Here is a 115,343-nt window from a genome sequence, read left to right as displayed (position 1 = left end):
CCTGGGCACCGACGACCACGTCAAACTGTTCTTCCCGCGCACGCCTCAGGAACAAGAGGCCCTGGAAACCCTGACGCCTGCCAGCGACAAGGACGCACCACGTCCACCCATGCGCGACTACACACCGCGTCGCTACGACGAAGCCACCGGCGAGCTGGATATCGATTTCGTGCTGCATGGCGAAGGCCCGGCCGCTACCTGGGCAGCCCAGGCTGAACCGGGCCAGTGCTTGCACATTGCCGGTCCAAAAGGTTCGATGGTGGTACCGGACATGTTCGACAGTTACTTGCTGATTGGCGATGAAACCGCCATTCCGGCCATCGCCCGTCGTCTGGAATCCCTGCCTGCCAACCGTGCTGCGCTGGTGGTGGTCGAGGTGGCCAACGAGCAGGAACAGCAGGTATTTCAGAGCGCGGCACAGGTCGATGTGATTTGGATCGTACGAGGCGAGCAGAGCCTGATCGATGTCACCCGTCGTCTGGAAATGCCCGAGGGCAAGCTCTACGCCTGGGTGGCGACAGAGTCCGGCCTGTCTCGCAAACTGCGCCGGGTATTGCTGGAAGAATTCGGGCTCGACGAAGCGTTCGTCAAGGCCGCCGGCTACTGGAAGCTGGACGGCGAAGAGGCTTGAATCTCGAGGGTCTGGCGCGCTCGGCTGCGCCAGACCACGCCGCGGCGGCGTGCATCCTCACTTCTGGCGACGCGACGCCCAGCGATCCACCCCCACCAGCATCAGTGCGATCACCACGAACCCCAGCAACACACCCAGCGCGTTGATGAAGGCTTGGGTGAAGCCAATCGTGCCGATATCGATGAACGGGTACATGTAGTCGCCGACCACGTCGCCGCGCAGCAGGATGTAGGCGAAGTACACGATCGGGTACAGCGCCCACAAAAACACATGCTTAAAGCGCAACAGCCCCTTGGGCACACACCGCCACCAGTAAGCCAGAAACGTCAGCGGCATCACGTCATGCAGTAATTCGTCGGCGACAAATTGCCAGCCTTGCGGGTGCCATAGATGGCGCAACAGGACGTTGTAGGCAATACCGACCACGGCGATGCTCACCGCGATGCCGCTGCACACCACCGGATCGCGAAAGAACCGATGCCCTGCCGACTGCCGCCCACTGAGCGCGCAACTCAGCGCGACCGCCACCAGCGTATTGGTGAGCACGGTAAAGAAACTGAAGAACCGGACCAGTCCTCCCAACAGGCTGGCCTGATCCATCCAGCGGCCAATCAGAATCAGATACAGCTGAATCGCAAGCCCCGCCCAACCCAGACAGGCAGCCAGCAAGAGGATGTAACGCTGCCGTTGGGAACGAGGCAGGTGGTGACTGTGCATCGGTGTGCTTCCTTGGATATCAGCCTCCCTGCCATGCGTTGATTACCAGCCTTTGCTGCGGTGCAGCTTCTTGTACAGACCTTCCACTTTCTCCCGAGCCCACGGCGTCTTGCGCAGAAACGTCAGGCTGGACTTGATGCTCGGGTCGCTCTTGAAGCAGCGAATGTCGATGCGTTCGGCCAGGCCTGACCACTCGTAGTGCTCGACCAGAGCGGTGAGAATCTGCTCCAGCGTGACGCCGTGCAGCGGGTCGGTATTGGGTGTTGTCATGTCGAACCTTGAAACCCGTGAGTGGGTGTAATACAGGAAGGTGCGCACCTTAGCCGAGCCATCGGACATCGGAAAGGGTCAGGTGTGCATCAGTGCCTGCATCACAGGTTAAAAATAGACCTTTAAAGCACTGTTACCAAATCTGCAATGATCCATGTCAAGGAAAGCCCTTTTCGTAAACTAGTTAGCGTCCTATCATTATCGCCTTCATAGCTGAGCCGATTCTCTGCATCCGGAGTTTCACCGATGGCCGCCAAGACGGTCACGGGGAGCCTCGTCGTTCCTGAAAAAATCAAAAAGAATGCCCTTTTTCATGCCCAAATCATCAAAGCGTTACCGCTTCGCTACGGTTCACCGAGCTGTCAGTCTGTGCGGCCTGACACTGCTCGGCCTGGCGGGCACAGCCAATGCCGCGCCCGCTCTGTCACCCGATTCATCCTGGATGCTGGGTGACTGGAGCGGCAAGCGCACCGACCTTTCCACGCAAGGTATCGATTTCAAACTCGATTACACCAGCGAGACCGGTGCCAATCTGCACGGCGGCTACAACCACGAAAAAGCCACCCGCTACAGCGACCAGATCGCCGTCGGCGCCCATCTGAACCTGCAGAAAATCCTCGGGTGGCATGACGCCGAGTTTCAGCTGACCCTGAACAACCGTAACGGCGATAACATCAGCAACGACCGGATCGGCGATCCACGCACTGGAACCATATCTTCATCGCAGGAAGTCTGGGGACGCGGCAGTGTCACCCGGCTGACTCAGATGTGGTATCAGCAGAAGTTCTTTGACCAGGCCTTGAGCGTCAAGCTCGGCCGTTTCAACGAAGGTGAGGACTTCAACAGCATACCCTGCGACTTTCAGAACCTGTCGCTGTGCGGCTCGCAGGTCGGCAACTACGTCAACACTTGGTACAACTGGCCGATCAGCCAGTGGGCGATGCGCATCAAGTATCAGCTCACGCCTGACGTCTTCGTGCAGGTCGGCGCCTTCGAGCAAAACCCGTCCAACCTGGAAAACGACAACGCCTTCAAACTCAGCGGCAGTGGCACCGAAGGTGCGGTCTTGCCGGTGGAGCTGGTCTGGTCGCCCAGCGTCGACGGCCTGCCGGGTGAATACCGCGCCGGTTATTACTACAGCACCGCCGATAGCGAAGACGTCTACAAGAATACCGACGGCCAGCCCGCGGCCCTCACCGGGACGGCGTATCGTGGTGCTTCGAGCAAACATGGCGTGTGGCTGAATCTGCGCCAGCAGGTCACCCGGCACGATGGCGATGCCAGCCGCGGCCTGAGTCTGTTCGCCAATGGCACGCTGCACGACAAGAAAACCAACATGGTGGATCACTATGTTTCGGTCGGCATGGTCTACAAAGGCCCGTTCGATGCCCGCACTCAGGACGATATAGGTCTTGGTCTGTCGCGTATTCACGTCAATCCGGCGTACCGGAAAAACGCTGATGCACGAAATCAGGCAGCGGCGGTCTACGACTACAACGATCCATCCTTCATGCCTTTGCAAGATACGGAATACAACGCCGAGCTGTATTACGGCGTGCATGTGGCCGACTGGTTGACCGTGCGCCCCAACCTGCAATACGTGCGTCATCCGGGCGGGCTGGACGAGGTCGACGATGCGCTGGTGGCCGGATTGAAAGTGCAACTCTCGCTCTGACCAGCGGTTGAATTCAACCGCTGGTAAATCGTCTCAACAGTTAGTCTGGTTTCAAGAGTGGCTCAGGACGCTGCAGAGGTTGCAGCGCCGGGGTCAATCATTCAATTCTCGCGGAGATTCGCATTATGAGCACTGATGGTGCTTCGGGTAGAAATCGTCTGTTACCGACACTGCTCGGGCTGGTGATTCTGTTGATGGGGCTGGCCTTGCTGGTCGGCGGCATCAGGTTGCTGCAACTGGACGGCTCGCTGTATTACCTGCTGGCCGGTATCGGCTTTGCGGTGACCGGCGTGCTGTTGATGACCGGGCGCAGTGCTGCGCTGGGTCTCTATGCGTTGCTGCTGTTCGCCAGTACGGTCTGGTCTCTGTGGGAAGTCGGTCTGGACTGGTGGCAACTGGTGCCGCGCCTGGCGCTGTGGTTCGCGCTGGGGCTGGTACTGCTGCTGCCATGGTTCCGCCGTCCGCTGCTGCATAACGGCCCGGCCCGCATGGGCACCGGTGCGCTGAGCATCGCCGTGGTGCTTGCCGGTCTGACCGCGCTGGCCAGCCAGTTCACCAACCCTGGCCGCATCGAAGGTCAACTGGATCGCGAGACCGCAGGCACGACCAATACCGCGCCGGCCATGCCCGACGGTGACTGGCAGTCCTACGGCCGTACCGCGTTTGGTGATCGCTACTCTCCGTTGGCACAGATCACGCCAGAGAACGTCAGCAAGCTGGAGCCAGCATGGACGTATCGCACCGGCGACATTCCAGGCCCGAACGACCCGGGCGAAACGACCGCCGAGAACACCCCGCTCAAGGTCAACGGCATGCTGTATGTCTGCACGCCGCACAGCCAGGTGATCGCACTTGACCCGGACACGGGCAAGGAAATCTGGCGCTTCGATCCGAAGATCAGCACCCAGAACGCCGAGAATTTCAAAGGCTGGGCGCACATGACGTGCCGTGGTGTCTCGTACCACGATGACGCAGCCTATGCCGCCGCTGGTGCTCCGGCTCAGAGTCCGGCTGCCCCGGCTACGACGGACGCTTCGACTGCAAGCGCTTCCTGCCCGCGCAGAATCTTCCTGCCGACTGCCGACACCCGTCTGATCGCCCTGAACGCCGACACCGGCAAAATGTGCGAAGACTTCGGCAACAAGGGCTCGGTCGATCTGACGGCCAACATGGGCACGTTCGCACCGGGTGGCTACTACTCCACCTCGCCTCCGGCCGTGACCAAGGATCTGGTGATCATTGGTGGCCACGTCACCGATAACGTCTCGATGGACGAACCGTCCGGCGTGATCCGTGCGTACGACGTACACACCGGTCGTCTGGTCTGGAACTGGGACAGCGGCAACCCTGAAGCCACAGCGCCTATCGCTGAGGGTCAGGTCTACACCCGCAACTCGCCGAATATGTGGTCCATGTTCAGCGTCGATGAAAAGCTTGGCATGATCTACCTGCCGATGGGCAACCAGACGCCTGACCAGTGGGGCGGCGACCGTACGCCAGAATCCGAGAAATACAGCGCGGGCCTGGTTGCACTGGACATCGCCACCGGCAAGGTGCGTTGGGATTACCAGTTCACTCACCACGACCTGTGGGACATGGACGTGGGCGGTCAGCCGACCCTCATGGACATGAAAACCGCTGACGGCATGAAACCAGCCGTTCTGGCCTCGACCAAGCAGGGCAGCATCTATGTGCTGGACCGCAGCAATGGTCAGCCTATTGTGCCGATCAACGAAGTGCCGGTGCCACAAGGCGCGGTCGAAGGCGATCACACCTCGCCGACCCAGCCCAAGTCTGACCTGAACTTCATGCCGCCTCCGCTGAAAGAGCGCGACATGTGGGGTGTGACCCCGTTCGACCAGATGCTGTGCCGGATCGACTTCAAGTCGCTGCGTTACGATGGTCCGTTCACTCCGCCATCGCTGCAGGGTTCGATCGTTTATCCAGGCAACTTCGGCGTGTTCGACTGGGGCGGTATCTCCATTGATCCGGTCCGCCAGATCGCGTTCGTGAATCCGAGCTACATGGCGTTCCGCTCCAAGCTGGTGCCATCGGCTGAAGTCGAAGGCGGTCCGGGCCGCAAGAGCGAAACCGAAGGCGTACAACCGAACAAGGGCGCACCGTATGGCGTGATCCTTGAAGCACTGCTGTCGCCAATGGGCCTGCCTTGCCAGGCACCCGCATGGGGTTACGTGGCTGCGGTCGATCTGACCACCCACAAGACCATCTGGATGCACAAGAACGGCACCGTGCGTGACAGCTCGCCGATTCCGATCCCCCTGACCATGGGCGTTCCAAGCCTGGGCGGTACGTTCACCACCGCCAGCGGCCTGGCATTCCTGAGCGGTACGCTTGACCAGTACCTGCGCGCCTACGATGTTCGTAACGGCAAGCAGCTGTGGGAAGGCCGCCTGCCAGCAGGCGCTCAGACCACACCAATGACCTACACCGGCAAGGACGGTCAGCAATACGTGCTGGTCGTGGCCGGCGGTCACGGCTCGCTGGGCACCAAGCAAGGTGACTACGTGATGGCGTTCAAACTGCCGAAGTGATGTTGCGCTGAGGTAAAGGAAAGGCGGCCATCGAAAGATGGCCGCCTTTTTTTGTGCGCTCGGATGACTGAATGCATTCCCCATGGGAGGCGGTTTATGGCTGCACGAAAACATGTGTATAAAGATGAGCGCGGAACCAGGGACACGATCAATAGCTAACGCGCTTTCCCGCCCGGTTTGCCACCCGCCCGCAGGATGTCGCTCCAGCGTCGAACGAGGTAGTTGTGCTCATTCATGACCGAGTTCCACACAGCGATGTGACCCATGCGCTCCTCATATGAACCACCGTCGCGCACTTCTCCGGCATCGATCAGCGGCAAGCCGTCGCTGCCCAGCAATTGCTCGCGTGCAGGCAGACCGGCGTACCAGTAGTCCCACTCGGCAGCGCTCAGGTGATCGCGGCTGCGGGCCGGGTTGCCTATGTAGTAACCCTGACGCGCCATCACCGCGCCCGGCCAGCCGGACAGCCACCAGTTCAGATAGGCATAGGCCGCGTCGAGCACAGGCCCCTTGGCATGGCGTGAAAGAGACAACCCGCCAAACCAGCCGCGATAGCCTTCCTTCGGCACCGCAACGCGGTATTTCACACCCGCGCGATGCAGTCGCACCAGCGTCGGCGACCACAGGCTCTGAATATCGATGGTCGGGCTAAGCATCAATTCCGCCGCCTCCTCGTCGTCCGACCAGAACGCACCGAAATGCCCTTGTTGCTGTTTACGCACCAACACGTCGGCGAGCAGGTCGATTTCCTCGATGCACATGTTGCCGATGTCCTTGAACTGCGCCAGTCCCGCCCCCTGCACCGCCAGCGCCGCGTCCAGTGCGCCGATGGCAGCATCGCTCTGCAACGCGATGCGTCCACTCCAGACCGGGTCGAGCAGCCAGCCCCAGCTTTCATCGGACGGGCTCAGACTTTCGGGCAAACGCTCCGGGCGATAGGCAAAACTGTCGGCGTTGTGGGTCAGCGGCAGCATGCTGATGCGCTCGGTGACGGCACTGCCCAGGCTCCCGTCGTGCTGCACGAAAAGGCGCTCGCTGGGCACACTGCCGCTGCCGGGTTGATCGGTAGGCCTCAAGCGCCCGCGCTTGGGCAGGTCGTTGATCTCGTGCCACAGCGCGATCCGACGCGTATCGATAGGCTGAATCGCCCGTGCCGGCCAGACGAAATCGACGTTGTGAAACCACTGATCGTAGAGGTCGTAACTGTCCGGCTGCATGACCGCAATCCGCTGCGCGGTCTGCACATCGTGAATCTGATAGACCAGCTTGATGCCCAAGTCCTGTTCGGCGCGCTCGCGCAGAGACTCAAGCAACGTGACCGAGGTGCCCAGCACACGCAAGGTGATGGTCATGCAGCGGTCTCGCTTGGGGCCGAGGTCAGAGGCGGCGCGAAGCTGCTGGCGAAGACGTCGAACGAGTGGCGCAGCAATTCAGGGTCGAGGCCGCGCAGGATGAATACCAGACGCGAGGTGCGATCATCACCCGGCCAGGCTGCAAGATGGACGGGGGCATGCAGGCAATGCTGCACACCATGGATCACGACAGGGGCCTGATTGGCATTCACATTGAGCAGTCCTTTGACACGCAGGATTCGTTCGCCGTGGCATCTTAACAGCATCGACAACCACACCCCGAATCCGACCCAGTCCAGCGGCCGCTCGAAGGTCAGGCAACAGACCTGTGCATCGCCATGCCGGGGCAATGTGGATTGCGGGCGATGCAGTTGCCAGCGGGTCACTTCCTGCGCGGGCTCTGCACTGCGTACACCCTGCCCAAGCAACAACTGATCGCCACTGTAAACCTGTGCGGTGTCCAGCAACGGTGCGGAAAAATTGAGCGCCTGAAGATGCAGACGCAGTGCATCGAGAGCAGGCGCATCGACCAGATCGGTCTTGCTCAGCAGCAGCCTGTCAGCGGCGGCAACCTGCGCCAGCCATTCAGGGTGCAGGCGCTCCTGCAGCGCGGCATGGCAGGCATCGACCAGGGTAATTATCAGCCCCATATGAAAACGCCCGCGCAGTTGCGGGTCATGACTCAGCGTGGCAAGGATCGGTGCCGGGTCTGCAAGACCGGTGGTTTCCAGAATCACACGACGAAACGCCGGGATTTCACCGCGACTGCGTCGCTCCAGCAGACCGAGCAACGCGTCTTTCAACTCGCCACGAATCGAGCAACAGACACAGCCGCTGGGCAGCAGCACGGTATCGGGTGCCACTTCTTCGACCAGCAGGTGATCGATTCCCACATCACCGAACTCGTTGATCAGCAGCGCCGTGTCGCCCATGTCTTCATCCGCCAGCAGGCGCTTGAGCAAAGTGGTCTTGCCGCTGCCCAGAAAACCGGTAATCACGTTAAGCGCAATGCTCATGAGGACCTCTGCAAATGTTCAAGCAGACGTGAATCGAGCGGATCCAGCGGCCGGCCGATCAGCAGTTCGGCCTTCTGCCACAACTGATCCAGACCGCTCGCCAGCTCCTGTTTGCCGGTCGCGCCCTGCAGCAAATAGGAAACGCCCTGAAAGTCCTCGACCTTCAAGCGAAACGGCGCGACCACTTTGTTGATGGCTGCAATGCGCCGCAAGCGTTCACGCCGCCTTGGCAGCTCGCCACTCAGCGGATCGCTCCAGTGCACGTCTTCGCCCAACAGCCCGCACAGTCCACACATAGGTCATTCCTCGCTCAGGTGCATCACGGCATCACGTCGCCGGAGTTAGGCCCCAGTGTCTGACCCACGAACAGATTGCCGCCCGGCTCACTGGCGAGCAGTACCGCGACCGGCGCGACTTCTTGCGCAAGACCGAAACGGCCCAAGGGCAGCTCGGCCGCCTTGGCGGCTTTCCAGGCGCTGCTGATACCTGCAACCAAAGGCGTTTCGATGGGGCCGGGCGCGATGGCGTTGACCAGCACGTTGTCCTTGGCCACTTCCAGCGCCAGGGATTTGGTAAAGCCGATCACCCCGGCCTTGGCAGCGGAATAATGCGTCAGCTCGGCCCCGCCCTTGATGCCCAACTGCGAGGCGACGTTGATGATTCGTCCCCAGCGTTGCGCCAGCATGTACGGCAAGGCGCGCTGGCTGGCGACGAACACACTGGTGAGGTCGACGCGCAGCATGTCGTTCCACATCTCGATGCTCAGGTCGACGCAGCGCGCCTGGGTCAGCATGCCTGCGTTATTGACCAGAATGTCGATGCCGCCGAACTGCTCGACGCACGCATCGACACCGGCCTGCGCGCCGTCGACCGTACCGACGTCAGCCACGCAGGCGTACACCTGCGCGCCAAGCTGGCGGCACTCTTCGGCGATTGTAGTCAGGTTATTCGGATCACGATCGCCCAACACCAGCCGCGCGCCTTCGGCGGCATAGGCTCGCGCGATGGCAGCGCCGATACCGCTGCCTGCGCCGGTGATCACGGCGCGTCTGTCTTTGAGTTGTTGCATGGTGGATTCCTTGTTGCGTGTCATCGAGCGCGTGATCGTGCCCATCTCTGTCTACGTACACTGATCGTGCCCATGCTCGGCGTGGGCATGCAGCCGTGCGGACGCGGAGCCTCAAGAGCGGCGTGACCACGCAGAGCGGTAACAATCAAAAAATCAAACTCACTCCGGCCAGCGCACGGTCAGGCCGCCGTCGATCACGATGCTCTGCCCGGTCAGGTAGCTGGCTTCATCACTGCACAGAAACCGCACCAGCGAAGCGACCTCATCCGCCCGTCCGACACGCCCCAGCGGAATCGCCTTGGCAGCCTGCTTCAGCCCTTCCGGACCGAGTGAATTCTGGCTGTCCAGCGACTGCGGTGTTTCGATCAAGCCGGGAATCACCGCGTTGCAGCGGATGCCCTTGGGTGCCAGTTCAACTGCCAGCGAACGGCACAGCCCTGGCACACCCGCTTTGGCTGCGGCGTAATGCGAGTGGTCCTGCCAGCCGTACACGCCACCGGCAATCGACGAGATCGCCACCAGTGCGCCGCCCTCACCCATGTGCCTGACTGCCGCGCGGAAGGTGCGCATAACACCGGTCAGGTCCACGTCGAGCATTTCATTCCAGCGCTCGTCGGTCATTTCCAACAGCGGCGCACGACGCAACAAGCCTGCATTGGCGACTGCGTAATCAACCCGGCCAAAAGCCGCCAAAGCCTGACTGGCCAGATTGTCCACCGATTCGGTACTGACGACGTCCAGTGGCAGCATGAGGCATTCGCCGCCCGCCTCTTCCACCAACCGACGGGTTTCATCCGGGTCGTGCGGGTCGGCCGGGTAAAACCCGCCCGCCACCGCAACACCCTGCCGGGCAAACGCCACCGCCAGGGCCTGACCGATGCCGCTGGCGGCACCGGTTACCAGTGCAACTTTACGAGTCATGTGCATTTTCCTCATTTGACGGTTTCAGGGCGCACGTGACGGGCCGCGAACATCAACGCGCCGGACAGGAAGCAAGGCAGCGCGCCGAAGTACAGCGCCGAAGTCTGCCAGTCGCCGCCTGCGCTCAGCACCGACGTGGCACCGAAACCCGCGACCACAGCACCGATAGGCCCCATGGCATGAATGATTGCGCCGCCGGTGGCGCGGATGCTGGTGGGAAAACTTTCACTGATGAAAAACAGCGCTGCCGAGTACGGCCCGATCAGGAAGAACAGACCCAGGCTGTACAGCCCGACGACCATTGGCATGTTGCTCGGCCCATAGAGCATGCCCGCAAACGCCAGACCGCCGAGCATCCAGCCCAGACCGATCACGTTGCGACGGCCGATCTTGTCGCCCATCCAGCCGTGGCTCAGGTAGCCGCAGTAACCGACCAGGTTGGACAGCACCAGAATGATCAGCGAGTTTTCGAACGAGATGTGGTGCACGCTGACGATCACTGTTGTGCCCAACACGCTGAACACCTGAATCGCCGCCCAGTTGAGCAGAATCGCTGCGCCGATAACCAGCGTTGCGCGCAGCGAGGTGCCCCGAAACGCCGCCCCAAGGCCTGCCTTGCTGTGTTCGTCGTAATCGACGCCATAGGTATGCGCTACGGCCTGCGCCTGGCTGACCTCACCCTTTTTTCGCAGTTGCGTGATGCGCTGATGGATCTGGAACTGCGGGCTCTCCTTGAGCTTGCGCGCCATGATCGCAATGATGATGGCCGGAATGGCCGCAAACACGAAGCAACCCTGCCAGCCAATGATCGGCAACAGCACCGCCGTCAGGCCCGCCGCGATCAACGCGCCGACCGGCCAGCCGCCTTGCACGAGGCTGTAGATAAAGCCGCGGCGCTTGGCAAGACGCGGGTCATCGGACGCCGCATAGATTTCACTCAGGTAGGTCGCGTTGACCGTCTCTTCCGCGTAACCCAGGCCGCCCAGCGAACGGATCAGGATCAGCGGCGACTTGCCCCACGATCCACCAATGGCCGTAAGCGCCGAACAGATCGCCGATCCGCTTACGGTAAACATGATGCCCACACGCCGTCCCAGGCGATCCACCAACGGGCCGATGGCCAGCGCCACCACGGCCGTACCGACCGCGACCCAGGTCGCGATCTCGGCCTGCTCCACTTCACTCCAGGAAAAGTGCCGCCCGATCTCGGGCAGCAGGGTCCCGAACAGAATGAAGTCGTATACCGCAAACACCCACGCAAAAAAGGCTATCCATGTGGCGAAGCGAACTTGCTCCGGCGTCAACTGCTCTGGCTTCCAGCCGGTCAGGTCAAGCTTGTTGTATATGGACATGAGTGATGCCTCGGACAGGGCTGTGAATCAACGGTTACGTGGGTTGCGACGCACGAAGTCGTCGGCTATCTCGTCGAAGGTGACGAATTTGACGCCCGCATGGCTCTGGATATGCTCGATAAGGCGCTCAAGCATCAGCAGCACCTGTGGGCGTCCGGACACATCGGGGTGGATGGTCATGGTGAACACCGCGTGCTCGTGCTCGCGGTACACCCAGTCGAACTGATCGCGCCACATTTCTTCCAGGTGACGCGGGTTGACGAAGCCATGGCTGTTGGGGGCTTTCTTGATGAACATCATCGGCGGCAGGTCATCGAGGTACCAGTTGGCCGGAATCTCCACCAGGTCGGTTTCTTCACCACGTACCAGCGGTTTCATCCAGGTGTCGGGGTGCTGGCTGTAATCGATCTTGGTCCATTTGTCGCCCACGCGAACGTAGTACGGGTGGAAGTCGTTGTGCATCAGGCTGTGGTCGTACTTGATGCCCTTCTTGAGCAACAGCTCGTTGGTGACGTTGCTGAACTCCCACCATGGCGCGACATAGCCGGTCGGACGTTTGCCGGTAACCTGCATGATCAGGTCGATCGACTTGTCGAGGACGATTTCTTCCTGCTCCGGTGTCATCGCAATCGGGTTTTCATGGCTGTAGCCGTGTACACCGATTTCATGACCCGCATCGGCCACCGCCTTCATCTGCTCGGGGAAGGTTTCCATGGAGTGGCCTGGAATGAACCAGGTGGTACGCAGCCCGTAACGCTCGAACAACTTGAGCAGGCGTGGCGCACCGACTTCGCCCGCGAACAGACCGCGCGAGATATCGTCCGGCGAATCTTCACCGCCATAAGAGCCCAGCCAGCCCGCGACGGCATCCACGTCCACACCAAACGCACACAGAATTTCTTTAGCCATTGTTGTTTCTCCTGCTGGTTGATCGGACCGGTCCACCGAATGGAGCAAGGTCACCGGTCAGTCGTTGATAGGGTGTTCAAGCGATGTTCATAAGGGTTTCAGCAGCGCTTCTACCGCCAGCGCCGCGCGCAACAGCCGGGCGTCCTCTCCTGCTGGCGCGCTGAGCAGCAGCCCGGTGGGCAGACCGCACGCGTCGAAGCCGCTGGGCAGCGAAACGCCGGGCATGTTGAGCAGGCTGCCGGGCATGGTCAGGCGCAGCGTTGCGAGGTTGGTCTTTATGAAGAGCTCGTTGTCAGCCAGCAAAGGCGCCAACGGCGGCGCGACATGAGCCACGCTCGGGGTGATGAGCAGCGCGCCGTCCAGTTCGAGGGTCAGCCGCTCCTGCAAGCGCTCGCGGGCGGCGTACAAATTGATCAGCAGACTGGCAGGCATGTGCCGGGCAGCCTCAAGGCGCATGCGAACGCGCGGATCGAGGTCGACGGCCGCGTCGCTGTCGAGCAATGGCTGATGCAGGGCAAACGCTTCCGCCGCGCCCAGCCAGCCGCTGTACTGGATCAGGTGCAAGGTGGCTTGAAAGGCTTCGCAAGGGCGCATTTCCACCAGCGCACCGGCAACGCGTAGCGCCTCGACAGCGCGCAGCAGGTTGTCGCGCACTGCCGGTTCGACACGTGTGTCGTCCAGCACCGTCTGATCGACGATGAATTGCTGACCGGCCAGACTGCGCGGCACGTGCGAAGTCGGCTTGCTGCGTGCGCACAGCAGGTCGTCGATCACCAGCACATCTCGAACACTTCGGGTCAGCGGCCCGACACTGTCCAGCGTGATTGCCAGCGGGAACACGCCATCGCGGCTGTAACGGCGACTGGTACTGCGAAAACCCACCAGACCGTTGAACGCCGCGGGAATGCGAATCGAGCCTGCGGTGTCAGTGCCCATCGCAATCGGCACGATGCCCGCTGCGACAGCAACCCCTGAGCCTGATGACGAGCCACCGGGAATCCGTGGCGAATCATCGCCGAGCGGATTGACCGGCGTGCCGAAATGCGGATTGAGACCGAGCCCGGAATACGCAAACTCACTGAGGTTGGTCTTGCCCACACTGACCATGCCGGAGCGGGCCAGCAGCCCGACGCTTGGCGCGTCCAGGCAAGCGGCGCTGACCTGTCGGCGGGTAGCAGAACCGGCCGTGGTCACGGAACCCGCCACATCGAACAGGTCTTTCCACGCCAGCGGAACGCCATCGAACGGGCCGAGCGGCTGACCCTGCTTCCAGCGGGCGGCCGACGCTTCGGCCTCGCGACGGGCACGTTCTTCACTCATCGAAATGAAGGCGTGATCAACCTGACCGGCACGATGCAGGGTCTGCTCCAGGGCTTGCACGGGATTGTTTCGTCCCTTGGCGAAGTCTTCGGCCAGTGCGCAGGCATCGAGCGTGGTTCCGGGAGCGGTGGTGTCCATCATCGACATGGCAGACCTTAAAAATGTACTTATTAATAAAATGTACATTTAACAAAGGCAGAATCCATGCCAATCTGGGACTCATGGCCCGCTGAAAAGGCCGCCTCACGCGCTTGAATGCGCCAAGAACATTGGATTAGAAACCTTTCATTGTCGGCACACACGTTGAGTCGGTGGTATGCAGAGCATTTGGTCGGCTGTCACAATGAAATAATGTATCTTTTATAAAAGGTACATTTTAGTGCAGATAGGTAACGGTGGCCCCATGAGTGAGCATGCAGATGTACCTCAAGGTGACAGTGGCGCATCTGTGCGAGAATTGTTCGTCAGCCGTCAAAAGTGTAAGAAAACGATGTCAGATGAGGACCCGCGTACCGCCTCGCGTTACGCCACGATCCGTGAAGTGTTACGCAACGCCATCCTCACGGGTGCGGTCGCCAATGGACTGGTATTGCTCGAAGCGCCGTTGGCAGAACTGTTTGGCACCAGCCGCGTTCCAGTGCGCAAGGCGCTCAACCTGCTGCACGACGAAGGACTGATCACCCGGTTCGACGGGCGCGGTTATCTGGTCAACCCGGACGGCGGCTCGGTCGAACCCTTGCGCCTGAGCCTGAGCCACAAACAGTTCGGGCTGGACAGCAGCGAAGAGCTGGTAGACACCCGCCCGCTGGGTGAGCGCATCCATGACGAGATCGGCGCGGCGCTGTCGGCGTGTATCGCTTTTGGTCATTACCGTCTGGATGAACAGAGCGCAGCCGAGCATTTCGGGGTCAGCCGCGCCATTGTTCGTGAAGCGCTGATGCGTCTGCGTGATCGCGGACTGGTGGAAAAAGAACCCTATTCCCAATGGTTGGCCGGGCCGCTGACGGCGCGTGAAGTGACCGACGATTATGAGCTGCGCGCCTGTCTGGAACCCGAAGCCTTGCGCCAGACCGGGCCGCATCTGAGTCGCGAGCTTCTGGAAAGCATGCTGGCCAGAACCATCGCGGCGCAGAACGCTGAAAGCTGCAGTCTGGAACAGATCGAGCAGCTGGAAGAGGACCTGCATCAACAGTGTCTGGCGGGCCTGCAGAATCGCAAGATCGCCACCCTGATCAGCCAGGCGCAGAGCCCCATGATTATCAACCGGATCTTCTATCGGCTGCTGGATATCGGTGCCGATGAAGCCATGCTCGCCGAACACCGAATGATTCTCGAACTGCTGCTGCACGGTGCCTTCGACGCCGCCGCACTGAATCTCAAGGAACACCTGCATCGCGCCAGACAACGCATGCTTCAGCGTTTGAAAGTGTTGTCGGTGCTGCCCGAGCAGGAAGTACCGGGGTATCTGACGCGGTTGAGTTGATCAGCACTCATTTCGGAAGGTAACGTGAACCCTGCACCTGGCTCACTGAATCCTCGGTCTGTGCCATGTGTGACGCAGAGCGTCACGGCTGCATGCCCACGCGGAGCGATATGGGCACGAGGCAGGATCGTTCCACGCCTGCGTGGTATTGCCGCACAGGACGCCCCGCGTCCGCTCTCGACTATGAAGCTACTTGCGGATCACCTCTCCACGCAGCGCAGCAAGTCGGACGATGAAGCGATTTTGCACCGGCACCGGGACTTTTTCGGTGTCCATGGCGGCGATCAGGTTTTCGACCAGCGCGTTGAAATCGCTCGGGCTGAGGTTCTGACCCTTGTGGGATTCGGCCAGACTGTCGCCGGTGTAGGTGCAGGGACCGTCGGCTATCACACAGAACTTCTCGACCAGCCGGTCGCGCAGCAGCACGATATTGACCCTTTTGAAGCGCTCGACAATCCGGTCATCCCTGGCAGCGTTGAGCAGCATGCCTTCGACGATACGCTGGATGCCCGCGCGCTGCCCCAGATCCTGATAAAGGCTGTCATCCTTGACCTGCTGTTGAGCACACCCGACCATCAGGGCCAGCATCAGACACATCACCAAACGCATCATCAGAAACTCCCCTGAACGGACAGATAGGTGCCGTTCTGGTTGTCCAGCGTGGCGATTTCACCCAAGCGGGCGTAGGCCAGCACCACTGACAGGTGCTTATTGGGGAAATAACCGAGGAACACATCCGCCCAGTCGCTTTCGCCCGCAAACGACAGATTGTCGGGTTTCTCGCGGTACTCCACGCCCATGGCCCAGCGCGGGTTGAACAGCACCGCCACCGACCCCTCTTTGAGCAGGCTGCGCGTATCACGCCGGTCACCACCGAACCCCAACAGACCGGTTTCGTTGGCGCGGCTGTAACGCACGCCGCCGTTGACCACCACGTTGTAGCCGAACGCTGCGCCCATGAACAGGCGGCTGGCCGTTAGATAGCCTTCGACGTCAGCGTCACGCTGCGCGCCGACCAGACTCGGAATCAGGAAATCGTTCTGGTGCTTGTACTGCACGCCCAGCGACACCTGCGGGAGGCTGTCGTAAATCAGATCACCGAACAGCCGCAACTTGACGCCAAATACGTCCTGGCTGAGGTTGTCATCCGGCAGGCTCAGCTTGTGCTGCAACGGGCTGATATCAAAGCGCTGATGCGCGTAGGACAGTTCAACGCGGTTGCCGTAAGCGAAGGCAAGACCCGCCACATCCAGGTTGTAATCCGGAAGATTGATGTGCGTGGCAAATGCTGTCGCGCCCCACTCGCCCTGCTCGCTGTAGCCGGTGATCACCGCCCAGGGCGTGATACCGCCGCCCGCGCTGCCTTCGATGTTACTGGCACCGCCCGTGGCAATCAGACGACCGTTGTCGGCCAGGGCAGGAAGTGCCGCAGCGCCCAACAGACAACCCAACATCAGCGATATTTTGTAGGACATGGCTCAATTCACCATCAGACCGGGTAATTCATCGGTTTTGACGATCCATGTCTCGAACGCAGTGGCGGTCAGCGGCCTGCTGATCAGGTAACCCTGCGCGGTGTCGCAGTGCCAGCGACGAAGCAGGTCCAGGCTGTGCTGATATTCCACGCCCTCTGCCACCACTTTGAGCCCCAGGTTGTGGCTCATTTCAATGGTCGAACGCACGATCACCGCGTCTTCACTGGTCTCATCCAGATCGCGCACGAACGATTGGTCGATTTTCAGCTCTTGCACTGGCAGACGTTTGAGGTGCGCCAACGATGAATAGCCGGTGCCGAAATCATCGATCGACAGGCTGATGCCACAGTCACGCAGCTTGTGCAGCACCACCAGCGCTTTTTCCGGCTGGCTCATGATTGCGCTTTCAGTTATTTCGAACAGCAGTTGCTCGGCCGGCACGCCGTACTGTTTGAGCAGACCGACGACAAATCCGGCCAGATCCTCGCCCAACAGGTCATCGGCAGAAATGTTCACTGACACCTGCAACACCAGGCCCCGCTTGCGCCACTCGGCCAGTTGGCGCATGGCCTCTTCAATGACCCAGTTGGTCAGCAGATGGATACTGCCGGTCCGCTCGGCCAGCACGATGAATTCAGCCGGCGAGACGTTGCCGAACTGCGGATGACTCCAGCGCAACAAGGCTTCGGCCTGGCGCACCGTTCCCTGACGAATATCCAGCTTGGGTTGGTAATGCAGCATCAGTTCGCCGTTGTGCGGTGCCTTGCGCAGATCACGAATCAGGCTGATCTGACGCTGGTGCGCCAGATCGCGACCGTCCTGATAGATTTGCAGTCGTCCCGGCAGGAACGCGGCGTCCTTGCGAGCGATGGCCGCGCGATTGACCAGCTCCTGGGCCGAGTTGCCGTTTTCCGGGTAAACCGTGATGCCGATGCAGCACTCGAGCGCAATGTCGTGGTTGTCGATTCGCTGCGGCTCGCTGAGCAGCCGTTGCAGTGCATCGCCCATCGCTACCGCGCCGTCGCTGGTGGTCTGGTCGAGCAACAACAGAAACTCGTTGGCGGACAGCCGGGCAACGGTATCACCGGCGCGCAGTGTGCTTTGCAGACGCTGGCCCACTTGAAGCAACAACTGCTCGACGCCTTCGGCACCGGAGCTTTCGTTGATCGCACCGAGGTTTTCAATGCTCAGGTACAAGAGCGCCACCGCACGCTCGGCGGCAATGGCGCTGCCCAGCCGCTCCATCACCAGCGCCCGGTTGGGCAGGCCGGTCAGGTTGTCGTGCAGCGCGTTATGCGCCAGTTGCCCTTCACGCACCGCAATACCGTGCTGCATGGTGTTGATGGCGTCGGCCAGCATGCCGAGTTCATCCGTGCGGGCCATGTTGACCGGTGTCTTGTAATCGCCGTCACCGATCCGCTTGGCTGCGATCGCCAGCTCACGCACCGGGAGTGAAACACTACGCGCCAGTACCAGGGTGCCGATCAGCGAAGCCAGCAGCGCCGCCATGGAAATCCAGAAAATCTTCTCGTCCAGCGGCGCGAAGGCCTGCAGGGCTATGTCCAGCGGGCTTTGCAGCAGGGCCAGGACCTGTCCGTCGCCGCCATTGCCCGTGTTGGCAAGCATCAGGGTCTGGCTGAGAAAATTCAGATTGGACTGTTCGGTGATGCGCATCTGTCCGCCAGAGGAACTGCGCATCAGGTCAATCAGACCGGCATGCAAGGCTTCGGGCTGAGTACTGATCAGGCTGCCGGCCTTGCCGTTCTCAATGGTCAGAAACGACACCTCCAGACCGCTGAGCGAGCGCAGCTCTTCAGCGATGTCGCTGTCGATGGAAAATCCCATCACCACCCGACCAATTGGCAAAGGAGCAAGTACCGTGCTCTCGACCAGCAGATGCGGCGTACCACCTCCCGGCACGATCAGCACCGACTGGCCAGCGCGTTTGGCGGTACGCAGCGCCTGGTCATAAACGAACCGGGAGCCCTCGGGCACCTCGGGCACGGTACTGGCGATCACCACACCGTCCATACCCAGCAGAAACATGTCGCTCGCGTTGATGCGCTTGCCGTGGTTGAGCAGCACCGAACGGATGGTCGAAGAGTCGGAACTGGCAACGGCATCGCGAAAACCGAAGTCGGCAGACAGCAGCTGCACCGCATCGCGCAGGCGTTTGCCGCGCAAATCGATCAGCCGCTCGAACACCCGGCTACCCACTTCCAGTTGAGCCTGAGCCTGAGTGCGCACTGCGTCGCCGGTCGCCACCTTGACCGCGAAGTACACCGCAAAGACCACGATCAGCAGCAAGGCAATCAAGACCCCCGCGATGCGCGCCTGAAAGCTGACTTTAAGGTTCATTCATGGGCTGCCTTGTGAAAAGCATCGCCAAAGCCACTCGTCGCCGGTTTGGCTGGCTTGTCGTCGACAGAGACTGGCACGATTGACAGGGTAAAGCGCTGGGTAAGGCCTGCGGCAGGAATGTCGAACTCGCCACCTGACACTGGCTGCATGTCTTCAATCTGCGGGTGCCAGAGCGTTGCCTGGTAGTGTCCTGCAGGCATCTGATCCAGTTTGAGCTGGCCATTGCTGTCGGTCACCCCGAACCAAGGCTCATCCGTGACGTAGATGTAGCCGACCATCCAGTCGTGAATATTACAGCCGAGCACCACGACTCCCGGCTTGTCGAACAGCAGTGGTTCCGACGGTGTGCCTTCATAAAGACGCAGCTCGAAGCGCTTGGCCGGAGAAAAGGAGTACACCTGATGCCGGATGTTGTCGCTGTTGGGAAATTTCACCTGCGTGCTGGTGTGAACGGCCAGAACGTGAGGCGCAAATTCCTGGTCGCGCTGATCCATGGACGCTTTGAGCGCTGCAGGCGTGGCATCCGGCGGGCCTTTGAGCGTTACGACGGCATCGGCCAGCGGCTTGCCCTGCCTGTCGACCAGTTGCGCCGTGAACGTCGCGGCCGAGGCACTGACAGCAGACATCATCCACAGGCCGGCCAGCAATGCAGAAATAAATACGTTGGTCATAACCGAATCAACCCACAACGGCAGCGCCGCAAAAAATAAGCCAGCCCTGGCGACAACTGAAAGATCCCGGCGACGCTCGAAACCACAGGTTTTATCGCCACTGTTCAGACTATCGACCGAAGCCATTGAAACCTGAGGACACCCGCCCCATCTAAGAGCCATGTTCAACTTCTCAGGTGCCCCATGAGCGACCAGCAGACAGACTCGCCAGATTTGCCGAATGATTCAGCCGAGCACGACGTGTCGCTGAGCTCCGACAGCACCTCGCTTGCCCTGCCCGGCCAGAATCTGCCGGACAAGGTCTACATCATCCCGATCCATAACCGCCCGTTCTTCCCTGCCCAGGTCCTGCCGGTTATCGTCAACGAAGAGCCATGGGCCGAGACACTGGAGCTGGTCAGCAAGTCCGAACATCATTCCCTTGCGCTGTTTTTCATGGACACGCCGCAAGAGGATCCGCGCCACTTCGATACCCGTGCGCTGCCAGAGTATGGCACTTTGGTAAAGGTTCACCACGCCAGCCGTGAAAATGGACGATTGCAGTTCGTGGCGCAGGGCCTGAGCCGCGTGCGTATCCGCACCTGGCTCAAGCACCATCGCCCGCCGTATCTGGTGGAAGTCGAGTACCCGCAGCAGCCGAACGAGCCGACCGATGAGGTCAAGGCCTACGGCATGGCCCTGATCAATGCGATCAAGGAACTGCTGCCGCTCAACCCGCTGTACAGCGAAGAGCTGAAAAACTATCTGAACCGCTTCAGTCCGAACGACCCTTCGCCGCTTACGGACTTTGCTGCGGCGCTGACGTCGGCAACAGGCGTGGAACTGCAGCAGGTGCTCGATTGTGTGCCCATGCTCAAGCGCATGGAAAAAGTCCTGCCGATGCTGCGCAAGGAAGTTGAAGTTGCGCGGTTGCAGAAAGAGATCTCTGCCGAGGTCAATCGCAAGATCGGCGAACACCAGCGCCAGTTCTTTCTCAAGGAACAGCTCAAGGTCATCCAGCAGGAACTGGGCCTGAGCAAGGACGACCGCAGCGCTGATATCGAACAGTTCGAGCAGCGTCTGGAAGGCAAGACCCTGACGCCACAGGCGCGCAAGAAAATCGACGAGGAAATCGGCAAGCTCAAGGTGCTGGAAACCGGCTCGCCGGAATACGCCGTGACCCGCAACTACCTGGACTGGGCCAGTTCCCTGCCGTGGGGCGTGTATGGTGCGGACAAGCTGGACCTCAAGCATGCACGCAAGGTGCTTGATCAGCATCACGCCGGGCTGGATGACATCAAGGCGCGGATTCTCGAATTCCTCGCCGTCGGTGCTTATAAAGGCGAAATCAGCGGTTCGATCGTGCTGCTGGTCGGTCCGCCCGGCGTGGGCAAGACCAGTGTCGGACGCTCGATTGCCGAATCTCTGGGGCGACCGTTCTATCGTCTGAGCGTCGGTGGCATGCGCGATGAAGCGGAAATCAAGGGTCATCGTCGCACCTACATCGGTGCCCAGCCCGGCAAGCTGGTGCAGGCGCTCAAGGATGTCGAGGTGATGAACCCGGTCATCATGCTCGATGAAATCGACAAGATGGGGCAGAGCTATCAGGGCGATCCGGCATCTGCCCTGCTGGAAACCCTGGACCCGGAACAGAACGTCGAATTCCTTGACCATTACCTGGACCTGCGCCTGGACCTCTCCAAAGTGCTGTTCGTCTGTACCGCCAACACGCTGGACTCGATTCCCGGCCCGTTGCTGGACCGGATGGAAGTGATTCGCCTGTCCGGCTACATCACCGAAGAAAAGCTGGCCATCGCCAAGCGCCATCTGTGGCCCAAGCAGTTGGCCAAGGCAGGCGTCGCCAAGAACAAGCTGACCATCAGCGACAGTGCACTGCGCGCCGTGATCGAAGGGTATGCGCGTGAAGCGGGTGTGCGGCATCTGGAGAAGCAACTCGGCAAACTGGTGCGCAAGGCGGTCGTAAAACTGTTGGATACGCCGGACTCGGTCATCAAGATCGGGCCGAAGGATCTGGAGGCATCCTTGGGCATGCCGGTGTTCCGCAGCGAGCAAGTGTTGTCAGGCACTGGTGTCATCACAGGCCTGGCCTGGACCAGCATGGGTGGCGCGACCCTGCCGATCGAAGCCACCCGCATCCACACGCTGAACCGCGGCTTCAAGCTGACCGGTCAGTTGGGTGACGTGATGAAAGAGTCTGCAGAAATTGCCTACAGCTACGTCAGTTCCAATCTGTCGAAGTTTGGCGGCGACGCGAAGTTCTTCGATGAAGCATTCGTGCACTTGCACGTGCCGGAAGGCGCCACGCCCAAAGACGGGCCGAGCGCGGGTGTGACCATGGCCAGCGCCCTGCTGTCCCTGGCCCGCAACCAGCCGCCGAAAAAAGGCGTGGCCATGACAGGCGAACTGACCCTGACCGGGCACGTGCTGCCGATTGGCGGCGTGCGGGAGAAGGTCATCGCGGCGCGCCGTCAGAAGATCAACGAGCTGATCCTGCCGGAGCCCAACCGTGGCAACTTCGAGGAACTGCCTGACTACCTGAAGGAAGGCCTGACCGTGCACTTCGCCAAACGCTTTGCAGACGTGGCGAAAGTGTTGTTCTGAGACCTGCAGCCATATCGCTCCGCGTCACGCTTTCAAGCGGACGCGGAGCGATGGGCACGATCAGTGTCGAGGCAGACGTGTGTATGACAGCGCGTGGGAACAAGCGGATTGAGCATGATCGCGCGCATGACTCCTGAGTGCATCGACACCTCTGGCTCCCCTCCCAAACCCTGATCGGTTATTCTCCAGCATCGTCTTGCAAAACCGGACCTTGCCATGACCCCTGCCCGTCTCGCTGTGCCCTTGAGCCTCGCCCTGTTGAGCGCCTGCGCACAAACCCCGAAAAACATCGTTTCCATCGATAGCCAGAGTGACTGTCCATTGAGCCTGGAAGCCGGACAGACGCTGATTCTGACCCTGCCCAGCAATCCGACCACCGGCTTTCGCTGGCTGACCCAGAATCCGGCACAGGACATCCTGCGAAGCCTGGGGCCTGAGGTGTATGCCAATGGCGGCAGCAAGGAAATGATCGGCAGCGGCGGCGAATCTGTCTGGCGTTTCAAAGCCACGCAGGCTGGCAGCGGACATCTGCTGATGGTCTACCGGCAACCCTGGGCACCGGAAGTCGCGCCGGAGCAAACCTTCGACTGCTCGATCAAGGTGAACTGAGGCCTTTTCGACACTCCGCGCGGGGACTCATCCGGGAAGCTGCGCCAGACCATGCATCACGCCGACAACTTGGCTAGAATGCCCGCCTTTCAAAAGCATTCGCCGGAATTGCCGTGATCAAAGAACCCGACCGCCTATTCGCCCAGCCTCTGGCTCAGGTGCCTGACTTCGCCTTCAATGAAGACGTGGTGCGGGTGTTCCCGGACATGATCAAGCGCTCGGTGCCCGGTTACCCGACCATTGTCGAGAACCTCGGTGTGCTTGCGGCGCAGTTCGCGCAACCCGACACCGTTCTCTACGACCTGGGCAGTTCGCTGGGTGCCGTCACTCAGGCCCTGCGCCGCCACGTGCGCATCGACGGGTGCAGGGTCATCGCCATCGACAACTCGGCCGCCATGGTCGAACGCTGCCGCGAATACCTGAACGCCCAGAATTCGATGTTTCAGGAGCTGTTGCCGGTTGAGGTCATCGAGGGCGACATACTGGGCCTGACGTTCGAACCGGCCTCGGTGGTTGCTCTGAACTTCACCCTGCAATTCATTGCGCCCGAGCAGCGTCTGGAGCTGCTGGGTCGCATCCGCCAGGCACTGGTGCCGGGCGGCGCGTTGATCCTCTCGGAAAAACTGCGCTTCGATGACGAGCAGGAACACGCACTGCTGACCGACCTGCACATTGCCTTCAAGCGCGCCAACGGCTACAGCGATCTGGAGATTGCCCAGAAGCGCAGCGCGATCGAGAACGTCATGAAACCCGACAGCCTCGAAGAACATCGCCAACGTCTGCTCGCCGCCGGTTTTTCCAAGGTGGTGCCCTGGTTCCAATGCCTTAACTTTGCCTCGTTGATTGCCCTGCCATGATTGATCTCGCTCCACTTGTCCGCCGTCTGGCACGCACTCCGCTGGCAGAATGGTCCAACGGCCTGCAGGCCCAGCTCGACACCAAAATGACCAAAGGGCACGGCGACTTGCAGCGTTGGCAGAGTGCGCTGGACGCGCTGCCTGCGCTGATACCAAGCCGTGTGGAACTGGCCGACAGCTTCACGCTGGAAACCGAGTGCGATGGCGAAACCCGCACCGTGCTGCGCAAGGCCTTGATGGGACTTTCGCCGTGGCGCAAAGGACCGTTCAACGTGTTTGGCGTACACATCGATACCGAATGGCGCTCCGACTGGAAGTGGTCGCGCGTATCGCCGCATCTGGATCTGAAAGGCAAGCGCGTGCTGGATGTGGGCTGCGGCAACGGTTATTACCAGTGGCGCATGCTCGGTGCCGGGGCTGACTGTGTGATTGGCGTCGATCCGAACTGGCTGTTTTTCTGTCAGTTCCAGGCCATGCAACGCTACCTGCCCGACCTGCCTGCCTGGCACCTGCCCTTCGCTCTGGAGGACCTGCCTGCCAATCTGGAAGGGTTCGACACGGTGTTTTCCATGGGCGTGCTGTATCACCGTAAATCGCCCATTGATCACTTGCTGGCGTTGAAAGACTGCCTGGTGAAAGGTGGTGAACTGGTCATGGAGACGCTGGTGATACCGGGGGATGTGCATCAGGTGTTGGTACCCGAGGATCGTTACGCGCAGATGCGCAACGTCTGGTTCCTGCCGTCCGTGCCTGCGCTGGAACGGTGGATGCGCCGTGCCGGCTTTACCGATGTGCGCTGTGTGGACGTCAGCCATACAACGGTCGACGAACAACGCAGCACTGAGTGGATGCGTTTTCAGTCGCTGGGGGACTTCCTCGACCCGAGCGATCCAGCCAGAACCGTCGAAGGCCTGCCCGCGCCGATGCGGGCAGTGATCGTGGGGCGCAAGCCTTAGGCGTTCAGCGCCGGATCAAACATCCGTAACAAAGACCTTAGCGTGCTGCCGCGACGATCAGCGCCTTCATCTCGGCCACCGCTGCCTTGAAGCCTACAAACAGCGCGTGCGCTACCAGTGCATGACCGATGTTCAGTTCGTTGATGCCCTTGATCGCGGCAATCGCCTCGACGTTGTGATAGTGCAGACCGTGACCGGCGTTGACAATCAGCCCCTGAGCCAGACCCAAGGTCACGCCATCGGCAACCCGCTGCAGCTCTTCAGCCACTTCGGTCGGGGTTTGAGCGTCGGCGTAGCGGCCAGTGTGCAGCTCGATGGCAGGCGCACCGACACGCGCAGAAGCCGCAATCTGACGCTCATCGGCATCGATGAACAGCGACACTTCGCAGCCGATCTTCGACAGCCGCTCGACCGCTGCCTTGATCCGGGCTTCCTGACCCGCCACGTCCAGACCACCTTCAGTGGTCAACTCCTGACGCGTTTCCGGCACCAGACACACATGCGCCGGACGAATCCGCTCGGCAAACGCGAGCATCTCTTCGGTAACGCCCATTTCAAAGTTCATACGGGTCTGCAGCACATCCTTGAGCAGCAGCACATCGCGCTCCTGAATGTGGCGACGGTCTTCGCGCAGATGAACCGTGATGCCATCGGCACCCGCCTCTTCCGCGTCCAGCGCGGCCTTGACCGGATCCGGATAACGCGTGCCGCGTGCCTGGCGCAAAGTCGCCACGTGATCGATGTTCACGCCAAGAAGGATGCGGGTGCTTTGAGTCACGGGAGGTCTCCTGAAGGTTGATCGAAGCAGGCCGCAGAGCATAAAGCCTGTTTACGGCTTGCGAAACAGTTCACGACTGACTAATGGACGACCGCCCAGATGCACGGCCAGTGCCTGACGCATCAGGCGCTTGGCGGCAGACAGTGCACCTGGCGCGCTCCAGTCGGCTTCGGCCATGGCCAGCAGCTCGACGCCCTGAAACAGACCGGGCTGCAACAGCCAGACCCGCTCCAGCCCGGAGTCGACCTGCAGGCGGTACATGCCATCTGCGGCCAAAGGCTCACCGTTGATGTCGGTATCCAGCGCAAAGCCGTAGCCCAGGTCATCCAGCAGACGCCATTCGAATGAGCGCAGCAGGGGTTCGAGCGCACGTCCCTCTGCAAGGGCGACCAGCGTGGCGGCGTAGTGTTCGAATACGGCGGGATGCGGGTCTTCGGCCGGCAGCAGGCGAATCAGCAGCTCGTTGAGGTACATGCCACTGAACAGCGCCTCGCCGGTCATCCAGGTCGCGACACCCGCGCTTTCCATACGGCCGACGTTCTTCAGTTCGCCGCGACCGCGAAACTCGACTTCAAGAGGCACGAAGGGTCGTGCCAGCGAGCCAGCCTTGCCCTTGGCGCTGCGCAATACGGCACGCAAGCGGCCCTGAGGCGTGAGGAAATCGACCAACGCGCTGTTTTCACGGTACGCACGGCTGTGCAGCACAAAGGCAGGTTGGCCGGTCGGCGGGCTCATAGGGCGGGCTCGAAAAGGGAAATGTTCACCCGGCCGGTGGCCGGGTGAAAAGACAACCTAGAGGTCGCCGTAGCCCAGCGAGCGCAGGGCGCGCTCGTCGTCGGACCAGCCACCCTTGACCTTGACCCAGAGGTTGAGCATCACCTTGGAGTCGAACAGCAGCTCCATGTCGCGACGAGCATCGCTGCCGATGCGCTTGATACGCTCGCCCTTGTCGCCAATGATGATCTTTTTCTGGCCGTCGCGTTCGACCAGGATCAGTGCATGGATGTGCAGGGTGCGACCCTGCTGCTTGAACTCTTCGATTTCAACGGTGATCTGGTACGGAAGCTCTGCACCCAGCTGGCGCATGATCTTTTCGCGAACCAGTTCAGCGGCCAGGAAGCGACTGCTGCGGTCAGTGATCTGGTCTTCCGGGAAGAAGTGATCGTTTTCCGGCAGGTGGGAGGCGATCAGACTTTCCAGCGCTTCGAGGTTGTGACCGTGCTGGGCAGAGATCGGCACGATGGACGCATTCGGCAACTGGCCTTGCAGCCACTCCAGATGCGGCATCAGATCGCTCTTGTCTTCAATGCGGTCAGTCTTGTTGATGGCCAGAATGACCGGCCCCTGAACGTATTGAACACGCTCCAGTACCATCTGGTCTTCGTCGGTCCAGCGCGTGCGGTCCACAACGAAAATCACCACATCGACGTCTTTCAACGCGGCCGATGCAGTCTTGTTCATGTAACGGTTCAGTGCCTTCTCGCCGTTCTTGTGCATGCCCGGCGTATCGACGTAGATCGCCTGCACGGCGCCCTCGGTCTTGATGCCCAGCATGTTGTGACGGGTGGTTTGCGGCTTGCGCGAGGTGATCGCCAGTTTCTGACCGAGGATGTGATTGAGCAGCGTGGACTTGCCTACGTTAGGGCGGCCGACGATGGCAACGTAGCCACAGCGTGTTGCAGTTGTATCAGTCATGACCGTTCTCCACGCCCAGGGCAATGAGTGCTGCGGCCGCGGCTACCTGTTCGGCAATCCGGCGGCTGACACCCTGACCTCGACTCTTTTCATTCAATAAGGTGATTTCACATTCGACGAAGAACGTCCGGCAATGCGGCTCACCCTGGATGTCCACCACTTCGTAACGCGGCAGATCACAGGCCCGGGACTGCAGAAACTCCTGCAGACGGGTTTTCGGGTCCTTGTTGGTGTCTACCAGCGTCAGGCTGTCAAACTCGGTCGTCAACCACGCCAGCACGCGCTCGCGCGCAGCTTCCATCCCTGCGTCGAGGTAGATCGCACCGATCAACGCCTCAAGGGCATCGGCCAGGATCGATTCACGGCGAAATCCGCCACTCTTCAACTCGCCGGAACCCAGCCTCAGGTACTCGCCCAGATCAAAGCCCCGCGCCAGCAATGCCAGCGTCTCGCCTTTCACCAACCGCGCACGCAAGCGCGACAGCTGGCCTTCACGGGCCTGAGGGAAGCGCTCGAACAGCGCCTCACCGGCCACGAAGTTGAGAATGGCATCACCGAGGAATTCCAGGCGCTCGTTGTTGCGACCGGCAAAACTGCGGTGAGTCAGGGCAAGGACCATCAGTTCCTGATCCTTGAAGGTGTAGCCGAGCTGACGCTCAAGGCGGCTCAAGGATACGCTCACGGTCTGCCCACGCTCAGTTGCTTGTCGAACCTGATGACCACGTCGATGTTCTGGATCAATGGCTCGCGCTGTTCATAGTTCAAATGGGCGTTGAACGCGTTGTTCTCCACCGTTACTTTTAAAGCCTTGTTCAAATCTATATCCCGGATGCTGTTGAGCTGCATGCTCTTTTCGACATAACTGTAAAATTCGTTGACCGTGGTGATATCCAGGCCCTTGTTGGTTTCGACCGCTTTGATGATTTTCGTCATCGCCATGTAGTCGAGGTAATGGGGAACGATCTTCAGCGCCGTGCTCACCGCAAATGCGACCAGCGCCAGCGTCAGCAGCCATCCAACCCAAGACAAACCTTTTTGAGAAGCAGGGAACGTCATGTTCACTGTTGACCCTCCTGGGTGCTCTGCCAGCGGCAGGCCAGAACGTTCCCAAATGACATACGGCGCTGATCAGGCAGCGCCGTACGGATTATTTGATCAGACCTACCCGTGAAAAATTGGGGAAGTGGCTCAGTTTAGGCTCAGGCCAGCTCATCCAGACAGCGAACGCCTTGCCGACGATGTTCTTGTCCGGAACCATACCCAGCTCATCCTTGGGAATATTGGGGTCATCCCAGTAACGGCTGTCGTTGGAATTGTCGCGGTTGTCGCCCATCATGAAGTAATGCGCGGCAGGCACAGTCCATTCGGTGTCAGGTGGTGCACGGTAGCGGCTCATTTCCTGGCGGATCTGGTGCTCGACACTGCCCAGTTGCTCTTCATACAGTTCGGCGCTGCCCAATGTGCCGGGCTCGGTGCCGATCAGCTTCTTGGCGACCAGTTCGCCGTTCACGAACAGGCGCTTGTCACTGGTGTAACGAATGCGGTCGCCCGGCAAGCCGATCACACGCTTGATGTAATTGACACTCGGGTCGCTCGGGTAACGAAACACCATGACGTCACCGCGCTGCGGATCACCGATCTGAATCACCTTCTGGTCCAATACAGGCAAACGAATGCCGTAGGAGAACTTGTTGACCAGAATGAAATCACCCACGTCCAGTGTCGGTTTCATGGAACCCGAAGGAATCTGGAAGGGTTCGACCAGAAACGAGCGCAGCACCAGGACGATGAACAATACCGGAAAGAACGATTTGCCGTATTCAACCAGCAGGGGTTCCTTGTCCAGTCGCTCGACGACAGCAATGTCAGGCTCTGCGACGCTGCCCTGGTAGTTGGCGATGGCCGCCCGGCGACGAGGCGCCAGGAAAACCAGGTCAATCAGTGCAAGCACGCCACAGACGAAGACAGCGATGACCAACAACAGCGGGAAATTTAGTGACATAGGACCTGACTATTCCAACCTGAGCACTGCAAGGAAAGCTTCCTGTGGAATCTCCACGTTGCCGACCTGCTTCATGCGTTTCTTACCGGCCTTCTGCTTCTCGAGCAATTTGCGTTTACGGCTCACGTCGCCGCCATAACACTTGGCCAGTACGTTCTTTCTGAGTGCCTTGACGGTTGTCCGGGCCACGATCTGACCGCCAATGGCGGCCTGAATTGCCACGTCGAACATCTGCCGCGGGATCAGTTCTTTCATTTTCTCGGTCAACGCGCGCCCTTTGTAGTGCGCATTGTCACGGTGGACGATCAGCGCCAGAGCGTCGACCTTCTCGCTGTTGATCAGTACATCGAGCTTGACCAGATTGGCCGACTGATAACGGTCGAAATGATAATCCAGCGAAGCATAACCGCGGCTGACAGACTTCAGACGATCGAAGAAGTCCAGAACCACTTCGTTCATCGGCAGATCGTAGCTGACTTGAACCTGCGTCCCGAGGAACAGCATGTCGTGCTGCACGCCACGTTTTTCGATACACAGCGTGATGACGTTGCCCAGGTGCTCCTGAGGCACAAGAATATTTGCCCGAACGATAGGTTCGCGCATGTCTTCGATGGCCGACAGGTCAGGCAGTTTGGACGGGTTGTCGACGTAAATCGTTTCACCGGTCTTCAGCAGCAGCTCGAAGATCACGGTGGGCGCCGTGGTGATCAGGTCCAGGTTGTATTCGCGTTCCAGGCGCTCCTGAATGATCTCCATGTGGAGCATGCCCAGGAAGCCGCAGCGGAAGCCGAAACCCAGCGCGTCGGAGCTTTCCGGCAGGTATTGCAGCGAAGAGTCGTTGAGCGTCAGTTTCTGCAACGCTTCGCGGAAGTCTTCGAAATCATCGGAGCTGACCGGGAACAGACCGGCATACACCTGGGGCTGAATGCGTTTGAAGCCCGGCAATACGTCTACATCGGGCGTAGTGCTCAACGTCAGGGTGTCGCCGACCGGCGCACCATGAATGTCTTTGATGCCGGCGATGATGAAGCCCACTTCGCCCGCTTTCAGATCGACCGTTGCAGTGTGCTTGGGATTGAAAACGCCGACGCTGTCGACCAGGTGCATCTTGCCGGTGGATTTGACGAGAATCTTGTCGCCTTTTTTCACACGGCCATGGCGCACGCGCACCAGAGACACAACGCCCAGGTAGTTGTCGAACCAGGAGTCGATGATCAGTGCTTGCAGCGGGTCTTCGATATTGCCGGTCGGTGCCGGAATGGTCGTGACCAGACGCTCGAGCACCTCGTCGACACCCATGCCGCTCTTGGCACTGCAGGCGACAGCGTCGGTGGCATCGATACCGATGATCTTCTCGATCTCTTCCTTGACGCGATCCGGATCGGCCTGCGGCAAGTCCATCTTGTTCAGTACCGGCATGACCTCAAGGCCCTGCTCGATAGCGGTGTAGCAGTTGGCAACCGACTGTGCCTCCACACCCTGACCCGCATCGACGACCAGCAACGCGCCTTCACAGGCCGCCAGCGAGCGGCTGACCTCATAGGTGAAGTCCACGTGGCCCGGGGTGTCGATGAAGTTGAGCTGGTAGGTAATACCGTCTTTGGCCTTGTAGTACAGGGTTACGCTGTGGGCCTTGATGGTGATCCCGCGCTCGCGCTCAAGATCCATGGAGTCAAGCACCTGCGCTTCCATTTCGCGCTCGGACAGGCCGCCGCACATTTGAATGAAGCGGTCGGCCAGCGTCGACTTGCCATGGTCAATGTGGGCGATGATGGAGAAATTGCGGATATGACTCAAATCACTCACGGATCAACACTCAAAAAGGTTGCAGGCAGATTGCCCGCCGAAAAATAGCCGGGAATTGTACCTGAAGGATGCCCGAGGCGTCACGCTTGCAGGTAGACCGATCAGCTTCAGGTTGAATCACAGGCATGAAAAAGGGCGACCGTGGCCGCCCTTCCCCATCAGACCTGGCTGTTATTCAGCCAGCTTGAACGTAATGAACGTCGCACGGCCCTGACGCAGGACGCGCATGGACACGGAACGATCCTTGGGCAGGCTTTTCGCCACATCGGTGAACTGCTTGGCCGACGTGATCGCCTGATTGTTCAGGTGAGTGATCACATCGCCGGCCTGCAGACCGATCAGCGAAGCCGGACCACCGGTGACTTCCTTGATCGCCACACCGCCTTTCAGGTCCAGGGTTTTCTTCTGCTCGGCGGTCAGCTCGATCACCGAGACACCCAGACGGTTGCTGCTGCGTTCGGCACCGGCACCCGGTACGCCGCCCATTTCCTGACCTTCATCCGGCAGTGCGCCGACGGTGACCGTGACGTTCTGACGCTTGCCGTCGCGAATCACTTCAAGTTCGGCCTTGCTGCCGTCCTTGAGGTTGCCAATCAGGTGAGGCAGGTCGGCGGACATGATGATGGGCTGACCATTGGCGCTCAGAATCACGTCACCCACCTGCAGACCACCCTTGGCAGCCGGACCGTCTTCAAGCACCTGCGCAACCAGCGCACCGGCAGGCTTGTCCAGACCAAAGGACTCAGCCAGGTCCTTGTTCACTTCCTGAATCACTACGCCCAGCCAGCCGCGACTGACCTTGCCGCTGGCCTTGAGCTGATTGGCGACGTCCATGGCGACATCGATGGGAATCGCGAAGGACAGGCCCATGAAGCCACCCGAGCGGGTGAAAATCTGCGAGTTGATACCCACGACTTCACCGGCCATATTGAACAACGGACCACCGGAGTTGCCGGGATTGATCGCCACGTCGGTCTGAATGAACGGCACGTAGGTATCATTCGGCAGGCTGCGCCCCTTGGCGCTGACGATACCTTTGGTCACCGAATGGTCGAAGCCGAAGGGCGAGCCGATCGCCAGTACCCACTCACCGACCTTCAGCTTGTTGGAGTTACCCAGCTTGGCGGTTGGCAGATCCTTGCCTTCGATTTTCAAAACAGCCACGTCAGTACGTGGATCGGTGCCGACCAGTTTGGCCTTCAATTCGCTGCGGTCGGAGAGACGCACGAGAATTTCGTCAGCACCATCAATCACATGATTATTGGTCAGAACATAGCCATCAGACGAGATGATGAAGCCCGAACCCAGCGACTGGGCCTCGCGCTGACGATCACCTTTGCCCGGCGGACGCGTTCCCGGCGGCATGCTGCGCTCGAGAAACTCACGCAGCATCGGCGGCAGGCCCTCAAGGTCCGGCACCTGCTGATTGGCAATGGCCCGGTCAGGCAGCTTCTGCCGGGTACTGATATTCACCACCGCCGGCGATGCCTGCTCCACCAGCCCGGTGAAGTCCGGCAGATTCTCGGCCTGTACGGCAGCGACCTGTCCGAGCATCAGCACGGCGGCAATGAGGGATAGATAAGATTTCATGCGTGGTATCGACATACGGCTCCCATTCACAACGAGCAAAGTTAAGCAGTACAAGGTCAGCTGACTCAGAGACTCGGCACCGGGCGGTGCTCTTCTCTGACGCTTTTTACGGCCCACAAACGACAAAGGCCAGAGCTGCAAGGCTGTGACCTATAGAAAAAAACGAGATATTTTGCAACCTGAAAACCTGACCAAACATTTCAGCATCTCAGCACAAGGCCAGGTTGATTGCAGTCTGGCAGTTCGTCGAACCCAAGATGAAATTTTTTACATCTTGGGCGCTTTTCACAATTTCGAACTACTTTTTCGCCTGGGTTTCGGTACCACGAATGGACAACGCGATGCGCTCTGCAGTGCCCAACGGTATTTCGCCGACAACGGTCACCATGGTATCGCCCTGGGGCGTGGTCAGACGCCGAGAGACCGCGACGGTAGGGCCCAACTGAGTGCGGATATCGGACGAAGCATTACCGCTTACTGGTTCTATGAACACCGAAAAGCGCGCCAGACCGTCACCATACATCAGGCTGGTCACCGGAGAATGCGAGTCTTGCTCCTTGCGAACACCACTGCTGCTGAGCTCAAAGCCGGGCGGTAGCCAGTCGGAACGCCAGGCGACCGGGGTGACCTGCGCCTTGGCCTTGGCCTTCGCAGCCACTACAGGCTTGCAGTCGGCACTGACCTGAAGCAATTGATCGGTCGGAATGGTGGCGGTATCAAGGTCGGTGAACTGGAAACGCTCCAGCAATTGCCCTTTGTCACTCAATAAGAGGGATTTCAGCGCAAGGCCGGTCTCGTTGTCGATATGCAATTCCATACCGTAACGATGCTGATCCTTGGGCGTGACGGCCACAATCGTAGTTGCTCGCCCAGCCACGCGCGACTTGCCCACGACCTTCATGTCGTACCAGTCTGAGAGTTTTTTGACGTCGAAATTTCGCGAGGCGCTGCTGCCACTGGTGACGCCTGCTTCGAGAGTGCCACTGACGCACTGAGTAAGCCCGTCGATGCGTGACACCTCAAGAGCAGAACCATCAAGCTGCAACATGCGCTCAGTGACCTTGCCTTCCGCTACGCGGTGCCAGATCCGATGGGTAGAGAAACTACCGTTGCGCTCGTAAACAAAAGTACCTTGATAGCTTTGCTGTTGATCAACCTGCCCAAGACGCTTGAGCATGTCTTGGGCATCATCGGCATGCACTGGGAGGGCAAGCCATCCACCAAGCAACAACGGCAGTAGAGGGACGACTCGCATGTTCCTCCTTAACGGTTTTCCAGGCTGGCGGCACGAGCATATGGCAGCGCGCTTTCAGTACCCTTCAAAGCTGCTTCCTGTGCATGCTGACGCAGGTAACCTGGCAGACGCTTGTCACCTTCACCGGCCTGACCTTGCAATACACCATTGGCCATAGGACCCGGTGCCTGCTCAGCGCTCTCGGTGTAGCCAGCCAACACAGCCGGACCCTTGACCTGTGGAACAGTGAGGTTGGCAGGCTGTTGGGTCTGCTGCGCAAGCTGCGTACCAGTGATTTCATCCTGGTTGTACAGACGCACACCAGCCAGAACAGCAACGGTCACTGAAGCGGCAACGGCCAGACGACCCAGCGAGCGCCACGGACCGCGGGCTGCTTTAAGGGGACTGACTTCATCGGCAATTGCAGCGGACACGGCCGCCGAAATGTCCAGATGAGGCATCAGCAGTTCCTTGTGCATCGCTGCACGGGCAATCTGATAACGCGACCATGTGGCACGTGTATCTGCATCGTCAATGGCATTCAATACCCGACGCAATTCCAATTCGTCCGCTTCATTATCCATCACTGCGGACAGCGATTCCTGCAGGGCTTCACGACTCATGGCGGGTTCCTCTCTTGGGCTATCGCCGCTGTCTCAGGATTCCTGCAACAACGGCTGCAGGGCTTTATCGATGGCTTCCCGAGCGCGAAAAATGCGAGAGCGCACGGTACCAACAGGACATTGCATGACGCTCGCAATGTCTTCGTAACTCAGACCATCGAATTCACGTAAAGTTAGTGCCGTACGCAAATCCTCCGGGAGAAGCTGGATGGTCCGATGGACTGTGCCCTCGATCTCATCCCTCAACAATGCACGCTCCGGCGACTCGATGTCCTTGAGGCCATGATCGCCATCGTAGAACTCCGCGTCCTCAGACCTTACATCGCTATCAGGCGGTCGCCGACCTCGCGACACCAGATAGTTTTTCGCCGTGTTGATGGCGATGCGATACAGCCACGTGTAAAACGCACTGTCACCGCGGAAATTTCCGAGTGCGCGATAGGCCTTGATAAAAGCCTCCTGCGCAACATCCTGAGCCTCATGGGTGTCGTGCACGAACCGCACGATCAACCCTAGAATCTTGTGCTGATACTTCAGCACCAACAGATCAAATGCCCGCGTGTCCCCGCGCTGTACGCGCTCGACAAGCTGCTGATCCTCTTCCTGGGTTAGCATGAACACTCCTCATTGAGCTTAAAGGAGCGTTGCAACTGATATTGTTCAGGCTCGCAAACATAGACTCGGGCTTTTCGCAAAAGTTCTCCCCCTTCAAGCAAGTTTCCTACAGACAGTCATAAAGCCTGCAAGAAAAACGCAGCTCGACCGGATCGGCTGCGTGAATAGTCTTGTCGTCAGATGCACAGTCGATGATCACTTATCTAAACCTGAGCATGCCGACGCTGTTCCTTTATAGGCAACCTGCTATTGAGCCTGGATCCCGGTGAAAAGTTCCATCAGCACAAACACGGGCGTGAACGCAAACTGCATCCTCCCTGCGAATCGATGAATGTATTTCAAGGATTGAAGCAGAGCAAAACGGTATGCATCAAAGCGGAGACTGGAGCACAATCGTCACCCGCCGTGGTTTCACATTGCCATGAGGCGCGGCTATTGTGCCGATCCCCCTATACTTATACTAGTGGCCGCCGAGAGCAGAATTCACAGATGAGCCAACATTTTCAGCACGACGTACTGATCATCGGCAGCGGAGCGGCAGGCTTGAGCCTTGCGCTGACCCTTCCATCCCATCTGCGTATCGCGGTTCTGAGCAAGGGCGACCTGTCCAACGGCTCCACTTTCTGGGCTCAAGGCGGTGTCGCTGCTGTGCTCGATGACACTGATACGGTGCAATCGCACGTCGAAGACACACTCAACGCCGGTGGCGGCCTTTGCGACGAAGAGGCCGTACGCTTCACGGTCGAACACAGCCGCGAAGCCATCCAGTGGCTGATCGATCAGGGCGTGCCGTTCACCCGTGGCGACCATGCTGACACCGAGGAAAGCGGCTTCCAGTTCCACCTGACCCGTGAGGGTGGTCACAGCCATCGTCGGATCATTCATGCTGCAGATGCCACTGGCGCTGCGATTTTCAGAACACTGTTCGAGCAGGCCAGCAAACGCCCCAACATCGAACTGCTCGAACAACGCGCCGCCATCGATCTGATCACAGAACGCCGACTGGGTCTGGAAGGCCAGCGTTGCCTGGGCGCCTATGTGCTGAACCGTAAAAGCGGTGAGGTCGATACCTATGGAGCACGCTTCACGATCCTCGCGTCCGGCGGCGCGGCGAAGGTCTATCTCTACACCAGCAACCCTGACGGCGCCTGCGGTGATGGCATCGCAATGGCCTGGCGTGCTGGCTGTCGAGTGGCGAATCTGGAATTCAACCAATTCCACCCGACCTGCCTGTATCACCCGCAGGCCAAAAGCTTTCTGATCACTGAAGCGCTGCGCGGCGAAGGCGCTTACCTGAAACTGCCGAACGGCGAACGCTTCATGCCTCGCTTCGACGAACGGGCAGAGCTGGCACCCCGCGACATCGTGGCACGCGCCATCGATCACGAGATGAAGCGCCTGGGCATCGACTGCGTCTATCTGGATATCAGCCATAAACCCGAGGCGTTCATCAAAACGCACTTTCCGACGGTTTATGAGCGCTGCCTCGAGTTTTCAATCGACATTACCCGCCAGCCGATTCCGGTCGTCCCTGCCGCGCACTACACCTGCGGCGGCGTGATGGTCGACAGCCAGGGACATACCGACGTGCCGGGTCTGTACGCAATCGGCGAAACCAGTTTCACTGGTCTGCACGGCGCCAACCGAATGGCCAGCAATTCACTGCTGGAATGTTTTGTCTATGCGCGCTCGGCGGCGCAGGACATCGAGAAACAGTTGGGCGACATCCAGATGCCAGTCGACCTTCCGGCCTGGGACGCCAGCCAGGTCACTGACTCGGACGAAGACGTGATCATTGCCCACAACTGGGATGAGCTGCGCAGATTCATGTGGGACTACGTCGGCATTGTGCGCACCAATAAGCGCCTGCAACGCGCCCAACACCGTGTGCGACTGTTACTGGATGAGATCGACGAGTTTTACAGTAACTACAAAGTCAGCCGTGACCTGATCGAATTGCGCAATCTGGCGCAGGTAGCCGAACTGATGATCCGCTCGGCCATGGAACGCAAGGAAAGCCGCGGACTGCACTACACGCTGGATTATCCAGACCTGCTGCCCGAAGCGCTGGACACTATTCTGACACCACCCACCTACGTCGGCTGAACTTCAGACGTACCCGCAGGCGTCGGTGAATATCCGGCGCTTGCGCATCAAAGGGGATACAGCAACTGTGGACCTGCCGGCCGGGCCGCCCGCCCCTGACCAGACGAAAGCGCAGAATCACGACCAGCGGGAGCGCCAGACTGTCCTTGCATAACTGCACGGGCTGCCAGCCGCCTCGCTCGCTCCAGACACGCCAGCCCTGCGAATCACGCTGTAATCCGGCGAACGAGCCGGGGCGCTTCAGCAGTATCGACCCCGGCAGCACCCAGGCCGCGTGAGCGACGCACAACGCAGCGCCCATCGCTGCGATCAGAACCGGAACATCGAGCCACCACAGCGCAGACAGCGAAAGCACCTGAACCAGAGCGTACGCCGTCAGCAGCAGACGCGACGCCTGCCAGCGACACTCGAAGCGATCATTTGGGCTGAACACGGTCCAGAATCATGCGAACCATGCGCTGCAACTCAGGATCTTCGGACTCGGCACGCTGCATGAACCAGCCGAACATGTCCTGATCCTCACAGGTCAGCAGGCGGCGATACAGATCGCGGTCCACGTCATTCAAATGCGGATAGACCTCACGGACAAACGGCACCAGCAGCACGTCCAGTTCGAGCATGCCGCGGCGGCTGTGCCAGTAAAGGCGGTTGAGTTCAACGTCTTCGACCATGGAGCGCTCCTCAAAGTAGGCGGCGAGTATACAGCCGTGAGCCGGCAGCGCGAATCGCGCAATGGTCGCAGCAGTTTTCATGTACCCGTATTCAGATTCACGACTGGGCACTATGATGTGCCCCAGACTTTTCCCATTTGCGATGACCATGGCCCACTCAGCTTTCTTCTGCACGCTATCCCATGAGGGCGTTCTTGCCGTTCGCGGCGTGGATGCCAGCAAGTTTCTGCAGGGACAATTGACCTGCAACTTCAATTACCTGAGCGAAGACCGCTCGAGCCTCGGTGCGCGCTGCACCCAGAAAGGCCGGATGCAGTCCAGTTTCCGCGTCGTGTTCGAAGGTGACGGCTGCCTGCTGGCGATGGCCCGGGAACTGATCGAACCGCAACTGCTGGACCTGCGTAAATATGCAGTGTTCTCCAAGTCAAAGCTGACTGATGAAAGCGCCACCTGGGTTCGCTTCGGCCTGCAGGACGGCGACGGTGCACTGGTCAGTCTGGGGCTCGATCTGGCGCAGGAAACCGATTCGGTATCGCGTGCCGACGACCTCATCGCAATTCGTGTCTCGCCTGCGCGAGCCGAGCTCTGGGTGCGTGCCGAACAGGCCGAGAGCGTTCAGTCGCGACTTGCTTCGCAGCTTGACGAGGGCTCACTCAACGACTGGCTGCTCGGCCAGATCCAGGCCGGTGTCGGTCAGGTATTCATCGAGACCCGCGAAGAGTTCATCCCGCAGATGATCAATCTGCAGGCGGTGGGCGGTGTCAGCTTCAAGAAAGGCTGCTACACCGGGCAGGAAATCGTGGCGCGCATGCAGTACCTGGGCAAGCTCAAGCGCAGGCTTTATCGGCTGTCGATGCAGGGCGACGAGATTCCGGCTCCCGGTGTCGCGCTGTTTTCCCCAGTGCACGCCAGTTCGTCGGGCAACGTTGTACTCGCGGCGCGGTCAGAGCAGGGGATCGAGTTGCTGGCAGTGCTTCAGGCCGATGCCGCAGAAAGTGGCGACGTGCACCTCGGCGCTGCAGACGGTCCTTCCCTGCAATTGCGCGAGCTGCCCTACACGCTGGACAGCAAGCTGGAAACGCAACGATAACGCGAGCGAACGCTCCCGTTTTTCCATGGTCAGTACAGCACCCGGCATTCCGGCGCCCACAGAGCGCCCGGAACACTCTGGACACCCCTAAAGGCTGCGAGACGCAACATGAGCAAGATGGCTGACGAGGTGCAGAGAAACTTGATCAAGGCCATCGACAGAGATGCCTTGTTTCTCCCTACCCTGCCGGAAGTAGCACTGAAGATTCGCCTTGCCGCCGAAGACACCGAAATCAGTATCGCAGCGCTGAGCAAGGTCATCGGCAGCGACACTGCCCTGTCCGCTCGCCTGATCAAGGTGGCGAACAGCCCGTTGCTGCGACCCAATTTCGAGGTCAGCGACGTGAACACGGCGATCCGTCGTCTGGGCGTCAATTACACCTGTAACCTGGCCATCGGCCTGGTGGTGGAGCAAATGTTCCACGCCAAGTCGGAGGTCATCGAGCAGAAGATGCGCGAAATCTGGAAGCAGAGCCTGCAGGTGGCCGGGATCAGCTATTACCTGTGTCAGCAGTACACCAGCCTGAAGCCGGATCAGGCCACGCTGGCCGGGCTGATCCATCTGATCGGGATCCTGCCGATCCTGACGTATGCCGAAGACCACTTCGATCTGCTCGCCGATCCGGTCAGCCTCAATCATGTGATCGACAACATTCACCCCGTCATCGGCGAACGCCTGCTGCGCTCCTGGGATTTTCCGGAGCCGCTGGCCTCGGTGCCGGGCAAATTCCAGGACTTTTCCCGCGTCTCGAAAAGCCCGGACTACATCGACCTGGTACAGGTCGCGACGGTGCACATTCACAAGAACACCGACCATCCCTTCAGCCTGATCGAAATCGCAGACCTGCCCGCCTACAGCCAACTGCGCCTGAGCAGGGCCGCTGGCATGCTCGGTGCGGAAATGGACGACGCCAAGGACATGCTCTACTGAACCTGAGTCGCACTGAAGCTGACCCTGACTTTCAGACCGCGCTCGGCCCCGTCGTGTAAGGAAATACGGGCGAGATGAGCGCGACATATCTCCCCGACGATGGCCAGCCCCAGACCGGCACCGCTGCCCTGCTGGCTGCGACGATAGAAACGTTCAAACACCCGCTCGCGCTCCGCCTGCGGAATTCCGGGCCCGTCATCTTCGACTTCAAGAATGCCCGGCGCGTAGACCCTCAGAACAACGTTGCCGCCCGACGGTGTGTGGGCCAATGCATTGTCGATCAGGTTGCTCACCAATTCGTTGAGCAGGGTCGGCTCGCCGCGCAGCCAGACCGGCTCTTCGGCTTCCAGCGCCAGTGCTACACCGTGCGAGTGCGCCAGTGGCGCCATCGCCATGCCCAGCTCACGTGCCAGTTGACTGAGGTCCAGTTGCTGCGCGCCGCCTTCGGCAATCGCTCGGGCGCCGTTTTCGATGCGCGCCAGTGACAGCAACTGGTTGGCCAGATGAGTCAGGCGATCGGTTCCCAGCGCGGCGGACTCCAGTGTCGTGCGCCATTGCTGCGGGTCGCGGTCACGCAAGCCCAGTTCCACACGCGCCTTGAGCGCAGCCAATGGCGTGCGCAATTCGTGGGCGGCATCGGCAATGAATTGCGCCTGGCGCTCGAACTGCAGGCGCAAACGCTCGGTGAAGTGGTTCAACGCACCGACCAGCGGTCGAAGTTCATGCTGCACCTCGACCATCGGCAGTGAACGCAAGTCGTCAGGCTGGCGTTCCTCGACTGCCGTGCGCAAACGCTCCAGCGGGCGTAGCGCAGCACTGACCGTAAACCAGACCAGCAACAACGCACCGCCGCCCAGCATGCCCAGCCGCAGCAAGGTATCGGCCATCAGACTGCGGGCCATGCCCTTGCGTGCTTCCTGGGTTTCAGCCACGCGGATTTCCGCCGTGCCGTTCATGCCCGGATCGGTTACCGGTTTGAGCAGACTGACGACGCGTACGTCCTGGCCCTGATACCTCCCGTTATAGAACTTGGCCAGTGCCGGGTAATCGTCGGTTCGCAACGTCCCCGGCGGCGGCGACGGCAGGTTTTCGTAGCCGGAAATCAGTTTCTGGTTGATGTCGTTGACCTGGTAATAGATCCGACCTTCGCTGTCGTAGGCGAACGTATCCAGCGCCACATAGGGAATGTCTGCACTCAGCGTTCCGTCGCGCTGAGTCAGACCGGCAGCGATGGTGCGCGCCGACGCCAGCAGTGTGCGGTCATAGGCCGTGTCAGCCACTTCGCGCCCGTTCCAGTAGGCACTCATGCCGCTGGCCAGCATCAGCACGACCAGCAGCAATGCCAGATTCCACAGCAGTCGCCAACGCAGACTGTCGTTAATCATCGCGGCTTTCCAGCAGGTAACCCAGGCCACGGAACGTCACAATGGCCACCGAGTGCCCGTCGAGCTTCTTGCGCAGACGGTGCACGTAGATTTCGATGGCGTCGGGGCTGGCTTCCTCGTCGAGCCCGAATACCTGAGCCGCAAGCTGCTCCTTGCTCATCACCCGACCTGGCCTTGCGATCAGCGCCTCAAGCACCGCCTGCTCGCGAGAGGTCAGGGTCAGCAGTTCGTCGCCCAGGGTGAAACGACGCGTGTCCAGATCGTAGGCCAGCACGCCGCAACGCTGCTGACGTTCGCCGCCCAGCACGCTGCGTCTCAGCAGCGCCTTGACCCTGGCTTCCAGCTCGGACAGTTCGAAAGGCTTGGCCAGGTAATCGTCCGCCCCCAGATTGAGACCATGCACCCGATCCTTGACGTCACTGCGTGCCGTCAGCATCAGTACCGGCAGATTCTTGCTGCGCGCCCGCAAACGGGCCAGCACTTCGAAACCATCCATACGCGGCAGACCCACGTCGAGAATCGCGACAGCGTATTCCTCGCTGGTCAGAGCCAGGTCGGCAGCCACGCCATCGTGCAGGACATCGACGGTCAAACCCGCGCTCTTGAGCGCCTGCGCGACACTCTCAGCCAGTTGCAGATGATCTTCAACGAGAAGAACACGCATCGCCGTCTCCTGTTATGGGTGTTGTTATCGGGAATGGTCGTTGCGGAGTTTACAGGCGCTTTGCACCCTGTGAAGTACAGAAACAACTCGAAGGCGTTCGGCGGCACATTGAAAGGTAACTGAAAGGTTTGTCATTTAGCATCGCGGCACGACCCGCCAAAGGGTACGTGAACAGGGCGCCCGGATGCGTCTGAAAATAAAAACAATAAAACGGTAAATGGAGTCACATCATGTCAATGCCTTCCCGGCTCGACAGTTCGTGCATTGCATTCAATTTCCGGCCGGTCCCGGTCGATCCGCTTCATGCTCGCCCCGCCATGGCACGACGCCGCCCCCGGCGCTCCTTCCGATATTTTCAGCACTTCGATGCAGTCATCTGCAGGCCTGCACCTGCCCGTCGAACCATGACGTTACGGGAAGTACCTGACAATCGAACACGCTGAACAGCTTTCCACATCCAAAAATAAAAACATCTCAGGAGACTGAACATGAAATTTTCCTTGCGTCAGCTAGCCATGACCGCCGGTTGCATGTTGGTTGCCACCCAACTGCTTGCCGAGCCCAAGCGCCCGGAATGCATCGCACCGGCCTCGCCGGGCGGTGGCTTCGACCTGACCTGCAAGCTGATCCAGAGCGCGCTCATCAATGAAAAAATCCTCAGCACTCCGATGCGGGTGACCTACATGCCCGGCGGCGTCGGAGCAGTGGCCTACAACGCGGTGGTCGCACAACGTCCGGCCGATGCCGGTACGCTGGTCGCCTGGTCCAGCGGGTCGCTGCTCAACCTGGCGCAGGGCAAGTTCGGGCGCTTCGACGAAAACGCCGTGCGCTGGCTGGCGGCCGTCGGCACCAGCTACGGCGCCATCGCGGTGAAAAGCGATTCGCCTTACAAAAACCTCGATGATCTGGTGAAGGCACTCAAGGCCGATCCGAGCAAAGTCGTCATTGGTTCCGGCGGCACCGTGGGCAGCCAGGACTGGATGCAGACCGCACTGATCGCCAAGGCGGCCGGTATCAATCCGCGCGAACTGCGCTACGTGGCGCTCGAAGGTGGCGGCGAAATCGCTACGGCCCTGCTCGGCGGTCACATTCAGGTTGGCAGTACCGATATCTCCGACTCCATGCCGCACATTCTCAGCGGCAACATGCGTCTGCTGGCGGTCTTTGCCGAGAAGCGTATCGACGAGCCGGAAATGAAAGACATTCCGACGGCCAAGGAACAGGGTTACGACATTGTCTGGCCGGTGGTGCGTGGCTTCTACCTCGGGCCAAAGGTGAGCGACGAAGACTACAACTGGTGGAAAGCCTCGTTCGACGAGGTATTGGCCTCGGAAGACTTTGCCAAACTGCGTGATCAGCGCGAGCTGTTCCCGTTTGCCATGACCGGCCAGGAGCTGGACACCTACGTCAAGAAACAGGTGGCCGACTACAAACTGATGGCCAAGGAATTCGGCCTGATTCAGTAATTGAACCCAATTGACTGACTTTCGGTTGCGCCTGCCTGACGGGCGCGACTCAGGAGCTTTTCATGGTCATACAACGCATTTTCGCGGGTGTCCTGCTGATGGTCTGCATCGGCCTGGCCCTGATGGCCTGGCCGTATCAGGCGCCCTTCTCTTACGAGCCTGTAGGTCCCAGAGCCTTTCCGCTGCTGATGCTCGGCCTGATGGGCCTTGCCCTGCTGTACATGCTGATTCGTCCGACGCCCATCGTGCACAGCGAAGACGAACCGCCGCTGGACCGCGAAACACTGGTCAAGATCGGTATCTGCATCGCCCTGCTGCTGGTCTTCGCCGGCCTGTTCGAACCGCTGGGCTTCATTCTCAGCAGCATCCTGGTCGGCATACCGATGGCGCGCCTGTATGGCGGTCGCTGGGTGCCCAGTGTGGTGGTGGTGATTCTGATGAGCGTCGGCCTTTACCTGCTGTTCGATAAAGCCATGGACGTTCCACTGCCTTTGGGCCTGCTCAGCGTTCTGGAGAATTAAACATGGATACCATCAGTTATCTGGGCCAGGGCTTCGGCGTTGCCCTGACGCCTTACAACCTCGTTACCGCGCTGTCGGGCACATTGATCGGCACCGTCGTCGGCCTGTTGCCGGGGCTGGGCCCGATCAATGGCGTGGCACTGTTGATTCCCATCGCGTTCGCGCTGGGCCTGCCGCCCGAGTCCGCGTTGATCCTGCTGGCTGCGGTTTATCTGGGCTGCGAATACGGCGGCCGCATCAGTTCGATTCTGCTGAATATTCCGGGCGAAGCGTCCACCGTAATGACCACTCTGGACGGCTACCCGATGGCCCGCAACGGGCTGGCGGGCGTCGCGCTGTCGCTCTCGGCATGGAGTTCGTTCATCGGCGCTTTTATCGCCACCTGCGGCATGGTGCTGTTCGCGCCATTGCTGGCCCGATGGGCGATTGCCTTCGGCCCTGCGGAGTACTTCGTGTTGATGGTATTCGCCATCGTGTGCCTGGGCGGAATGGCTGGCGACAAGCCGCTCAAGACGTTCATCGCAGCGCTGATCGGGCTGTTCCTGTCCGCCATCGGGATTGATGCCAACAGCGGCGTGTACCGTTTCACCGGCGACAATATTCACCTGGCCGACGGTATCCAGTTCGTCGTGCTGGTGCTGGGCCTGTTTTCCATCAGCGAGATCCTGTTGCTGCTGGAAAAAACCCACCGAGGTCAGGAAGCGGTCAAGGCCACCGGGCGCATGATGTTCAACCTCAAGGAAGCGGCGGCGGTGTTCACGGTGAACATTCGTTGCGGCTTCATGGGCTTCATTCTGGGCGTATTGCCAGGTGCGGGCGCCACACTTGCCAGCGCCGTGGCCTATATGACCGAGAAGCGCATTGCAGGGCCGACCGGTAAATTCGGTCAAGGTGACATGCGCGGTCTGGCAGCCCCGGAAACCGCCATTGGCGCAACCGCCTGCGGCGCGCTGGTGCCGATGCTGACCCTGGGTGTTCCGGGCTCCGGCACCACTGCGGTGATGATCGGCGCCCTGTCGCTGTACAACATCACCCCTGGGCCAATGCTGTTTCAACAGCAGCCAGACCTGGTCTGGGGCCTGATCGCGTCGCTGTTCATCGCCAACATCATGCTGGTGATCCTGAACATCCCGATGATTCGCATCTTCACCCGCATCCTGTCCGTGCCGAACTGGGCGCTGGTGCCGGTCATCGCGATCATCACCGGGATCGGCGTCTATGCCGTACACGCCACCACGTTCGACCTGTTTCTGATGGTCGGCATCGGTATCTTCGGCTACATCCTGCGCAAGCTGGATTTCCCGCTGTCGCCAATCCTGCTCGGGTTCATTCTTGGCGGCCTGATGGAGCAGAATCTGCGTCGTGCACTGTCGATCTCCAACGGCGAACTGGGGATTCTCTGGGCCAGCCCGATAACACTCGGCGTCTGGGTGCTGGCTGTGTTCATGCTGCTGTTCCCGCTGATCCGTATCTGGCGTAAACGCGCCAGACAGCGCTCCGCCCTGACCAATGTCTGATTCGTCACTGCGTAACTGGTGGCCGACCCCGCTGGTCGGCCTGCTGGGCGGTTACCTCGCCAGCCAGGTCGGCTGGCCGCTGCCCTGGATGGTCGGCTCGTTGCTGGCAATCATCCTGGTGCGCTGCCTGACGCGCTGGCAGATCACCCAGATTCCAGGCGGCCGCAAGTGCGGCCAACTGGTTATCGGCATCGGTATCGGCCTGCACTTCACCCCCGTGGTGATCGAGCAGGTGCTGGCGCACTTCGGGCTGATTTTCTTCGGTGCGCTGATCACCAGTCTGTCGTGCCTGGTGGGCGTGTGGCTGATGCTGCGCACCGGCGAGGACCGGCCTACGGCCTTCTTCTCCAGCATGCCGGGCGGTTCCGGCGAAATGGTCAATCTCGGCGCACGCAATGGCGCGACCCTGAGCAGCGTCGCCGCCGCACAGAGCCTGCGCGTACTGGCGGTGGTGCTGTGCGTTCCGGCAATCTTCAAGTACTTGCTGGGCAATGGTGCACCCGTGCTGCACGCCACCAGTGTCGACTGGCGCTGGCTGGCGTTTCTGCTGCCGTGCGGCGCGCTGCTGGCCTGGCTCTGGCAACGCCTCAAACAGCCGAATCCGTGGCTGTTCGGGCCGCTGTTGCTGAGCGCCGTGGTCAGTGTGGCCTGGGATCTGAAAATCGGTTTGCCCCACGGAGCCAGCCAACTGGGCCAGTTGCTGATTGGCAGCGGGCTGGGTTGTCACTTCAATCGGGAATTCTTTCGTCGTGCACCGTCGTTTCTGGGACGCACGCTGTTGGGAACGGCACTGACCATGGTGATCGCCGCCCTCGCCGCCTTCGGCCTCAGTGCATTGACTCATTTGGATCTGCGTTCGCTGACGCTGGGCATGATGCCGGGCGGCATTGCCGAAATGAGCCTGACGGCCGAGGTGCTGCAATTGTCGGTGCCGCTGGTCACGGCGATGCAGGTGATGCGTCTGCTGTTCGTGCTGTTTCTGGCCGAGCCGCTGTTCCGGCGCTGGAACAGACGACTCGCAGACTGACGCCTCAGATGTTCGGCAAGCGCCAGTCAATCGGCATGATGCCGTTCTGCTCCAGATACTTGTTGGCCCGTCCAAAATGTCCGTTTCCAAGAAAGCCTTTATAGGCCGACAGTGGCGAGGGGTGGACCGAGGTCAGGACCAGATGCCTGGTCGCGTCGACCAGCTTCTGCTTACTCTGCGCATGAGCGCCCCACAGCAGAAACACCAGATGCGGCTGATGCTGGCTGACCACCTGAATGATCCTGTCAGTGAAATGCTGCCAGCCCTTGCCTGCGTGAGACGCCGCATTGGCCCGCTCCACGGTAAGGGTGGTATTAAGCAGCAGTACACCCTGATCCGCCCAGCTCTGCAGGCAGCCATGGTTGGGAATATCAATGTTCAGGTCGCGCTTCAGCTCTTTGTAAATATTGACCAGCGAAGGCGGCGTCGGCACGCCAGGCTGCACCGAAAAGCACAAACCGTGGGCCTGATTGGGACCGTGGTACGGATCCTGGCCAAGGATCACGACTTTCACGTTATCCAGCGGCGTGGAATTCAGCGCGTTGAAAATCAGCGGGCCCGGCGGATAGATTTCCTTGCCAGCGGCGTGCTCCTGACGCAGAAACTCGCGCAACTGTTGCATGTAGGGCTTTTCGAACTCTTCGCGCAGCGCCTCTTTCCAACTGGGTTCAAGCTTGATGCGGTCGTCGCTAGTCATGGTCACATCCGGTAAAAACATTGCGCGGACACTAGGAAAGCTGACTGCCAATGTCAAATGTCCCCCATCGATTCCGTCGATTTCCTACACTGCAGATTTCCCCCTGCAACTTAATGACGCCGCACAAAGACCAACAATGAGGTCGGCGTCTTTCCAGAGAGGGTCACGATGAACCTGCAATTCGAAGAGCTTCACGCCCAGGGTGGCGCACGTATCGGAGTCGCTACGCTGGACGCCGAGAAATCGCTGAACGCATTGTCGCTGCCAATGATTCTGGCGCTTCAGGACCAACTCGACGCTTGGGCGGGCAATCCACAGATAGTCTGCGTGCTGCTGCGCGGCAATGGCGCGAAAGCCTTCTGCGCCGGGGGCGATGTGCGCACGCTGGTAGAGACTTGCCTCAAGGATCCCGGCACGGTGCCATCGCTGGCGGCGCACTTTTTCGGCGCTGAATACCGTCTGGACTACAGCCTGCACACTTACCCGAAGCCACTGATCTGCTGGGCGCACGGTTACGTGCTGGGCGGTGGCATGGGGTTATTGCAAGGCGCCAATATCCGGATCGTTACCCGGAGCAGTCGGCTGGCTATGCCAGAGATCAGCATCGGGCTTTATCCGGATGTTGGCGCGAGCTGGTTTCTGTCACGCCTGCCTGGAAAACTGGGGCTGTTTCTGGGCCTCACCGGTTCGCACATCAATGGACGTGACGCGCTGGATCTTGATCTGGCGGACCGTTGCCTGCTCGACGAGCAGCAGCCGGACCTGATCGAAGGCTTGCTGCAACTCAACTGGCAGGAACAGACCGATGTGCAACTGAACAGCCTGCTCAAGGCGTTGCAACATGAAGCCGACAGCCAACTGCCAGAAGCGCAGTGGTTGCCGCGCCGGGCGCAGATCGATGCGTTGCTGGACGTGGGTAATCTAGTCTGTGCCTGGCAGGCCATCAGTCACTTGCAACAGCAGGACGATGCATTGCTGGCCAAGGGCGCGAAGAACCTCATTGAGGGCTGTCCGGTTACTGCGCATCTGGTGTGGGAGCAGATCAGCCGCGCACGTCACCTGTCACTGGCGCAGGTGTTTCAGATGGAATACGCCATGAGCCTGAACTGCTGTCGTCATCCGGAGTTCAGTGAGGGCGTGCGGGCCAGACTGATCGACAAGGACCACACACCGCACTGGCACTGGCCGGATGTCAGCAAAGTACCGCCTGCGGTGATCGCGGCGCACTTCGAGAAAGTCTGGGAAGGACGGCATCCGCTGGCGGACTTGTCGGAGTATTGAGCCTGCGTGAACCCGTGCAGTCCTTGCCGGTCATGCCCTACGCTCTGCACCCATCGTTCTACACACGTCCGCCTCAACACTGATCATGCCCATCGCTCCGCGTGGGCATGCAAAAGCTTCACGCCCCATTCGAGAGCGGACGCGGAGCATCCCGGTCTGCGTTACCACGCACAAGCGTGGTAACGATCATCGCCGACGCGTGAGCATCAGCGATGCCCGCCGCGCCCTTCTCCACGGCCACGCCCGTCACCTCTTCCTCCATGATCACGACCGCCGCCATGTTCCCAACCGCGGTTGCTGCGGTAGTCACCGCGATAGCCACCGTTGTCACGGAAGCGGTCGTTGCGCCAGCCATAGCCGGGTGGGCGACCCGGCTGGTAGTAGCGCGGTCCCGGTGGCGGTCCGTAATAACGGGGCTGGGTGTAATACCGGGGTTGTGGTTGGTAATAGCGCGGTTGAGGCGCCACGTAGATGCGCCGCTCCTGGTAATAAGTGGAGCGGTAGCCATTGTCAAAACCGTACCCGCCAGCAACCACCGTCGTCGGTTGCGTGTACACATCGGATTCGTAGTAACCAGGGCCTCCATAACAACCGGCAAGGAAGAGGGTCAGCAAAACGATAAGCGAGGGTCTTCGATACATGGCGGCCTCCTGGACCGCGATAGGGCACAAACCAGCGACGCTGGTCGGCGTCCGCCAAAGCGGTTGGCGGACGAAGGTTAAGACACTGAAAAGACGATCCAGTGCGCAACCGGGCATCCCGCCCGTCCGCTTGAACGCTTCCAAAAACGCCTGTAAAGCCCTGAAATCAAGGCTTTCAGACCTGTAACGATTTCTTGCAAAGATGCTACAAAACGTTTCAGCAAGCGCCTCATCAAGGTGCAGCCATGCACCAGCACAAGGCAGATTCCTACACCCCACTGCGCCTGAAACTATGGCAACCCTTGCCATACGGGCCTTCCGGCGAGTTGGCACAACTCTCGCTTAGTCCATCCCGTGCAGGAGTCAACACACGGTTCGCGGCACCACAATTTGCAATAGCTGACTAGGGTTCCGGCTTGCCATAGGCAAGTGGCTGGTCCGAGAGTTGGCGACCTCCAGTAGAGGTTACACGGCGGGACAAAAGCCCGGGAGACAGGACACCAGTGGTGTCACGTTGCTCCTGGCCGCCCTTTTCACTACTGGAGATTTCTCGATGCTCAAGTCAACGTCACGTCTCTCAGGCCTGCTCTGCGCCGGTCTTCTCGCTGCATTGAGCTTCTCGGCGAACGCCGCTCCCAAGGATCACTTCAACGTCTGCTGGACCATCTACGCAGGCTGGATGCCGTGGGAATACGCGGGCACGCAGGGCATCGTCGACAAATGGGCCAAGAAGTACGGCATCAAGATCGATGTCACCCAGCTCAATGACTACGTCGAGTCGATCAACCAATACACCGCCGGCCAGTTCGATGGCTGCACCATGACCAACATGGACGCCCTGACCATTCCGGCCGCCGGTGGTGTGGAAAGCACCGCACTGATTGTCAGCGACTTCTCCAACGGCAATGACGGCGTGGTGCTCAAGGGCGAAGGCAAGAAGATCGCCGACCTCAAGGGCATGGACGTCAATCTGGTCGAACTGTCGGTTTCCCACTACTTGCTGGCCCGTGCGCTGGACAGCGTCAAACTCAGTGAGAAAGACCTGAAAGTGGTCAATACCTCGGACGCCGACATTGCCGCGGCTTTCAATACCGATGATGTTCAAGCCGTCACCACCTGGAACCCGATGCTTTCGGAAATCAAGGCCAAACCGGGCGTCACCGAAGTGTTCAATTCCAGCCAGATTCCAGGCGAGATCATGGACATGATGGTGGTCAACACCCAGACCCTGAAAGACAACCCGGCGCTGGGCAAGGCACTGACCGGCGCGTGGTTCGAAGTGGTCGCGCTGATGAACGCCAGGAATGCCCAGAGCAAGGCTGCGCTTGAACACATGGCCAAGGCCTCGGGCACCGACCTGGCCGGATTCCAGTCGCAACTGGACACCACCAAACTGTTCGCCACGCCCAAGGAAGCGCTTGAGTTTGCCACCAGCAAGCAACTGCCTGAGACCATGGGCAAGGTCGCCAGCTTTTCGTTCGCGCACGGTCTGCTGGGTGAAGGTGCCAAGGATGACAAGGCCGTCGGCATGACCTTCGCCAACGGCGTGACCACCGGCGACAAGGGTAATCTCAAGCTGCATTTCGACCCCAGCTACGTGCAGATGGCCGCCGACGGCAAGCTGTAATTCACGTTCCGCACAAAGGTCTTTGCCATGCGCTTGATAAACCGTCATCCGGATCGCGCAGGTCGCCTGATTCTGGTGATCCTGCCGTTCGCCCTGCTGCTGTTTGCCTATTTTCTGGGTTCGGCCGACAGGCTTGCGGAAAACCCCAACGACAAACTGCTGCCCAGCGCGGTGCAGATGGCCGATGCGGTCAATCGCATGGCGTTCAAGGCCGATGTCCGCACCGGTGAATACCTGTTGTGGCAAGACACCGCGTCCAGCCTGCAACGGCTGGCCATCGGTCTGGGAATCAGTGCCTTGCTCGGGCTGTGCCTGGGCATTGCGGCGGGCATTCTGCCGATGTTCGGCGCGCCGCTGTCGCCCTTGCTGACGGTGCTGTCGATGGTGCCGCCGCTGGCGATCCTGCCGATTCTCTTCATCGTGTTCGGCCTGGGCGAGCTGTCGAAAGTGATGCTGATCGTCATCGGCATCACGCCCATTCTGGCGCGGGATCTGGAACAGCGGGCGCGTGAAATTCCGGTGGAGTTGCTGATCAAGGCACAGACCCTGGGAGCCTCGACCTGGACACTGATCCTGCGGGTGATCCTGCCGCAACTGCTGCCGCGCCTGCTGATCGCTCTGCGGTTGGTGCTCGGTTCGGCCTGGCTGTTTTTGATCGCCGCCGAAGCCATCGCCTCCACCGATGGTCTGGGCTACCGGATTTTCCTTGTCCGCCGCTATCTGGCGATGGACGTGATTCTGCCTTACGTGGTGTGGATCACCCTGCTCGCCTGGCTAATGGACTGGGGCCTGAAAGCCCTGACCCGTCGTGCGTTTCCCTGGTACGAAGGAGCGCGGGCATGAGTTTTATCTGCGTACGCAACGTCTGGCAGCAATACGACGAACAAGTGGTGCTGGAACGCTTGAATCTGGACGTCGCCGAGGGCGAGTTCTGCACCCTGGTCGGCGCGTCGGGTTGCGGCAAATCGACCTTCCTTCGTCTGCTGCTGGGCCAGGAAACCTCAAGCCGTGGCTCCATCACCCTCGATGGTCAGCCTCTGTCCAGCGAGCCCGACGCCAGTCGCGGGGTGGTTTTCCAGCGCTACTCGGTGTTTTCGCACCTGAGCGTGCTGGACAACGTCGCACTGGGCCTTGAGCTGCCCCGTGCGCGCTGGATCGGCCGACTGTTCGGTCAGGCCAAGCGCGAAGCGCGGGAGCAGGCCGCGTTATTGCTGAACAAAGTCGGGCTGGGCCATGCGCTGGACAAGTACCCCTCGCAATTGTCCGGCGGCATGCAGCAACGCCTGGCCATCGCTCAAGCGTTGATCATGAAACCTCGCGTGCTGCTGCTCGACGAGCCGTTCGGCGCGCTCGACCCTGGCATTCGCAAGGACATGCATCACCTGCTGCTGGAACTGTGGCGCGAAACGCAATTGACGGTGTTCATGGTCACCCACGACCTGTCCGAAGGCTTCAATCTGGGTACGCGCCTGCTGGTGTTCGACAAGGTCCGCCACGACCCGCACTCGCCAGGAGCCTATGGCGCACGCATCACTTACGACATTCCCCTCAACAGCGAGCGTCGCGCCGAGCGCGCCGCACTCGAACTGCTGAAACCGGCTTTGGAGGAGCCCACGCCATGACTGACTCGACCACGCTCTACCCCGCATTTGCCGAAGAACTGCTGCCCGGTGGCGGCCACCGTTCGTTCATTCTCAAGCGCGGCGAACTGTTGCGTCTGACCGACCTGAACGGCAATGCCAACGTCAGCCTGACGCTGCTCAACGCCCATGAAAAAACCGAACGCCTGAACCTGCCTGACAGCCTCAAATGCCAGCACACCGCACGGCTGAGTGCCGGTCACTGCCTGTATTCGGACATGGGCCGCGTGCTGGCGGCCATCGTCACCGACACCTGCGGCTGGAGCGACAGCATCGGCGGTGTGCTCAATGCGCAGGAGGTCGCCGAAAAGTACGGCCAGGGCCGCTATCAGGAACTGCGCAACAGCTTCTTCCGCAATGGCGTCGACAACCTGCTGGTGGAACTGGGCAAATGGGGGCTGGGTCTGTCGGACCTGCTGATGACCCTCAACCTGTTCAGCCGGGTCAACGTGGACGAAACCGGCGGTCTGCACTTTGTGCCGGACAACTCGAAAGCAGGCGATTACATCGAGCTGTATGCACCGATGGACACGCTGGTGGTGCTGACCGCGCTGCAACACCCGATGGACCCCAATCCGGCCTATGCACCGCAGCCGCTCAAGCTGAGCTGGATGAAAGCCGACGCAAGCATTGCCGAGCACTGCCGCACATCACGCCCGGAAAACGAGCGCGGCTTCATCAACACCGACCGCCTGTTCGCCTGAGGAGACTCCGCCATGAATCAGCATGCCCACGACCATCATCACTGCGACGCAACCATCCCGGCTGGCGAACCGTTTCTGGCCGAAGTGAAAGCCGGACAAACCGTGCGCATCCTCGACCTGGAAGGCAATCAGGCCGTCGATACGCTGTTCTTCAGCCTTGCCAACCCGCGTGAACGCTACGACGTGCAACGCACCCTGCGCCGCCAGAACAGCGTGTATCTGACCACCGGCAGCGTGCTGTTTTCCAACCTCGGCCAGCCGATGCTGACCATCGTCGATGACACCTGCGGTCGGCACGACACGCTGGGCGGAGCCTGTGCGCAGGAAAGCAACACGGTGCGCTATGCCCTGGAGAAACGTCACATGCACAGCTGCCGCGACAACTACCTGCGCGCCTGCCTGCATGACGGTCGCCTGACCAAGAACGACATTGGCCCGAACATCAATTTCTTCATGAACGTGCCCGTGACAGCGGATGGCGGCCTGACCTTTGAAGACGGCATTTCCGCTCCCGGCAAATACGTCGAACTGCGCGCCGAAATGGACGTGATCGTGTTGATCTCCAACTGCCCTCAACTGAACAACCCCTGCAACGGCTACAACCCGACACCTGCGCAGTTGATCGTTCGCGATTAGTTGATCCTCAAGCCCCGAATCCGGGCAGCAACGGACGACCGTTGCGTTGAAACGTTTATTAGCGGGACGGCCCGCTTCCCATCACGAAACCGATTCAGTCCGGTTTCCGGGGTCATGCCATGTTCGACAAACTGCTGATCGCCAACCGTGGCGCCATTGCCTGCCGCATTCTGCGAACCCTGCGCACCTTGCACGTCACGGGCGTGGCGGTGTATTCCGAAGCCGACGTTGCCAGCCTGCACCTGATGCAGGCCGACGAGGCTCACAGCCTGGGTGAAGGCGGCGCTGCTGGCACCTACCTGGCGGCGGACAAGATCCTCGCCATCGCCAAAGCCAGCGGCGCGGGGGCGATTCATCCGGGTTACGGATTTCTCTCCGAAAACGCCGCTTTCGCCCAGGCCTGTGAAGACGCGGGCATTGCCTTCGTGGGTCCGACACCCGAGCAACTGCGCGTGTTCGGTCTCAAGCACACCGCTCGCGCGCTGGCCAGACAACATGGCGTGCCGATGCTGGAAGGCACCGAGCTGCTGGACAGCATCGACGCGGCACTCACGGCAGCCGAAGTCATCGGCTATCCGGTCATGCTCAAGAGCACGGCGGGCGGCGGCGGTATCGGCATGCGCGTGTGCCGCAGCGCCGATGAGCTGGCAGACTCGTTCGAGGCGGTAAAGCGGCTGGGCCAGAACAACTTCAGCGACGCCGGTGTGTTCATAGAAAAATACATCCAGCGCGCCCGCCATCTGGAAGTCCAGGTGTTCGGGGACGGCAAGGGAGAAGTCCTGGCACTCGGTGTGCGGGATTGCTCGGTGCAGAGGCGCAACCAGAAAGTGCTGGAAGAAACCCCGGCGCCCAACCTGCCGGAAGGCATGGCGGATGAACTCTGTGCTGCGGCGATCAAGCTGGCCAAGGCCATCAATTATCGCAGCGCCGGGACCGTGGAATTCGTTTTCGACAACTGCGACCAGCGTTTCTATTTTCTGGAAGTGAACACCCGTCTGCAGGTCGAGCACGGCGTGACCGAACAGGTGTGGGGTGTGGATCTGGTCGGCTGGATGGTGCAACTGGCGGCCGGTGATCTGCCGCCGCTGGCCGAGCTGCAAGCGACCCTGAAACCGAGCGGGCACGCGATTCAGGCGCGTCTGTACGCTGAAGATCCGGGTCGCGACTTCCAGCCCTGCCCGGGCCTGTTGACCGCCGTAAATTTTCCGCCTGCAGATGGTCGGGCGCTGCGCATCGACACCTGGGTGGAAGCTGGCTGCGAGATCCCGCCGTTCTTCGACCCGATGATTGCCAAGCTCATCAGTTGGGCACCGAGCCGCGATGAAGCCAGCGCTGCACTGTCCGAGGCGCTGGCCGAAAGTCATCTGTATGGCGTGGAAACCAACCGCGACTATTTGCGGCAGATCATTGCCGATGCACCGTTCGCCAGCGGTCAGCCCTGGACCCGTTGTCTGGAAGATCTGGTGTATCACGCCGACACCGTCGAAGTGCTCAACGGCGGCACACAGACCAGCGTTCAGGATTATCCGGGGCGTCTGGGTTACTGGGCCGTCGGTGTTCCGCCGTCCGGGCCGATGGACAGCCGCGCCTTGCGTCAGGGCAACCTGTTGCTGGGCAATGCCGAGGGTTGCGCAGCACTGGAAATCACCATGAGCGGGCCGCTGTTGCGCTTCAATACGGACGCAGTGGTGGCGGTAACTGGCGCACCGATTCCGCTGACGCTGGACGGTGAATCGTGCCCCATGAACACAACGCTGCTGGTGAAGGCCGGCTCGACACTGGCATTGGGCACCATCGCCGGTGCCGGTGCACGCAGCTACCTATGTGTGCGAGGCGGGCTGGATGTGCCGGATTATCTGGGCAGCAAAAGCACCTTCACGCTCGGCCAGTTTGGTGGTCATGGCGGTCGTGCGTTGCGGGCCGGTGATGTGCTGCATCTTGCGCAACTGACTGATCGCAGCGCTGGCCAGTCCATCGCCGATGATGCGCTCGAGGTGCTCGGTGAGGTTCGTGACATGCGTGTGATCTACGGGCCACACGCTGCGCCCGAGTACTTCACCGAAGCGTACATGGAGAGGTTTTTTGCGACTGACTGGGAAGTGCATTTCAACTCCAGCCGCACCGGCGTGCGCCTGATCGGACCCAAGCCCGAGTGGGTCCGCGCCGACGGCGGCGAGGCCGGGCTGCACCCGTCCAACATTCATGACAACCCTTATGCAATCGGCGCCGTGGATTTCACCGGTGACATGCCGGTCATCCTCGGGCCGGACGGGCCGAGCCTGGGTGGCTTCGTGTGCCCGGTCACCATCATCGAGGCGGACCTGTGGCAACTGGGTCAGCTCAAGGCGGGTGACAAGGTCCGGTTTCATCCGGTGAGTATCGAGGCTTGTCATACCATGGCATCAGCGGCGCTCGATCAGGCCTTTTCGCGGACAAGCGGAGCGCCGTCCGGTGCGCTCCCACCGGAAAACGCGCTCCCAGGTGAGAGCGGACTTGTCCGCGAAAGCGCTTCAGGCCACACCTCAGTCATAGCCCGACTGCAAAGCCCGATCATCATGGACATCGGCCAGGACGACAAACGCCTCGTTGCGCGGTTGTCCGGCGATACACATCTGCTGCTGGAAATCGGCGCACCGGAGCTGGATCTGGTGCTGCGTCTTCGCGGCCATGCCCTGATGCTGGCGCTGGAAGCCAAGGCCCTGCCGGGCGTGATCGACCTGACGCCGGGTATCCGTTCGCTGCAAGTGCACTACCACCCTGCCCAACTGCCACTCAGGCAGTTGCTCGAAATCGTGGCCGGCGAGTGGGACGCCGTGTGCGCCGCGAAGGACCTGCAAGTCGCCTCGCGAATCGTGCACCTGCCGCTGTCCTGGGACGATCCGGCCTGCCAGTTGGCGATCGAGAAATACATGACCACCGTGCGCAAGGACGCGCCGTGGTGCCCGAGCAATCTGGAATTCATCCGGCGTATCAACGACCTGCCCAACCTGGACGAAGTGCAGCGCACTGTGTTCGACGCCAGCTATCTGGTGATGGGCCTTGGCGATGTCTACCTCGGTGCGCCGGTTGCAACGCCCCTGGACCCACGCCATCGACTGGTCACCACCAAGTACAACCCGGCCCGCACCTGGACGGCGGAAAACTCGGTTGGCATCGGTGGCGCCTACATGTGCGTGTACGGCATGGAAGGCCCTGGTGGCTATCAGTTCGTCGGGCGCACGTTGCAGATGTGGAATCGCTACCGCGATGTTGCCGCATTCGAGGGAAAACCGTGGCTGCTGCGGTTCTTCGACCAGATTCGTTTCTATCCGGTCAGCGCCGAGGAACTGCTGCGCATCCGCCGGGATTTCCCGTTGGGCCGTTTCGATCTGAACATCGAACACAGCACCCTGAACCTGACCGATTACCAGACCTTTCTGCTTCAAGAATCCGAAGGCATCGCCGCATTCCGGACCCGGCAACAGGCGGCATTCAACGCCGAACGCGAGCGCTGGATTGCCAACGGACAAGCCAACTTCGAGAGCGAGGAAAGCATTGCCCCGACGACTGACGAGACGGTTCTCGAGCCTGGCCAGCAAGGTATCGACAGCCACATCGCTGGCAATCTCTGGCAGGTACAGGTCAAGCCCGGCGAACGGGTCAAGGCTGGCGATGTGCTGGTAGTGCTGGAGTCCATGAAGATGGAAATCCCGGTACTCGCGCCGGTGGGCGGCATCGTGCGCGACGTGCGGGTGCAACCCGGCTCGGCGGTGCGCGCAGGCCAGCGCGTCGTTGTGCTCGACGCAGACTGAACCGAATCACGCCATTTGAGGGAACATCACCATGACCAATAACCCATTGTTGACTGATCTGCGTCTGGATTCCGTTCGCGCCGCCTACCAGTCCGGCGCCGTGTCGCCACGTCAGTTGATCCTGGCACTTCAGGAAAAAGCTGCCGAGCTGAACCCCGGGTATCACCTGTTCATCCATCTGTTGAGCCCGGATGAACTGGAACCCTATCTGGCCGCACTGGAAAGCCGTGAACTCAAGGACCTGCCACTGTATGGCGTGCCATTCGCGATCAAGGACAACATTGATCTTGCGGGCATTCCCACCACCGCTGCCTGCCCCGACTACGCCTACACGCCTGAACGCTCGGCGACCATCGTCGAGCAATTGATTGCACTGGGTGCCGTGCCCATGGGCAAGACCAACCTCGACCAGTTTGCCACCGGCCTCAATGGCAGCCGCTCACCTTACGGCCCTTGCCCCAACAGCGTGTTGAAGGAGTATCCCTCCGGCGGCTCCAGCTCAGGTTCATCACTGGCCGTCGCGCTGGGAGTCAGCAGCTTTTCCCTGGGCACGGATACCGCTGGCTCAGGTCGTGTGCCAGCAGCGCTGAACAATCTGGTCGGCACCAAAGCCAGCAAAGGCCTGATATCGACCGCTGGCGTCGTACCTGCCTGTCGCACTCAGGATTGCGTATCACTGTTCACCGCCACGGCCAGAGAAGCCAGCGAGCTGCTGGGGCTGGTCGCAAAACTCGACCCGCGCGATGAATACAGCCGTCGCAACCCGGCGTGGAACGACGCCACTGCGTTCGGAGCGCCGCGCCCGTTTCGCTTCGGCGTTCCGCGTGCGCAAGATCTGGAATTCTTCGGCTGTATCCAGGGGCCACTGTTGTTCAGTGACGCCATCGATCACCTGACCGCGCTGGGCGGCGAAGCGGTCACCCTTGACCTGTCACCGTTTCTCGAAGCCGCCAGCCTGCTGTACGACGGCCCGTGGGTCGCCGAGCGCTACAGCGTCGCCGGGCAACTGATGGAGGAAAACCCCGCCGCCGTGCTGCCGGTGATCCGTGCAGTATTGGCCAAGGCGCCAGCCGTCACGGGCGTCGAGACCTTTCGCGCGCAGTACCGTCTGCAGGCACTGAAGGCCATTTGCGACAAGGCGCTGGAGGGCGTGGACTGCGTGGTGACGCCGAGCATCGGTCGGCCGATGACCTCGGCCGAGCTGCTCGCCGAACCGGTGCTGCGCAATTCCGAACTGGGCTACTACACCAACTTCGTCAATCTGCTGGATTACGCCGCTGTCGCCGTGCCCAGCACCTTCATGGATAACGGTATGCCGTGGGGCGTGACGCTGTTCGGGCGCGCCTTCACCGACCAGTATCTGCTCAGCCTGGCCGATGCCTTCCAGCGCCACACGGCCCTGCCATTGATCTCGGGTAACACGCCGTGCGCACCGACCACCGTCGCGCGCAATGACAGGGTTCGACTGGTGGTCTGCGGTGCGCATCTGGACGGCCTGGCGCTCAACGGACAATTGAAGCAACGCGGCGCCCGATTGCTGGAAGCCACGCAAAGCTCACCCGACTATCAGCTCTACGCACTGGCAGGCGGCCCGCCTTTTCGTCCGGGCATGGTGCGCGTGGCCGAAGGCGGCGTCGCGATCGAGGTGGAAGTCTGGGAATTGCCGAGTGCCGAACTGGGTTCGTTCCTGACCGGCATTCCAGCACCGCTGGGTCTGGGCAAGGTACAGCTCGCCGATGGTCGCTGGGAGACCGGTTTTATCTGCGAGCCATATGGCCTCGAAGGTGCGCGCAACATCAGCGAACTGGGTGGTTGGCGCGCGTATCTCCGTCAGTCATGACTGGCAGGGCGGCATGCAGCTTTTACGGCCCTGCGCGCGACACGCGATAAATGAAGTCGATAGATAGTTGTGTCAGGGCTCACGCCCTGTTGCGACATAGTGGCCGGTCATTCACCCTGATCGAACACCATGAACGACACTCGCAGTCCGCTACGCCAGGACACCCTGTTTTATCCGTCTGCCGCCTTGCTGGAGCTGACCGGCAAGCTGGCGATGTCCACGCCGACCTTTTCCCTGCCCCCTTTCGATGACTGGCTGGGCCAGCCCTCGCACACCCTGCCTATCGATGAACCGTCTGCAGTGACAGAACCCGACCCCGCCATTGAGCGCAGGCTTGGAGCAGTGCGCGAAAGCCCGGGGTTTCGACTGATCGCCAATTCAGCACTGCTGCTCAAAGCCTGCCAACTGGACATGGACATGCCTCCTCAACGGCACGCCTATGTGCGCAAACACCTGGCACTTCTGTTGAAACAGAAGACCGGTCAGACGCTGGATCCGGATCAGTTGCATATCACGTTCCAGACCCAGACCCATCCTGCGGTGGACGACGATGGCCATGAGCACTACACCCGGCGCCTGTCGTTGACACAACTGGCGGTTATCAGCTTTGACGCGAGGCACTTCATGGCGCTGTACCACAGCACCATAGAGGACGAACCATTGTCCGGGAGCGACTTTTCGCTGAAGGCTTCGGAGGCGTTCAACATGATCCTTGAAAGCACTCTGGCGCATGACTACAGCCAGGTTATGAAAGCATTCTGGGGGCAGCATCGGCAGACCTTCCGGGCGCTCGCCAGACTGGGTTTGCTCGATACCGTCGCCCGGCAATACGCACGCGGCCAGATCAGCCGCTCCGGGTACTTCCTGACCCTGGACGCCTTGGGCCTGAAAGACTTTCCGACACAGTCCACTGCCCTCGATCAGACCGAGCGTGGCACAAGCACAGACGTTCATATGCTGTGCTTCGACGGAGAGCTTGTGCCAGGGATCTTTCAGGTCAGGTCGAAAAATACGTCGCACTGCTTCATTCATGTCCTTGGCAAGGGTGGAACGGTCATTGAATATATCGGCAAAGACCCACAGCAGATGCGCAACAGGCTGCTGGCGGCGCTGAACGATTCAGGGCTTCAGGAACAGGCTTTGCACCTGCTCGACCAGACACAAAAGGCAGCAGCGGTCGATCTGTTCCAAGTCGAAGGCGATGTGTTCACCGAGCTGACGCGGGCACAGGAGGTGCTCGCTCATGCTCTGATCGAAAGTGAGAGCCAGGGCCGCTTCGACCTGCTCAAACCCATTGCGCGCGGCCTGACACTGGCCAGCGGCATGGACCTCTGGCAATCGCAGCCGTCCCTGCTGGCGGAGTTGCCAGCGCCTTCGAGACTGGCCTCGGAACTCATGAGGCGTTATCTGAAGGAACAAGGCCATGAACATGATCCAGACCACGTTTTCATCGCCTACCGACGCGGCAATTCGACAACACCGCTAGGGAGTGCAAGCACGCCTGCCATCCAGATCCGCACACCCGACGAACAACCTGTAAGCCTGAGCGATGCACTGGTCAGTCAGTATCGAGTCCAGACACCGGTTGGCTATGTCGACCAGGGTGCCCGAACGGTGGTCTTTTTGGATCAAACCGGTCAGGGCCAGTGGCGCGAGGAACACCAACTGACGCTGGATCCGTATGCACTGGAGGCACATTTAAAAACCCTCGACTTCCTTCAATTAATGACCCAGCGCATCAACCTCTTCTGGGAAGAAAATGAAGTCGCTATTGAGCAGGCTTTCATCTCGACTTTCATTGCCCAGGCGCTGTTGGCGCTAAAGCAGGGTCGCCTGACACGCAGGGGTTTCGATCTGGTCGTGTCATCGCTCTCGGTAAATGAGCACCTGTACTGGCATGACCTGAGTTTCTATGTGCAGGGGTCCGTCGTCGATGGCCTGCACATTCAGCACACTGCATTGTGGCTGCTGGAGCAGCCGGGAAAACCCAACGTGCTTTATCAGACAGGGCATCCAAAAGCCTTCGTCGAGCTGGCCGATGATGACGCCCTCAACCTTCATCTGCTGAAGGCCACTGCAGAGAGGCACTGGCGCGAGGCAGTCATGCGCCATGTCCCTCAGCGTCATCACTCACGCCTGGACTATCTGTTCATGCTATGGGGACGGGTGAAGGCCCCTAGCCCTCCAGTCTCTAATCTGCGCCCCTGGACGTCCCGCATCTACAACCCGGACACCTCGAAGGCCATGCAACAAGAGCTTTGCAAACAAAAGATCGAAGGCTCGCCCTTCGCATTTCTTAGCCAGAGACTGAAACAGAATGCCCTGATGGATGCCGAGGATCGAATCGTCACCTCTGCGCAGCTTTCGCTGCAGGACTGGACAGACTGGCTTTATCATCTGCAAATGCTGCTGGCACCAATGTCAGTACTGCTGACGCCAGCCCTGATTGCCTCTCTGGCGACCGAAATCGGTATCACCTCGCTTAACATCGCGTCGGCCAACCTGCCGGGCAGCCGTTACCCGGAAAAGAATCAGGCCCTGATGGCAACCTTGTCCCTTGGATTACTGCAATTGGGACCTCGCACACCCGGACTGGCGCGTTCACTGAGCCGGCTCTTGAAACCTGCGCGTCAGGTAGCCCGCCCCCCGCTGTGGCTACCGGCTACGCTTAGTGGACCGACCCGCCAGCCTGCTCGCTCCAGCATCCAGCGCACGACACGACTGGAAACGTTCTTCCACACCGATGCCCTGCTCAAGCGCTGGACAGTGCTGAATACGCCACATTTTGGGAGCGTTCCGGTGCATGCCTGGAAGCTGGGCCGCAAGTTCCTGCTGTGGACATCCGACTGTGGGCAGGCCCGTACATTGGTGCTGAGTACCCATGGCCACTACCTGCCGTGGAGTTCCACAGTGAAAATTCCCAACGGCACCGAACTCAGGAGCTATGCGCCCCACGGGTATGAACTCGTCGATCCGTTGCTGCATCGTGTCGTCAGCAAGCGTGTCCTGCCATTCGCGATCTCCAGCGAGGCCGGAAACACGCCCGGCGCGATCTCGTCACCGCAGGCCACTCTGATCATGACCGACAAGCTCATGGCAGGCACTGCGCTACCTGGCAGGTTCAAGAACTACACGCTGTCCAAATTCCAGACCATTCATCACGAGCCGTACACCGATATCGCGCACATCGTCCGCAACTCGAACGCCTCCCCCCTGCCAGGCCAACTGCCTCAAACACCGATGGACGTGCTGACGGTGCGCAACCGGTTCGGTCTGCCCTCGCCCACACTGTCAGATCTGTTCGACACGCTGTCGGCCCAAGGCATCCACTACGACCGGATACTGCTGGTGCATTGTCGCTGCGCGGCCCTGTCGTCGTTGCTGAAGCGAGCCCCGGTTTATAAGGCGCCGACAGTCAGGCCGACGATTGTTAAGATGCCATGACTTTTTGCCCAGTCCCGAGATCACCATGACAACCGCCGACGCTGTTACCAACCTGTGCCCGGTGTGCGGCTTCAGCAACAGTTGCACCCTGGCCGACCCGCGCACAGCCAGCCAGCCGTGCTGGTGCTTCTCGGTAACCATTGATCCGGCACGACTGCAAGCGCTGCCCGAAGAGGTCCGCAACAAGGCTTGCCTGTGTCCGCGTTGCGCCGGCGTCGAACAGATGGCGCTGGGCCAACCGGTACGCTAGATCGCGTACCATGTGCGTCCTCACCGCCTCTCTGTCGCCATCGCCATGCGTCTTGACCGTTTCCTCAGCAACCTTCCCCGCTTCAACCGCAGGGACGTCCGTCTGGCGTTGGTCTGCGGCCGCGTGAAGGTAGACGGCCAGATAACGCGCAACCCGCACCACGACGTGCGGGAATTCAGTTGCGTGGCCTTCGACGACGAGATCCTGCAGGCAGGCAAGGCGCCGCGATATTTCATGTTGCACAAACCACAGGGCTGCGTCAGCGCCACAGTCGATCCGCAACATCCGACCGTACTCGACCTGCTGGATGAACCTGACAAACATGACCTGCATATTGCAGGACGTCTGGATTTCAATACCACGGGGTTGATGTTGATCACCAATGACGGTCACTGGTCACGACGACTGACGCAGCCGCAAACAAAGTTGCCCAAAGTGTATTACGTCGAGACGGAAAAACTGATCGACGAACGGTACATAACGAAGTTTGCCGAAGGCTTTTATTTCCCGTTCGAAAATATCACCACACAGCCAGCCCAGTTATCCATCCTTGGACCCCGTTGCGCGCGGCTGAGTATTGTTGAAGGTCGTTATCATCAGGTGAAGCGGATGTTCGGTCACTTCGACAACAAGGTGTTGATTCTGCACCGCGAACGAATGGGGGACCTGGCCTTGGCCCCCGAGCTAGAGCCCGGCCGCTACCGTGCCCTGCACGCCGCAGAAATCGCGCTATTCTGAAAAAGTCACAACCGTTCGGCGGAATGCGCAAGAAGCCTATGAGTGGCACTTGCGGGTTCCGGTATCCACTGCTTGAATCCAAATCGTCAGTCCGCATGTGACTGATGAGTCAGAACATCATTCCAAGAAACCTTTTGCCGTACCGAGTCATTGGACTCACGACAAATTGCCCGCCAATAACAATACCTGTCGGACAGATCGTTCGGATCGACATGGGCCTTTAATCGGCTTTTGCCTGCCTGTCACGAAACTCGTGCAACGTTGTTGTACGCATACCTGTTACGCCAGGAGTTATACCTATGTCGCCAGAAAAAGCCGTGCTTGATATACAAGGACAGTTTCGGGTTTACACGGAGTTCTATCGCGCAGATGCCGCGGAAAAAACCATCATCATGGTCAACGGCTCACTGGCCACCACCGCGTCATTTGCACAGACCGTTCGCAACCTCTACCCGGCCATGAATGTGGTGCTCTACGATCAGCCGTACGCCGGAAAATCCAAACCGCATAACCTGCATGAAAAGCCCATGACCCGGGAAATGGAAGGCCAGGTCCTGCTGGAACTGATCGACCACTTCAACGCCGAACACGTCATGTCGTTTTCATGGGGCGGCGCAGCGGCGCTGGTCGCGCTGTCGCATCGTCCCAAGCGCATCGAAAGTGCGGTCATCAGCTCATTTTCGCCCGTCCTCAACGAGCACATGCGTGACTACCTGAATCGCGGCATCATCCACCTGGGCGCTCACAATCGTTACGAAGTCGGCCACCTGATCAACAACACCATCGGCAAACACCTGCCGTCGTTGTTCAAGCGCTTCAACTACCGTCACGTCAGCAGCCTGGACCTGCACGAATATGACCAGATGTATTACCACATCAGCCAGGTACTGGAGATCGATCCGGGCAATTACCTGACCGCCGCGAAAAACATCAATGTACCCGTGTTGTTCATGAACGGTGCCTGGGACGAATACACCGCCGCGAACGATGCCGTGCATTTCGCGAAATACGTAAAGAACTGCAGCTTCAGCGTCATCGAAGCAGCCGGGCACTTTCTGGACATGGAACACAAAGCCGCCTGCCACGACTCGAAGCTGGCGCTGCTAAGTTTCCTGCAACCGGAACCTGCCGTGGCAGAGTCGTCCCGTCACGCGTATCAGCTGGTCCAGAGCCACAATGCCCTCGCCTTCTGAGAGCAGCGCTCGAAAGAGCCAGGGAATCCTCCGCCAGCGCACGGACAGCGGCACTCGGCGGACGGCTTCCAGCGTGAAGATCCGTATAAATGCAGGTTTTGAGGAATTAACGCTTCAAAAGCAGGACTGCATCTGGTACAAAGTCAGCCGCTTCGAGCGGGTATAGTTTAGTGGCAAAACGAAAGCTTCCCAAGCTTTAGTTGAGGGTTCGATTCCCTCTACCCGCTCCATATCACCTTTCCTCTGAAACTCACCGAACGTCAGGAAACGCTGGCTGATTCGGCTCTGCTTTGCCCCTTCATCACTCCGAAAAAAAATCACTGCATATCGGTACGTAACGCAGCGATCATCCATTGTGCATTATTATTGAAAAAACTCTGGCGGTCCTGACCATCAGTATTTTTTTGGGCTTTTGAACTGTATAACCCGTCACCGCCGCAACAACGGCCATTATTTCTGCAACGTGAACTCGGCCTTGTCGAAAGACAGCCAGCACGATTCATTATCAGTCCACTTCGATTCGGTAGTCCCCAGAACGCCTTTCATCAACACTCTGTCACCCTTTTTGAAACTGCTGATCTTTTTCTTGTTCACCAATAGATCATCGCGGGTCAAACCCTGGCCCTGGCATTTGGGATTGGTCGGATCCGTAAAGATAACGGCAATCTGGTTCTGGCCAATGGCGCTGCCAGTCTTGGTGATGCGCTGCACAACGCCTGGAATAATCAGTGTCTGGGCGTCCCACTTTTCCTTCGCTGTGACTTCGTTTGTTTCCCAATCGCCCCAGATCTCCGTCAACGTTGCCTGTTTGGCCTCGGTCAACCCTCTGAAATCGCCACTCAGCAAATCACCGGTCTGGTCGAACACTCCGTTGGTCACGGACATGGCCTGATCAAGACCCGCGCATCCCGATAAGGCCAGAATCAACGGAAACAACGCTACACTTTTCATCCACACACTCCGCTGGCGAACTAACCTCTGTGGGGTCGGTTATCCGTCATTCAATAATAAGGGGCTCAATAACTTCGGCAAAAAGCCTAACCAGCACTTTTTGAAACTTCAATAGTACAGATGCACTATGCGCACCATGGCGCGTAGCCACTAGTTCATGTGTGCTATATCCATTAAAACTTCGCCTCCTGATACTTCCGCCGTTGGCAATCTGCCTAACGGAACCGCTAATGCCTTCAAGGCTGGCAGCCACGGTCGTGGCTTTTATGGAGTATCTGGAGTCGTTATGAACCCCTTATTCAGAATATCCCCCCTTGCTTTTGCGATTACCCTTGCACTGCTCCCAGAGACTCAGGCAGCGGACTTTGTTCTTAACGATGCCCAGGAAACATTCAGCAGCGACCGCGTGATCGATGGCGAAATCAGAGTCCGGTCAACGGATGGCAATACGGCCAGCCTCACGATCAACAATGGCGCGACAGTGACCAGTGAAGGCGGCGACATGATTGGTCAGGGCAGCACGACGGGCGTCAACATGGCCAAGGCCAGCGTTATCGTCGAAGGGGCGGGGTCGCGCTGGATCGTACCCCGTACCTCATTCGTGCTCGGTAACACGATCCGTGTCGGTGGTGCCGGTCAGGGCGACCTGACCGTCCGCAACGGGGGCCAGGTGTCGGTGCGGGATCTGGACCTGGGTGATGTTTTCGGGGCCAATTCCAACAGATTCTCGCAAGCGGATCTGCTGGTAAGCGGACAGAACTCGCTGGTCGATGCAGCCAACATTACTGCCAATGGCGTCTTTGTCTATAAATCGAGCATCACGGCCAATGATGGCGGCAAAATCAACAGCGAGGCAGTGGACGTTAACTCCACCGTCAGATTGTCTGGCGCAGGCACGCGCTGGGACAATAGCGGGGCCTTCAGCAACAGAGGCGATCTGACGCTGGAGAACGGTGCAGTGCTGGCGACCAACTCGATGGCGCTGGGGTCTGCGATCAGCAGCACCAGCAACCAAGTGAGCATTTCCGGCCAGGGCACGCGCCTCACAGCGCAAGATATGACGCTCGGCACCACCACCACGCGTACTTATCTGACGCTGTCCGACGGTGCCGAACTGAGTGCCACCAATGGCATTCTCATCAGCACCATAGGCAGTAGCAACTTGGCGACACGTGGCACGCTTGCCATCGGCGGATCGGTCGCAGTGGACCCCAACCGTACCGATATCGATTCCATGACGGCTGGAGCGGCGCAGACCGCAGGTCGGGTCGATCCGGCAACCGCCATTCGTTTTGGTACCGGCAACGGATACCTGGCGTTCAACCATACGGACGCCGGCCTCCAGTTCGCCAACACCTTGAGCGGAACAGGCCGGGTGTATGCGTTCAACGGAGACACCACCTTGAGCGGCGATACTTCCGGATTGGCCGGTAGCGTCGTCGTTCGCGGCGGACGTCTCGTCTTGTCGGGGAACGTGGACCAGGTCAACCAGCGCGGCAATACGGCCACTACCCAGAGCCTTTCACGGTTTAACGTCGGCAACGGTACGCTTGTGGTCAACGGCACCGCGGGGCGCAATGAGTTTGGGGTCTACACCAACAGCGCCGAGGTGCTGGACGGCGGCGTTCTGGCCGGTGTCGGCCAGGTCGGCAGCACTCAGGTCGCGTCAGGCGGCACGCTGTCTCCCGGTGAGAACGCTATCGGTGCGTTGGCCATACAAGGCGATCTGGACATGGCGGCGGGCTCGCGTTATGCCGCAGACATTGCTGGCAGCGGCGCGTCAGACCGGGTCAACGTGAGTGGCACCGCCACCCTGCGCGGTACTCAGGTCAACGTCACCGCGCTGGATCCGGCGCAGAGCTATCAGAGCGGCAGAACATACACCCTGCTTTCAGCCCAGGGTGGGCTGGTCGACGGCGCGACGCCAGGAACAGCCTACGCACAGGCGGCGACCAATTCGGCGTTTCTGAATGTCGGCTTGCAACGCACTGCCAACGATCTGAACCTGACCATCGAGCAGAAAAATACAACGCCTACCCCGACTCCAGAGCCGACGCCAACGCCAACGCCGGAACCAACACCTACGCCGACGCCGACTCCAACACCTACGCCTGAACCAACACCAACACCAACACCAACACCGACTCCAGAGCCAACGCCAACGCCAACGCCGACACCAGAGCCAGAGCCTACGCCCGCTCCTGCGCCGGGCATCTTCCAGACGGTCATGGTGACCGCGAATCAGTTCAACACCGCTGGCGCGCTCAGCGCATTGCAACAGAGCGGCGAGTCCCTGCGTCTGTACAACAACCTGCTGATTCTGGATGCAGACAGCGCGCGCGATGCGGCCGATCAGTTGTCCGGCGACTCTCTCAGCAGCACCTCGACCGCCCTGATCGCCAACAGCCAGGTGGTGTCCGGCGTACTGGGAACACGCCTGCGCGGCCTCTTGGACTCCGGTACCGTGCGCATGCCAGCCATGGCACTCAATCTGATGCCGACCACGCCAGCCGCCGAAAACGGCGCCTGGGTGCAGCCCTTCGGCAACTGGACTCAACTGGACGGCCGTGACGGTGGCAGCGGCTTGAAACAAAGCACCGGCGGTGTGCTGTTCGGAGCCGACGGCAGCTTCAATCCGGATTGGCGTGGCGGTATCTATGCAGGCTACAGCCGCTCAAAGTTCGATGCAGACGATCGCGACGCCGAAGGCCACAGTGACAACTATCACCTCGGCCTCTACACCGGTGCCCAGATCGATGCACTGCGCCTGAGTGCAGACGTCGGCTATACCTGGCATAAGCTGGAAAGCGAACGGAACGTGGCGTTCGCCGGGTTCAGTGACCGTCTGACCGGCAAACGCAACGCCCAGTCGCTGCAGGCCAGTGGCGAAGCGGCTTACCGCATACCGGTTGGCAGCGTGTCTCTGGAACCTTTCGCCGGCCTTTCCTACGTGCGCTACAACGCGGACGACCTGCGTGAAAAAGGCGGAGCGGCCGCTCTGGATGTGTCCAGCGACAAGCAGAACACTGTCTTCTCGACCGTGGGCCTGCGTGCGTCGACACATGCAAACGTAGCGAACCTCAACACCGAGCTTTACGGCTCTCTGGGCTGGAGACGCGCTTACGGTGACCTGGATCCGCGCAACGTCCAGTCTTTTGCCGGCGGTCCGAACTTCGAAGTGCAAGGTGTTTCTCAAACCCGCGACACGGCCCTGACCGAAGTCGGCGCGAAGGTGCGACTGAACAAGCAGACCGATCTTGGACTGTCCTATCAGGGCCAGTTCGGTACCGACACACGCTTCCATTCGGTGAACGCAGGCGTGACGGTCCGCTTCTGACCGCTGCACTCGGGCTGGATGACCATTCGAGCAGTGTCTGCTCGAGCGGCTTCCGGCCCGAACTTTTTGACTGACCTGCGGCTCGTTTGGTTGGAAGTGACGGCTCCAGCCTGTACTGCAGAGTGAAGTTACAGCGTTTCTCACAGGCAAAGAAAGGGCACCTTAGGTGCCCTTTCTTTGCTTATGGCGTAATCAAGCTATTCCGTTATTCGCGTAAGACCGCCTCTCAACGATACCGCTCAAGCCAGTGCGCATAAGGTGCCGGCAAGGTCCACGACGCGTTCTGCGCACCGAGTTCCTTCGCAGCAAAATAGGCCCAATGCGGATCCGCAAGGTGCGCGCGGCCGATGGAAACCAGATCGAGCTGACCCGATTTGACCGCCTCTTCCGCCAGTTGCGGCGTGCCGAAGCCCCATGCCGATGTCACCGGAATGCCCGCTTCGCGGCGCACACGTTCGGCAACCGGCCCCATGAAAGCTGGCCCCCACGGGATGTTGGTGTCGGGAATGGTGAAGCCGACGCTGACGCTCAGCAGGTCAAGCCCGCCAGCCTTGAAACGACGCGCCAGCTCGATGGACTCGCTGAGGGTCTGCTCGTCGCGACCATCGTATTCAATGACGCCGAAACGGGCGGTCAGTGGCAGATGCTCTGGCCAGACCTCACGTACGGCCGCCAGGGTTTCCAGCAGGAAACGGCTACGGTTGTCGAAGCTGCCGCCATAGGCATCGGTGCGCTGGTTGGAGTGCTCGGAGAAAAAGCTTTGCCCCAGATAGCCGTGGGCAAAATGCAGCTCAATCCATTCAAAGCCGGCTTCAAGAGCGCGGCGTGCAGCGTTGACGAAGTCCTGTTGAACGCGCGCGATGTCGTCCAAGGTCATTTCACGCGGCACCTTGGGCAGGTTGGCACCGAAAGCGATGGCGGACGGCGCGATGGTTTCCCAGCCACGAGCGTCGGAATCGGCAATGTGGTCGTCGCCTTCCCACGGACGATTGGCGCTCGCCTTGCGGCCTGCGTGGGCAATCTGAATGCCTGGAACGGATCCGGCCGCCTTGATGGCCTTAACGACGGGAACGAACGCCTGCGCTTGCTGGTCATTCCAGATACCGGCGCAGCCTGGAGTGATTCGGCCTTCGGGCGCCACGGCAGTCGCTTCAACCACCACCAACCCTGCCCCGCCCCGCGCCATGCTGGCCAGGTGAACGTGGTGCCAGTCGTTGATCACGCCGTCGTCGGCTCTGTATTGGCACATGGGCGGAATGGCGATGCGGTTGCGCAGGGTCACGTCTTTGAGGGTGTAGGGTTGGAACAGCGCTGACATGAATATCTCCCGATACGTCTAAATACGATTGTTCGATAGTATTCGAAATATAGCGCCAATTGAAACCCCTCGTTATCATGCGGCCCATGCGAACCCCAAAACACCCCGAACCCGATGCCTTCACCCTCGACCGCGTGCTGTATGCGCTGAGCGACCCTGTACGCATGGAAATCGTCCGCCATCTTGCAGGCGTGCCCGAGGCGACATGCGGCGAGTTGTGCGGCGAAAGGCCCAAGTCCAGTGCCTCCCACCACTTCCGCGTGCTGCGTGATTCCGGGTTGGTGCATACGCGCAACGTGGGGACCACGCACATGAACTCACTGCGCAGTGAGGAGCTTGAAACCCGCTTTCCGGGGCTGTTGGCAGCGATTCTTCGGCAGCTGGGATAATCGGCGGATGCGCACGCAACGGCCCCGTTTTCGGAGCCGTGCATCATGTTTCAGTGTGCGATATCGGATTTGACCGGCGCAGCGGCTGCAACGGCCTGAGGATGTTTCATTGCCTTGATCTCACGCTCGGCAACCGCCTGATCGAACGCGCCGTCCCATTTGGCAATGGCGATGGTGCCGATACCATTACCGATCAGGTTGGTGACCGCCCGCGCCTCGTTCAGAAAACGGTCAACGCCCAGCAGCAGTACCAGACCGACCAGCGGAATGTCCGGAATCACCGACAGCGTCGCGGCCAGCGTCACAAAGCCTGCCCCGGCCACCCCCGCCGATCCTTTCGAAGTCAGTAGCAGTACGCCAAGCACGACCAGTTGGTCCGCCAGGGTCAGCGGCGTGTTGGTGGCCTGAGCCACGAAGATCGCGGCCATGGTGAGATAGATGCAGGTGCCATCCGAATTGAACGTGTAACCGGTCGGCAACACCATTCCGACGACCGCGCGCTTGCAGCCGAGCTTTTCGAGTTTGATCATCATCCGTGGCAGTACGGCTTCGGTGGAGCACGTCCCCAGCGTCACCAGAATCTCGTCCTTGAAATAACGCAGGAACGTGAGCAACGGTACGCCCGACCAGCGGGCAATCGAGCCCAGCACAACAATGATGAAAAACAGCGTGGTCACGTACAGCGCCAGCATCAGATGACCGAGCGACACCAGCGTGCCGAAAATGATCGGCGCGAGCAGCATCTTGATGAGCTTGATGAACCCGTCGGCCAGTGGCTGGAGCCTGGCGCCGATGTCGGGCATCAGGTAGCCGATAAGACCGCCGATGACGATGCCTATCAAAACCTGGACGTACAAAAGCTTGTACCAGCGTGTGGCTGTGTTCATGGCTGTACCTCAGTGTTGTTTTTGTATGAGGACAAGCGCGGCCCTGTCGTGAAGGGCCGCGTCATGACGAAAACCCGTCAGCCTTCGCCGAGTTCCCGCATTACTTTGTAGAGCTCGGACTTAGCCTCGAAGCCGACGCCTGGAATATCCGGCAGGCCTACGTAACCGTTCTCGACGCGAATCCCGTCGGCAAAGCCGCCGAACGGCTGGAACACATCCGGATAAGACTCGTTGCCGCCCAGGTGCAGGCCCGCTGCGATGTTCAGGGACATCTGGTGACCGCCGTGCGGAACGACACGGCGCGATGACCAGCCCAGTTCCTTCATGACGTCCAGGGTGCGCATGTACTCCACCAGGCCGTACGACAGCGCGCAGTCGAACTGCACGTAGTCGCGGTCAGGGCGCATGCCGCCATGACGCAGCAGGTTGCGGGCGTCCTGATGAGAGAACAGGTTTTCACCGGTCGCCATCGGCAGTTCATAGTGGTTGGCAAGCTCGGCCTGTAGAGCGTAATCCAGCGGGTCACCCACTTCTTCGTACCAGAACAGGTTGTACTTCTTGATGGCTTCGGCGTACGCAATGGCGGTTTTGATGTCGAAGCGACCGTTGGCATCGACCGCCAGCCGACGACCGTCACCAACCACTTCCAGCACGGCCTCGATGCGACGAATGTCCTCATCAAGCGGCACGGCACCGATCTTCATTTTTACGACGTCGTAGCCGCGGTCCAGGTAGCTCTGCATCTCGGCCTTGAGTTTGGTCTGGTCCTTGCCCGGATAGTAATAGCCACCTGCCGCGTAGACCCAGACCTTGTCGTCAGCCACGCCATCGCGATAGCGGTCAGCCAGCAGGCGATACAGCGGCTTGCCTTCGATCTTGGCAACGGCGTCCCAGACTGCCATGTCGATGGTGCCCACGGCCACGGAGCGCTCGCCATGCCCGCCTGGTTTTTCATTCGTCATCAGGGTTTTCCAGATGGCAAAAGGGTCGAGATTGTCGCGCTCTTTATCGACCAGCGTCTCGGGATCCGCCTCGCTGATACGGGCCAGGAAACGGTCGCGCATCAACGCACCCTGCCCATAGCGACCATTGGAGTTGAAGCCATAACCGATCACCGGTTTGCCATCACGAATCACGTCAGTGATGACCGCGACAACCGAGCATGTCATCTTGGAAAAATCGATGTAGGCATTGGCAATGGGTGATGCGATGGAAACCGTTTTTTCACGAATTTCGACGATGCGCATGGGGAAGCGTCCTCTCTGATTGTTATTCCCGGAACCCCGGGTTGGTACGCCCGGACTGTAGGGCTGGACGCGAAATCGGGGCCAATGCTATTAATGCAGCACCCTATGTGTACAAGGCATCACCCATGGAACTCGTGTGGCTGGAGGACTTCAACGCCCTCGCCGAGAGCGGAAATTTCTCACGTGCCGCCGATGCGCGGCATGTCACTCAGCCCGCGTTCAGCCGACGGATCAGGGCGCTGGAAAGCTGGGTTGGCGTCGAGTTGTTCGAACGCACGGCTCAGGGCGCGTCGCTGACCGAAGCGGGTCAGAGCATGCTGGACAACGCCCGCGAGCTGACGCGAAGGCTCTACCAGATGCGCGCGGAGGTGAAGGAAGTCGCAGGCAAAGCCACCCGGACACTGCACTTTGCCGCCACGCACTCGCTGTCGTTCACCTTTTTCCCGGCCTGGATCAGACAAGTGGAAGACGGGGCGCCGATTGAAGGCATCAGGCTTCACTCCGACAACATGGCAGCGTGTGAACAATTGCTGCTCAACGGCGAGGTGCAATTCCTGATCTGCCATCAGTACCCCAACGTATTGCCCCGGTTCGACAGCAAGCAGTTCGAAAGCAAGGTGATCGGTTCCGATGCCCTGCTCGCCTTGCAATCCCCCGAGCTGAAGCCGGGCGACCCTGTGCCTTTTCTGTCCTACACGGCAGAGTCGGGCCTGGGGCGAATCATCGCCTCATACTTGCAGAACAACACCGATCACTCTGACCTGGAAACCGTTTTCAGCTCGCATTTGGCGGCCGTGCTGCTGTCGATGGCGCTACAGGCCAAGGGTATTGCCTGGCTGCCTCGAAGTCTCGCGACACCGGAGTTGGCGTCGGGGCGTCTGACACGAAGTTCGATAGCTCTGCCTGACATCCAGACCGAAATACGGATCTTCAGGGCATCGATGCCCCTGGGGGATTTTGCAGAGAAGTTCTGGGCGGGGCTTCAGGATTGATCGGGCGAGCCACGTCGAAAAACCCACACGTCACTGAAGAAATACGAAACCTGTGAGAGGCCCCACTCACGACCAATCAAGCACCGGCCAGCCGTGCTCCTGCGCATACGCCCGCAGCGTCGGGTCCGGGTTCACGGTCGTGGGATTGTCGACCAGCTTCAGCAGTGGAAGGTCGTTTCTGGAATCCGAGTAAAAGAATGCGCCTTCAAGCATTTCGTCCTGTGCTCTGAGCCACTCGCTCAGGCGCAACACTTTGCCTTCGCGGTAGGTCAGGATTCCCTCGGTGAGACCGGTGAACTGACCGTCCTGCACTTCCAGATCGATGGCCAATACCTCATCGATACCCAGATGCGCTGCAACAGGCGAGACAATATGCAAGCCTGTCGCCGAAATGACCAGCAACCGGTCACCCGCCGCCTTATGCCCGGCGATGGCCTGACGGGCCTCGTGATACACGAGCGGCTCGATGACGGCCTCGATGAAGTGCGCGACGGCCTCGGCCACCTCCTCTACAGTACGCCCGACCATCGGTGTGAGGCTGAACGCCATGTATTCCTCCATGGCCAGTTTGCCTTGGCTATAGGCGTTCATAAGTTCCTGGTCGAGGCTGAGAAACGCTTCGTCCTGCACCCAACCCAGCCGCACCATCTCCCGGCTCCAGAGGCTGGCACTGTCGCCATGAATCAAGGTGTCATCCAGATCAAAAATCGCTAAAGCCATCGGAGTCTTCTCAACAGTTGAACTGCGCTGAACGAGCGCGCCCGAAACGGGCGCGCGCCTGTATCAATTCATGGCGGGGAAGGCGTTGATCGCCCTGGGAGCTGGCGCTGCAATCGCGAACAGATCATCGATCCGCTTCACTTCCGCGGCGCTGGGCTTGATGGCGAATGCACACGCGACGAAGATCAAGGCGTTGAAGATCAGCCCGATGATCCCGCTGGTCAGGGAACCCAATTGTGGGATGTCGTCCGGGTAAATCGTCGTCAGCACGATGGCCACAAAGATGCCCACGAGCATGCCGGCAATCGCGCCCTGTTTATTGCCTCGGCGGGAGAAAATGCCGAAGAACAACGGCACGGCCAACTGGATGATGCCCTGATAGGAAATCTGCGCCAGCAACTGAAGTCGGGCATAGTCGAAGGTCAGGTAGGCCAATACCGATGCAGCACTGATGAACACCACCATGCCCACCTTGGCGAGGATGGTCTTCTGCCGGTCGGTTCGTGGTTTGTTCCAGGTTGCCAGGTCATTGGCGAACTGCGTGCCGCAGACTTGTACGCAGCCATCCACGTGGCCGATGCTGGCGGCCAGCACGATCACGATGGCGACCGCCAACAGCCACGGCCCGCCAATGTCGAACAGCGACAGGAACCAGCCATGCTGTGGATGCGCGGCGACGTTCGGGTCCTGACTGACCGCGGCGGCGAACAGCATCAGTATCCCGTAGAAGCCTGCGACCAGCAGAATGGTGACCAGCGTGCCCTTTTTCACAGACCGCACGCCGCTGGCGGTGTAGATACGCTGGAAGCTCATCGGCCAGCACATCGAACCGATCACGCCAGTGAAGATCAGGCTGAACATGTAAAGCGGGCCATAGGTGCTGCCTGCGCCGCCCGGAATCACCAGCATGCCGGCGGGCAATTGCGCGAGGTTGGAAAATGACGCCTGATCACCAAACAGCAGCAAGACGCAAAGCGCCGCGCAGAGTACGTAAGCGATCAACCCCTGATACATGTCGGTCATGATCAGCCCGCGCATGCCCATACTCACGGTCCAGTACTGCCGAATCAGGATCACCACGACGCCGACCGTCAGGCAGGTCGTCACGCCCCAGCGCCCGAAGCTGGCGAACTGAAACAGTGTGGCCAGCGCCTGAATGCCCATCACCACCCACGGAAACACCGAGATGATGCCGATGATCGAGGCGATGCGTTTCACCGCCGGGCTGTCGAAGCGCATGCCCAACAGATCGGGCTGTGTGGTGAGGTTGAAGCGTTTGCCCCAGGTCCAGGCACGGTTGGCCATCAGGTACATAGCGGTGACCCCGAGGGTCGCATACACCATGCCGTAAAAGCCCAGCGCACCGCCGACCGAAAGGGCGAAGAACGCCGTGAACGTTGCGCCAGGCCACCACGAATTGGTGTAGCACATCGCGATATACCACGGCCCGTAGGAACGGCCTCCCACCGCATAGTCGGAAAACGAGTCACTCTTGCGATTGGTGGCGTACAGCACGCCGATCATCCCGGCCAGAAACAGGCTGATGAGCCCGAAGGTTATGTACAGATCCGAATTGACGAGTGTGCTGATCATTGTGCGTCCCCGTCTTCAGGAATCTCGCCACTGGCGGACTCAACCATATAAAGCACCCAAAGGCCGAGCCCCATCAGCGCCGCGTTCAGAATCCAGTAAAAGATCGGCAACGGAATACCCAGCACGATGACCGTACTGCCACTGACCTGAAGATAAAACGGCGGGAACAGCGCCATCATCAACAAGGCAAAAAAGTACACGCCGAACACGAGCGTTTTCACACGCCCAGGCTGCGCAATCGAAACAGTCGTCATGGAAGACTCCTTGAATTTTGGATCTTGCGATTAATCGATCAAGTAAAACTCAAGCAGTAGAAGAGTTGCCGCCGATAGCCCGATCTTGTGGTTGTCGGGTCTTGTAATACGCAGGTTCAGACCTGTCTGAGCCAGGTTTCCCAGCGCGGATCGTTGATTGCGTTGCGCGCCCTCATTTGTTTCCAGGCACCGTATTTGTAGAAGTCGAAGTCCAGTTGCGACACGGCATGCTGCACCATTGCCCAGGTCGACCACTTGATATCCGCCAGCGCTTTATTGATCTTGATCCGGGCCAGCGTCCGAGTGTCGACGCGGCCGAAATAGTCTTCGACCAATTCAAGTTCCACCTCGTCGGTAAAGAACATTTCGCCAAACCAGAGCGCCAACTCGTAGTGCCGATCGTTATTGGACGCGTACTCGAAATCGACCAGCCTGACGTGCTGCCGGTCGTTGAGCATGAAGTTACCGGCCAGCGTGTCATTCATGCACGGTGCCAGATCGATACCTGAGGCCTGCAATGCAGATTTCGCCCTCTCGTATTGCAGGGATAACCAGGCACCGTCCTGGGGTTTCAAGGCGTTGAGTTCAGCCACCTGAGTCTGGTGTTCGGCAATCATGTCGAACACCGTCTTGGTCTGACACAGCAGCGCCTGATCATTGAACGCCTTGAGCCCGAGCAGTGCGTTATGGCGCACATCGCGCTGCAGAAAATCGAGGTTCGACGACGCCCGCCAGCCTTCCATGAACTCGAACACTTCGACGCCGAACTCTTCCAGAAACGCAAACACCGGCGCGCCGTATCCTGTCGCCGCTGCGGCGACACTGGCGTCGTGAGCCGTGCGGCGATCAATGAACATCTCGGTCCCGGCACCCGGAATCTTGAAGAAATACGCGGTATCGGCGCCCTCGACTTCGACACGCCAGTTGGTGTTGGAAATGCCGCCGCTGACCGGCCTGTACGTGATCCGCTTGCCGCGCCACTGGCTGATGCTGGACACCGCCGCTTCAAGTTGCTGTTCATGAATACTCATGGCCTCTCCCAAAACGTTCATGCGCGCGACTCCTCAACCTGACGCAGCCAACTCTCCAGACGTGGATCCCGGGTGCTCTGCAAACAGCGCAAAAAGGTCCATTGCCCGAGTTTGGAAAACTCGAGCGACCGGGAAGACTCCGTGCCCGCCCAAAATCCCCATAGCGTCCAGTACCAGTCGTTGATCAGCGCATACAGACGACAGACGGCGTAATCCACTTCAAGGCATTCTCCTGCCCACGCTTCGATGCCTTCGCGCCACTGCGCCTCGAACGAAAACAGCTCGTTCAAGGTAATGGCGACGTCGTACCAGGCATCCATGCAACCGCCGTAATCAAAGTCGACCAGCTTCAGACTCCCGTCCCGCGCCACCATGACGTTGCTGGTAACGCCATCACCGTGAATCGGCACCGTATGAAACGGCCGGTTTTGCAGTGCATCCCAGGCCATGTTGACGCATCGGTCGATCCACGCGTGCTCTGGCGGCAACACAACCCGATCCCGCGTGCACAACACGCGCAGGCGTTGCAGATCATCCATCGGCGAGCGAATGAAATCCGGCACTGCGCCTGAATGAACCGTGCGTTTCAGATCCCATAACCGCTCAAGCCGCCCCGGCGCGATGAGTTCGTCCAGCCGGGCACAGCGCCAGTCTGTCGGACTCAGCGATTCGAAAATCAGCACGCCGCTGGCGCTGTCTGCACTGATCAGGCGAGGTGCTGCTCCGCTCAGACCGGCACACTCGCTGGCCTGCACACTGCGCTCGACATCAATCAAGGGCGTCATGTCCGCCTGCAACACCTTTGCGTACCAGGCGGTCTGGCCGTCAGTGACGTGATAACCCAGCCACTCGGTGGCCAGTCTGGACGGCGAGGCAATGCCCGAAGGCCCGTCCTGTACATTCAGGTTGTCGCCCAACCCTGCTTCCGACAATGCACTGTGAAGACGATCCAGCGGTGCGCTCTCTTTGAACATGGTCTGCCCTCAGCGAAAGGAATCCGGTGCCGTGCAGGCGCGATGAAGCAAGGCAGTCAGCATTTTCAAACCGTTGTGCATGTCCTCGTCGCTGGTGTACTCGGCCTCGTTATGCGAAAGGCCGTTACGGCTGGGGATGAACAACAGGCAGACCGGGTATTTGCTATTCATACTGATCGCATCGTGACCGGCCACGGTTGCGCTGTCCGTGATGGGCAGACCCAATTCGTTCGCCACTGCATGTGCCAGTTCGGCGAAGCCGTCGGGAAGCACACCGGGAGCGCGCAGTACGCTGCTTTCGATTTCGAAACGCGTCTGGGTCCGGTCGGCGATCTCATGCAATGTGGCGTCCAGGCGCTCGGCAGCGGCACGTAGCAGTTCAGTGTCTCGCGAGCGGTGTTCCGCCAGCAGCGACACGCGGGACGGCACCACGTTGGGCGAGTTCGGCCAGATTTCCACGCGACCCACCGAACTGTGCATCTGCAACCCATGCAAGTCGGCTTCCGCACGAACCGCGACGATGGCATGCGCGGCGGCAAGCATTGCGTCGCGGCGCGCGGCCATGGGCGTTGGCCCGGTATGGTTCTGCTCGCCGTCGAAACGAATGCGTTGTTTCAACGCGGCCCAGGTTTCCCTGACAACGCCGATCGACAGCTTGCGGCTCTCCAGCGCGGTGCTCTGCTCGACATGAATTTCCACATAGCCCGCAATGTCGAGGTTGACCGGGCCGTTGCCCAGATAACCGATATCCTGCAAGGCCTGCCTGAGGCTGATGCCGTCGCCATCGCAACTGTTCCAGGCGTGCTCAAGACTCAGCGAGCCAGTGAACACGCCGCTGCCGATCAGGCTCGGCTGGAAGCGTGCGCCCTCTTCGTTGGTCCAGTTCACGACAGCAAGATTGCAGGCCGGCTTTTCTCCGCGCTCCCGCATCTGTCGCCCGAGGCTGGCAACCGCCACAGCACCGGCGAGTACGCCGTATACGCCATCGAATCGACCGGCACTTGGCTGGCTGTCCAGGTGCGAACCGCACACCACATACGGCGCATGTGGGTCGAAGGTCATCAGGCCAAAAATATTGCCCACGGAGTCGATGCGAACCTCAAAGTCATGCGTTCTGAGCCAGTCGCAGAACAGGTCGCGGACCTGACCGTCCTCGACTGATGCAGCGAGCCGATGCAAACCACCCGCCGGTGTCGCGCCAATGGCCGAGCTCTCTGCGAACAGCGCCTCGAACCGGGCATGGTCGGCTGCATCTGGCATCAGCAAGTCATGCGTACAGGATGTCGACATCATCTCTCTCCAGGCGAGCCGTAAACTCAGCCGATAGCGGACGGTTCGTGACCAGGGTTGTGATTGCACTGAATGGCAGGGTGTTAACAAAAATCCGGTGACCGAACTTGCCGTCGTCGGCGAGGATCACACGCTGCCGGGAATGCTTGACCAGCGTGCGCCGCAACATGGCTTCCGGCTCGTGGTAATCCATCAGGCCTTGTTCGAGGTCGATGGCGCCGATGCCCATGAACGCGATGTCGTAATTGAACTGGCTGGCGAACGCCAGCGTGTGCGGGCCGATCAATGCATTGTCGTTGCGGCGCACGTCTCCGGGAGCGACCAGTACCTGGTTGTCGCTTTGATGGGTCACTACCTGCGCGATGTCCAGCGAGTTGGTGATGATCCTCAAGCGGCTGAATCGGGACAGCGTTTGCGCCAGTGCGAGCGTCGAGGTGCCGGTGTCCAGAAACAGCACCATGCCATCAGTAATCAAGCCTGCCGCCTTGCCGGCGATACTCGCCTTGGCTTGCGGCTTCATGCGACTGCGAACCTGCAACGGCGGCTCGTCATTCAACTGCGGCAGAATCGCTCCGCCGTGAATGCGCCGCAGCTTGCCCATCTCTTCCAGATACTTGAAGTCGCGGCGAATGGTCTCTTCCGACACATAAAGCGACTGTGCGAGCTCGGACGCCTTGACTCGCTGTTGCTGGGCCAACAGGCGCATGATTTCGTCCAGACGAGGCTGATTGAGCATGGGGCTGACATTCCGTTGTGAAGAAAGGCGCTCAGTGTACCCATCTGTCTTAGGCTGCTGATGGCTGCTCATGTCGGGCGTGCTCATTGCGCAAGCATCGGTGGCAAATGTTGATCCCAGGGCGAAATCGCCTCGAAGGCCGCGCAGAATTGCAGAACATCACCCTCTGCGAAGCGCGGACCGACCACTTGCAGACCGATGGGCAGCCCGCCCGGGGCAAAGCCGCAGGGAATGGTTGCCGCCGGGTTTCCCGTCAAGTTGAAGGGATAGGTAAAGGGCGTCCAGCGTGCCCATGGCACGGCGCCTTCCTGATCAGCGAAGTCGGCCGGTGCGACTTCATCGGCATCAAAGGGCAGCACGGGAAGTGTCGGCATGATCAGCAGATCGTAACCGTCAAACAGCGCATGTACCCGATTGGCGAAAGCGGCACGCTGTTCGACGGCATGCAGATAACCGGCGAGATCGTAGCGGGCCGACTGTGTGATCAGCTGGGCGAAACCGGGATCCAGCGCTTCCAGTCGGTCCGCCAGCGCACGCCCGTAGACGATGCCGCGTCCGCCCACCCATAGCGTTTCAAAGGTGGCCAACGGGTCCGGCCAATCAAGCGCAAGGGTGCTCACGTCTACTGACAGGTTTGCGGCGATCCTTTCGACAGCAGCGTCGACTGCGGCCGCGATAACCGGATCGACAGACGTGTTGAACAGCGTCGGGACGTAAGCGATGCGCAGCGGACCAAGCGGCTCGTCGCAGCGGGCCAGATAAGATTCTGTGGGTGCCGGGAGCGCCTGGTGGTCCAGCGGATGCGGCCCTGAAAGAATGTCGAACAACAGCGCAGAATCGCGTACGGTTCGGGTCATCGGGCCTGCATGGCTGAGCATTTCGGTCGCGGACCATGGCCATGTGGGTATTCGTCCCAGTGACCCCTTGAGGGCGAATATTCCGCAGAACGAACCAGGAATTCTCACCGACCCGCCGCCGTCCGACCCAAGAGACGCTGGAACCATTCGCGCCGCAACCGAAATCGCAGAGCCCGAGCTGGAGCCGCCACTGGTCAGCGTCGGATTCCAAGGTGTGCGACCGTTGCCGAAAAGCCGCGATGTACTCGCCCCCGTCCAGCCGAACTCGGTGGTCGCTGTCTTGCCGAGGATAATGGCGCCTGCATTTTTCAGGCGCTGAATGATGGGCGCGTCCTTGAGCGGGACAGCATCCAGACTGGTCAACGACCCTTTGGTGGTCCGCAGACCTGCCGTGGAGAACAGATCCTTGATGCCGAACGGAATGCCGTGCAGCGGCCCGCGAATGCGGCCGCCGCCTGCCTCGTCATCCTGACGACGCGCCTGTTCAAGCGCAGCGTCTGCATAAACATCACCGAATGCATTCAATGTGTGATTGTGGGTTTTGACCGCTTCAAGGCTCGCTTCGACCAATGCCACAGACGTGATCGTTCCTGCGTCCAACTGCTCGCGGGCCTGAATCACGGTGGGCATGGAGAAGCGATTTGACTCAATCAATGTGGATGCTCCGGCAAGTCATGGGCATATCGCCCAGGCCAGCGCATTACTGATCAGGTGGTAAAAACCGTCAAGTGGAAAATGTTGTTTTTGTTGTATTTATGGACTTTAAATTTGTAACAGCACCGCTGGAGTGCGAAAAAACACATCATTTCCGGGCTGCGCCCAACGCTGGGGCAGAAAAAGGGCTTGCCCGTTTTCGGGTTTCAAGCCCAAAAATCTCAATGCTTCATCAATGAATCGATCCCTCCCGGCTTGTCATGAACCCCGAACCTGTCCACCAATGTGGCGGTGGCGCTGTTCATGCCAATCACATCCACTGCGATCCCGGCGCTTCTCAGCTTCAACACCACCTTGTCCAGCGCGGCCACGGCGGTGATGTCCCAGAAGTGCGCGTCCCTCAGGTCGATGGTCAGGGTGCCGAGCGATTCCTTGAGATCGAACGAGCGAGCAAATCGGTCTGCGGAACCGAAAAACACCTGGCCGGTGACGTAGTAGGTGCGGTGGCTGTACTCGGGATCCCGCTTCGAGCTGACATCGAGGTAATAAGCCATTTTGTTGGCAAAAAACATTGCCGCCAACAGCGTTCCGGCTACGACCCCATAGGCAAGGTTGTGCGTGGCGACGACCACAATGACGGTGACAATCATGACCAGATTGGTGGAGAGCGGATATTGACGCAGGTTGCGAATCGAGCCCCAACTGAAGGTGCTGATGGACACCATGATCATCACCGCCACCAGCGCTGCCATGGGAATACGAGCCAGCCAGTCACCCAGGAAGATCATCATCGCCAGCAGCGAAACACCGGCACTCAGCGTGGACAGGCGGGTTCTGCCGCCGGACTTCACGTTGATCATCGACTGACCGATCATGGCGCAACCGGCCATGCCACCGATCAGTCCGCTGGCGATGTTGGCGACGCCCTGCCCTTTGCACTCGTGGTTCTTGTCGCTGGACGTGTCGGTCAGGTCGTCGACGATGGTGGCCGTCATCATCGACTCCAGCAACCCCACAACCGCCAGCGCCGCCGAGTACGGCAGCACAATCAGCAACGTATCGAGCGTCAGTGGCACGTCCGGCCAGAGGAAGACCGGCAGGCTGTCGGGCAACGACCCCATGTCGCCGACCGTGTGAATCTTCAGCCCCATGAACACCGATATCGCGGTGAGCACCAGAATGCACACCAGCGGCGAAGGCAACAGCGTGCCGATAACCGGAATCCGTGGCAGCAGATAGATGATCGCCAGACCGCCGACCGTCATGGCGTACACCACCCAGGTGACGTTGGTAAGCTCCGGCAGTTGAGCCAGAAAGATCAGGATGGCCAGCGCATTGACGAAGCCGGTCACGACCGAACGCGACACGAAACGCATCAGTTCGCCCAGCCGCAGATAACCCGCCACGATCTGCAAAACCCCGCAGACCAGCGTCGCCGCCAACAGGTATTGCAGCCCATGATCTCTGACCAGATTCACCATGAGTAGCGCCATCGCACCGGTGGCGGCGGAGATCATCGCAGGGCGGCCGCCTACAAACGCGATGACCGTACAGATACAGAAAGAGGCGTAAAGCCCGACACGGGGATCGACCCCGGCAATGATGGAAAAAGCGATGGCTTCGGGAATGAGGGCCATCGCGACAACGAGGCCCGCCAGTACGTCGGCCCGGACATTCGATAGCCAGGCAGCCTTGATATTTTCAAGCATTGATTCACCCATGCAGGCACGGCATGACGCGCAGCGGCGGCCGCTGGGCGATGCAGGTGCGTCTGTCTTCAGTGGTGTTGAGGATGTGCTGCGGCCAAATCAGGCACAGCAGAAATGGACCGCAGCCAAAGGGCGGTCAGGGTGTTGCGAGGGGGGCGTAGCGCTAAGGCGGCGTAGGCAGCCAGTTGGAACGGGACAAGGTATTTTCCTTCGTCAGATCACAGATTGACCGACGGGATGATAACCCTCACGGGAAGCAGGGACAACCCATCGACTGAACCCAGTGGCCTCCAAGGGCCGGGAGACATTTTCCGGTAGGCAGACTTCATTACGTGTGTTTCCATCGCACGCAAAAATCAGACACCCAAGGAAGACCCATGCGTATCGCTGCCCTGTTGTTGATCATGGCCTGTGCTGCAGGCTGCGCGTCGAAACCTGATTATTACATCGCCCCCGCTCCAGTTTCGATTCCGAAGACAGCTACCTATTGGGTCGAATCCTTCGACTTGAAGCTTGAAGGCGAAAGCGACCTGTTCATGTCTCGGAAAGAGTTGGAAGACGGCATCAAACTCAAGCTGATCGAGCGGCTGAAACAGGCCAATCGCTATGCGGCCACTAAAGAGAGCGCCGATTATCTGCTGGATGTCGACAGCGTGTACACGCGTCGGCTGAGTAACTCGAAGGGCGGGCTGATATCGCACATTGTGGACGACAACATAATCCTCGCCAGTGTCGATTTCAGTTATGAGGTTTCAGTGAGCCGGTCAGCCGGGGAAGTGTTGCATTTTGGTCAGGTGAAAACCGAACTGCAGCCCGGCGGAGCCATTGGCCAATGGCAAAATCTCAGGACGGCGGCCAGCGTTTTCACTAACAAGAGCAACGCTGGCGTGGAAAACTTTTACGTCGATCTGTTACCACGCTTTATTGTGGATGACGTCAAAAACATCCCGTCACGCTGACATCCTGCCCGCCCCTTCAAGTGTGGATAACCCGATCATCCACACTTGCAGCTTCCAAAAGCGTTCTTCCCGGCGGTGATCTTTCTTTCCGAAAGCGGGTGGCTCAGGAACCACCATTCTCGGACTCACCATGGTCGGCGTTGTTACCAGTGCCTGGCAGACGCCTGTCGATAACCCAGACCAGCGACCGGATTCTCATTCATGGATATCAGCATGCGCGCTTCGCCAACCAGTTCCGACAGGGCGCGACTCGATACCATCAGATCGAATTTGATTCCCGTCACACAAATGGCGTGGTCCGGGTTCTCGGGATTGGTCAGGGTCAATGTCAGAGAATCACCCTCGGCAGCCTCCCAGGTGCAACGATGAGGTAACAGCGCCTGTTCGACCATGTGCTTGATTTCAAGCGTTGAAAGTCTGTATGCGTTCATGAGTGCCTGCTTCATATAATTTGTAATGGACGGTATTCAGAGAGCGAGTGTCCGCAGGCGTTCCACATAAATATTTATCAAAACACCCGCTACGTAATGCCTTCTCTATTCCTGTACAAATTATTGAAAGCTGTAACGTTTCCGCTCAACTTTTAGCCAAGCAAACATCGATTTTTTAGAGTATCTGCTCAATAAATAAGTTTTCTTTTGTTACAACTCCAACGTCATTTCGACGCTGTCGATACCCACGCCGTGTCCGTCACGTATAAGGCGAGTCACCGAAAACCCCAGGCCGCTGTAAAAGCCCTGAACCAGTTGACTGGTGTTGATGTAAGCGTGAGTTACGCTCGGGAGCGCCCTCATGAGCTCCAGCCGCGCCAGAGTCAGGAATCGACCCAGACCGTTCCCATGCTGATTCCCGGCCACCATGCCCCAGGTGAGTTCGGCCATCGACGGATCGGCGAGCACCAGATACCCGCCGCACGCAAGAACTTCGCCATCGCGCTCCAGAACAAAATAGGAACCCACCGGGTCGAGCAGAAAACGGGCAAATTTGTCGCGCTCGGACGGGTCGAAAAAGCGTGGCGTATTGGAGTCGAAAATTTCCAGACAGATATCCCTGTTTGCAGGGAGGTAAGGGCGAAGCATGTCCATGTGCAGACCTTATCGTTCGATGCTGTAAGACCAATCAGGGGACAGCGTATGAAACAGGATTCGTGCGCAGACCGCAGATGTTGCTGAAGACGGCGCAGCCTCGAGAGAACGGCGTGTGTCCGCCGCTCAGCGCCAAATCTATCGAGCCGTCAGCCGGGCAAACCATCCGCCCGAAGCAGGGTTTCCAGGCACTGCTCGGTAATGCCGTAGAACGTTTTGAGTTCCTGGATACGCGCCAGCAGGTGAGCCGGATCGACGGGCTCGGCGCGCTTGACCGCCAGGATCATTTTGTTCTTGTTGGTGTGCTCCAGCGAAATGAACTCGAACACCTTGGTCTCGTAGCCGCAGGCTTCCAGCAACAGAGCGCGCAGGCTGTCGGTGACCATCTCGGCCTGCTGACCCATGTGCAGGCCGTACTGCAACATTGGCTTGAGCAGGCTCGGGCTCTGGATCTGCAACCGAATCTGTTTGTGGCAGCAAGGCGAGCACATGATGATCGACGCGCCCGAGCGAATCCCCATATGAATGGCGTAATCGGTAGCGATGTCGCACGCGTGCAGCGCGATCATCACGTCCAGTTCGCTTGGCGCAACGGTGCGCACATCGCCGTGCTTGAAGACCAGCCCCGGATGTTCAAGATGTGCTGCTGCGTTATTGCACAGGGTCACCATGTCCTCGCGCAACTCGACACCCGTCACCTCGCCCTGTGCCTGCAGCGTATTGCGCAAATAGTCATGGATGGCGAACGTCAGGTAGCCTTTGCCCGAACCGAAATCCGCGACCTTGACCGGTTGATCCAGCTTGAGTGGCGAAGACGCCAGGGCGTGCGAAAACACCTCGATGAACTTGTTGATCTGCTTCCATTTGCGCGACATGGCCGGGATCAGCTCATGCTGGCGGTTGGTCACGCCAAGATCGGTCAGGAACGGGCGCGTCAGTTCCAGATAGCGCTTCTTCTCGCGGTCGTGCCCGGCAGCAGGCGCCTCCCGCTCTTGCTGCGCCTTGCTCTTGAACAGCGTGCTTTTGCCTTTCTTGCTGAATTCCAGCTGCACCTCATCGGTCAGCGACAGCAGGTGCGCGTTCTTGAACGCCTCGGGAATCAGGCCCGCAATGACGTCCACGGCTTCGGCCAGCGGGAAGTTCTTGGTGATGTCGCGGGTCTTGTAGCGGTATACGAAAGACAGGCACGGCTGCTCACGGACCGTCAGCGGCTTGATGATTACCCGCTGCAACTCGGCCTCACTGCCCACGTATTTGGCCAGCACCAGCTTGATCAGCGAATTCTGGGACAGGCTGGTGTCGAGCAGACCGAGAAATTGCGCACGATGATCCTGCGCGGCAGAGGATGAAGCGGTGGGTGTCACGGACATCGAAGGGTGCCTCAAGCGTCCCCGCAGGGACTCGTAAAAAACAGGCGTGCATTTTAAGCGTGCCGACGCCTGTCAGGCATGACTATTTTCCATTCTGACGATGGACGTTCGAGGGACGACGGTTGTGCAAAGCCCATGAAAACGAATTTATCGCCTGTCACTATACAAATATATTAAATAGTCGAAAAACACCGTTACAGTGAAACGGACTCACTCACGACGTGCCGCAACACTGTCGAGTGAGCGTTTAATGAACTTGCACAAGGAACGTGCACCATGAATGACCCGAATCGTAAATCTGAAACACCCGAACAACTCAAGGTCACGGTAACGCCCACCGACTTTCTGAAAACCCTGGTGGACGATGAAAAAAACAATGGCCGGGCGACGGCCCTTATTCTGACCAAAGAAGACATTCTCAGCATCAAACGTTACGAAAGACACAGTTTGAATCTGCCCAACACGCTTGAGCGGGTAGAACAACAGATAGGGTTCACGCGCAGCGGCATTTCCGGCCTTGAACCTCAAGACCTGCTGCAGACCTACCAGGCAATCAACCAGCATGCCCAAAGCTGGTCAGCCATTGAAATTGATATAAAAGCCAGCGGTTTCGATCTTGATCTTTTTGCCGGAGAATTTTCCAGTCAGGGCCGGCAGATTATGAACTACATAGAAAAGATGGAGTTTGTCAAACAACTCCAGCTGACCATTGCCGACCTGACCATCGAGACCGTGAAAAGCCTCACACCTGCTGAACTGACCAAAACAGATAAGGCAGTCTGTTTGTCATTGGCTGACACGCTGAAAAAAATAGCGACTCAGATGGAGGCGCACAAAGAAAGGTCAAAGAAACTTGCCGATGATATCAAGCAGTTTGCTCACGTTCTGACCGTCGATCTGGTCCCGGGCATCAACGACAAAGTGCGACTGGCCGGCCGATCGGATCTGGACGAAGACCTGAGCGCACTTGAAAAAGAGATTGATCGTCTGACCGTCGACATCGATCAGAAGCACGAGGAATACCAGACCACAAAAAACTACATTACGTTGGGACTTCTGGGCGGGGTTGTCGGGCTTATTGTGACGGACAGTCTGTTCGGCGCCCAGGCGGAAAAAATCCGCCAGGAGAAGAACCGGTTGATCAGAGAAAAAAAGACCAAGGTCGAAACCTTCGGACAGAAGCGCCCACTCGCTGCGGCGATACGCAACCTGGAAGTCCTGTTCGAAGACATGAAGATTCGTATGCTGGATGCTCATAAGAGTGCAGTCACCCTGCGTGACCTCTGGACCATACTGGCCAAGTATGTCAGTACCGCTGCTCAGCGTCTGGCGGATATCAGCGACGATCAGAACCTGTTGGACTTTGCTTTGGAGTTCGGAGGCGTCATTAAGCCTTGGGAAGAGATGAAGAGTATTACAACCCATCTACTGCTGACCTTCGAGCAGGCGCTGGATGAGTTTTCAAACCAACACAGCAAATAACCATAAGGATATGGACATCATAATGAATACAAGCGCCTCCCAACCTGCCCCTTTTGCAGCACCCGACAGAGCAATCATGGACGCTGCTCGTCAACACATACATACGCAGATAACGTCGTTGACGCTCGACTTCCTGCCTGCCATGAAAGATAAATTACAGCCTTTGAAAGCGAGCTTAAACGCGGCTGATTCGCAGTTTGTGGATAACCTCGCTGCCATCGCGGCGCAGTTAAATACTTTCAGTCATGCAGCCCTCGACCGCAAACAGCAGCAAATAGAAGCTGAACAGAGCCTGAGCGACGAGCAAAAAAACCAGGCCCTCACGCTGCTGAATGCCCAAAGAGCGCGCCAGGTACTGGAACTGACTAATGTTTTAGCCAACGCCGCTCAGGCCATTGCACGCACCACCGACGAGCTTCAGCAGATCAATTTGCAACTCACAGACAGCCAGCTCGCAGAGACACTGCAACGGCAACTTGACAGTCTCACTCAGCAGTCTGACGGACAGAAAGCTGAAATGGATAAAGAGGCAGAAGATCGTCGTCTGCTTGATGAAACGGTCAAGACGTTTGAACAGTACAACTTGGCAGATCTATTCAAAGAAGCGCTGCCGACGACTGAAGAGCTGTCGGCAATCGCCATTCCCTCGCCGCACCTCATGGCGTTGCAACTCGGCATTGGCCGATTGCAGACGCTGCTTGGCAAACTCAGCAGCGCACTGAAATATTCCGACCTGATCGCCAAGCGCGACCAGATGCGCCATCGCTACAACACGCTGCTGGCAGAATCCCAAACCGTGCAAAAAGAGGCGAAGGCGATTACCCGAAAACTGGATGAACTGGCGACACTGGCGAGGCTGGACAATAACAGGATCATTTGGGTTCAGCAGTCCAGACAGTTCAGTGATTCGCTCTACCGCTTTCTGGAAAACGACTTGTCGAACGCCGAAGACCCGACCATCGTCAATCAGCAGGTGGATCAGTTCAGCGCCTACATGAAGTCGATTTACAGCATCACACGCACCGTTTGAATCTTGCTGAACGCCTACAGGCAGGTAACCGTGTTTACCTGCCTGTTTTCAACCCAACACCACCAGTCGATTGGGCAGTTCATTGCGGCCATGGGTGACTGGCACATGATCGGCCAGCAACTCGCCGCAGGCATGAATGCAGCCTAAAAACCCCTGCAGGGTCTGCCCGTTTCTGACCTGCTGGGTGAAAACATCGACCATCGCCTTCCAAGTATCGTCGTGCAGGCGGCTGGCAATGCCGTGATCAACCAGAATCTCGACGTAGCGCTCGGCTTCGCTGACGAAAACCAGAATGCCGGTTCCGTCGTGGGTCTTGTGCAGGTTCTGCTCCAGAAACTGACGCCGCGCCAGATTGCCCGCCCGCCAGCGGCGCACCGAAGCGGGCACCAGATGCGCGGTCACGCGCGGAATGCGGCAAATCAGCGCAACCACGATGAACGTGGTCATCTGCGCCAGCATCAACTCGTCGGCACTCAGCCATTGCAGGCAGTAATTGACGGTCCCTGGCAGCAAAAGACCCAGCAGACCTCCCCAGATCAGCGGCATGTAGGCATAGTCGTCAGCGCGAGCGGCCAGTACCGTCACCAGTTCGGCGTCGGTGCGTTGCTCGACGCGATCGATTGCCTCTGCCACTTGCCGCTGTTCTTCTCTGTTCAATAAAGCCATGACTTTCTCATTTTCCCGAACCGGTCATTTACCAATTGCCCGAGGCTCCACCGCCATCGAATCGCCCGCCGCTACGGCCGGCAGATTGCTCACTGGGACAAAGACGCCCGACTGAGCGTCGAATACTGATGAATACGATCAGCAGTACAACAAGGGTCATAACAATCGCCGTCAGCCAGACCCTGAAGTCGCCTGTCGGCTCTTCATAAACCGCCAGCCGGGCCGCAGGTTCCGGATAATCCGGGACCTGACCACCCAATGCGGTGATCATCGCCTGAGCGCCGCGTTCGATGCCGGTGGCAAACCGACTGTCATTGAACTCGGGCGTGACCAGCATATTGATGATGAGCGACGCCTGGGCATCGCTCAAACGGTCTTCAAGGCCGGAGCCGACCTCCATGAGCACCTTGCGCTTCTCACGGTCGACCACCAGCAGAGCGCTGTTGGCCTTGCCTCCACGCCCCAGATCCCAGGCATCACCCAGTTGGGAACCGAACTCTTCGATCGTCGCGCCCTGCAGATCTGCCAGGGTGACGACGACTATTCGCTCACCGGTGGTCTGTTCGTAGGCACGCAGCAGTTTTGCGAGACGCACGGTCGTCTGACTGTCGAGCATCTGTGCTGCATCCACAACACTGCCCGTCATGGGCGGAAAAACCAGTACGGGCTCCCCGGCCTGGGCACGAAATGCCACGCCCAGCGTCATTACCGCGTACAACATCATCTGTAACACACACTTCAAACCTGACCTCCGGTGCTTTTTGAATCCATTGAAACGACCGCCTTAGCCAAAACACAAGTTCCCCGGCATAATCCATCGCCGATGCCGAGCACAGGCCAACCGTTGACCGAGCGAGGATGTGTACAAAAATCAATCAAACCAACGATTTTCGTACACACCCTGGAAAGACTTCGTGCAACGAAGCGGGCAGCAACTATTCTTGCGCCCTGCTCGAACAATACCGCCAAAGGTCCATAACCCAAAAACTGGCTGTCGGATATTAAACGCGAGTTGTCCACAAAAGCCTTGAGAATTTATTGATGAATAAGCTGTGTTTATTAGGTTTGCTGGTCGGTCTGGCCAGCCACTCCATGATCGCTCAAAGTGCTGCGGCTGTTGATGTTCCGGCCTCTTCCGCTGTTTCGAACAAGACCACACTTCAGGCAAAGAATGCGTTCATCAGCAAACTGATGAAACAAATGACCCTGGATGAAAAAATTGGTCAACTGCGCCTCATCAGCATCAGCGGTGAAATGCCGCAGCCCATGATTCTCAAGGAAATCGCTGCCGGACGCATCGGCGGCACGTTCAACTCCATTACACGCTCGGAAAACCGACCTTTACAGGAAGCGGCAGTCGCCAAGAGCCGTCTGAAAATTCCGATGTTTTTCGCGTATGACGTGGTCCACGGCCATCGCACGATTTTCCCGATCAGCCTCGGCATGGCCGCCAGCTGGGACATGGATGCCATTGCGCTGACCGGCCGTGTGTCGGCCAAAGAAGCCAGCGCCGACGGCCTGGACATGACCTTCGCCCCCATGGTCGATATCTCTCGTGATCCACGCTGGGGTCGCAGCTCCGAAGGCTTCGGTGAAGACACCTATCTGGTCTCGCGCATTTCCGACGTCATGGTCCGGTCGTTTCAGGGCAAGAACGTTGCCGCGAACGACAGCATCATGGCCGCCGTCAAGCACTTCGCCCTGTACGGCGCGGTGGAAGGCGGACGCGATTACAACACCGTGGACATGAGCATGACGCGCATGCACAACGACTACCTGCCGCCGTATCGCGCCGGTGTAGACGCGGGCGCCGGCGGCATCATGGTCGCGCTGAACTCGATCAACGGGATTCCGGCCACCTCCAATACCTGGCTGATGCAGGACCTGCTGCGCAAGGACTGGGGCTTCAAGGGCGTCACGATCAGTGACCACGGTGCGATCAAGGAGCTGATCGAACACGGCGTGGCCAAGGATTACCGTGAGGCAGCCAAGCTGGCCATCAAGGCCGGTGTCGACCTGAGCATGAACGACATGGCCTACGGCGAGCAGTTGCCAGGTCTGGTCAAGGACGGCGAGGTTTCCATGAAGGAGATCGACAACGCCGTGCGTGAAGTGCTGGGCGCCAAATACGACATGGGCCTGTTTGCAGCGCCGTACGGCCGCATTGGTGTAGCCGCCGATGATCCGGCTGACACCTACTCCGATGATCGCCTGCACCGTGCCGAAGCCCGCGATGTCGCGCGCAAGACACTGGTACTGCTGAAAAACCAGAACGACACCCTGCCGCTGAAGAAGCAAGGCACCATCGCCGTGATCGGCGGCCTGGCGCAGAGCCATCTCGACATGCTGGGCAGCTGGTCGGCTGCCGGTCGTCCCAACCAGTCGGTGACGGTGTATGAAGGTCTGCAGAATGCTGTGGGCGACAAGGCCAAACTGGTCTATGCCCGTGGCGCAAACGTCAGTGACAACGAACACATCCTCAACTACCTGAACTTCATCGAAAAGGAAGTGGAAATCGATCCACGTCCGGCTCAGGAAATGATCGACGAAGCCGTCAAGGTGGCCGAGCAGTCCGACGTGATCGTGGCCGTGGTCGGCGAGTCTCGCGGCATGTCCCATGAATCGGCAAGTCGCAGCAGCCTGACCATTCCGGGCAAGCAACGTGACCTGATCAAGGCCCTCAAGGCCACGGGCAAACCGCTGGTTCTGGTGCTGATGAACGGCCGTCCGCTGGTGCTGGTCGACGAACAGGAACAGGCTGACGCCATGCTCGAAACCTGGTTCCCGGGTACTGAAGGCGGTAACGCGGTGGCTGACGTGCTGTTCGGCGATTACAACCCGTCGGGCAAGCTTGCCATGTCGTTCCCGCGCTCGATCGGTCAACTGCCGGTCTACTACGCGCACCTCAACACCGGCCGTCCATACCATGAAGGCAAGCCGGGCAATTACACCTCGCACTACTTCGAAGAGCCAAACGGCCCGCTGTTCCCGTTCGGTTACGGCCTGAGCTACACGCAGTTCGACGTCTCGGACATCAAGCTGTCGGACGCCAACATGGCGCGCAAAGGCAAACTCACAGCCAGCGTGACGGTCAAGAACACCGGCAAGGTAGCCGGTGCAACCATCGTTCAGCTGTACCTGCGTGACATTGCAGCCTCGATCAGCCGTCCGGTCAAAGAGCTGAAAAACTTTGAAAAGGTCACGCTCGAGCCAGGCGAAGAGAAAGTCATTACCTTCACGCTAAGCGAGAACGATCTCAAGTTCTACAATGCCCAGCTCAAGTACGCCGCCGAGCCCGGCGAGTTCAAGGTCATGATCGGTCTCGACTCCCAGACCGTGAAAGAGGCGACCTTCAATCTGTTGTAAGCATTGCTGACGGCACCTTCACGGGCAGATTGCTCATGAAGGTGCCCAGGCGATACGTTCAGGCAGCACAAGAAACATGACCTTCAAGCATCGCTACTGGCGCCTCTCCCTTTATGTGATGCTGATTCTGGCTGGCGCAGCCGTGTCGGCCGGACTGGCGATGCGTCAGGCGCAGCGCCATGCCCTGTCGGAAGACGCCATTCGCGCCAATGGTCAACTGGCGTTGTACGCCAACACGCTGCACACCCTGATCGAACGCTATCGCGCCCTTCCCTCGGTGCTGGCGCTGGATCCGGAAATCCGCACAGCCCTGAGCGGTCCGGTCACCGAGGATGTGCAAAACCGGCTCAATCTGAAGCTGGAAAAAATCAATACCGCTGCCCACTCATCGACCCTGGAGTTGCTGGACCGCCACGGTCTGGCTGTCGGCGCGAGCAACTGGCAGACACCCAACAGCTACGTCGGCCACAACTACGGCTTTCGCCCCTACTTTCTGCAAACCCGCGCGCAAGGCACGGGGCGCTTCTATGCGGTCGGTGTGACCACCGGTATTCCCGGTTACTTTCTGTCCAGCGCGGTGCTGGACGACACGTCCGGGTTCATCGGTGCAATGGTGGTGAAACTGGAGTTTCCCACCCTTGAACAGGAGTGGGGTCAAGGCGATGACCTGTTGATGGTGAGTGATGACAAGGGCATCGTCTTCATCGCCAACCAGCCCGGCTGGCGTTACCGGGAACTGGAACCCATCTCGGTCGAGAACCGCAGCGAACTGCTGCGCACCCGGCAGTACGACAAGAAACCGCTGACACCTCTGCGCAGCCGAGTCATCGGACACCTTGGGGAACACAGCCAACTGCGCCGCGTCGATGGCCCGGATGGCACGGAGGACTACCTCTGGCAGTCATTGCCACTGCCGGACGAAAACTGGACGTTGCACCTGCTGCGCAAACCACCACTGGCCAATGAAGACATCCGCAACGCCGGAATCGCTGCCGCCGGAATCTGGCTGGCACTGGTGTTTCTGGGCCTGTTCCTTTACCAGCGCTGGCGTCTGGCCCGCTTGCGTGAGCGCAGCCGTGACGAACTTGAACGCCTGGTTCAGGAGCGCACCCGCGATCTGCAGACCGCTCAGGATGGTCTGGTTCAGTCGGCCAAGCTGGCAGCGCTGGGCCAGATGTCGGCAGCACTGGCGCATGAAATCAACCAGCCCCTCACGGCACAGCGCATGCAACTGGCAACCATACGCCTGCTATTGGATCAAGGCCGCATCGAGGAAGCCTGCAAGGCACTGATACCGGTGGATCAGCAACTGACCCGTATGGCGGCATTGACCGGGCACCTCAAGACCTTCGCACGCAAAAGCCCAGCCGGCCTGCGCGAACGGCTGGACCTGGCGACCGTGGTCGATCAGGCCTTGCTGTTGCTGGAACCGCGCCTGTACGAAGAGCATGTCGATTGCGTGTTGCAACTGTCGCGCCCGGCCTGGGTACGCGGTGATGCGATCCGCCTGGAGCAGGTGTTGATCAACCTGTTGCGCAATGCATTGGACGCCATGCGCGGCAGAACACCCGCGCGCCTGGAAATTCGTATCGAGCCATTGAACGGTCAATGGCGCCTGAGCGTCGTGGACACGGGCGAAGGCATCGCGCCCGAAAATCTGAACAGCATTTTCGATCCGTTTTTTACCACCAAACCGGTCGGCGACGGGCTGGGTCTCGGCCTGGCGGTGTCCTATGCAATCATCCATGAACTGGGCGGCCAATTGATCGCGGAAAATCACGGCAACGGTGCGGTGTTCTGGTTCAGCCTGCCCAACGACTTTCTGGAGACCTGACCCGGCATGTTGAACTCGGTCATCGTGGTAGACGACGAAGCCCCCATCCGACAGGCCGTGGAACAGTGGCTGACCCTGTCGGGTTTCACTGTGCAGGTTTTCGCCCGGGCGGAAGAATGCCTGGCCGAACTGCCGGAGCATTTCCCCGGCGTGGTGCTCACTGACGTGCGCATGCCGGGCATCAGCGGGCTTGAACTGCTGGCACGTTTGCAGGTTATCGACAAGGATTTGCCAGTCATCCTGCTGACCGGTCATGGCGATGTGCCGATGGCCGTAGAAGCGATGCGCGAAGGCGCCTACGACTTTCTGGAAAAGCCCTTCAGCCCGGAAACGCTGATCAGCAGCCTGCGCCGGGCCCTGGAAAAGCGTCAGCTGATTCTGGAAAACCGTCGTCTGCACGAGCAGGCCGATGCCCGCACCCGACTGGACGCCACGTTACTGGGCATGTCGCCCAGCCTTCAGACTTTGCGCCGCCATGTGCTGGAACTGTCGCAGTTGTCGGTCAATGTGATTATTCGCGGCGAAACCGGCAGCGGCAAGGAACTCGTAGCCCGCTGCCTGCACGACTTCGGCCCTCGCGCCAGCAAGCCGTTCGTGGCCCTCAACTGCGCCGCCATTCCTGAACATCTGTTCGAAGCCGAGCTGTTCGGTCATGAAAGCGGCGCGTTCACCGGAGCCCAGGGCAAGCGCATCGGTCGCCTCGAATACGCTCACGGTGGCACGGTATTTCTCGACGAAATCGAAAGTATGCCCATGGCACAACAGGTCAAATTGCTGCGGGTACTGCAGGACAAGCGTCTGGAACGGCTGGGCTCCAATCAGAGCATCGACGTCGACCTGCGGATCATCGCGGCGACCAAGCCGGACCTGCTGGAAGAGGCACGCGCCGGACGCTTTCGCGAAGACCTCGCCTACCGGCTCAACGTGGCCGAACTGCGCCTGCCCGCGCTGCGTGAACGACGTGAAGACATTCCGTTGCTGTTCAACCACTTTGCCCGTGCGGCGGCGACGCGAATGGGGCGAGCAGCTCCGCTGCTCAGCGCAACTCGTCTGAGCCAGTTGCTCAGCCACGACTGGCCCGGCAATGTTCGCGAACTGGCCAATGCTGCCGAACGCCAGACCCTGGGTCTGACCCAGCCGGACTCGGAGCCCTGCGCCGAATCTACCGGACAATCGCTGAGCGCACAGCAAGAGGCCTTCGAAGCACAGTGTCTGCGCGCTTCGCTGAGCAGACACAAGGGCGATATCAAAGCGGTGCTCCATGAATTGCAGCTACCGCGCCGGACCCTCAACGAAAAAATGCAGCGTCACGGCCTCACGCGGGAAATGTTCCTGAGCTGAAGACGATTTATCGGAAATACTTGCCAGGACAGAAGCGAACATTTCCAGATGCGCCGGGTCTGCATACTGTCACGCCACCTTTGGTCGTGATGGCTGGATAGTTACAAGGCACAATGACATCATGCCGGCCTTGATACTTCAGCCAACCTCAGCAGTCCGAAAGATGGGGCATTTTCTACCGTGAATACTCCCCTCGACCTCCCTTTGGGTGGCGGCGAAATGGGTCGGCTTATCCGAGAGACAGACTGGTCGACGTCTGCATTGGGGACCAGAAACAACTGGCCATCGGCGCTGTTGTCCTCAATGAATCTGATGCTCAGTTGCCCGGACAGCATGTACGTGCTGTGGGGACCTGAATTCACGTTGTTCTTCAATGATGCCTACTGCGCTGTGCTACCTGTCGCAGCCAGCCAGGCACAAGGACAGCCTATCGCTTCGGTCTGGGGCGATGCCTGGGAAGACGTACGCCATCTGGCCGAACAGGCAATGGCTGGTCACAGCTGCCGATCCGACAATATCCAGCGCACCGTGACCCGAAACGGAAAGCCGGAGCTGACCTGGTGGTCGCTGTCCTATTCGCCGCTCTACGGCAACACGGGCGTAATCGAAGGGGTTTTCTGCCGGGTCAACGAGACCACGGCGCACGTGCTCGCCCAGGCCAGACAAAACGAGAACGAAGCCTTCACCGACCGGGTTCTGTCGAGTATCAACGACTGCATCAAGGTGCTGGACCTGGACTCGCGCCTGACCTTCATGAGCGAAGGCGGTCAGCGCATTATGGAGGTCAGCGACTTCAACGCGATCCGTGGCTGCCCGTGGCCGGACTTCTGGCAGAATCAGGGCAATCTCGAAGCCAAGGCCGCTGTCGAAGCGGCCCGGGCGGGAAAGAGCGCCAGCTTCATGGGTTCGGCGCAGACCATGACAGGCACCGTCAAATGGTGGCACGTGCAGGTCAGTCCCATTTTTGGCACCGATGGAAAGCCGGAAAAGATCCTCTGCGTGTCCCGCGACATGACCCAGTTGCGCGACGCCGAAGAAGCCCTGAAAACCCTGAATGAATCGCTCGAGCAGCGCGTGGTGGAACGCACCCGCGACCGCGACCGCATCTGGCGACTCTCGACCGATCTGATGCTGGTGGCGCAGTTCGACGGGATTATCAACGCTGTCAATCCAGCCTGGACTCAGGCATTAGGGTGGTCAGAGGAAGCGCTTCTGGGCAGTCAGTTCCTGATGCTGGTGCACCCTGATGACGTGGACAGCACGCTTGCGGCCATGAGTGGGCTGGAGAACGGCCAGAACATTCCGCACTTCAAGAATCGCTATCGGCATGCCGACGGATCGTACCGCACGATTGCCTGGACGGCCGTGCCGGACCAGCAGTTCATCCACGCCGTGGGCCGGGACATCCAGGCCGAAGAGGAAGCCAATGAAGCCCTGAGGCTTTCCCAGGATGCGCTTCATCAGGCGCAGAAACTGGAAGCCATCGGCCAGCTCACAGGCGGTGTGGCGCACGATTTCAACAACCTGCTGACCGTGATCCGCTCCTGCAGCGACCTGTTGAAACCCGCTGGCCTGGACGAAACCCGTCGGGTCAAATACGTCGAGGCCATATCCAGTACTGTGGATCGCGCTGCACGCCTGACCGGCCAACTGTTGGCCTTCGCGCGTCGTCAGGCCTTGCAGCCGGAGGTGTTCGACGTCGGCGAAAGCGTCGCCCGTATCGGGGAGATGATGGACACCCTGACCGGGTCGCGGATTCAGGTCGATATCGATGTGCCCGCAGAACCCTGTTTCATCTTCGCCGACGGCAGCCAGTTCGACACGGCGCTGGTCAACATGGTGGTCAATGCCCGCGATGCGATGGCGGGCTCGGGCCGCCTGACAATCAAGGTCGAACGGTCTGCGTGCCCGTCCAGCGAACTCTCCCCATCACTGAGTGAGGGTGATTACGTGACGGTGAGCCTGACCGATACAGGCTCGGGCATTCCCAAGGAAAAACTGGGGCTGATCTTCGAACCGTTCTACACCACCAAAAGCGTCGGTCAAGGCACGGGGCTGGGTCTGTCGCAAGTGTTTGGATTTGCCAAGCAATCGGGCGGTGAAGTGCTGGTCGAGAGCGAACTGGGCAGCGGCAGCCGTTTCACACTGTGCCTGCCCAGCGCGCAGAATCATGAGATCGCTCCCGAGCAGGAAGGCCATACCCTGAGCGCCCTGCCCGGCCTGTGCGTGCTGATGGTGGAAGACAATCAGGACATCGGCACCTACACCCGCCCGATGCTTGAGCAACTGGGATTTCAGGTGGTCTGGGTCTCCAGCGGCAGCGAGGCGTTGCAGGAGCTTTCAGGCAACCCCGAGAGTTTCCAGGTGGTGTTTTCGGACATTGCCATGCCGGGCATGAGCGGTCTTGAGTTGTACGCCGAGATCGAAACGCGCTACCCATGGATGCCGGTCGTGCTGACGACTGGCTACAGCACCGAGTTCGCCCAGCTCGCCCAGGACGACTCGCACCGCTTCGACCTGCTGCAGAAACCTTATGCGCTTGACGACCTCGCCGCCCTTCTGCACAAGGCAGCGTGTCGACGCACAGAATCGAAGGACTGAAATACGTGATGGCATGTCCTCGACAGTGATCAGAGGTGCGTCAACTGTTGTACATCTCGGTCTATCGGCAATAATCCGCTCATCCAAACACCCAGGATGAGCGGATTATCGCTCAACCAAAGCGTTCACCCCCTCTAAAACAACCCTCTCTGGTGTGGCACAGCTCCTGCTATGGAACTGGTCAGGGCATTCAATGCCTCCTCTAAAAATAATGAATAAAGGATCACCATGGAAATTTCCAACTCCCTACCGAAGGGTTCGGCGGGCGCTGCGGCGGCTCCGAAAACCACTTCGAGTCGTCTCAAGTCCATTTTCAGCGGTTCGGTCGGCAACATGGTCGAGTGGTACGACTGGTACGTCTACGCCGCTTTCTCGCTGTACTTCGCCAAAGCCTTCTTCCCCAAAGGCGACACCACTGCCCAACTGCTCAACACGGCTGCGATCTTTGCCGTCGGCTTTCTGATGCGTCCGATCGGCGGCTGGCTGATGGGCCTGTACGCTGACTACAAGGGCCGCAAGGCGGCACTGATGGCCTCCGTGTTGCTGATGTGCTTCGGCTCACTGATCATTGCGCTCACGCCCGGTTACGAAAGCATCGGCGTCGGCGCACCGATCCTGCTGGTGTTTGCCCGTCTGCTGCAGGGCCTGTCGGTCGGTGGTGAATACGGCACCTCCGCCACTTACCTCAGTGAGATGGCGACCAAGGAACGTCGCGGCTTCTTCTCCAGCTTCCAGTACGTCACCCTGATTTCCGGCCAGCTCATCGCACTGGGCGTGCTGATCGTGCTGCAACAGACGCTGACCACCGAGCAACTGTACGCCTGGGGCTGGCGTATCCCGTTCGTCATCGGCGCGCTGTGTGCGGTGGTTGCCTTGTTCCTGCGTCGGGGCATGGAAGAGACCGAGTCCTTCACCCGCAAGAAAAAGGAAAAGGCCAAGGAAAGCCTGATGCGCACGTTGATGCGTCATCCCAAGGAACTGATGACCGTGGTCGGCCTGACCATGGGCGGTACGCTGGCGTTCTACACCTACACCACCTACATGCAGAAGTATCTGGTGAACACGGTCGGGATGAGCATCACGGACTCGACGACCATTTCGGCTGCAACGCTGTTCCTGTTCATGGTGCTGCAACCGGTGATCGGCGCGCTGTCCGACAAGGTCGGCAGACGTCCGATCCTGATCGCGTTCGGCGTGCTGGGCACCTTGTGCACCGTGCCGATCCTCACCACCCTGCACACCATCCAGACCTGGTGGGGCGCGTTCTTCCTGATCATGGCGGCGCTGATCATCGTCAGTGGCTATACCTCGATTAACGCGGTGGTGAAGGCTGAACTGTTTCCGACCGAGATTCGTGCGCTGGGCGTGGGTCTGCCGTACGCACTGACTGTCTCGATCTTCGGCGGCACGGCTGAATACATCGCACTGTGGTTCAAGAGCATCGGCATGGAAACAGGCTACTACTGGTACGTTACCGCGTGCATCGCCTGTTCGCTGCTGGTGTATGTCTTCATGAAAGACACCCGCAAGCACTCGCGAATTGAAACCGACTGACCTCGCGTCTCAGTGATAAAGGGCAGCCAGCAGCCGGGGCTGCCCTTTTTTGCGGGCGCGAAACACGCTGTCATTTCATGGACTGCATGTTTCCAAGTGTTTCACCGCGGTGCAGGCTTTGACTGAAAAACAGGCTCAAACCACTGAATTTAATATTATTTTTATTTGTCAAGAGCCTTTATTGCAAGATTTTTCAGAAAACGCACCATCATGATGCCACTAGCCCTGCAAGGCCCGAAAACAGCGCGTTCGGGCCAATTATCATTTTCAGCGATGGTCGGTAGCAATCCGATTAACTTCTTAATAATCCGTCAGCGCGTAGCATTGCCTCCATACCGGGATGACAACTCACCCGACCCAAACTGGAGACACCCTCATGAAAACTAGCAAACTGATTTTCGGCCTCGCATTCTCTGTTCTGGCTTCGAGCGCCTTTGCGCTGCCAGTCGCTACCACCAGCGACCTGTCGAATGCTCCCATCGTTGCCGAAGGCGGCACCAAGCACACCAATGTCGGCTCGATCCGCGTAGCGTCTGATGGTGCTGATCGCGTCGGTGCAAACCGTCAGGCTGCCGACGGTGCTGACCACGTCGGTGCGAACCGCCTTGCTGCTGACGGCGCTGACCGTGTAGGTGCAAACCGTCAGGCTGCCGATGGTGCTGATCACGTCGGTGCAAACCGTCTGGCCGCCGATGGCGCAGACCGCGTAGGTGCCAATCGCCGCGCTTGAGCAACACGCTTCACAACACCTCAAAGCCCGGCACATGCCGGGCTTTTCAGTGTCTGAATGCTGGCATACGCCGCCAAAGCGCAGCACTATGCAGCCAACCCCGTCATTGAGCCGATCAGGAAACAAGCATGTCAGACGCTATCCACTCCTATGAACCGTCCAAAGGTCATGGTTTGCCTCACGACCCGTTCAACGCGATTGTCGGCCCGCGACCGATTGGCTGGATTTCTTCCCAGGACGCTAACGGCAAGCTGAATCTGGCGCCTTACAGCTTCTTCAACGCGTTCAACTACGTGCCGCCAATCATTGGTTTTTGCAGCGTCGGCCGCAAGGACAGCCTGAATAACATCGAACAGACCGGCGAGTTCGTCTGGAACCTGGCGACGCGTTCACTGGCCGAAGCCATGAATCAGACCTGCGCCCCGGTGGATGCGGACGTCAGTGAGTTCGAACTGGCCAACCTGACGCCGCTGGCCTCGCACATCGTGGCTGTGCCGCGAGTGCTGGAAACGCCGGTGTCGTTCGAATGCAAAGTGACGCAGATCGTCCAGCTACAGCGCGCCGACAAAGAGCTGGTACCCAGTTGGCTGATTCTCGGTGAAGTGGTGGCGGTGCATATCGCCAGATCCCTGCTCAAGGACGGCGTCTACGACACCGCCGCCGCCGAGCCGATTCTGCGCGGTGGCGGACCGGCGGATTACTTTCAGTTGGGCCCTGAAGCACTGTTCAAGATGTTCAGACCGGGCGCCTGATCAGGCGTATTACCAGACCAGCTCGCCCTCGGCGTCGACGCCGGCCAGCCGCTCAAGCTCTGCGGTTGCGGCCAGATCGGCCTCGTGGGCGGTTTTGAACGTCTGCCCCGGCAGAACGGCATGGAAACGCGGCGCCCCGCCAGCACGGGCCTTGACCGCGATTGCCGCACGGTAGCCCTCCTCGCCGGGCATTACTGCGGATACAGCTTCGAACTCTTCGTATTCCTTGCGCGCCATCAGTCTTGAACCTGCCGATCAGTAAAAGCGCGAATGTTAGCGCGTAAGCCTGACGGCGTGTTGCTTGCGCACGCTGTACACCCTCCATTCCTGTCCTACACTTCAATCAGCTCTTTCAAATTGCTTTGCAACTGAAGTGAGGAGTGCGGCATGAGACCTATAACAAGAAAATGCATGGCAGTGGCAGGTGTTATCGCAGTCATCGGTGTCTACGCGGCAGGCGCGTGGCGAACCGAACTGGCGCGCCAGGCACCGACCGTGGTGAGTTGCAGCTTCGGCCATTGCGTGCCGACCAATTCAACGTTCAGCGCGTTGCGATGACTGACAGTGCTTCATTTTTTTCATCGCTGATCATATGAAGGGCGCTATCGATTAGCACCCTATCGGATTAGACTGGCCAGACACCTCCCGTCACACTTGCGGCGGGTCAACACTGCCATCAGGTTTCTGTCTTTGACCAGTCTTCCCCCTACTCCCACTGCGATCCGCAGCATTTTGTTCGCGCTAATGATGGCCGTGTTCCTCAGCGCGCTCGACCAAACCATCGTCGCTGTTTCGATGCCAGCCATTTCTGCCCAGTTCAAAGATATCGATCTGCTGGCCTGGGTGATCTCCGCCTATATGGTTTCGTTGACCGTCGCCGTTCCGATCTACGGGAAGCTGGGCGATCTGTACGGACGACGCAAACTGATGCTGTTCGGTCTGGGCCTGTTCACCCTTGCCTCGCTGTTCTGCGGCATGGCCCAAAGCATGGAGCAACTGGTACTGGCTCGTGTGCTACAGGGCATTGGCGCGGGTGGCATGGTGTCGGTCAGTCAGGCGATTATCGCCGACATCGTTCCACCACGTGAACGAGGCCGCTATCAGGGCTACTTCAGCAGCATGTACGCCGTCGCCAGTGTCGCCGGCCCGGTGCTCGGCGGTCTGATGACCGAATACCTGTCGTGGCGCTGGGTATTCCTGATCAATCTACCGCTGGGGATATTCGCGTTGGTGGTGGCCTGGCGCACGCTGAAGGGTCTGCCGATTCCGCAGCGCAAGCCGATCATCGATTATCTCGGCACGGTGCTGATGATCATAGGCCTGACTGCCTTGCTGCTGGGCATTACGGAAATTGGTCAGGGCCACGGCCTGGACGATCTGCAGGTACAAGCCCTGCTGGGGGTCGCACTGCTGACCCTCGCGCTGTTTGTCTGGTATGAACGGCGCGCCAGAGAACCCCTGTTGCCCATGCACCTGTTTGCCAACCGCAGCGCGGTGCTTTGCTGGTGTACGGTATTTTTCACCAGCTTCCAGGCCATCTCGCTGATTGTGCTGATGCCGCTGCGCTACCAGACGGTCACCGGCGGCGGCGCGGACAGCGCGGCGCTTCATCTGCTTCCTCTGGCGATGGGCATGCCGATGGGGGCTTATTTCGCCGGGCGGCGCACTGCCCTGACCGGACGTTACAAGCCCTTGATAGCCACCGGCGCGGTGCTGATGCCTATCGCGATTCTGGGCATGGCTTTCACCCCGCCGCAGTCGATCGTGCTGATGAGTCTGTTCATGATCCTGACCGGTATCGCTTCAGGCATGCAGTTCCCCACCTCGCTGGTGGGGACGCAAAATTCGGTCACCATGAAAGACATGGGCGTAGCCACCAGCACCACCAATCTGTTCCGCTCACTGGGCGGTGCAGTGGGCGTGGCGTTGATGTCTGCCCTGCTGTTGGCCATGCTGCAACAGACCGGCGTCGGCCAGCTGGGGCCAGGAGCCATCAGCCACGAAGGCGCCTCCGGGAATGTATTGCTCGATAGCCTGAATGCTGCCACCGGCCCGGCACTGGAGACCTTGCGCGCCGAGCTGGCCCTGACCTTCAGAAACCTGCTGATCACAAGTGCCGCCATCTCACTGTTGGGCGTTGCCGCTGCCTGGGCGATGCCCAACAACCTTTTAAGGGGACGTGACTAGGCTCTGTACGAAAAGTGGCTGCGCTCGGTGATGCTGCGTTAAAAACAGGCTCGTGCGCGAGTCCGATCGGAATGCTCATTTACAACACGTAGACTCCGCTTCCTCGCCTGTTTTTGCCTTGCCTGACCTTCGCTCGCCGACTTTTCTTACAAAACCTAGTCGCAACGGATGACGTGGCAGCCGTCATTTCGACTGAGCCGCCCAGAACCACTGGGTTCTCTTGCCTTTCAAGTGTTCGAACGCGGGCATGATTTCGCTTTCATTGAAAAACCGGCGAGAACGCGCTCGGGCATTGCTGAACCAGTAGCCCGCCTGAGGACACGCCCGCCCCGCATCGACCGGCTGAGGAGGCTTTTCGTCAAAACGGGCAAACCATTGCGCAGTGGTTTCCTCGGTAAAGCCAAGCCCCGGCGCCAGATAGGGGTGAAGATTGCCGGTGTCCTGCAACCGGATCGGCTTGATCACTTTGTTCACGGCCATATAGGACGCAGGCGCAAGCCGACCACGCTCGCCCAGCTCAGGAACCTTTCCGGCCCGGATCATCAGTCCTGTGCTGTAGGCGTGGAAGACAATATCGCTGTGTGCGCTCAGCTGAGCCCGGAGCCTGTCACTGCTGCCCAGGCGCCTCACGAATGATTCGCCCAGAACGGTGTACCAGCCCACACCCTTGATCCGGTCCAGCAGACGAAGGCTTTCTATATGCGGCCCGGGATCGACCATCAGCCCCACATATTGCTGGGCCAACCGGTATTCCCACGACAGATACTGGTGCCCGTCGCTGGGAAGAATGCAGGCCAGACTGCCAAAACCATGTTCAGCCTGTACTTCGCTGCTCAGGTACCGAATCCAGACTTCATAGTTTTTCAAGCCATCAGGCTCGGTCAGGTAAGACCAGGGCAATACCATTTTCAGGCACGAAAGATCATTGTCGGCCTGCCCCTCGGAAGTGTTCATGACAAACAGGCTGTAGCTGGCAACTTCAGCCTGGGTAGCACTGGAGATCGACCAGACGAACTGTTCCTTTGGCGAACCTTGCACCACCTGGCGTCGGCAAGAGGCAAACCCGGAGGGCGTCAAGCGACGTATACGCTTGTAAAACTGCCATTTGAGTACCGGTTTGAAGGCCGTATAGAAACGTGAAAAGCAGGCCTCCACTCGCCGTTTTGCATCCTGCGTATGGCCCTTTCTGAAGTACAGCGTAGTGATCAGCCCCAGACGAACGACCGGCATTCCCTGCGCCGAATCCACAGCAATACATTCAGCCTGTCGCGCCAGCCGTGCAAGTGGACCCATGCAATCAAAAACAGCAGGCGACATCATTCGGACCTCCCCCGACTGACATCCAGAGTGGGCCGTTTCGGAACCACATTCATGCCCCGGTCACGCGTCGGTCGGAACGAAGTCCGGCGAGCCCGGTTCAGGCACCCGTCCGCCGCACAGGCTTTTGCATAACAGTCCATGTTTTCAGAGCATATAGGCGCAAGATTTCGCCTGGACATGCAACTTCCCTCTCACAATGTCGATTAAGGAGCGAAGAGTGAAGGGAGTTTCGAGACGGAGCAATACACGGAATTTAGTTTGGGAAATCAGCTACATGTTTCAGGAAATGTCCTACCGGAATCCTACAACACCATGTCATCCCGTGCCGTAAACCCTGATGACAGGCACCTGTCGGCGTACGTGAATGTCAGCAAACGGTAAACTTTTTGTTTACCGCAACTAAATTGAAATCAGAGGGTGCCCAACCGGAACCCGAGCGCGTTATATTCAGTCAGCTCTGACTTCGGTGCTGTGGCGTCAGCAATGACGGGCTGAAGCGCAGCATGTCCATGCAGACTTCCACCAGTTGTTCGGATTCCGACGGCAGCGAATAACTGTCAGGTACCAACAGCCACTGGTAAATGATGCCGTTGATGTATGAAAACAGAGCGACCGCTGCGCGGGCCGTATCCAGACCTGCTGGCAATTGCCCCTGACGCACGGCATTGCTCAGCCCCAACTGAATACGCTCGTGGCACTGAATGGCGTTCTCTTGACGCTGACGACGAAAATCACACATCTCGTCAGTAAACTCGCATTTATGAAAAAGGATTTCATTGATGCGACGGGTTTTAGGGTCAAGTGCAAGCTCATGAAACAGGTGAACCAAGAGATTCTTCATGCACCCCAGTGGGTCTTCTTCGTCTTCGTCCTGACTGGCCTGCGCCATTTCGTCGAGCGGTTCCTGCAGGCTATCCAGCATCGCCTGAACCAGATCGGCCTTGTTGTTGAAGTGCCAATAGATGGCACCCCTCGTCACACCGGCAAGCGTCGCGATGTCGGCCAGCGTCGTGCGAGCGACGCCACGCTCGTAAAAAGCCTGCTCGGCAGCCTCCAGTATCTGGCTGCGAGTGATCTGAGCTTCCTCTTTGGTGCGACGAACCATGGCAATCAACCTCAAAAAATTCTCTTCAGGCACCTTTGCGGTTCACGGCCTGAAGATAAAACCGGGCGGCAGTTGTTTCGCCTTGTCCCGAACCCGCTGATGGCACCCTTCGCGGCGAATGATTGCACGGGGAAGGTATTTACAAACAGCCATGAATGTAAGTATATTCCTTAGCATGCTACTTATCTAGCCGAAATATTTTTTAACACTTCAACACTCTGTTGAGTAAACAGGCTCCTGCCCCGAGGATCTTCATGCAATTCAAGCCAGCTGTTACCGTTCTGGTCACTGCCGTCGCCCTGGCAACCCTGCTCAGCGGTTGTGGCAAGAAGGAGCAGGAGGCACCGCCTCCGCAGACCCCTGAGGTCGGTGTAGTCACACTGAAAGCCCAGCCATACACGTTGACCACCGAACTGCCCGGCCGAACCACCGCGTTCCGCGTGGCTGAAGTCCGGCCGCAGGTCAATGGCATCATTCTCAAACGCCTGTTCACCGAAGGCGGTGACGTCAAGGCCGGTCAGCAGCTGTATCAGATTGATCCGTCCATCTATGACGCGAACGTGAACAGCGCCAAGGCGACTCTGCAGTCCGCCAAGTCAATGTCCGACCGTTACAAGCAACTGGTCAATGAGCAGGCCGTCAGCCGTCAGGAGTACGACACGGCGCTGGCGTCGACCCAGGAAGCCCAGGCCACGTTGCAAACTGCACAGATCAACCTGCGTTTCACCAAGGTACTGGCGCCGATTTCCGGACGCATCGGTCGTTCCGCCGTCACCGAGGGTGCGCTGGTCAGCAACGGCCAGACCAACGCGATGGCAACGATCCAGCAACTGGACCCGATCTACGTGGACGTCAATCAGTCCTCCGCGGACATGCTCAAACTGCGTGCCGATCTGGCCAGCGGCCGGTTGCAGAAGTCGGGCGACAACTCTGCTTCGGTCAAGCTGACCCTGGAAGACGGCAGTGAATACGCACAGGAAGGCAAGCTTGAGTTCTCCGAAGTGTCGGTCGATCAGGCCACCGGTTCGGTGACCCTGCGCGCCGTGTTCCCCAACCCGGACCACGTGCTGCTGCCCGGCATGTTCGTACATGCTCAGCTGAAGGCCGGCGTCAACAGCAAGGCCATCCTCGCGCCACAACAAGGCGTGACCCGTGACCTGAAAGGTACGCCGACCGCCCTGGTGGTCAACAAGGACAACAAGGTCGAACAGCGTGAACTGGTCACCAGCCGTACCGCCGGTGCCTATTGGCTGATCGAAAAAGGCCTGAATGAAGGTGACCGCGTGATCACCGAAGGTCTGCAATACGTCAAACCAGGCGCTGAAGTGAAGGTCAAGGAAGCAACCAACCTCACCGCTGACCAGTCTGCCAATGCTGCCCCTGCTGCCACTGGCAAAGGTGAGTGATAGATGTCCAGATTCTTTATTGACCGCCCCATCTTCGCCTGGGTATTAGCCCTGGTGATCATGTTGGTAGGCACGCTTTCGATCATGAAGCTGCCGATCAACCAATACCCGGCCATCGCACCGACGGCCATCGATATCCAGGTCACTTACCCGGGTGCTTCTGCACAGACCGTGCAGGACACCGTGGTACAGATCATCGAGCAACAGCTCAACGGTATCGACAACCTGCGTTATGTTTCCTCGGACAGTAACTCCGACGGCAGCATGACCATCACCGTAACCTTCAATCAGGGCACCAACCCTGACACCGCTCAGGTACAGGTGCAGAACAAGCTCAACCTGGCCACCCCGCTGCTGCCGCAAGAAGTACAGCAACAGGGTCTGCGGGTGACCAAGTCGGTGAAGAACTTCCTGCTGGTGATCGGCCTCGTGGCCGAAGATGGCACACTGACCCGTGAAGACTTGTCCAACTACATCGTTTCCAACATCCAGGACCCGATCTCGCGGACTTCAGGCGTGGGTGACTTCCAGGTGTTCGGTTCGCAGTATGCAATGCGTATCTGGCTGGACCCGGCCAAGCTCAACAACTTCCAGCTGACGCCTGTGGACGTGACCACCGCGGTCAGCGCGCAGAACGTGCAGATCGCGACCGGTCAGCTGGGCGGCCTGCCAGCGCTTCCCGGCACTCAGTTGAACGCAACCATCATCGGCAAGACACGCCTGCAGACCGCCGAGCAGTTCGGCAACATCCTGCTCAAGGTCAACACCGACGGTTCGCAGGTTCGCCTCAAGGACGTGGCTCGTATCGCGCTGGGCGGTCAGAACTACAGCATCGACGCACAGTTCAACGGCAAACCGGCTTCCGGTATGGCGATCAAACTGGCCTCGGGTGCCAACGCACTCGATACCGCCAAAGCAATTCGCGCCACCATCAGCGAGCTGGAGCCTTTCTTTCCGCCCGGAATGAAAGTCGTCTACCCATATGACACCACCCCGACCGTAACGGAATCCATCAGCGGCGTGGTTCACACCCTGATCGAAGCCATCGTGCTCGTGTTCCTGGTGATGTACCTGTTCCTGCAGAACCTGCGCGCGACCATCATCACCACGATGACAGTGCCGGTGGTATTGCTGGGTACGTTCGGCATTCTTGCCGCGTTCGGCTTCACCATCAACACGCTGACCATGTTCGGTATGATTCTGGCCATCGGACTTCTGGTGGACGATGCCATCGTGGTGGTGGAAAACGTCGAACGGGTGATGGCCGAGGAGCATCTGTCTCCTAAAGAGGCCACGCAGAAATCCATGGACCAGATCCAGGGTGCGCTGGTCGGTATCGCGATGGTGCTCTCGGCGGTGCTGTTGCCGATGGCGTTCTTCGGCGGCTCGACCGGTGTGATCTACAAGCAGTTCTCGATCACCATTGTTTCCGCGATGGCCCTCTCGGTCCTCGTGGCCCTGATCTTCACCCCGGCGCTGTGCGCCACGATGCTCAAACCTCTCGATCCGGAGAAACACGGCCAACCCAAGCGCGGATTCTTCGGCTGGTTCAACCGGACCTTCGACCGCAGCGTGGTCAGCTACGAAAACGGCGTGAAGCGCATGGTGACCCACAAGTTGCCGGCCTTCGTCGTGTACCTGATCATCGTGGCCGGCATGATCTGGCTGTTCACCCGTATCCCGGCGGCGTTCCTGCCAGAAGAAGACCAGGGCGTCATCTTCGCCCAGGTCCAGACACCGGCTGGTTCTTCCGCAGAGCGCACGCAGAAAGTCATCGATGAGATGCGCGACTTCCTGCTCGACAAGGAAAACGGCGAAGGCAAGGGCGTTAACTCGGTATTCAGCGTCAACGGCTTCAACTTCGCTGGCCGTGGTCAAAGCTCCGGTCTGGCGTTCGTGATGCTCAAGCCGTGGGACGAGCGTGATGCCGAGACCACTGTGTTCAAGATCGCCGAACGGGCCCAGGCGCACTTCGCCAGCTTCCGTGACGCCATGGTGTTCGCGGTCGTACCGCCATCGGTACTGGAACTGGGTAACGCCACCGGTTTCGACGTTTACCTGCAGGACCAGGGCGGTGTCGGTCACCAGAAACTGCTGGATGCACGCAACCAGTTCCTGGGCATGGCGGCACAAAGCAAGATTCTGGCGGGCGTACGTCCCAACGGCCTGAACGACGAACCGCAGTATCAACTGACTGTGGACGACGAGAAAGCCAGCGCCCTGGGCATTACCCTGTCCAACATCAACCAGACCCTGTCCATCGCGCTGGGCGGCAGCTACGTCAACGACTTCATCGACCGTGGTCGGGTGAAGAAAGTGTACGTGCAGGGCGAAGCCTTCAGCCGCATGACGCCTGAAGACCTGCAGAAATGGTACGTGCGCAACGACAGCGGCACCATGGTGCCCTTGTCGGCCATTGCCAGCGGCGAGTGGATCTACGGTTCGCCCAAACTGTCGCGTTATAACGGCGTAGCGGCCATGGAAGTGCTGGGTACACCTGCTCCGGGCTACAGCTCCGGACAGGCAATGGCGGAAGTGGAAGCCATCGCTCAGAAACTGCCTGCCGGTATTGGCTACTCGTTTACCGGCCTGTCATTCGAAGAGCGTCTGTCCGGTTCTCAGGCACCTGCCCTGTACGCACTGTCCATGCTGGTGGTGTTCCTCTGTCTGGCAGCGCTGTACGAAAGCTGGTCGATTCCGATTGCGGTCATGCTCGTGGTGCCGCTCGGCGTGATCGGTGCACTGATGGCGACCAGTCTGCGCGGGCTGTCCAACGACGTGTTCTTCCAGGTGGGCCTGCTGGTGACGGTGGGGCTCGCGGCGAAGAACGCCATTCTGATTGTCGAGTTCGCCAAGGAACTGCATGAGCAGGGCAAATCGCTGGTCGAGTCGGCGATGGAAGCTTGCCGGATGCGCTTGCGTCCGATCATCATGACCTCGATGGCGTTCATCCTCGGCGTGGTTCCGCTGGCAATCTCCAGCGGCGCCGGTTCGGGCAGCCAGCACGCCATCGGTACAGGCGTGATCGGCGGTATGATCACCGCAACGATCCTGGCGATCTTCTGGGTGCCTATGTTCTACGTCGCCGTGTCGTCGGTGTTCAAAGGCAAAGACAAATCAAACAAGCAACACGTCAAAACTACCGAGGCTGGCCAATGAGCAAGTCCCTGATCTCTCTGGCAGTTACCGCGTTCATTCTCGGCGGCTGCTCCTTGATCCCCGAGTACAAGCAGCCGGAAGCGCCGGTCGCCGCTCAATACCCGCAAGGTCCGGCGTACTCGCCGGCCGAAGCGGCCAAAATGGCTGCCGCCGAACAGGGCTGGCGCGAGTTCTTCCGTGATCCGGCGCTGCAGCGTCTGATCCAGACCGCGCTGGTCAACAACCGTGACCTGCGTGTCGCGGCCCTGAATATCGACGCCTACCGTGCGCAGTACCGCATCCAGCGTGCGGACCTGCTGCCTGCGGTTTCCGCCAATGGCAGCGGCAGCCGTCAGCGCGTTCCGGGTGACCAGACGCAGACCGGCCAGTCGGCCATCACCAGCAGCTATTCGGCCACGCTGGGCGTCAGCGCCTATGAGCTGGACCTGTTCGGTCGTGTCCGCAGCCTCAGCCAGCAGGCTCTGGAAACCTACTTCGCCAGCGAAGAGGCACGTCGCAGCACCCAGATCAGTCTGGTGGCCAACGTCGCCAATGCCTACCTGACCTGGCAGGCCGACAAGGAACTGCTCAAGCTGACGCAGGACACCCTCAAGACCTACGAAGAAAGCTATCGCCTGACTTCGCGCAGCAATGAAGTCGGTGTTTCTTCGGCCCTGGACCTGAGCCAGTCGCGGACCGCTGTCGAAAGCGCCCGCGCCCGCCTGGCGCAGTACCAGCGTCTGGTTGCACAGGACCAGAACAATCTGGTGCTGTTGCTGGGCACGGGGCTGCCTGACAACCTGCCAGCCAGCCAGTTGCTCGACTCCGACATGCTGACCGAAATGCCGGCCGGCTTGCCGTCCGATCTGTTGCAACGTCGTCCGGACATTCTGGAAGCCGAGCACACGCTCAAGGCTGCCAACGCCAACATCGGTGCCGCACGTGCTGCGTTCTTCCCGAGCATCAGCCTGACAGCAAGCGCGGGCACCAGCAGCACAGAATTGTCCGGTCTGTTCAAGGGCGGTTCGGGCACCTGGCTGTTCCAGCCGAGCATCAATATTCCGATCTTCAACGCCGGCAGCCTGCGCGCCAGCCTGGATTACTCGAAGATCCAGAAGGAAATCAGCGTCGCCAACTACGAGAAGGCGATTCAGACCGCCTTCCAGGAAGTGTCCGACGGCCTGGCCTCGCGCAAGACCTACGACGAACAACTCCAGGCACAGCGTGACTTCGTCACCGCCAACCAGGACTACTACCGTCTGGCCGAGCGTCGCTACCGCATCGGGATCGACAGCAACCTGACGTTCCTCGATGCCCAGCGTTCGCTATTCAGCGCGCAACAAACGCTGATCACCGACCGTCTTGCGCAGCTGACCAGTGAGGTCAATCTGTACAAGGCCCTCGGCGGCGGCTGGTACGAGAAGACGGGGCAGACCGCAACGATCGACAAAGAGAAGCCGTCGATCCAGCTGTTCTGATTCGTTCGCTCTGATCAACGCGCAATAAAAAACCCACCGGATCCGGTGGGTTTTTTTATGCCTGCAAAACAGCGCTCATCAATGATCGTGATGCAGGTAAGCGGGCTCCTTGGGCAAGCGCAGGCTGAACAGGAACGCGATTGCCATCATCGCCGTCACGTACCAATAAAAGCTGTTCTCCATCCCCGCACTCTTGAGCTTCAAGGCGACGAATTCGGCCGAGCCGCCAAACGCTGCGTTGGCCACGGCGTAGGCCAGACCGACACCCAGAGCGCGGACCTGGGGCGGGAACATCTCGGCCTTCACCAGCCCGCTGATCGAGGTGTAGAAGCTGACGATGGCCAATGCCAGGGTAATCAGAACAAACGCCATGAATGGATGGGTGTTGGTTTTCAGCGTCATCAGAATCGGCACCGTACACAGCGTACCCAGCGCGCCGAACCACAGCATCGAATTACGTCGGCCGATACGGTCAGCCAGCATGCCGAACAACGGCTGCATGCACATGTACAGGAACAATGCACCGGTCATGATGTAACTGGCGGTCTTGGCTTCCATGCCACCGGTATTCACCAGGTATTTCTGCATGTACGTGGTAAAGGTGTAGAAAATCAAAGAGCCGCCCGCGGTGTAACCCAGCACGGTAATGAATGCAGCCTTGTGGTGGGTGAACAGTGCCTTGATGCTACCCGCGTCCTTGTCCTGACGGCTTTCAGCGGTGGTGGTTTCATTCAGCGTGCGACGCAGCAGCAAGGCAATGACCGCCGCCGCCGCGCCGATGACGAATGGAATACGCCAGCCGTAGTCGCGCAGCTCTTCAGTGGTGAGAAATTGCTGGAGGATGACCACGGTCAGCACCGCCAGCAACTGACCGCCAATCAGAGTCACGTACTGGAACGAGGCATAGAAACCACGCTGCCCGCGCAACGCCACTTCGCTCATGTAGGTGGCCGTGGTGCCGTATTCGCCGCCGACCGACAAGCCTTGAAGCAGACGCGCCATCAACAGCAGTGCCGGTGCCCAGGCGCCAATCGACGCGTAGGTCGGCAGACACGCGATGATCAGCGAGCCGGCACACATCATGGTCACCGAGATCAGCATGGAGTTCTTGCGACCATGCTTGTCTGCAACCCTGCCAAACAGCCAGCCGCCAATCGGTCGCATCAGAAAACCGGCAGCGAACACGCCTGCGGTATTGAGCAACTGAACGGTCGGATCATCGGAAGGAAAGAAAGCGGGCGCGAAGTAGATCGCACAGAAGGCGTAAATATAAAAGTCGAACCATTCGACCAGATTCCCGGAAGAGGCGCCGACAATCGCGAAGATTCTTTTGCTTCGCTCCTCGCCGGTGTAATGCGGTGCTTTTGATGTTGTCGTCATTATTTTCCCCAAATGAAACTGTCCATAAGACACAATCTGTAACACCCTGCTGCCTCAAGCACAACAACCCGGGCCATCAGCCTGTCTTTTCGTGGAGACAGATCGATGAACCGGGTTGCTGAACAAAGCGAAAAATGGGGCGTTATGGACGCTCGATGGCCAGCGCCAGACCCTGGCCTACACCGACGCACATGGTCGCCAGACCTTTGCGACCGCCGGTTTTTTCCAGATGGTGCAACGCGGTCAGTACCAGCCGTGCGCCACTCATGCCCAGCGGGTGGCCCAGGGCAATCGCACCACCGTTGGGATTGACCTGCGGCGCATCGTCGGCAAGGCCCAGTTCCCGCAGCACCGCGATGCCCTGGCTGGCGAAGGCCTCATTGAGTTCGATGACATCGAAATCGGAAACCGCCAAGCCCAGTCTCTCGACCAGCTTGCGCACCGCAGGCACCGGGCCGATGCCCATCACCCGAGGTTCAACGGCTGCGCTGGCCATGCCAAGCACCCGTGCGCGAGGTGTCAGGCCGTGTTTTTTTACCGCCTCGGCAGAGGCAAGAATCAGCGCGGCAGCCCCGTCGTTCACTCCGGACGCATTGCCTGCCGTGACGGTCTTGTCCGCCC

At 59.4% G+C, this 115,343-nt stretch carries 99 protein-coding genes, 1 tRNA gene and 1 riboswitch (2 of these 101 only partly in view); of the genes, 46 read left to right on the top strand and 54 right to left on the bottom strand.

Annotation, left to right across the window (positions count from 1 at the left end):
• Positions 1–631 carry the 3' portion of a siderophore-interacting protein gene (locus KDX39_RS18065; RefSeq protein ID WP_231661293.1) on the top strand. It extends 152 nt beyond the left edge of the window, so only the last 631 of its 783 coding nucleotides appear in the window; its start codon lies off the left edge, out of view; the stop codon is at positions 629–631.
• A gap of 57 nt (positions 632–688) precedes the next feature.
• On the opposite strand, the gene KDX39_RS18060 is transcribed toward KDX39_RS18065, so the two are convergent.
• Together KDX39_RS18060 and KDX39_RS18055 are read right to left on the bottom strand one after the other, a co-directional pair.
• A complete protein-coding gene (locus KDX39_RS18060; protein ID WP_231661292.1) occupies positions 689–1,348 on the bottom strand; it encodes a Pr6Pr family membrane protein in 660 nt (219 codons plus the stop codon).
• 42 nt (positions 1,349–1,390) lie between these two features.
• On the bottom strand, positions 1,391–1,618 hold the full coding sequence (locus KDX39_RS18055) for a VF530 family DNA-binding protein (RefSeq protein WP_004881832.1): 228 nt from the start codon (positions 1,616–1,618) through the stop codon (positions 1,391–1,393).
• 313 nt (positions 1,619–1,931) lie between these two features.
• Here KDX39_RS18055 and KDX39_RS18050 point away from each other — a divergent pair, with 313 nt between their 5' ends.
• Both KDX39_RS18050 and KDX39_RS18045 read left to right on the top strand, forming a co-directional pair.
• On the top strand, positions 1,932–3,293 hold the full coding sequence (locus KDX39_RS18050) for a carbohydrate porin (RefSeq protein ID WP_231661291.1): 1,362 nt from the start codon (positions 1,932–1,934) through the stop codon (positions 3,291–3,293).
• 125 nt (positions 3,294–3,418) lie between these two features.
• Positions 3,419–5,845, top strand: coding sequence for a glucose/quinate/shikimate family membrane-bound PQQ-dependent dehydrogenase (locus tag KDX39_RS18045; protein WP_231661290.1), 2,427 nt, complete (start codon positions 3,419–3,421; stop codon positions 5,843–5,845).
• Positions 5,846–6,000: 155 nt separating this feature from the next.
• Here KDX39_RS18045 and KDX39_RS18040 read toward each other — a convergent pair whose 3' ends face one another.
• The 8 genes from KDX39_RS18040 to KDX39_RS18005 all read right to left on the bottom strand — a co-directional run bounded on the left by KDX39_RS18040 (position 6,001) and on the right by KDX39_RS18005 (position 13,931).
• Positions 6,001–7,197 carry an ABC transporter substrate-binding protein gene (locus tag KDX39_RS18040; protein WP_099226141.1) on the bottom strand — a complete coding sequence of 399 codons (1,197 nt, stop codon included), beginning with the start codon at positions 7,195–7,197 and terminating at the stop codon, positions 6,001–6,003.
• A complete protein-coding gene (locus KDX39_RS18035) occupies positions 7,194–8,213 on the bottom strand; it encodes a CobW family GTP-binding protein (protein ID WP_231661289.1) in 1,020 nt (339 codons plus the stop codon). Before KDX39_RS18035 ends, KDX39_RS18040 begins: the two co-directional genes overlap by 4 nt.
• Positions 8,210–8,509 (bottom strand): hypothetical protein, encoded by a 300-nt coding sequence (locus tag KDX39_RS18030; protein WP_231661288.1) that lies wholly within the window; start codon positions 8,507–8,509, stop codon positions 8,210–8,212. The genes KDX39_RS18035 and KDX39_RS18030 overlap by 4 nt, the downstream gene beginning before the upstream one ends.
• Positions 8,510–8,532: 23 nt before the next feature.
• Complete coding sequence (locus tag KDX39_RS18025) at positions 8,533–9,282, bottom strand: SDR family NAD(P)-dependent oxidoreductase (RefSeq protein WP_231661287.1); 750 nt, start codon at positions 9,280–9,282, stop codon at positions 8,533–8,535.
• Between the two features lie 159 nt (positions 9,283–9,441).
• Complete coding sequence (locus tag KDX39_RS18020; RefSeq protein ID WP_231661286.1) at positions 9,442–10,203, bottom strand: SDR family NAD(P)-dependent oxidoreductase; 762 nt, start codon at positions 10,201–10,203, stop codon at positions 9,442–9,444.
• 11 nt (positions 10,204–10,214) lie between these two features.
• Entirely contained in the window at positions 10,215–11,555 is a 1,341-nt protein-coding gene (locus KDX39_RS18015) for an MFS transporter (protein ID WP_231661285.1), read from the bottom strand.
• A 27-nt stretch (positions 11,556–11,582) separates the two neighbouring features.
• Complete coding sequence (locus tag KDX39_RS18010; RefSeq protein ID WP_004881821.1) at positions 11,583–12,464, bottom strand: polysaccharide deacetylase family protein; 882 nt, start codon at positions 12,462–12,464, stop codon at positions 11,583–11,585.
• Positions 12,465–12,551: 87 nt separating this feature from the next.
• Positions 12,552–13,931 (bottom strand): amidase, encoded by a 1,380-nt coding sequence (locus tag KDX39_RS18005; RefSeq protein WP_442964554.1) that lies wholly within the window; start codon positions 13,929–13,931, stop codon positions 12,552–12,554.
• A gap of 343 nt (positions 13,932–14,274) precedes the next feature.
• On the opposite strand from KDX39_RS18005, the gene KDX39_RS18000 reads away from it, so the two are divergent.
• Positions 14,275–15,267 (top strand): GntR family transcriptional regulator, encoded by a 993-nt coding sequence (locus KDX39_RS18000; RefSeq protein ID WP_231661284.1) that lies wholly within the window; start codon positions 14,275–14,277, stop codon positions 15,265–15,267.
• A 189-nt stretch (positions 15,268–15,456) separates the two neighbouring features.
• Here KDX39_RS18000 and KDX39_RS17995 read toward each other — a convergent pair whose 3' ends face one another.
• Genes KDX39_RS17995 through KDX39_RS17980 form a run of 4 tightly spaced genes read right to left on the bottom strand, consistent with a single transcriptional unit; the run spans position 15,457 to position 19,774 of the window.
• Positions 15,457–15,879 carry a group I truncated hemoglobin gene (locus tag KDX39_RS17995; protein ID WP_231661283.1) on the bottom strand — a complete coding sequence of 141 codons (423 nt, stop codon included), beginning with the start codon at positions 15,877–15,879 and terminating at the stop codon, positions 15,457–15,459.
• Positions 15,879–16,742: a DUF3034 family protein gene (locus KDX39_RS17990; RefSeq protein WP_231661282.1), complete on the bottom strand. Its 864-nt coding sequence runs from the start codon at positions 16,740–16,742 to the stop codon at positions 15,879–15,881. Before KDX39_RS17990 ends, KDX39_RS17995 begins: the two co-directional genes overlap by 1 nt.
• Positions 16,743–16,745: 3 nt before the next feature.
• Positions 16,746–19,100: a bifunctional diguanylate cyclase/phosphodiesterase gene (locus tag KDX39_RS17985; protein ID WP_231661281.1), complete on the bottom strand. Its 2,355-nt coding sequence runs from the start codon at positions 19,098–19,100 to the stop codon at positions 16,746–16,748.
• The gene (locus KDX39_RS17980) at positions 19,097–19,774 is read right to left on the bottom strand and encodes a methylamine utilization protein (protein ID WP_231661280.1); all 678 of its coding nucleotides are present in this window, start codon (positions 19,772–19,774) and stop codon (positions 19,097–19,099) included. Before KDX39_RS17980 ends, KDX39_RS17985 begins: the two co-directional genes overlap by 4 nt.
• A 183-nt stretch (positions 19,775–19,957) precedes the next feature.
• Between KDX39_RS17980 and lon the strand changes: the two genes are divergently transcribed.
• The 4 genes from lon to cmoB all read left to right on the top strand — a co-directional run bounded on the left by lon (position 19,958) and on the right by cmoB (position 24,797).
• Positions 19,958–22,375 carry an endopeptidase La gene (gene lon, locus KDX39_RS17975; protein WP_099226150.1) on the top strand — a complete coding sequence of 806 codons (2,418 nt, stop codon included), beginning with the start codon at positions 19,958–19,960 and terminating at the stop codon, positions 22,373–22,375.
• Between the two features lie 216 nt (positions 22,376–22,591).
• The gene (locus KDX39_RS17970; RefSeq protein WP_231661279.1) at positions 22,592–22,984 is read left to right on the top strand and encodes a protease inhibitor I42 family protein; all 393 of its coding nucleotides are present in this window, start codon (positions 22,592–22,594) and stop codon (positions 22,982–22,984) included.
• A 113-nt stretch (positions 22,985–23,097) separates the two neighbouring features.
• Positions 23,098–23,841 (top strand): carboxy-S-adenosyl-L-methionine synthase CmoA, encoded by a 744-nt coding sequence (gene cmoA / locus KDX39_RS17965; RefSeq protein WP_099226152.1) that lies wholly within the window; start codon positions 23,098–23,100, stop codon positions 23,839–23,841.
• Positions 23,838–24,797 carry a tRNA 5-methoxyuridine(34)/uridine 5-oxyacetic acid(34) synthase CmoB gene (gene cmoB / locus KDX39_RS17960; RefSeq protein WP_231661278.1) on the top strand — a complete coding sequence of 320 codons (960 nt, stop codon included), beginning with the start codon at positions 23,838–23,840 and terminating at the stop codon, positions 24,795–24,797. The genes cmoA and cmoB overlap by 4 nt, the downstream gene beginning before the upstream one ends.
• Positions 24,798–24,834: 37 nt before the next feature.
• Here the strand turns inward: cmoB and pdxJ are convergent, their stop codons facing one another.
• The 11 genes from pdxJ to rpoE form a co-directional block, all read right to left on the bottom strand.
• Positions 24,835–25,575, bottom strand: a complete 741-nt coding sequence (pdxJ, locus tag KDX39_RS17955; protein ID WP_231661277.1) for a pyridoxine 5'-phosphate synthase — start codon at positions 25,573–25,575, stop codon at positions 24,835–24,837.
• 51 nt (positions 25,576–25,626) lie between these two features.
• A complete protein-coding gene (gene recO, locus KDX39_RS17950; RefSeq protein WP_231661276.1) occupies positions 25,627–26,310 on the bottom strand; it encodes a DNA repair protein RecO in 684 nt (227 codons plus the stop codon).
• A gap of 57 nt (positions 26,311–26,367) precedes the next feature.
• Positions 26,368–27,270, bottom strand: a complete 903-nt coding sequence (era, locus tag KDX39_RS17945) for a GTPase Era (RefSeq protein WP_099226156.1) — start codon at positions 27,268–27,270, stop codon at positions 26,368–26,370.
• Positions 27,263–27,952, bottom strand: a complete 690-nt coding sequence (gene rnc, locus KDX39_RS17940; protein ID WP_099226157.1) for a ribonuclease III — start codon at positions 27,950–27,952, stop codon at positions 27,263–27,265. Before rnc ends, era begins: the two co-directional genes overlap by 8 nt.
• Positions 27,949–28,326 carry a DUF4845 domain-containing protein gene (locus KDX39_RS17935; protein ID WP_231661407.1) on the bottom strand — a complete coding sequence of 126 codons (378 nt, stop codon included), beginning with the start codon at positions 28,324–28,326 and terminating at the stop codon, positions 27,949–27,951. The genes rnc and KDX39_RS17935 overlap by 4 nt, the downstream gene beginning before the upstream one ends.
• Positions 28,327–28,417: 91 nt before the next feature.
• The gene (gene lepB / locus KDX39_RS17930) at positions 28,418–29,272 is read right to left on the bottom strand and encodes a signal peptidase I (protein WP_231661275.1); all 855 of its coding nucleotides are present in this window, start codon (positions 29,270–29,272) and stop codon (positions 28,418–28,420) included.
• A 9-nt stretch (positions 29,273–29,281) separates the two neighbouring features.
• A complete protein-coding gene (lepA, locus tag KDX39_RS17925; protein ID WP_099226159.1) occupies positions 29,282–31,078 on the bottom strand; it encodes a translation elongation factor 4 in 1,797 nt (598 codons plus the stop codon).
• A 171-nt stretch (positions 31,079–31,249) separates the two neighbouring features.
• Entirely contained in the window at positions 31,250–32,632 is a 1,383-nt protein-coding gene (locus tag KDX39_RS17920; RefSeq protein ID WP_371321842.1) for a DegQ family serine endoprotease, read from the bottom strand.
• A 334-nt stretch (positions 32,633–32,966) separates the two neighbouring features.
• On the bottom strand, positions 32,967–33,923 hold the full coding sequence (locus KDX39_RS17915; RefSeq protein ID WP_231661273.1) for a MucB/RseB C-terminal domain-containing protein: 957 nt from the start codon (positions 33,921–33,923) through the stop codon (positions 32,967–32,969).
• An 8-nt stretch (positions 33,924–33,931) separates the two neighbouring features.
• A complete protein-coding gene (locus KDX39_RS17910) occupies positions 33,932–34,525 on the bottom strand; it encodes an anti sigma-E factor RseA C-terminal domain-containing protein (RefSeq protein ID WP_004881766.1) in 594 nt (197 codons plus the stop codon).
• A 33-nt stretch (positions 34,526–34,558) separates the two neighbouring features.
• A complete protein-coding gene (gene rpoE, locus KDX39_RS17905) occupies positions 34,559–35,140 on the bottom strand; it encodes an RNA polymerase sigma factor RpoE (RefSeq protein WP_002554912.1) in 582 nt (193 codons plus the stop codon).
• A gap of 489 nt (positions 35,141–35,629) precedes the next feature.
• On the opposite strand from rpoE, the gene nadB reads away from it, so the two are divergent.
• Positions 35,630–37,246, top strand: a complete 1,617-nt coding sequence (gene nadB, locus KDX39_RS17900) for an L-aspartate oxidase (protein ID WP_231661272.1) — start codon at positions 35,630–35,632, stop codon at positions 37,244–37,246.
• Here the strand turns inward: nadB and KDX39_RS17895 are convergent.
• Both KDX39_RS17895 and KDX39_RS17890 read right to left on the bottom strand, forming a co-directional pair.
• Positions 37,215–37,679, bottom strand: a complete 465-nt coding sequence (locus KDX39_RS17895; protein ID WP_231661271.1) for a protein YgfX — start codon at positions 37,677–37,679, stop codon at positions 37,215–37,217. The two genes, nadB and KDX39_RS17895, sit on opposite strands and share 32 nt — an antisense overlap.
• Positions 37,663–37,917, bottom strand: coding sequence for an FAD assembly factor SdhE (locus KDX39_RS17890; RefSeq protein ID WP_004881759.1), 255 nt, complete (start codon positions 37,915–37,917; stop codon positions 37,663–37,665). The genes KDX39_RS17895 and KDX39_RS17890 overlap by 17 nt, the downstream gene beginning before the upstream one ends.
• 148 nt (positions 37,918–38,065) lie before the next feature.
• On the opposite strand from KDX39_RS17890, the gene ygfZ reads away from it, so the two are divergent.
• Both ygfZ and KDX39_RS17880 read left to right on the top strand, forming a co-directional pair.
• Positions 38,066–39,007: a CAF17-like 4Fe-4S cluster assembly/insertion protein YgfZ gene (ygfZ, locus tag KDX39_RS17885; protein ID WP_231661270.1), complete on the top strand. Its 942-nt coding sequence runs from the start codon at positions 38,066–38,068 to the stop codon at positions 39,005–39,007.
• A gap of 108 nt (positions 39,008–39,115) precedes the next feature.
• On the top strand, positions 39,116–39,937 hold the full coding sequence (locus tag KDX39_RS17880; protein WP_231661269.1) for an HDOD domain-containing protein: 822 nt from the start codon (positions 39,116–39,118) through the stop codon (positions 39,935–39,937).
• Here the strand turns inward: KDX39_RS17880 and KDX39_RS17875 are convergent.
• Both KDX39_RS17875 and KDX39_RS17870 read right to left on the bottom strand, forming a co-directional pair.
• Positions 39,931–41,322 (bottom strand): sensor histidine kinase, encoded by a 1,392-nt coding sequence (locus tag KDX39_RS17875; RefSeq protein WP_231661268.1) that lies wholly within the window; start codon positions 41,320–41,322, stop codon positions 39,931–39,933. The genes KDX39_RS17880 and KDX39_RS17875 overlap by 7 nt on opposite strands.
• Positions 41,315–41,986, bottom strand: coding sequence for a response regulator (locus tag KDX39_RS17870; RefSeq protein ID WP_004881751.1), 672 nt, complete (start codon positions 41,984–41,986; stop codon positions 41,315–41,317). Before KDX39_RS17870 ends, KDX39_RS17875 begins: the two co-directional genes overlap by 8 nt.
• A 482-nt stretch (positions 41,987–42,468) precedes the next feature.
• On the opposite strand from KDX39_RS17870, the gene KDX39_RS17865 reads away from it, so the two are divergent.
• The 4 genes from KDX39_RS17865 to KDX39_RS17850 all read left to right on the top strand — a co-directional run bounded on the left by KDX39_RS17865 (position 42,469) and on the right by KDX39_RS17850 (position 46,517).
• Positions 42,469–43,452: a Bug family tripartite tricarboxylate transporter substrate binding protein gene (locus KDX39_RS17865; RefSeq protein ID WP_231661406.1), complete on the top strand. Its 984-nt coding sequence runs from the start codon at positions 42,469–42,471 to the stop codon at positions 43,450–43,452.
• 62 nt (positions 43,453–43,514) lie between these two features.
• Positions 43,515–43,973, top strand: coding sequence for a tripartite tricarboxylate transporter TctB family protein (locus KDX39_RS17860; RefSeq protein ID WP_231661267.1), 459 nt, complete (start codon positions 43,515–43,517; stop codon positions 43,971–43,973).
• Positions 43,974–43,975: 2 nt separating this feature from the next.
• The gene (locus KDX39_RS17855) at positions 43,976–45,490 is read left to right on the top strand and encodes a tripartite tricarboxylate transporter permease (protein ID WP_231661266.1); all 1,515 of its coding nucleotides are present in this window, start codon (positions 43,976–43,978) and stop codon (positions 45,488–45,490) included.
• Positions 45,483–46,517: an AbrB family transcriptional regulator gene (locus tag KDX39_RS17850; protein WP_231661265.1), complete on the top strand. Its 1,035-nt coding sequence runs from the start codon at positions 45,483–45,485 to the stop codon at positions 46,515–46,517. Before KDX39_RS17855 ends, KDX39_RS17850 begins: the two co-directional genes overlap by 8 nt.
• 4 nt (positions 46,518–46,521) lie before the next feature.
• Here the strand turns inward: KDX39_RS17850 and ung are convergent, their stop codons facing one another.
• The gene (ung, locus tag KDX39_RS17845; protein ID WP_231661264.1) at positions 46,522–47,214 is read right to left on the bottom strand and encodes a uracil-DNA glycosylase; all 693 of its coding nucleotides are present in this window, start codon (positions 47,212–47,214) and stop codon (positions 46,522–46,524) included.
• A 168-nt stretch (positions 47,215–47,382) separates the two neighbouring features.
• Between ung and KDX39_RS17840 the strand changes: the two genes are divergently transcribed.
• A complete protein-coding gene (locus tag KDX39_RS17840; protein ID WP_231661263.1) occupies positions 47,383–48,495 on the top strand; it encodes an enoyl-CoA hydratase/isomerase family protein in 1,113 nt (370 codons plus the stop codon).
• A gap of 206 nt (positions 48,496–48,701) precedes the next feature.
• Here KDX39_RS17840 and KDX39_RS17835 read toward each other — a convergent pair whose 3' ends face one another.
• A complete protein-coding gene (locus KDX39_RS17835; protein WP_180274233.1) occupies positions 48,702–49,052 on the bottom strand; it encodes a hypothetical protein in 351 nt (116 codons plus the stop codon).
• 476 nt (positions 49,053–49,528) lie between these two features.
• Positions 49,529–49,630, top strand: a riboswitch (guanidine-I (ykkC/yxkD leader).
• Positions 49,631–49,689: 59 nt separating this feature from the next.
• Between KDX39_RS17835 and KDX39_RS17830 the strand changes: the two genes are divergently transcribed.
• The 12 genes from KDX39_RS17830 to KDX39_RS17775 all read left to right on the top strand — a co-directional run bounded on the left by KDX39_RS17830 (position 49,690) and on the right by KDX39_RS17775 (position 65,229).
• Complete coding sequence (locus KDX39_RS17830) at positions 49,690–50,763, top strand: putative urea ABC transporter substrate-binding protein (RefSeq protein ID WP_231661262.1); 1,074 nt, start codon at positions 49,690–49,692, stop codon at positions 50,761–50,763.
• A 27-nt stretch (positions 50,764–50,790) separates the two neighbouring features.
• Positions 50,791–51,606 (top strand): ABC transporter permease, encoded by an 816-nt coding sequence (locus KDX39_RS17825; protein ID WP_231661261.1) that lies wholly within the window; start codon positions 50,791–50,793, stop codon positions 51,604–51,606.
• Entirely contained in the window at positions 51,603–52,385 is a 783-nt protein-coding gene (locus KDX39_RS17820) for an ABC transporter ATP-binding protein (RefSeq protein ID WP_099226176.1), read from the top strand. The genes KDX39_RS17825 and KDX39_RS17820 overlap by 4 nt, the downstream gene beginning before the upstream one ends.
• Positions 52,382–53,107 (top strand): urea amidolyase associated protein UAAP1, encoded by a 726-nt coding sequence (locus KDX39_RS17815; RefSeq protein ID WP_231661260.1) that lies wholly within the window; start codon positions 52,382–52,384, stop codon positions 53,105–53,107. Before KDX39_RS17820 ends, KDX39_RS17815 begins: the two co-directional genes overlap by 4 nt.
• A gap of 12 nt (positions 53,108–53,119) precedes the next feature.
• The gene (locus tag KDX39_RS17810) at positions 53,120–53,743 is read left to right on the top strand and encodes an urea amidolyase associated protein UAAP2 (protein WP_099226178.1); all 624 of its coding nucleotides are present in this window, start codon (positions 53,120–53,122) and stop codon (positions 53,741–53,743) included.
• Positions 53,744–53,862: 119 nt separating this feature from the next.
• Complete coding sequence (uca, locus tag KDX39_RS17805; protein ID WP_231661259.1) at positions 53,863–57,534, top strand: urea carboxylase; 3,672 nt, start codon at positions 53,863–53,865, stop codon at positions 57,532–57,534.
• A gap of 31 nt (positions 57,535–57,565) precedes the next feature.
• The gene (gene atzF, locus KDX39_RS17800; RefSeq protein ID WP_231661258.1) at positions 57,566–59,374 is read left to right on the top strand and encodes an allophanate hydrolase; all 1,809 of its coding nucleotides are present in this window, start codon (positions 57,566–57,568) and stop codon (positions 59,372–59,374) included.
• Between the two features lie 129 nt (positions 59,375–59,503).
• Positions 59,504–62,818, top strand: a complete 3,315-nt coding sequence (locus KDX39_RS17795; protein ID WP_231661257.1) for a dermonecrotic toxin domain-containing protein — start codon at positions 59,504–59,506, stop codon at positions 62,816–62,818.
• A gap of 25 nt (positions 62,819–62,843) precedes the next feature.
• Positions 62,844–63,068, top strand: a complete 225-nt coding sequence (locus tag KDX39_RS17790; protein WP_231661256.1) for a cysteine-rich CWC family protein — start codon at positions 62,844–62,846, stop codon at positions 63,066–63,068.
• A 45-nt stretch (positions 63,069–63,113) separates the two neighbouring features.
• Positions 63,114–63,806, top strand: a complete 693-nt coding sequence (locus KDX39_RS17785) for a pseudouridine synthase (protein WP_231661405.1) — start codon at positions 63,114–63,116, stop codon at positions 63,804–63,806.
• Between the two features lie 299 nt (positions 63,807–64,105).
• Entirely contained in the window at positions 64,106–64,999 is an 894-nt protein-coding gene (locus KDX39_RS17780; protein WP_231661255.1) for an alpha/beta fold hydrolase, read from the top strand.
• Positions 65,000–65,155: 156 nt separating this feature from the next.
• Positions 65,156–65,229 (top strand) — tRNA-Gly (locus KDX39_RS17775).
• Positions 65,230–65,449: 220 nt separating this feature from the next.
• Here KDX39_RS17775 and KDX39_RS17770 read toward each other — a convergent pair.
• Positions 65,450–65,950, bottom strand: coding sequence for a hypothetical protein (locus KDX39_RS17770; protein WP_099226185.1), 501 nt, complete (start codon positions 65,948–65,950; stop codon positions 65,450–65,452).
• A gap of 286 nt (positions 65,951–66,236) precedes the next feature.
• Here KDX39_RS17770 and KDX39_RS17765 point away from each other — a divergent pair, with 286 nt between their 5' ends.
• Entirely contained in the window at positions 66,237–69,287 is a 3,051-nt protein-coding gene (locus KDX39_RS17765) for an autotransporter family protein (RefSeq protein ID WP_231661254.1), read from the top strand.
• Between the two features lie 226 nt (positions 69,288–69,513).
• Here the strand turns inward: KDX39_RS17765 and KDX39_RS17760 are convergent, their stop codons facing one another.
• Positions 69,514–70,605, bottom strand: coding sequence for an NADH:flavin oxidoreductase/NADH oxidase (locus KDX39_RS17760; RefSeq protein WP_099226187.1), 1,092 nt, complete (start codon positions 70,603–70,605; stop codon positions 69,514–69,516).
• Positions 70,606–70,691: 86 nt separating this feature from the next.
• On the opposite strand from KDX39_RS17760, the gene KDX39_RS17755 reads away from it, so the two are divergent.
• On the top strand, positions 70,692–70,994 hold the full coding sequence (locus tag KDX39_RS17755; RefSeq protein ID WP_231661253.1) for an ArsR/SmtB family transcription factor: 303 nt from the start codon (positions 70,692–70,694) through the stop codon (positions 70,992–70,994).
• Between the two features lie 50 nt (positions 70,995–71,044).
• On the opposite strand, the gene KDX39_RS17750 is transcribed toward KDX39_RS17755, so the two are convergent.
• Complete coding sequence (locus KDX39_RS17750) at positions 71,045–71,881, bottom strand: cation:dicarboxylate symporter family transporter (protein ID WP_231661252.1); 837 nt, start codon at positions 71,879–71,881, stop codon at positions 71,045–71,047.
• 77 nt (positions 71,882–71,958) lie between these two features.
• Complete coding sequence (locus tag KDX39_RS17745; RefSeq protein ID WP_004881265.1) at positions 71,959–73,128, bottom strand: mandelate racemase/muconate lactonizing enzyme family protein; 1,170 nt, start codon at positions 73,126–73,128, stop codon at positions 71,959–71,961.
• 125 nt (positions 73,129–73,253) lie between these two features.
• Here KDX39_RS17745 and KDX39_RS17740 point away from each other — a divergent pair, with 125 nt between their 5' ends.
• Positions 73,254–74,120 carry a LysR family transcriptional regulator gene (locus KDX39_RS17740; protein ID WP_231661251.1) on the top strand — a complete coding sequence of 289 codons (867 nt, stop codon included), beginning with the start codon at positions 73,254–73,256 and terminating at the stop codon, positions 74,118–74,120.
• Between the two features lie 66 nt (positions 74,121–74,186).
• Here the strand turns inward: KDX39_RS17740 and KDX39_RS17735 are convergent, their stop codons facing one another.
• The 9 genes from KDX39_RS17735 to KDX39_RS17695 form a co-directional block, all read right to left on the bottom strand.
• Complete coding sequence (locus KDX39_RS17735; protein ID WP_231661250.1) at positions 74,187–74,840, bottom strand: HAD family hydrolase; 654 nt, start codon at positions 74,838–74,840, stop codon at positions 74,187–74,189.
• Between the two features lie 63 nt (positions 74,841–74,903).
• Positions 74,904–76,433 (bottom strand): sodium:solute symporter family protein, encoded by a 1,530-nt coding sequence (locus tag KDX39_RS17730; protein ID WP_231661249.1) that lies wholly within the window; start codon positions 76,431–76,433, stop codon positions 74,904–74,906.
• Positions 76,430–76,687 (bottom strand): hypothetical protein, encoded by a 258-nt coding sequence (locus KDX39_RS17725; protein ID WP_099226193.1) that lies wholly within the window; start codon positions 76,685–76,687, stop codon positions 76,430–76,432. Before KDX39_RS17725 ends, KDX39_RS17730 begins: the two co-directional genes overlap by 4 nt.
• A 116-nt stretch (positions 76,688–76,803) precedes the next feature.
• A complete protein-coding gene (locus KDX39_RS17720) occupies positions 76,804–77,739 on the bottom strand; it encodes a choline kinase family protein (protein WP_099226194.1) in 936 nt (311 codons plus the stop codon).
• Positions 77,736–78,692, bottom strand: a complete 957-nt coding sequence (locus KDX39_RS17715; RefSeq protein ID WP_231661248.1) for an aminoglycoside phosphotransferase family protein — start codon at positions 78,690–78,692, stop codon at positions 77,736–77,738. The genes KDX39_RS17720 and KDX39_RS17715 overlap by 4 nt, the downstream gene beginning before the upstream one ends.
• A 9-nt stretch (positions 78,693–78,701) precedes the next feature.
• Positions 78,702–79,982, bottom strand: coding sequence for a Zn-dependent hydrolase (locus KDX39_RS17710; protein ID WP_231661247.1), 1,281 nt, complete (start codon positions 79,980–79,982; stop codon positions 78,702–78,704).
• A complete protein-coding gene (locus tag KDX39_RS17705) occupies positions 79,960–80,718 on the bottom strand; it encodes a DeoR/GlpR family DNA-binding transcription regulator (protein WP_231661246.1) in 759 nt (252 codons plus the stop codon). Before KDX39_RS17705 ends, KDX39_RS17710 begins: the two co-directional genes overlap by 23 nt.
• A gap of 83 nt (positions 80,719–80,801) precedes the next feature.
• Positions 80,802–82,205 carry an amidase gene (locus KDX39_RS17700; protein WP_231661404.1) on the bottom strand — a complete coding sequence of 468 codons (1,404 nt, stop codon included), beginning with the start codon at positions 82,203–82,205 and terminating at the stop codon, positions 80,802–80,804.
• Positions 82,206–82,450: 245 nt separating this feature from the next.
• Entirely contained in the window at positions 82,451–83,938 is a 1,488-nt protein-coding gene (locus KDX39_RS17695) for a SulP family inorganic anion transporter (protein WP_231661245.1), read from the bottom strand.
• A 377-nt stretch (positions 83,939–84,315) separates the two neighbouring features.
• Between KDX39_RS17695 and KDX39_RS17690 the strand changes: the two genes are divergently transcribed.
• Positions 84,316–84,897, top strand: a complete 582-nt coding sequence (locus KDX39_RS17690) for a hypothetical protein (protein ID WP_231661244.1) — start codon at positions 84,316–84,318, stop codon at positions 84,895–84,897.
• A gap of 143 nt (positions 84,898–85,040) precedes the next feature.
• Here the strand turns inward: KDX39_RS17690 and KDX39_RS17685 are convergent, their stop codons facing one another.
• The 3 genes from KDX39_RS17685 to KDX39_RS17675 all read right to left on the bottom strand — a co-directional run bounded on the left by KDX39_RS17685 (position 85,041) and on the right by KDX39_RS17675 (position 87,352).
• A complete protein-coding gene (locus KDX39_RS17685) occupies positions 85,041–85,328 on the bottom strand; it encodes a DUF1652 domain-containing protein (protein WP_231661243.1) in 288 nt (95 codons plus the stop codon).
• Positions 85,329–85,538: 210 nt separating this feature from the next.
• Positions 85,539–85,982: a GNAT family N-acetyltransferase gene (locus KDX39_RS17680; protein ID WP_231661242.1), complete on the bottom strand. Its 444-nt coding sequence runs from the start codon at positions 85,980–85,982 to the stop codon at positions 85,539–85,541.
• Positions 85,983–86,131: 149 nt separating this feature from the next.
• Complete coding sequence (locus KDX39_RS17675) at positions 86,132–87,352, bottom strand: class I SAM-dependent methyltransferase (RefSeq protein ID WP_231661241.1); 1,221 nt, start codon at positions 87,350–87,352, stop codon at positions 86,132–86,134.
• A 276-nt stretch (positions 87,353–87,628) separates the two neighbouring features.
• On the opposite strand from KDX39_RS17675, the gene KDX39_RS17670 reads away from it, so the two are divergent.
• Together KDX39_RS17670 and KDX39_RS17665 are read left to right on the top strand one after the other, a co-directional pair.
• On the top strand, positions 87,629–88,834 hold the full coding sequence (locus KDX39_RS17670; RefSeq protein ID WP_231661240.1) for an alpha-xenorhabdolysin family binary toxin subunit A: 1,206 nt from the start codon (positions 87,629–87,631) through the stop codon (positions 88,832–88,834).
• A gap of 22 nt (positions 88,835–88,856) precedes the next feature.
• Complete coding sequence (locus tag KDX39_RS17665; protein WP_231661239.1) at positions 88,857–89,864, top strand: alpha-xenorhabdolysin family binary toxin subunit B; 1,008 nt, start codon at positions 88,857–88,859, stop codon at positions 89,862–89,864.
• A gap of 48 nt (positions 89,865–89,912) precedes the next feature.
• Here the strand turns inward: KDX39_RS17665 and KDX39_RS17660 are convergent, their stop codons facing one another.
• A complete protein-coding gene (locus tag KDX39_RS17660) occupies positions 89,913–90,530 on the bottom strand; it encodes a TPM domain-containing protein (RefSeq protein ID WP_099226206.1) in 618 nt (205 codons plus the stop codon).
• 28 nt (positions 90,531–90,558) lie between these two features.
• Complete coding sequence (locus KDX39_RS17655) at positions 90,559–91,251, bottom strand: TPM domain-containing protein (protein ID WP_231661403.1); 693 nt, start codon at positions 91,249–91,251, stop codon at positions 90,559–90,561.
• A 320-nt stretch (positions 91,252–91,571) separates the two neighbouring features.
• Between KDX39_RS17655 and bglX the strand changes: the two genes are divergently transcribed.
• The 7 genes from bglX to KDX39_RS17620 all read left to right on the top strand — a co-directional run bounded on the left by bglX (position 91,572) and on the right by KDX39_RS17620 (position 102,708).
• Entirely contained in the window at positions 91,572–93,896 is a 2,325-nt protein-coding gene (gene bglX / locus KDX39_RS17650; protein ID WP_231661238.1) for a beta-glucosidase BglX, read from the top strand.
• Between the two features lie 76 nt (positions 93,897–93,972).
• On the top strand, positions 93,973–95,730 hold the full coding sequence (locus tag KDX39_RS17645) for a sensor histidine kinase (RefSeq protein WP_231661237.1): 1,758 nt from the start codon (positions 93,973–93,975) through the stop codon (positions 95,728–95,730).
• A gap of 6 nt (positions 95,731–95,736) precedes the next feature.
• Complete coding sequence (locus KDX39_RS17640) at positions 95,737–97,071, top strand: sigma-54-dependent transcriptional regulator (RefSeq protein WP_231661236.1); 1,335 nt, start codon at positions 95,737–95,739, stop codon at positions 97,069–97,071.
• Positions 97,072–97,290: 219 nt separating this feature from the next.
• Entirely contained in the window at positions 97,291–99,672 is a 2,382-nt protein-coding gene (locus KDX39_RS17635; RefSeq protein ID WP_231661235.1) for a PAS domain S-box protein, read from the top strand.
• 228 nt (positions 99,673–99,900) lie between these two features.
• Positions 99,901–101,226, top strand: a complete 1,326-nt coding sequence (locus KDX39_RS17630) for an MFS transporter (protein ID WP_058432504.1) — start codon at positions 99,901–99,903, stop codon at positions 101,224–101,226.
• A 376-nt stretch (positions 101,227–101,602) separates the two neighbouring features.
• Entirely contained in the window at positions 101,603–101,956 is a 354-nt protein-coding gene (locus KDX39_RS17625; protein WP_231661234.1) for a hypothetical protein, read from the top strand.
• Positions 101,957–102,084: 128 nt separating this feature from the next.
• Positions 102,085–102,708: a flavin reductase family protein gene (locus tag KDX39_RS17620; protein ID WP_099226214.1), complete on the top strand. Its 624-nt coding sequence runs from the start codon at positions 102,085–102,087 to the stop codon at positions 102,706–102,708.
• Between the two features lie 9 nt (positions 102,709–102,717).
• On the opposite strand, the gene KDX39_RS17615 is transcribed toward KDX39_RS17620, so the two are convergent.
• Positions 102,718–102,945: a hypothetical protein gene (locus KDX39_RS17615; RefSeq protein WP_099226215.1), complete on the bottom strand. Its 228-nt coding sequence runs from the start codon at positions 102,943–102,945 to the stop codon at positions 102,718–102,720.
• Between the two features lie 150 nt (positions 102,946–103,095).
• On the opposite strand from KDX39_RS17615, the gene KDX39_RS17610 reads away from it, so the two are divergent.
• Together KDX39_RS17610 and KDX39_RS17605 are read left to right on the top strand one after the other, a co-directional pair.
• Entirely contained in the window at positions 103,096–103,266 is a 171-nt protein-coding gene (locus KDX39_RS17610) for a hypothetical protein (protein ID WP_184321025.1), read from the top strand.
• Positions 103,267–103,398: 132 nt separating this feature from the next.
• Positions 103,399–104,895 (top strand): MDR family MFS transporter, encoded by a 1,497-nt coding sequence (locus KDX39_RS17605; protein ID WP_231661233.1) that lies wholly within the window; start codon positions 103,399–103,401, stop codon positions 104,893–104,895.
• A gap of 183 nt (positions 104,896–105,078) precedes the next feature.
• Here KDX39_RS17605 and KDX39_RS17600 read toward each other — a convergent pair whose 3' ends face one another.
• A complete protein-coding gene (locus KDX39_RS17600; protein WP_231661402.1) occupies positions 105,079–106,212 on the bottom strand; it encodes a DUF3396 domain-containing protein in 1,134 nt (377 codons plus the stop codon).
• Between the two features lie 454 nt (positions 106,213–106,666).
• A complete protein-coding gene (locus KDX39_RS17595) occupies positions 106,667–107,320 on the bottom strand; it encodes a TetR family transcriptional regulator (RefSeq protein WP_231661232.1) in 654 nt (217 codons plus the stop codon).
• Between the two features lie 254 nt (positions 107,321–107,574).
• Here KDX39_RS17595 and KDX39_RS17590 point away from each other — a divergent pair, with 254 nt between their 5' ends.
• Genes KDX39_RS17590 through KDX39_RS17580 form a run of 3 tightly spaced genes read left to right on the top strand, consistent with a single transcriptional unit; the run spans position 107,575 to position 113,342 of the window.
• A complete protein-coding gene (locus KDX39_RS17590) occupies positions 107,575–108,726 on the top strand; it encodes an efflux RND transporter periplasmic adaptor subunit (protein ID WP_099226218.1) in 1,152 nt (383 codons plus the stop codon).
• A 3-nt stretch (positions 108,727–108,729) separates the two neighbouring features.
• Complete coding sequence (locus KDX39_RS17585; protein WP_099226219.1) at positions 108,730–111,885, top strand: efflux RND transporter permease subunit; 3,156 nt, start codon at positions 108,730–108,732, stop codon at positions 111,883–111,885.
• Positions 111,882–113,342 (top strand): AdeC/AdeK/OprM family multidrug efflux complex outer membrane factor, encoded by a 1,461-nt coding sequence (locus tag KDX39_RS17580; RefSeq protein ID WP_099226220.1) that lies wholly within the window; start codon positions 111,882–111,884, stop codon positions 113,340–113,342. Before KDX39_RS17585 ends, KDX39_RS17580 begins: the two co-directional genes overlap by 4 nt.
• Before the next feature lie 78 nt (positions 113,343–113,420).
• Here KDX39_RS17580 and KDX39_RS17575 read toward each other — a convergent pair whose 3' ends face one another.
• Positions 113,421–114,722 carry an MFS family transporter gene (locus KDX39_RS17575; RefSeq protein WP_099226221.1) on the bottom strand — a complete coding sequence of 434 codons (1,302 nt, stop codon included), beginning with the start codon at positions 114,720–114,722 and terminating at the stop codon, positions 113,421–113,423.
• A 142-nt stretch (positions 114,723–114,864) separates the two neighbouring features.
• Positions 114,865–115,343: the 3' end of a 3-oxoadipyl-CoA thiolase gene (pcaF, locus tag KDX39_RS17570; RefSeq protein ID WP_184321037.1), read on the bottom strand. 724 nt of this gene lie beyond the right edge of the window; only the last 479 of its 1,203 coding nucleotides appear in the window; its start codon lies off the right edge, out of view — the gene reads right to left on this strand; the stop codon is at positions 114,865–114,867.

Source organism: Pseudomonas sp. CDFA 610 (assembly GCF_021147865.1).
Classification (GTDB): Bacteria; Pseudomonadota; Gammaproteobacteria; order Pseudomonadales; family Pseudomonadaceae; genus Aquipseudomonas; species Aquipseudomonas alliivorans.
The sequence above is the reverse complement of the archived record's forward strand: the minus strand, read 5'-3'. Positions and strand labels throughout refer to the sequence as shown.

What these genes read in the sequence shown, in the direction of transcription:
- KDX39_RS18060 (WP_231661292.1), bottom strand. Translation starts at nt 1,348, where the DNA reads ATGCACAGTCACCACCTGCCTCGTTCCCAACGGCAGCGTTACATCCTC.
- KDX39_RS18055 (WP_004881832.1), bottom strand. Translation starts at nt 1,618, where the DNA reads ATGACAACACCCAATACCGACCCGCTGCACGGCGTCACGCTGGAGCAG.
- KDX39_RS18050 (WP_231661291.1), top strand. Translation starts at nt 1,932, where the DNA reads ATGCCCAAATCATCAAAGCGTTACCGCTTCGCTACGGTTCACCGAGCT.
- KDX39_RS18045 (WP_231661290.1), top strand. Translation starts at nt 3,419, where the DNA reads ATGAGCACTGATGGTGCTTCGGGTAGAAATCGTCTGTTACCGACACTG.
- KDX39_RS18040 (WP_099226141.1), bottom strand. Translation starts at nt 7,197, where the DNA reads ATGACCATCACCTTGCGTGTGCTGGGCACCTCGGTCACGTTGCTTGAG.
- KDX39_RS18035 (WP_231661289.1), bottom strand. Translation starts at nt 8,213, where the DNA reads ATGAGCATTGCGCTTAACGTGATTACCGGTTTTCTGGGCAGCGGCAAG.
- KDX39_RS18030 (WP_231661288.1), bottom strand. Translation starts at nt 8,509, where the DNA reads ATGTGTGGACTGTGCGGGCTGTTGGGCGAAGACGTGCACTGGAGCGAT.
- KDX39_RS18025 (WP_231661287.1), bottom strand. Translation starts at nt 9,282, where the DNA reads ATGCAACAACTCAAAGACAGACGCGCCGTGATCACCGGCGCAGGCAGC.
- KDX39_RS18020 (WP_231661286.1), bottom strand. Translation starts at nt 10,203, where the DNA reads ATGACTCGTAAAGTTGCACTGGTAACCGGTGCCGCCAGCGGCATCGGT.
- KDX39_RS18015 (WP_231661285.1), bottom strand. Translation starts at nt 11,555, where the DNA reads ATGTCCATATACAACAAGCTTGACCTGACCGGCTGGAAGCCAGAGCAG.
- KDX39_RS18010 (WP_004881821.1), bottom strand. Translation starts at nt 12,464, where the DNA reads ATGGCTAAAGAAATTCTGTGTGCGTTTGGTGTGGACGTGGATGCCGTC.
- KDX39_RS18005 (WP_442964554.1), bottom strand. Translation starts at nt 13,931, where the DNA reads ATGTCGATGATGGACACCACCGCTCCCGGAACCACGCTCGATGCCTGC.
- KDX39_RS18000 (WP_231661284.1), top strand. Translation starts at nt 14,275, where the DNA reads ATGTCAGATGAGGACCCGCGTACCGCCTCGCGTTACGCCACGATCCGT.
- KDX39_RS17995 (WP_231661283.1), bottom strand. Translation starts at nt 15,879, where the DNA reads ATGATGCGTTTGGTGATGTGTCTGATGCTGGCCCTGATGGTCGGGTGT.
- KDX39_RS17990 (WP_231661282.1), bottom strand. Translation starts at nt 16,742, where the DNA reads ATGTCCTACAAAATATCGCTGATGTTGGGTTGTCTGTTGGGCGCTGCG.
- KDX39_RS17985 (WP_231661281.1), bottom strand. Translation starts at nt 19,100, where the DNA reads ATGAACCTTAAAGTCAGCTTTCAGGCGCGCATCGCGGGGGTCTTGATT.
- KDX39_RS17980 (WP_231661280.1), bottom strand. Translation starts at nt 19,774, where the DNA reads ATGACCAACGTATTTATTTCTGCATTGCTGGCCGGCCTGTGGATGATG.
- lon (WP_099226150.1), top strand. Translation starts at nt 19,958, where the DNA reads ATGAGCGACCAGCAGACAGACTCGCCAGATTTGCCGAATGATTCAGCC.
- KDX39_RS17970 (WP_231661279.1), top strand. Translation starts at nt 22,592, where the DNA reads ATGACCCCTGCCCGTCTCGCTGTGCCCTTGAGCCTCGCCCTGTTGAGC.
- cmoB (WP_231661278.1), top strand. Translation starts at nt 23,838, where the DNA reads ATGATTGATCTCGCTCCACTTGTCCGCCGTCTGGCACGCACTCCGCTG.
- recO (WP_231661276.1), bottom strand. Translation starts at nt 26,310, where the DNA reads ATGAGCCCGCCGACCGGCCAACCTGCCTTTGTGCTGCACAGCCGTGCG.
- era (WP_099226156.1), bottom strand. Translation starts at nt 27,270, where the DNA reads ATGACTGATACAACTGCAACACGCTGTGGCTACGTTGCCATCGTCGGC.
- KDX39_RS17935 (WP_231661407.1), bottom strand. Translation starts at nt 28,326, where the DNA reads ATGACGTTCCCTGCTTCTCAAAAAGGTTTGTCTTGGGTTGGATGGCTG.
- lepB (WP_231661275.1), bottom strand. Translation starts at nt 29,272, where the DNA reads ATGTCACTAAATTTCCCGCTGTTGTTGGTCATCGCTGTCTTCGTCTGT.
- KDX39_RS17920 (WP_371321842.1), bottom strand. Translation starts at nt 32,632, where the DNA reads ATGCTCGGACAGGTCGCTGCCGTACAGGCCGAGAATCTGCCGGACTTC.
- KDX39_RS17915 (WP_231661273.1), bottom strand. Translation starts at nt 33,923, where the DNA reads ATGCGAGTCGTCCCTCTACTGCCGTTGTTGCTTGGTGGATGGCTTGCC.
- KDX39_RS17910 (WP_004881766.1), bottom strand. Translation starts at nt 34,525, where the DNA reads ATGAGTCGTGAAGCCCTGCAGGAATCGCTGTCCGCAGTGATGGATAAT.
- rpoE (WP_002554912.1), bottom strand. Translation starts at nt 35,140, where the DNA reads ATGCTAACCCAGGAAGAGGATCAGCAGCTTGTCGAGCGCGTACAGCGC.
- nadB (WP_231661272.1), top strand. Translation starts at nt 35,630, where the DNA reads ATGAGCCAACATTTTCAGCACGACGTACTGATCATCGGCAGCGGAGCG.
- KDX39_RS17890 (WP_004881759.1), bottom strand. Translation starts at nt 37,917, where the DNA reads ATGGTCGAAGACGTTGAACTCAACCGCCTTTACTGGCACAGCCGCCGC.
- ygfZ (WP_231661270.1), top strand. Translation starts at nt 38,066, where the DNA reads ATGGCCCACTCAGCTTTCTTCTGCACGCTATCCCATGAGGGCGTTCTT.
- KDX39_RS17880 (WP_231661269.1), top strand. Translation starts at nt 39,116, where the DNA reads ATGAGCAAGATGGCTGACGAGGTGCAGAGAAACTTGATCAAGGCCATC.
- KDX39_RS17875 (WP_231661268.1), bottom strand. Translation starts at nt 41,322, where the DNA reads ATGATTAACGACAGTCTGCGTTGGCGACTGCTGTGGAATCTGGCATTG.
- KDX39_RS17870 (WP_004881751.1), bottom strand. Translation starts at nt 41,986, where the DNA reads ATGCGTGTTCTTCTCGTTGAAGATCATCTGCAACTGGCTGAGAGTGTC.
- KDX39_RS17860 (WP_231661267.1), top strand. Translation starts at nt 43,515, where the DNA reads ATGGTCATACAACGCATTTTCGCGGGTGTCCTGCTGATGGTCTGCATC.
- KDX39_RS17855 (WP_231661266.1), top strand. Translation starts at nt 43,976, where the DNA reads ATGGATACCATCAGTTATCTGGGCCAGGGCTTCGGCGTTGCCCTGACG.
- KDX39_RS17850 (WP_231661265.1), top strand. Translation starts at nt 45,483, where the DNA reads ATGTCTGATTCGTCACTGCGTAACTGGTGGCCGACCCCGCTGGTCGGC.
- ung (WP_231661264.1), bottom strand. Translation starts at nt 47,214, where the DNA reads ATGACTAGCGACGACCGCATCAAGCTTGAACCCAGTTGGAAAGAGGCG.
- KDX39_RS17840 (WP_231661263.1), top strand. Translation starts at nt 47,383, where the DNA reads ATGAACCTGCAATTCGAAGAGCTTCACGCCCAGGGTGGCGCACGTATC.
- KDX39_RS17830 (WP_231661262.1), top strand. Translation starts at nt 49,690, where the DNA reads ATGCTCAAGTCAACGTCACGTCTCTCAGGCCTGCTCTGCGCCGGTCTT.
- KDX39_RS17825 (WP_231661261.1), top strand. Translation starts at nt 50,791, where the DNA reads ATGCGCTTGATAAACCGTCATCCGGATCGCGCAGGTCGCCTGATTCTG.
- KDX39_RS17820 (WP_099226176.1), top strand. Translation starts at nt 51,603, where the DNA reads ATGAGTTTTATCTGCGTACGCAACGTCTGGCAGCAATACGACGAACAA.
- KDX39_RS17815 (WP_231661260.1), top strand. Translation starts at nt 52,382, where the DNA reads ATGACTGACTCGACCACGCTCTACCCCGCATTTGCCGAAGAACTGCTG.
- KDX39_RS17810 (WP_099226178.1), top strand. Translation starts at nt 53,120, where the DNA reads ATGAATCAGCATGCCCACGACCATCATCACTGCGACGCAACCATCCCG.
- uca (WP_231661259.1), top strand. Translation starts at nt 53,863, where the DNA reads ATGTTCGACAAACTGCTGATCGCCAACCGTGGCGCCATTGCCTGCCGC.
- atzF (WP_231661258.1), top strand. Translation starts at nt 57,566, where the DNA reads ATGACCAATAACCCATTGTTGACTGATCTGCGTCTGGATTCCGTTCGC.
- KDX39_RS17795 (WP_231661257.1), top strand. Translation starts at nt 59,504, where the DNA reads ATGAACGACACTCGCAGTCCGCTACGCCAGGACACCCTGTTTTATCCG.
- KDX39_RS17790 (WP_231661256.1), top strand. Translation starts at nt 62,844, where the DNA reads ATGACAACCGCCGACGCTGTTACCAACCTGTGCCCGGTGTGCGGCTTC.
- KDX39_RS17785 (WP_231661405.1), top strand. Translation starts at nt 63,114, where the DNA reads ATGCGTCTTGACCGTTTCCTCAGCAACCTTCCCCGCTTCAACCGCAGG.
- KDX39_RS17780 (WP_231661255.1), top strand. Translation starts at nt 64,106, where the DNA reads ATGTCGCCAGAAAAAGCCGTGCTTGATATACAAGGACAGTTTCGGGTT.
- KDX39_RS17770 (WP_099226185.1), bottom strand. Translation starts at nt 65,950, where the DNA reads ATGAAAAGTGTAGCGTTGTTTCCGTTGATTCTGGCCTTATCGGGATGC.
- KDX39_RS17765 (WP_231661254.1), top strand. Translation starts at nt 66,237, where the DNA reads ATGAACCCCTTATTCAGAATATCCCCCCTTGCTTTTGCGATTACCCTT.
- KDX39_RS17760 (WP_099226187.1), bottom strand. Translation starts at nt 70,605, where the DNA reads ATGTCAGCGCTGTTCCAACCCTACACCCTCAAAGACGTGACCCTGCGC.
- KDX39_RS17755 (WP_231661253.1), top strand. Translation starts at nt 70,692, where the DNA reads ATGCGAACCCCAAAACACCCCGAACCCGATGCCTTCACCCTCGACCGC.
- KDX39_RS17750 (WP_231661252.1), bottom strand. Translation starts at nt 71,881, where the DNA reads ATGAACACAGCCACACGCTGGTACAAGCTTTTGTACGTCCAGGTTTTG.
- KDX39_RS17745 (WP_004881265.1), bottom strand. Translation starts at nt 73,128, where the DNA reads ATGCGCATCGTCGAAATTCGTGAAAAAACGGTTTCCATCGCATCACCC.
- KDX39_RS17740 (WP_231661251.1), top strand. Translation starts at nt 73,254, where the DNA reads ATGGAACTCGTGTGGCTGGAGGACTTCAACGCCCTCGCCGAGAGCGGA.
- KDX39_RS17735 (WP_231661250.1), bottom strand. Translation starts at nt 74,840, where the DNA reads ATGGCTTTAGCGATTTTTGATCTGGATGACACCTTGATTCATGGCGAC.
- KDX39_RS17730 (WP_231661249.1), bottom strand. Translation starts at nt 76,433, where the DNA reads ATGATCAGCACACTCGTCAATTCGGATCTGTACATAACCTTCGGGCTC.
- KDX39_RS17725 (WP_099226193.1), bottom strand. Translation starts at nt 76,687, where the DNA reads ATGACGACTGTTTCGATTGCGCAGCCTGGGCGTGTGAAAACGCTCGTG.
- KDX39_RS17720 (WP_099226194.1), bottom strand. Translation starts at nt 77,739, where the DNA reads ATGAACGTTTTGGGAGAGGCCATGAGTATTCATGAACAGCAACTTGAA.
- KDX39_RS17715 (WP_231661248.1), bottom strand. Translation starts at nt 78,692, where the DNA reads ATGTTCAAAGAGAGCGCACCGCTGGATCGTCTTCACAGTGCATTGTCG.
- KDX39_RS17710 (WP_231661247.1), bottom strand. Translation starts at nt 79,982, where the DNA reads ATGTCGACATCCTGTACGCATGACTTGCTGATGCCAGATGCAGCCGAC.
- KDX39_RS17705 (WP_231661246.1), bottom strand. Translation starts at nt 80,718, where the DNA reads ATGCTCAATCAGCCTCGTCTGGACGAAATCATGCGCCTGTTGGCCCAG.
- KDX39_RS17700 (WP_231661404.1), bottom strand. Translation starts at nt 82,205, where the DNA reads ATGCCCACCGTGATTCAGGCCCGCGAGCAGTTGGACGCAGGAACGATC.
- KDX39_RS17695 (WP_231661245.1), bottom strand. Translation starts at nt 83,938, where the DNA reads ATGCTTGAAAATATCAAGGCTGCCTGGCTATCGAATGTCCGGGCCGAC.
- KDX39_RS17690 (WP_231661244.1), top strand. Translation starts at nt 84,316, where the DNA reads ATGCGTATCGCTGCCCTGTTGTTGATCATGGCCTGTGCTGCAGGCTGC.
- KDX39_RS17685 (WP_231661243.1), bottom strand. Translation starts at nt 85,328, where the DNA reads ATGAACGCATACAGACTTTCAACGCTTGAAATCAAGCACATGGTCGAA.
- KDX39_RS17680 (WP_231661242.1), bottom strand. Translation starts at nt 85,982, where the DNA reads ATGGACATGCTTCGCCCTTACCTCCCTGCAAACAGGGATATCTGTCTG.
- KDX39_RS17675 (WP_231661241.1), bottom strand. Translation starts at nt 87,352, where the DNA reads ATGTCCGTGACACCCACCGCTTCATCCTCTGCCGCGCAGGATCATCGT.
- KDX39_RS17670 (WP_231661240.1), top strand. Translation starts at nt 87,629, where the DNA reads ATGAATGACCCGAATCGTAAATCTGAAACACCCGAACAACTCAAGGTC.
- KDX39_RS17665 (WP_231661239.1), top strand. Translation starts at nt 88,857, where the DNA reads ATGAATACAAGCGCCTCCCAACCTGCCCCTTTTGCAGCACCCGACAGA.
- KDX39_RS17660 (WP_099226206.1), bottom strand. Translation starts at nt 90,530, where the DNA reads ATGGCTTTATTGAACAGAGAAGAACAGCGGCAAGTGGCAGAGGCAATC.
- KDX39_RS17655 (WP_231661403.1), bottom strand. Translation starts at nt 91,251, where the DNA reads ATGTTGTACGCGGTAATGACGCTGGGCGTGGCATTTCGTGCCCAGGCC.
- bglX (WP_231661238.1), top strand. Translation starts at nt 91,572, where the DNA reads ATGAATAAGCTGTGTTTATTAGGTTTGCTGGTCGGTCTGGCCAGCCAC.
- KDX39_RS17645 (WP_231661237.1), top strand. Translation starts at nt 93,973, where the DNA reads ATGACCTTCAAGCATCGCTACTGGCGCCTCTCCCTTTATGTGATGCTG.
- KDX39_RS17640 (WP_231661236.1), top strand. Translation starts at nt 95,737, where the DNA reads ATGTTGAACTCGGTCATCGTGGTAGACGACGAAGCCCCCATCCGACAG.
- KDX39_RS17635 (WP_231661235.1), top strand. Translation starts at nt 97,291, where the DNA reads ATGGGTCGGCTTATCCGAGAGACAGACTGGTCGACGTCTGCATTGGGG.
- KDX39_RS17630 (WP_058432504.1), top strand. Translation starts at nt 99,901, where the DNA reads ATGGAAATTTCCAACTCCCTACCGAAGGGTTCGGCGGGCGCTGCGGCG.
- KDX39_RS17625 (WP_231661234.1), top strand. Translation starts at nt 101,603, where the DNA reads ATGAAAACTAGCAAACTGATTTTCGGCCTCGCATTCTCTGTTCTGGCT.
- KDX39_RS17620 (WP_099226214.1), top strand. Translation starts at nt 102,085, where the DNA reads ATGTCAGACGCTATCCACTCCTATGAACCGTCCAAAGGTCATGGTTTG.
- KDX39_RS17615 (WP_099226215.1), bottom strand. Translation starts at nt 102,945, where the DNA reads ATGGCGCGCAAGGAATACGAAGAGTTCGAAGCTGTATCCGCAGTAATG.
- KDX39_RS17610 (WP_184321025.1), top strand. Translation starts at nt 103,096, where the DNA reads ATGAGACCTATAACAAGAAAATGCATGGCAGTGGCAGGTGTTATCGCA.
- KDX39_RS17600 (WP_231661402.1), bottom strand. Translation starts at nt 106,212, where the DNA reads ATGTCGCCTGCTGTTTTTGATTGCATGGGTCCACTTGCACGGCTGGCG.
- KDX39_RS17595 (WP_231661232.1), bottom strand. Translation starts at nt 107,320, where the DNA reads ATGGTTCGTCGCACCAAAGAGGAAGCTCAGATCACTCGCAGCCAGATA.
- KDX39_RS17590 (WP_099226218.1), top strand. Translation starts at nt 107,575, where the DNA reads ATGCAATTCAAGCCAGCTGTTACCGTTCTGGTCACTGCCGTCGCCCTG.
- KDX39_RS17585 (WP_099226219.1), top strand. Translation starts at nt 108,730, where the DNA reads ATGTCCAGATTCTTTATTGACCGCCCCATCTTCGCCTGGGTATTAGCC.
- KDX39_RS17580 (WP_099226220.1), top strand. Translation starts at nt 111,882, where the DNA reads ATGAGCAAGTCCCTGATCTCTCTGGCAGTTACCGCGTTCATTCTCGGC.
- KDX39_RS17575 (WP_099226221.1), bottom strand. Translation starts at nt 114,722, where the DNA reads ATGACGACAACATCAAAAGCACCGCATTACACCGGCGAGGAGCGAAGC.